Source organism: Streptomyces sp. NPDC111802, from assembly GCF_055634335.1.
The window spans coordinates 283,938-364,735 of record NZ_JBVKCZ010000002.1 but is presented as its reverse complement, the minus strand read 5'-3'; the positions used below and the strand labels follow the sequence as shown (position 1 = coordinate 364,735).

Annotated in this window: 78 protein-coding genes and 2 pseudogenes (1 of these 80 only partly in view); 51 read left to right on the top strand and 29 right to left on the bottom strand. The window is 72.0% G+C overall.

Annotated elements, in window-relative coordinates:
- Together ACZ7NC_RS03360 and ACZ7NC_RS03355 are read right to left on the bottom strand one after the other, a co-directional pair.
- Positions 1 to 230: hypothetical protein (locus ACZ7NC_RS03360; protein WP_471484475.1), on the bottom strand; the 230-nt coding region annotated here is incomplete at its 3' end.
- 103 nt (positions 231 to 333) lie between these two features.
- Positions 334 to 834, bottom strand: a complete 501-nt coding sequence (locus tag ACZ7NC_RS03355) for an Lrp/AsnC family transcriptional regulator (RefSeq protein ID WP_471484474.1) — start codon at positions 832 to 834, stop codon at positions 334 to 336.
- Positions 835 to 954: 120 nt separating this feature from the next.
- On the opposite strand from ACZ7NC_RS03355, the gene pdhA reads away from it, so the two are divergent.
- From pdhA to ACZ7NC_RS03330, 5 genes are all read left to right on the top strand, one after another.
- Positions 955 to 2,076 (top strand): pyruvate dehydrogenase (acetyl-transferring) E1 component subunit alpha, encoded by a 1,122-nt coding sequence (pdhA, locus tag ACZ7NC_RS03350; protein ID WP_471484472.1) that lies wholly within the window; start codon positions 955 to 957, stop codon positions 2,074 to 2,076.
- Positions 2,077 to 2,081: 5 nt separating this feature from the next.
- Complete coding sequence (locus ACZ7NC_RS03345; protein WP_471484470.1) at positions 2,082 to 3,101, top strand: alpha-ketoacid dehydrogenase subunit beta; 1,020 nt, start codon at positions 2,082 to 2,084, stop codon at positions 3,099 to 3,101.
- The gene (locus ACZ7NC_RS03340) at positions 3,098 to 4,444 is read left to right on the top strand and encodes a dihydrolipoamide acetyltransferase family protein (protein ID WP_471484469.1); all 1,347 of its coding nucleotides are present in this window, start codon (positions 3,098 to 3,100) and stop codon (positions 4,442 to 4,444) included. The genes ACZ7NC_RS03345 and ACZ7NC_RS03340 overlap by 4 nt, the downstream gene beginning before the upstream one ends.
- Before the next feature lie 78 nt (positions 4,445 to 4,522).
- The gene (gene paaN / locus ACZ7NC_RS03335; RefSeq protein ID WP_471484468.1) at positions 4,523 to 6,229 is read left to right on the top strand and encodes a phenylacetic acid degradation protein PaaN; all 1,707 of its coding nucleotides are present in this window, start codon (positions 4,523 to 4,525) and stop codon (positions 6,227 to 6,229) included.
- Positions 6,222 to 7,403 (top strand): thiolase family protein, encoded by a 1,182-nt coding sequence (locus ACZ7NC_RS03330; protein ID WP_471484467.1) that lies wholly within the window; start codon positions 6,222 to 6,224, stop codon positions 7,401 to 7,403. Before paaN ends, ACZ7NC_RS03330 begins: the two co-directional genes overlap by 8 nt.
- Before the next feature lie 59 nt (positions 7,404 to 7,462).
- On the opposite strand, the gene ACZ7NC_RS03325 is transcribed toward ACZ7NC_RS03330, so the two are convergent.
- Positions 7,463 to 8,920: an ABC transporter substrate-binding protein gene (locus tag ACZ7NC_RS03325; RefSeq protein WP_471484465.1), complete on the bottom strand. Its 1,458-nt coding sequence runs from the start codon at positions 8,918 to 8,920 to the stop codon at positions 7,463 to 7,465.
- Positions 8,921 to 8,996: 76 nt separating this feature from the next.
- Entirely contained in the window at positions 8,997 to 9,347 is a 351-nt protein-coding gene (locus ACZ7NC_RS03320) for an ArsR/SmtB family transcription factor (RefSeq protein ID WP_471484464.1), read from the bottom strand.
- A 212-nt stretch (positions 9,348 to 9,559) separates the two neighbouring features.
- Between ACZ7NC_RS03320 and ACZ7NC_RS03315 the strand changes: the two genes are divergently transcribed.
- The 8 genes from ACZ7NC_RS03315 (at position 9,560) to ACZ7NC_RS03280 (ending at position 17,464) form a co-directional block, all read left to right on the top strand.
- Positions 9,560 to 10,933 carry an amidase family protein gene (locus ACZ7NC_RS03315; RefSeq protein WP_471484463.1) on the top strand — a complete coding sequence of 458 codons (1,374 nt, stop codon included), beginning with the start codon at positions 9,560 to 9,562 and terminating at the stop codon, positions 10,931 to 10,933.
- 387 nt (positions 10,934 to 11,320) lie between these two features.
- A complete protein-coding gene (locus ACZ7NC_RS03310; protein WP_471484461.1) occupies positions 11,321 to 12,085 on the top strand; it encodes a HipA family kinase in 765 nt (254 codons plus the stop codon).
- A complete protein-coding gene (locus ACZ7NC_RS03305) occupies positions 12,082 to 12,531 on the top strand; it encodes a DUF3037 domain-containing protein (protein ID WP_471484460.1) in 450 nt (149 codons plus the stop codon). The genes ACZ7NC_RS03310 and ACZ7NC_RS03305 overlap by 4 nt, the downstream gene beginning before the upstream one ends.
- 113 nt (positions 12,532 to 12,644) lie before the next feature.
- Entirely contained in the window at positions 12,645 to 13,406 is a 762-nt protein-coding gene (gene fabG, locus ACZ7NC_RS03300; RefSeq protein ID WP_471484459.1) for a 3-oxoacyl-ACP reductase FabG, read from the top strand.
- A gap of 19 nt (positions 13,407 to 13,425) precedes the next feature.
- Positions 13,426 to 14,187, top strand: coding sequence for an SDR family oxidoreductase (locus tag ACZ7NC_RS03295; protein ID WP_471484458.1), 762 nt, complete (start codon positions 13,426 to 13,428; stop codon positions 14,185 to 14,187).
- Positions 14,188 to 14,395: 208 nt separating this feature from the next.
- Entirely contained in the window at positions 14,396 to 15,976 is a 1,581-nt protein-coding gene (locus tag ACZ7NC_RS03290; RefSeq protein ID WP_471484456.1) for an ABC transporter substrate-binding protein, read from the top strand.
- A 153-nt stretch (positions 15,977 to 16,129) separates the two neighbouring features.
- Positions 16,130 to 16,813, top strand: coding sequence for a uracil-DNA glycosylase (locus ACZ7NC_RS03285; RefSeq protein WP_471484454.1), 684 nt, complete (start codon positions 16,130 to 16,132; stop codon positions 16,811 to 16,813).
- Positions 16,814 to 17,008: 195 nt separating this feature from the next.
- Positions 17,009 to 17,464: a hypothetical protein gene (locus ACZ7NC_RS03280; protein ID WP_471484452.1), complete on the top strand. Its 456-nt coding sequence runs from the start codon at positions 17,009 to 17,011 to the stop codon at positions 17,462 to 17,464.
- A 37-nt stretch (positions 17,465 to 17,501) separates the two neighbouring features.
- On the opposite strand, the gene ACZ7NC_RS03275 is transcribed toward ACZ7NC_RS03280, so the two are convergent.
- The 3 genes from ACZ7NC_RS03275 to ACZ7NC_RS03265 form a co-directional block, all read right to left on the bottom strand.
- A complete protein-coding gene (locus ACZ7NC_RS03275) occupies positions 17,502 to 18,011 on the bottom strand; it encodes a hypothetical protein (RefSeq protein WP_471484451.1) in 510 nt (169 codons plus the stop codon).
- Positions 18,012 to 18,123: 112 nt separating this feature from the next.
- Positions 18,124 to 18,636, bottom strand: a complete 513-nt coding sequence (locus ACZ7NC_RS03270) for a DinB family protein (RefSeq protein ID WP_471484449.1) — start codon at positions 18,634 to 18,636, stop codon at positions 18,124 to 18,126.
- A 19-nt stretch (positions 18,637 to 18,655) separates the two neighbouring features.
- Positions 18,656 to 19,282: a TetR/AcrR family transcriptional regulator gene (locus ACZ7NC_RS03265; protein ID WP_471484447.1), complete on the bottom strand. Its 627-nt coding sequence runs from the start codon at positions 19,280 to 19,282 to the stop codon at positions 18,656 to 18,658.
- Positions 19,283 to 19,367: 85 nt separating this feature from the next.
- On the opposite strand from ACZ7NC_RS03265, the gene ACZ7NC_RS03260 reads away from it, so the two are divergent.
- Both ACZ7NC_RS03260 and ACZ7NC_RS03255 read left to right on the top strand, forming a co-directional pair.
- Positions 19,368 to 20,594, top strand: coding sequence for an FAD-dependent monooxygenase (locus ACZ7NC_RS03260; RefSeq protein WP_471484445.1), 1,227 nt, complete (start codon positions 19,368 to 19,370; stop codon positions 20,592 to 20,594).
- A complete protein-coding gene (locus ACZ7NC_RS03255) occupies positions 20,566 to 21,471 on the top strand; it encodes a Gfo/Idh/MocA family protein (RefSeq protein ID WP_471484443.1) in 906 nt (301 codons plus the stop codon). Before ACZ7NC_RS03260 ends, ACZ7NC_RS03255 begins: the two co-directional genes overlap by 29 nt.
- Here ACZ7NC_RS03255 and lnt read toward each other — a convergent pair.
- From lnt to ACZ7NC_RS03230, 5 genes are all read right to left on the bottom strand, one after another.
- Entirely contained in the window at positions 21,395 to 22,978 is a 1,584-nt protein-coding gene (lnt, locus tag ACZ7NC_RS03250) for an apolipoprotein N-acyltransferase (RefSeq protein WP_471484442.1), read from the bottom strand. The genes ACZ7NC_RS03255 and lnt overlap by 77 nt on opposite strands.
- 70 nt (positions 22,979 to 23,048) lie before the next feature.
- Positions 23,049 to 23,534, bottom strand: coding sequence for a nuclear transport factor 2 family protein (locus ACZ7NC_RS03245; protein ID WP_471484440.1), 486 nt, complete (start codon positions 23,532 to 23,534; stop codon positions 23,049 to 23,051).
- A 448-nt stretch (positions 23,535 to 23,982) separates the two neighbouring features.
- Positions 23,983 to 24,552 (bottom strand): chloramphenicol phosphotransferase CPT family protein, encoded by a 570-nt coding sequence (locus ACZ7NC_RS03240; RefSeq protein ID WP_471484438.1) that lies wholly within the window; start codon positions 24,550 to 24,552, stop codon positions 23,983 to 23,985.
- Positions 24,553 to 24,583: 31 nt separating this feature from the next.
- Entirely contained in the window at positions 24,584 to 24,763 is a 180-nt protein-coding gene (locus tag ACZ7NC_RS03235) for a hypothetical protein (protein ID WP_078504336.1), read from the bottom strand.
- 181 nt (positions 24,764 to 24,944) lie between these two features.
- Positions 24,945 to 25,820, bottom strand: coding sequence for an undecaprenyl-diphosphate phosphatase (locus ACZ7NC_RS03230; RefSeq protein ID WP_471484436.1), 876 nt, complete (start codon positions 25,818 to 25,820; stop codon positions 24,945 to 24,947).
- A gap of 256 nt (positions 25,821 to 26,076) precedes the next feature.
- On the opposite strand from ACZ7NC_RS03230, the gene ACZ7NC_RS03225 reads away from it, so the two are divergent.
- Together ACZ7NC_RS03225 and ACZ7NC_RS03220 are read left to right on the top strand one after the other, a co-directional pair.
- Complete coding sequence (locus ACZ7NC_RS03225; protein WP_471484435.1) at positions 26,077 to 26,580, top strand: DUF6807 family protein; 504 nt, start codon at positions 26,077 to 26,079, stop codon at positions 26,578 to 26,580.
- Between the two features lie 9 nt (positions 26,581 to 26,589).
- Positions 26,590 to 27,216: a nucleotidyltransferase family protein gene (locus tag ACZ7NC_RS03220; RefSeq protein ID WP_471484434.1), complete on the top strand. Its 627-nt coding sequence runs from the start codon at positions 26,590 to 26,592 to the stop codon at positions 27,214 to 27,216.
- A gap of 68 nt (positions 27,217 to 27,284) precedes the next feature.
- On the opposite strand, the gene ACZ7NC_RS03215 is transcribed toward ACZ7NC_RS03220, so the two are convergent.
- Positions 27,285 to 27,755: a winged helix-turn-helix transcriptional regulator gene (locus tag ACZ7NC_RS03215; RefSeq protein WP_471484432.1), complete on the bottom strand. Its 471-nt coding sequence runs from the start codon at positions 27,753 to 27,755 to the stop codon at positions 27,285 to 27,287.
- Positions 27,756 to 27,918: 163 nt separating this feature from the next.
- On the opposite strand from ACZ7NC_RS03215, the gene ACZ7NC_RS03210 reads away from it, so the two are divergent.
- Positions 27,919 to 29,088, top strand: a complete 1,170-nt coding sequence (locus ACZ7NC_RS03210) for a thiolase family protein (protein ID WP_471484430.1) — start codon at positions 27,919 to 27,921, stop codon at positions 29,086 to 29,088.
- A 22-nt stretch (positions 29,089 to 29,110) separates the two neighbouring features.
- Here the strand turns inward: ACZ7NC_RS03210 and ACZ7NC_RS03205 are convergent, their stop codons facing one another.
- Positions 29,111 to 29,896: a TVP38/TMEM64 family protein gene (locus ACZ7NC_RS03205; RefSeq protein WP_471484429.1), complete on the bottom strand. Its 786-nt coding sequence runs from the start codon at positions 29,894 to 29,896 to the stop codon at positions 29,111 to 29,113.
- Between the two features lie 49 nt (positions 29,897 to 29,945).
- Here ACZ7NC_RS03205 and ACZ7NC_RS03200 point away from each other — a divergent pair, with 49 nt between their 5' ends.
- The 4 genes from ACZ7NC_RS03200 (at position 29,946) to ACZ7NC_RS03185 (ending at position 33,301) form a co-directional block, all read left to right on the top strand.
- On the top strand, positions 29,946 to 30,668 hold the full coding sequence (locus ACZ7NC_RS03200) for a DNA alkylation repair protein (RefSeq protein ID WP_471484427.1): 723 nt from the start codon (positions 29,946 to 29,948) through the stop codon (positions 30,666 to 30,668).
- 295 nt (positions 30,669 to 30,963) lie between these two features.
- Positions 30,964 to 32,133: an elongation factor Tu gene (gene tuf, locus ACZ7NC_RS03195; RefSeq protein ID WP_471484426.1), complete on the top strand. Its 1,170-nt coding sequence runs from the start codon at positions 30,964 to 30,966 to the stop codon at positions 32,131 to 32,133.
- 112 nt (positions 32,134 to 32,245) lie between these two features.
- The gene (locus ACZ7NC_RS03190; RefSeq protein WP_471484424.1) at positions 32,246 to 33,091 is read left to right on the top strand and encodes a spermidine synthase; all 846 of its coding nucleotides are present in this window, start codon (positions 32,246 to 32,248) and stop codon (positions 33,089 to 33,091) included.
- A 6-nt stretch (positions 33,092 to 33,097) separates the two neighbouring features.
- Positions 33,098 to 33,301 carry a hypothetical protein gene (locus ACZ7NC_RS03185; RefSeq protein ID WP_471484422.1) on the top strand — a complete coding sequence of 68 codons (204 nt, stop codon included), beginning with the start codon at positions 33,098 to 33,100 and terminating at the stop codon, positions 33,299 to 33,301.
- On the opposite strand, the gene ACZ7NC_RS03180 is transcribed toward ACZ7NC_RS03185, so the two are convergent.
- Positions 33,285 to 34,586: an MFS transporter gene (locus tag ACZ7NC_RS03180; protein ID WP_471484421.1), complete on the bottom strand. Its 1,302-nt coding sequence runs from the start codon at positions 34,584 to 34,586 to the stop codon at positions 33,285 to 33,287. The genes ACZ7NC_RS03185 and ACZ7NC_RS03180 overlap by 17 nt on opposite strands.
- A 197-nt stretch (positions 34,587 to 34,783) precedes the next feature.
- Here ACZ7NC_RS03180 and ACZ7NC_RS03175 point away from each other — a divergent pair, with 197 nt between their 5' ends.
- The gene (locus ACZ7NC_RS03175) at positions 34,784 to 35,236 is read left to right on the top strand and encodes a DUF4442 domain-containing protein (RefSeq protein WP_471484419.1); all 453 of its coding nucleotides are present in this window, start codon (positions 34,784 to 34,786) and stop codon (positions 35,234 to 35,236) included.
- 65 nt (positions 35,237 to 35,301) lie between these two features.
- Here ACZ7NC_RS03175 and ACZ7NC_RS03170 read toward each other — a convergent pair.
- Positions 35,302 to 35,617, bottom strand: a pseudogene (locus tag ACZ7NC_RS03170) (UTP--glucose-1-phosphate uridylyltransferase); the annotation flags it as partial.
- A gap of 352 nt (positions 35,618 to 35,969) precedes the next feature.
- Between ACZ7NC_RS03170 and ACZ7NC_RS03165 the strand changes: the two are divergent.
- From ACZ7NC_RS03165 to ACZ7NC_RS03155, 3 genes are all read left to right on the top strand, one after another.
- On the top strand, positions 35,970 to 37,811 hold the full coding sequence (locus tag ACZ7NC_RS03165; protein WP_471484418.1) for an RICIN domain-containing protein: 1,842 nt from the start codon (positions 35,970 to 35,972) through the stop codon (positions 37,809 to 37,811).
- Between the two features lie 188 nt (positions 37,812 to 37,999).
- Positions 38,000 to 39,544, top strand: coding sequence for a carboxylesterase/lipase family protein (locus ACZ7NC_RS03160; RefSeq protein ID WP_471484417.1), 1,545 nt, complete (start codon positions 38,000 to 38,002; stop codon positions 39,542 to 39,544).
- Between the two features lie 73 nt (positions 39,545 to 39,617).
- The gene (locus tag ACZ7NC_RS03155; protein WP_471484415.1) at positions 39,618 to 40,262 is read left to right on the top strand and encodes a DedA family protein; all 645 of its coding nucleotides are present in this window, start codon (positions 39,618 to 39,620) and stop codon (positions 40,260 to 40,262) included.
- A 66-nt stretch (positions 40,263 to 40,328) separates the two neighbouring features.
- On the opposite strand, the gene ACZ7NC_RS03150 is transcribed toward ACZ7NC_RS03155, so the two are convergent.
- A complete protein-coding gene (locus tag ACZ7NC_RS03150) occupies positions 40,329 to 40,859 on the bottom strand; it encodes a gamma carbonic anhydrase family protein (RefSeq protein ID WP_471484413.1) in 531 nt (176 codons plus the stop codon).
- A gap of 110 nt (positions 40,860 to 40,969) precedes the next feature.
- Between ACZ7NC_RS03150 and ACZ7NC_RS03145 the strand changes: the two genes are divergently transcribed.
- Positions 40,970 to 41,800: an acyltransferase gene (locus ACZ7NC_RS03145; RefSeq protein WP_471484411.1), complete on the top strand. Its 831-nt coding sequence runs from the start codon at positions 40,970 to 40,972 to the stop codon at positions 41,798 to 41,800.
- A gap of 1 nt (position 41,801) precedes the next feature.
- Here ACZ7NC_RS03145 and ACZ7NC_RS03140 read toward each other — a convergent pair whose 3' ends face one another.
- Positions 41,802 to 42,659: a DMT family transporter gene (locus ACZ7NC_RS03140; RefSeq protein ID WP_471484410.1), complete on the bottom strand. Its 858-nt coding sequence runs from the start codon at positions 42,657 to 42,659 to the stop codon at positions 41,802 to 41,804.
- Between the two features lie 107 nt (positions 42,660 to 42,766).
- On the opposite strand from ACZ7NC_RS03140, the gene ACZ7NC_RS03135 reads away from it, so the two are divergent.
- Together ACZ7NC_RS03135 and ACZ7NC_RS03130 are read left to right on the top strand one after the other, a co-directional pair.
- Positions 42,767 to 43,339: a helix-turn-helix domain-containing protein gene (locus ACZ7NC_RS03135; protein WP_471484409.1), complete on the top strand. Its 573-nt coding sequence runs from the start codon at positions 42,767 to 42,769 to the stop codon at positions 43,337 to 43,339.
- 44 nt (positions 43,340 to 43,383) lie between these two features.
- Positions 43,384 to 43,944, top strand: a complete 561-nt coding sequence (locus ACZ7NC_RS03130) for a YbaK/EbsC family protein (protein WP_471484407.1) — start codon at positions 43,384 to 43,386, stop codon at positions 43,942 to 43,944.
- A gap of 4 nt (positions 43,945 to 43,948) precedes the next feature.
- Here the strand turns inward: ACZ7NC_RS03130 and ACZ7NC_RS03125 are convergent, their stop codons facing one another.
- On the bottom strand, positions 43,949 to 45,064 hold the full coding sequence (locus ACZ7NC_RS03125; RefSeq protein ID WP_471484405.1) for a cation diffusion facilitator family transporter: 1,116 nt from the start codon (positions 45,062 to 45,064) through the stop codon (positions 43,949 to 43,951).
- A 61-nt stretch (positions 45,065 to 45,125) separates the two neighbouring features.
- On the opposite strand from ACZ7NC_RS03125, the gene ACZ7NC_RS03120 reads away from it, so the two are divergent.
- Positions 45,126 to 45,485, top strand: a complete 360-nt coding sequence (locus ACZ7NC_RS03120; RefSeq protein WP_471484404.1) for an ArsR/SmtB family transcription factor — start codon at positions 45,126 to 45,128, stop codon at positions 45,483 to 45,485.
- Between the two features lie 39 nt (positions 45,486 to 45,524).
- On the opposite strand, the gene ACZ7NC_RS03115 is transcribed toward ACZ7NC_RS03120, so the two are convergent.
- Together ACZ7NC_RS03115 and ACZ7NC_RS03110 are read right to left on the bottom strand one after the other, a co-directional pair.
- Positions 45,525 to 46,748, bottom strand: a complete 1,224-nt coding sequence (locus ACZ7NC_RS03115; protein WP_471484403.1) for a 4-hydroxybenzoate 3-monooxygenase — start codon at positions 46,746 to 46,748, stop codon at positions 45,525 to 45,527.
- A 193-nt stretch (positions 46,749 to 46,941) separates the two neighbouring features.
- Positions 46,942 to 47,349, bottom strand: a complete 408-nt coding sequence (locus ACZ7NC_RS03110) for a CoA-binding protein (RefSeq protein WP_471484401.1) — start codon at positions 47,347 to 47,349, stop codon at positions 46,942 to 46,944.
- Between the two features lie 266 nt (positions 47,350 to 47,615).
- Here ACZ7NC_RS03110 and ACZ7NC_RS03105 point away from each other — a divergent pair, with 266 nt between their 5' ends.
- From ACZ7NC_RS03105 to ACZ7NC_RS03075, 7 genes are all read left to right on the top strand, one after another.
- Positions 47,616 to 48,377, top strand: coding sequence for a hypothetical protein (locus tag ACZ7NC_RS03105; protein ID WP_471484487.1), 762 nt, complete (start codon positions 47,616 to 47,618; stop codon positions 48,375 to 48,377).
- The gene (locus ACZ7NC_RS03100; RefSeq protein ID WP_471484400.1) at positions 48,374 to 48,916 is read left to right on the top strand and encodes a SixA phosphatase family protein; all 543 of its coding nucleotides are present in this window, start codon (positions 48,374 to 48,376) and stop codon (positions 48,914 to 48,916) included. The genes ACZ7NC_RS03105 and ACZ7NC_RS03100 overlap by 4 nt, the downstream gene beginning before the upstream one ends.
- 74 nt (positions 48,917 to 48,990) lie before the next feature.
- The gene (locus ACZ7NC_RS03095; RefSeq protein WP_471484398.1) at positions 48,991 to 49,617 is read left to right on the top strand and encodes a YigZ family protein; all 627 of its coding nucleotides are present in this window, start codon (positions 48,991 to 48,993) and stop codon (positions 49,615 to 49,617) included.
- 107 nt (positions 49,618 to 49,724) lie between these two features.
- On the top strand, positions 49,725 to 50,267 hold the full coding sequence (locus ACZ7NC_RS03090; protein WP_471484396.1) for a hypothetical protein: 543 nt from the start codon (positions 49,725 to 49,727) through the stop codon (positions 50,265 to 50,267).
- A gap of 108 nt (positions 50,268 to 50,375) precedes the next feature.
- Entirely contained in the window at positions 50,376 to 51,530 is a 1,155-nt protein-coding gene (locus ACZ7NC_RS03085; protein ID WP_471484394.1) for an FUSC family protein, read from the top strand.
- A gap of 235 nt (positions 51,531 to 51,765) precedes the next feature.
- A complete protein-coding gene (locus ACZ7NC_RS03080) occupies positions 51,766 to 52,929 on the top strand; it encodes an exonuclease SbcCD subunit D (protein WP_471484393.1) in 1,164 nt (387 codons plus the stop codon).
- Complete coding sequence (locus ACZ7NC_RS03075; RefSeq protein ID WP_471484391.1) at positions 52,926 to 55,994, top strand: AAA family ATPase; 3,069 nt, start codon at positions 52,926 to 52,928, stop codon at positions 55,992 to 55,994. The genes ACZ7NC_RS03080 and ACZ7NC_RS03075 overlap by 4 nt, the downstream gene beginning before the upstream one ends.
- On the opposite strand, the gene ACZ7NC_RS03070 is transcribed toward ACZ7NC_RS03075, so the two are convergent.
- Complete coding sequence (locus ACZ7NC_RS03070; RefSeq protein ID WP_471484390.1) at positions 55,988 to 56,434, bottom strand: Lrp/AsnC family transcriptional regulator; 447 nt, start codon at positions 56,432 to 56,434, stop codon at positions 55,988 to 55,990. The genes ACZ7NC_RS03075 and ACZ7NC_RS03070 overlap by 7 nt on opposite strands.
- Before the next feature lie 94 nt (positions 56,435 to 56,528).
- Here ACZ7NC_RS03070 and ACZ7NC_RS03065 point away from each other — a divergent pair, with 94 nt between their 5' ends.
- The 3 genes and pseudogenes from ACZ7NC_RS03065 (at position 56,529) to ACZ7NC_RS03055 (ending at position 58,688) form a co-directional block, all read left to right on the top strand.
- A complete protein-coding gene (locus ACZ7NC_RS03065; protein WP_471484388.1) occupies positions 56,529 to 57,011 on the top strand; it encodes a rhodanese-like domain-containing protein in 483 nt (160 codons plus the stop codon).
- Between the two features lie 57 nt (positions 57,012 to 57,068).
- On the top strand, positions 57,069 to 57,584 hold the full coding sequence (locus tag ACZ7NC_RS03060) for an immunity 21 family protein (RefSeq protein WP_471484387.1): 516 nt from the start codon (positions 57,069 to 57,071) through the stop codon (positions 57,582 to 57,584).
- A 271-nt stretch (positions 57,585 to 57,855) separates the two neighbouring features.
- A pseudogene (locus tag ACZ7NC_RS03055) lies at positions 57,856 to 58,688 on the top strand (SDR family oxidoreductase).
- Between the two features lie 13 nt (positions 58,689 to 58,701).
- On the opposite strand, the gene ACZ7NC_RS03050 reads toward ACZ7NC_RS03055, so the two are convergent.
- On the bottom strand, positions 58,702 to 60,390 hold the full coding sequence (locus tag ACZ7NC_RS03050; protein WP_471484386.1) for a DUF885 domain-containing protein: 1,689 nt from the start codon (positions 60,388 to 60,390) through the stop codon (positions 58,702 to 58,704).
- Positions 60,391 to 60,454: 64 nt separating this feature from the next.
- Positions 60,455 to 60,961 carry an Lrp/AsnC family transcriptional regulator gene (locus tag ACZ7NC_RS03045; protein WP_471484385.1) on the bottom strand — a complete coding sequence of 169 codons (507 nt, stop codon included), beginning with the start codon at positions 60,959 to 60,961 and terminating at the stop codon, positions 60,455 to 60,457.
- Positions 60,962 to 61,053: 92 nt separating this feature from the next.
- Here ACZ7NC_RS03045 and ACZ7NC_RS03040 point away from each other — a divergent pair, with 92 nt between their 5' ends.
- The gene (locus ACZ7NC_RS03040; protein WP_471484486.1) at positions 61,054 to 62,271 is read left to right on the top strand and encodes a trans-sulfuration enzyme family protein; all 1,218 of its coding nucleotides are present in this window, start codon (positions 61,054 to 61,056) and stop codon (positions 62,269 to 62,271) included.
- 12 nt (positions 62,272 to 62,283) lie between these two features.
- Here the strand turns inward: ACZ7NC_RS03040 and ACZ7NC_RS03035 are convergent, their stop codons facing one another.
- From ACZ7NC_RS03035 to pdxR, 5 genes are all read right to left on the bottom strand, one after another.
- Positions 62,284 to 63,711, bottom strand: coding sequence for a GNAT family N-acetyltransferase (locus tag ACZ7NC_RS03035; protein WP_471484384.1), 1,428 nt, complete (start codon positions 63,709 to 63,711; stop codon positions 62,284 to 62,286).
- Positions 63,712 to 63,829: 118 nt separating this feature from the next.
- Positions 63,830 to 66,493, bottom strand: coding sequence for a DUF7824 domain-containing protein (locus tag ACZ7NC_RS03030; protein WP_471484382.1), 2,664 nt, complete (start codon positions 66,491 to 66,493; stop codon positions 63,830 to 63,832).
- Positions 66,490 to 67,899: an SWIM zinc finger family protein gene (locus ACZ7NC_RS03025; protein WP_471484381.1), complete on the bottom strand. Its 1,410-nt coding sequence runs from the start codon at positions 67,897 to 67,899 to the stop codon at positions 66,490 to 66,492. The genes ACZ7NC_RS03030 and ACZ7NC_RS03025 overlap by 4 nt, the downstream gene beginning before the upstream one ends.
- 153 nt (positions 67,900 to 68,052) lie before the next feature.
- On the bottom strand, positions 68,053 to 69,627 hold the full coding sequence (locus ACZ7NC_RS03020) for an alkaline phosphatase D family protein (protein WP_471484379.1): 1,575 nt from the start codon (positions 69,625 to 69,627) through the stop codon (positions 68,053 to 68,055).
- 190 nt (positions 69,628 to 69,817) lie between these two features.
- Complete coding sequence (gene pdxR / locus ACZ7NC_RS03015; RefSeq protein WP_471484378.1) at positions 69,818 to 71,266, bottom strand: MocR-like pyridoxine biosynthesis transcription factor PdxR; 1,449 nt, start codon at positions 71,264 to 71,266, stop codon at positions 69,818 to 69,820.
- 46 nt (positions 71,267 to 71,312) lie between these two features.
- Between pdxR and ACZ7NC_RS03010 the strand changes: the two genes are divergently transcribed.
- The 10 genes from ACZ7NC_RS03010 to ACZ7NC_RS02965 form a co-directional block, all read left to right on the top strand.
- Positions 71,313 to 72,230, top strand: coding sequence for a DMT family transporter (locus ACZ7NC_RS03010; RefSeq protein WP_471484376.1), 918 nt, complete (start codon positions 71,313 to 71,315; stop codon positions 72,228 to 72,230).
- 66 nt (positions 72,231 to 72,296) lie between these two features.
- Positions 72,297 to 72,788 (top strand): hypothetical protein, encoded by a 492-nt coding sequence (locus ACZ7NC_RS03005; protein ID WP_471484374.1) that lies wholly within the window; start codon positions 72,297 to 72,299, stop codon positions 72,786 to 72,788.
- Positions 72,772 to 73,734 (top strand): bifunctional lysylphosphatidylglycerol flippase/synthetase MprF, encoded by a 963-nt coding sequence (locus ACZ7NC_RS03000; protein ID WP_471484372.1) that lies wholly within the window; start codon positions 72,772 to 72,774, stop codon positions 73,732 to 73,734. Before ACZ7NC_RS03005 ends, ACZ7NC_RS03000 begins: the two co-directional genes overlap by 17 nt.
- Before the next feature lie 151 nt (positions 73,735 to 73,885).
- On the top strand, positions 73,886 to 75,019 hold the full coding sequence (locus tag ACZ7NC_RS02995) for an acyl-CoA dehydrogenase (protein ID WP_471484371.1): 1,134 nt from the start codon (positions 73,886 to 73,888) through the stop codon (positions 75,017 to 75,019).
- Positions 75,020 to 75,075: 56 nt separating this feature from the next.
- Positions 75,076 to 76,209, top strand: coding sequence for an SDR family oxidoreductase (locus tag ACZ7NC_RS02990; protein WP_471484370.1), 1,134 nt, complete (start codon positions 75,076 to 75,078; stop codon positions 76,207 to 76,209).
- Positions 76,206 to 77,831: an aspartate aminotransferase family protein gene (locus tag ACZ7NC_RS02985; protein ID WP_471484368.1), complete on the top strand. Its 1,626-nt coding sequence runs from the start codon at positions 76,206 to 76,208 to the stop codon at positions 77,829 to 77,831. Before ACZ7NC_RS02990 ends, ACZ7NC_RS02985 begins: the two co-directional genes overlap by 4 nt.
- Before the next feature lie 48 nt (positions 77,832 to 77,879).
- Positions 77,880 to 78,344 (top strand): type II toxin-antitoxin system RatA family toxin, encoded by a 465-nt coding sequence (locus ACZ7NC_RS02980; RefSeq protein WP_471484367.1) that lies wholly within the window; start codon positions 77,880 to 77,882, stop codon positions 78,342 to 78,344.
- Complete coding sequence (locus ACZ7NC_RS02975) at positions 78,316 to 78,939, top strand: flavin reductase family protein (RefSeq protein WP_471484366.1); 624 nt, start codon at positions 78,316 to 78,318, stop codon at positions 78,937 to 78,939. Before ACZ7NC_RS02980 ends, ACZ7NC_RS02975 begins: the two co-directional genes overlap by 29 nt.
- Positions 78,936 to 80,258, top strand: a complete 1,323-nt coding sequence (locus tag ACZ7NC_RS02970) for an NAD(P)/FAD-dependent oxidoreductase (RefSeq protein WP_471484364.1) — start codon at positions 78,936 to 78,938, stop codon at positions 80,256 to 80,258. Before ACZ7NC_RS02975 ends, ACZ7NC_RS02970 begins: the two co-directional genes overlap by 4 nt.
- A 31-nt stretch (positions 80,259 to 80,289) precedes the next feature.
- On the top strand, positions 80,290 to 80,798 hold the beginning of the coding sequence (locus ACZ7NC_RS02965; protein ID WP_471484363.1) for a wax ester/triacylglycerol synthase domain-containing protein. It continues 736 nt past the right edge of the window; 509 of the gene's 1,245 nt are visible here — the first part of the coding sequence; it begins with the start codon at positions 80,290 to 80,292; its stop codon lies off the right edge, out of view.

Here is an 80,798-nt window from a genome sequence, read left to right as displayed (position 1 = left end):
TGCGGCCTCGCCACGAGTACGCCGTAGTCCTTCCTCGTGGCCTCCCGGACGGCTTCGAAATACCGGCCAAGGAGTTCCCCACCACCAACGGCGGCAGGTGCGCACCGCTTCCGGCCCAGATCCACCAGGTTCGAGCCGGTGTCGTCGTTAAGAGACGTAAAGACGCCGGTTCCTCGCGTACTCCTCTCCGTCCCGCTCGCCGAACCCGCACCATCTGGCAGTACTGGCACGTCCCGGCTTTGTCAGGGCCGCTCCCGCCCTCCCCGGCATCACCCGGATCAGGCTGCCCCCAGCTCCACCTCCCTGCTACGACAGGTCAGCGGCGAAGGTCTCTCACCTCCACACGAAACACAGCGCCTCACGGCGCAAGTCGAAGACGAGCCAGGTGCGGGTGGAGCGCACGCCCGGCACCGCCTGGATGCTCTCCAGCACCACCTTGCGCAGCGCCAGGTTGTCCGGCGCCCGCACCAGCACCAGCACGTCGAAGTCGCCCGTGACCAGGGAGACGTGTTCCACGTAGGGGATCTCACGCAGTTCGCGCGAGATGTCGCGCCAGGCGTTCTGGTCGGTGCCCAGCGTCACATAGGCGCTCGTGCCCAGGCCGGCCCGCTGGGCATTGAGCTGCGCGGTGAAGCCGGTGATGACGTCCTCGGCCACCAGCCGGCCGATGCGCGTGTACGCGTTGGCCCGGGAGATGTGCACCTGCTCGGCGAGTGCCCGGACCGAGATCCGGCCGTCCTCGAGGAGCCGGCTCAGGATCTGCCTGTCGATGTCGTCGAGCGGGACGGCAGTTCGTCCGGCCGCCGCCACCGGCAGCGAGTTTTCCTCGGACACTTTGTCCTCCCAGACCCTCATGTCCGGCAGTTCGTCGCCGGTTCCGCCGAGCTATTGAACACATATTCCGCGATGGTCACCATTCTCCTGTCAAGTGTCCAGAGAAAGCGAGTGCCCTCCATGTCTGTGAAGAGCCTCCGCCAGACGGTCCAGGGCCTCCTGCCATCCCTGACGCCGGTGCGGTTCGTGGCCGAGGACGGCACACCGGTCGCCAAGCCGTCGGCCGACTACACCGAGCCTCCCGTCGAGGCCCTGCTCGAAGCCTGGCGGCGGATGGTCCTGGGCCGCCGGTTCGACACCCAGGCGACCGCCCTCACCAAGCAGGGCCGCCTCGCGGTCTACCCCTCCAGCCGCGGCCAGGAGGCCTGCCAGATCGGCGCCGTGCTCGCGCTGCGCCCCGACGACTGGCTGTTCCCGACCTACCGCGACTCCGTCGCCCTGGTGACCCGCGGCATCGACCCCGTCGAGGTGCTCACGCTGCTGCGCGGCGACTGGCACTGCGGCTACGACCCCGCCGCCACCCGTACCGCCCCCCAGTGCACCCCGCTGGCCACCCAGGTGCTGCACGCGACCGGCATGGCCGAGTCCCTGCGCCGCAAGGGCGAGGACGGCGTGGCGATGGCGCTCGTCGGGGACGGGGCGACCAGTGAGGGGGACTTCCACGAGGCGCTGAACTTCGCCGCCGTCTTCCGCGCCCCGGTCGTCTTCTTCGTGCAGAACAACAAGTACGCGATCTCCGTGCCGCTGGCCCGGCAGACCGCGGCGCCCGCCCTCGCGTACAAGGGCATCGGCTACGGGGTGCGCTCCGCGCAGGTCGACGGAAACGACCTGGTCGCGGTGCTGGCGGTGCTGACCGCGGCCGTCGAGCACTGCCGGGCCGGACGTGGTCCCGTCCTGGTCGAGGCGCACACCTACCGCATGGACGCGCACACCAACGCCGACGACGCCACCCGCTACCGGGAGGACGACGAGGTGGACCAGTGGCGGTCCGCCGACCCGGTCGACCGCCTGGAGACATACCTGCGCTCGCGCGGCGCGCTCACCGAGGAGGACGTGGCGGCTTTGCGGGAGGAGGCCGAGGAGCTGGCGGCGCGGGTGCGCGCGGGCATGAACGCGGACTCGGTGCTCGACCCGCTGGAGCTGTTCGACCACGTCTACGCCGAGCCGACCCCGCAACTGCGTGAGCAGCGAGCCCAGTTGGCGGCCGAACTCGCCGACACCACCCAGGCACAGGAGGACTGACGACCATGGCCAAGGTCACGATGGCGCAGGCGCTCAACACCGCCCTGCGCGACGCGCTGCGCGAGGACGAACGGGTCCTCGTCTTCGGCGAGGACGTCGGCCCGCTCGGCGGGGTGTTCCGCATCACCGACGGGCTGACCCGCGACTTCGGCGAACAGCGCTGCTTCGACACCCCGCTGGCCGAGGCCGGCATCGTCGGGCTGGCGGTCGGCATGGCGATGGGCGGATTCCGGCCCGTTGTGGAGATGCAGTTCGACGCCTTCGCGTACCCGGCGTTCGAGCAGATCGCCTCGCACGTCGCCAAGCTGCGCAACCGCACCCGCGGACGGATCGGCCTGCCGATGGTGATCCGCATCCCCTACGCCGGCGGCATCGGCGGAGTCGAGCACCACTGCGACTCCAGCGAGGCCTACTACGCGCACACGCCCGGCCTGAAGGTCGTCACCCCGGCCACGGCCGAGGACGCGTACTGGCTGCTGCGGGACTCCATGGCCGACCCCGACCCGGTGGTGTTCCTGGAGCCGAAGAAGCTGTACTGGTCGCGCGAGGACACCGACCTGCGGACGCGTGGCGCGCTGCCCTTCGGGCGGGCGGCGATCCGGCGGGCGGGGCGCGACGCCACCGTCGTCGCCTACGGTCCCTCGGTCCCGGTGGCCCTGGCCGCGGCCGAGACCGCCGCCGAGGACGGGATCGAGCTGGAGGTCGTGGACCTGCGGACCTTGGTGCCCTTCGACGACGAGACCGTCACCGAGTCGGTCCGCAGGACCGGGCGCTGCCTGGTCGTCCAGGAGGCCCAGGGCTTCGCCGGAGTCGGCGCGGAGATCGCCGCCCGGGTGCAGGAGCGCTGCTTCCACTCGCTGGCCGCGCCCGTCCTGCGGGTGGCCGGCTTCGACATCCCCTATCCGCCGCCGAAGCTGGAGCACGCGCATCTGCCCGGCGTCGACCGGATCCTCGACGCCGTCGACCGTCTGCAGTTCGCCGACGAGCCCGACACCCGGCACCTGCTGAAGGGAGCGGTCGCGTGACCAGCGCAACGCAGCAGGAGCAGCTGTTCCGGCTCCCGGACCTCGGCGAGGGCCTGACCGACGCGGAGATCGTCGAGTGGAAGGTCGCCGTCGGCGACACGGTGACGATCGACCAGATCGTGGTCGAGGTGGAGACCGCCAAGGCCGCGGTCGAGGTACCGGTGCCGTACGGGGGCACGGTGCTGCGCCTGCACGCGGAGGCGGGCACGGCGCTGGGCGTGGGGGAGCCGCTGATCACGGTGGGCGCGGGCGTGCCCGCACCCGAACCCGAACCCGCACCCGAACCCGCACCCGCACCCGCCCCGGCCTCCTCCGCCGCCGAGCGTTACCGCGAGGAGGAGCAGGCCGGGTCGGGCAATGTGCTGATCGGTTACGGCACCGGGCGCGAACCGGCACCGCGCCGTCGCCGGCGACGCGCCGGATCCACGGCGGCCGGGGCGCCGGTGGCGGACACGGCGCCGGTGATCGAGCCGCACGCTCCCCGGGTCATCTCACCCCTCGTGCGGAGGATGGCCCGGGACCACGGGATCGACCTCAACGCGGTGGCACCGTCCGGTCCCGCCGGGGTCGTCCTGCGACGGGATGTGGAGCGAGCCGTGGCCGAGAGAGTGCCGACGCATACCGAACCCACGGCGGCGGCAGCCTCCGACGGTCCCGTCCGCATCCCGCTCCGAGGCGTCCGCAAGGCCGTCGCGGACAAGCTCTCCCGCAGCCGGAGCGAGATCCCCGACGCCACGACCTGGGTCGACGTGGACGCGACCGGACTGCTCCAGGCCAAGAAGGCGCTGGAGGCCGCCGAACCGGGCCGCCGCGTCGGCCTGCTGGCCCTGCTCGCCCGGATCTGCGTCGCCGGTCTGCACCGCTACCCCGAGCTCAACTCGACCGTCGACACCGAACGCCGGGAGATCCTGCGCTTCGACGAGGTACACCTGGGCTTCGCGGCCCAGACCGAACGCGGCCTTGTCGTCCCCGTCGTCCGCGACGCCCACCGGCTGACGACGGTCCAACTCGCCGCGGAACTGGCCCGGTTGACCGAACTGGCCCGAACCGGAAGCCTGCCGCCCGACCGGCTGACCGGAGGCACCTTCACCCTCAACAACTACGGCGTCTTCGGCGTCGACGGCTCCACGCCCATCATCAACCACCCGGAGGCGGCGCTCCTCGGCGTCGGTCGCATCGTCGACAAGCCCTGGGTGGTGGACGGCGCGCTCGCCGTCCGCAAGGTCACGCAGCTCTCACTCAGCTTCGACCACCGGGTCTGCGACGGCGGTGTCGCCGGCGGCTTCCTTCGCTTCGTGGCCGACTGCGTGGAGCGCCCGGCGATCCTGCTCGCCGACGTCTGATCCGACCGCCCTCTCCTGTCCTCCGTACCTGGGCACGCCGCAACCATCCACCTACCGACCGTTCGGCCTGGAGACCTCATGCCCGCCGACCAGCACCCCGACTTCTTCGCCCGCCACGCGGACCTGCTCCGCCAGGCCGCGGAACGAACCGCCGACCGCGGCTACTGGACCCCCTACCCGGAGACCCCCAGCGCCTCCGCATACGGAGCCGGGGCACCCGAGCTCGGCGAGGCCGCCTTCCGCGACCTCCTCGACCGGCGCTTCGTGCTCGACGGGCACCCCACCACCGGCACCGTCCCCGCCACCGAGGTGTCGCCCTACGGATTTCCCCTAGGCGTCAGCTACCCGCATCTGGTGCCCGACGTGGCCGTGGACACCGCCAGGTCGGCGGCCACGGCCTGGCGTGCCGCGACCCCCGACGTCCGGGCCGGTGTGGCCGCCGAGATCCTGGCCCGGCTGAACGCGGCGAGCTTCGAGATCGCGCACGCCGTCCAGCACACCACCGGCCAGCCCTTCGTCATGGCCTTCCAGGCGGGTGGCCCGCACGCCCAGGACCGCGGGTTGGAGGCGGTGGCGTATGCCTGGGAGGCGCAGCGGCGCCATCCGGCCACCGCTCGCTGGAGCAAGCCCCGGCGGCGCGGCGGACCGCTCGTCATGGACAAGACCTACACCCCGGTCGGCCGCGGTGTGTCCGTGCTCATCGCCTGCAACACCTTCCCCACCTGGAACAGCTACCCGGGCCTCTTCGCAAGCCTGGTCACCGGCAACCCTGTCATCGTCAAGCCGCACCGACGGGCCGTGCTGCCGCTGGCGATCACCGTGCGGATCGCCCGCGAGGTGCTGGCCGAGGCCGGCTTCGACCCGGACGTGGTGCTGCTGGCCGCCTCGGGGCCCGAGGAGCGCACCGCCCCCGCCCTGGCCACCCACCCCGACGTGCGGATCGTGGACTTCACCGGCTCCAGCGAGTTCGGCGACTGGCTGGAGGCCAACGCCCGCCAGGCCGTCGTACACACGGAGAAGGCGGGACTCAACACCGTCGTCGTGGACTCGACGGACGACTACGACGGGCTGCTGCGCAACCTCGCGTTCTCGCTGTCGCTCTACAGCGGGCAGATGTGCACCACTCCGCAGAACATCCTGGTGCCCCGCGAAGGGTTCTCCACCGACCAGGGGCCGCGTACGGCCGACGAGTTCGCCGCCGATCTGGGCTCCGCGCTGGACGGCCTGCTCGGCGACCCGGACCGCGCCACCGCCACCCTCGGCGCGATCGTGAACGGCGGAGTACTCGTGCGTCTGGAGGAGGCGGCGGCCCTGGGCCGTACCGCCCATCCCTCGCGGGTCGTGGCGCACCCCGAACACCCGAACGCCGTCGTCCGCACCCCGCTGGTGGCCCGGCTCGACGCCGAGGCCGACGAGAAGACCTACACCAGTGAGTGGTTCGGGCCGGTCTCCTTCGTCATCGGCACCGACTCCACCGCGCACAGCCTGCGGCTCCTGCTGGAGACCGTACGACGGCACGGCGCGCTTACCGTCTGCGTGCACGCGACCGGCGAGGACGTCCTGGCGGCGGCCCGGGCCACAGCTCTGGACGCGGGCGTCCACCTGTCGGAGAACCTGACCGGCGACGTGTTCCCCAACCAGTCCGCCGCCTTCAGCGACTTCCACGGCACGGCGGCCAATCCCGCCGCCAACGCCGCCCTGACGGACCCGGCGTTCGTCACCGGCCGCTTCTCGGTCCTCCAGTCCCGCCGCCACGCTCCCGCAGAGGAGAACGTCCATGCCTGACGAGGTCTATCTGATCGACGGAGCCCGCACCCCGCTGGGCCGCCACCGCGGTGCCCTGGCCTCCGTACGCCCCGACGACCTGGCCGCTCTCGTCGTCGGCGAGGCGGTACGGCGCTCCGGGATCGCGGCCGACGCCGTGGACGAGGTGATCCTCGGCGCCGCCAACCAGGCCGGCGAGGACAACCGCAACGTGGCCCGGATGGCGGCGCTGCTGGCCGGTCTGCCGCACACCGTGCCCGGATACACCGTCAACCGGCTGTGCGCGTCCGGGCTTACGGCCGTCGCGTCCGCCGCCCAGACGATACGGGCGGGCGAGGCCGACCTGGTCGTGGCCGGCGGAGTGGAGTCGATGACCCGCGCCCCCTGGGTGATGGCCAAGCCCGGCACGCCCTGGGCCCGGCCCGGCGAGGTGCACGACACCCCTCTCGGCTGGCGGTTCACCAACCCGCGCTTCTCCGCCGAGACCACGCTGTCGATGGGCGAGACGGCCGAGGAACTCGCCGCGCTGGACGGCATCACGCGCCTGGAGGCGGACGCCTACGCACTGCGCAGCCACCGCCGCGCGCTGGCCGCCCAGGAGGCGGGCCGGTTCGACCGGGAGATCGTCCCGGTGCCGGTGAAGGACGGCGAGGTGACCCGGGACGAGGGGCCCCGGCCGTCCACCTCGTTGGAGAAGCTGAGCGCCCTGCGCACCTCCTTCCGCCGGCACGGCATCGTCACCGCGGGCAACTCGTCGCCGTTGTCCGACGGGGCGGCGGCCCTGGTGGTGGCGAGCGGGGCGGCGGTCGAACGGTACGGGCTGACTCCCCGCGCCCGTGTCGTCACCGCCGCCTCGGCCGGGGTCGAGCCCCGCCTCATGGGGCTCGGCCCCGTACCGGCCACCGCGAAGGCGCTGGACCGGGCCGGCTGGAGCGTCGAGGACCTGGACACGGTCGAGCTGAACGAGGCGTTCGCCTCCCAGGTGCTGGCGGTGGTCCGCAGGCTGAAGCTCGACGAGGACCGCGTCAACGCCGACGGCGGCGCCATCGCCCTCGGCCACCCGCTCGGCTGCTCCGGCGCCCGCATCGTGCTCACCCTGCTCAGCCGGATGGAACGCGAGGACGGCCGCCGGGGCCTGGCGACCATGTGCGTCGGAGTCGGGCTGGGCGTTTCGATGCTGGTGGAGCGCGTCTGAGTCGAGCTGGAGGACGGCGTCGTCGGGGTGGTGGCCTGGAAGGCGCGACGGTTGAGGGGTCAGACTGCGCCGGACGGTAGCTGCGCGCGGACCGCGAACCCGGTGGCGGTGGCCTCGGCGAGGTACATGTGCTGCCGCAGCCGTCCGTCGGCTCCCACCGCGACCCTGCCTCGCGGCCCGGCCAGTGTGAGACCTCGTAGGGCGTGGGAGACCTCGGTCCCGCGCGACGACCCTGCTTTCCGGGCGGCCCGGGCGAACAGGTTCAGGCCCTCGTACGCCGACTCCGTCAGCGCCGACGGCGACGGCGCCCACACCCCGAACGCGGCCCGGTACCGCCGTAGGAAGTCGGTGTTCTCCGCCGTGTCCAGGGCGGAGAAGTACGGCAGGCAGGACCACACCCCGCTCGCCGCCGTGCCCAGGTGCTCGCGGGTGTTCTCCTCCAGCAGGGGCGCGAGCGTACGGATACGGCGGCGCAGCCCCGCGGCGTGGAACCGCCGCTCGAAGTCGACGGAACTCCACCCCACCAGGCCGGAGAGCACCAGGTCGGCGCCGGACGCCTCGATGTCCTCCAGCACGTCGTCGAAGACCGACTCGCCGAGCGGGACGAGGCGCCGGCCGACGATGCGTCCGCCGTGCCGTTCGGCGATGCGGCTGCCCTGCGTGCACACGGCCCGCGGCCAGGAGTAGTCGTTCCCGATGAGGTACCAGGCGCGGCCGCCGCTCTCGCGCATCAGCGCCGGGACGGCCTGCGCCAGTTGGTCCGTCACCGACTGGCCGAGCCGGAACAGCGTTCCGTCCTGCACCAGGCTGCCCTCGTTCGCGGCGGTGTACAGATACGGCAGGCCCGATGCCTGCGCGTACCGGCTCACCGCGTCAAAGGTCGCCGAGCTGTGAACGCCCACCACCGCCGCCAGCCCGCGCCGCCGGTCGAGGTCTCGCAGCCGGGCGAGTGCGGTGGCGGCGTCGGTGCGGTCGTCCACCACCTCGATACGTACCGGCCGGCCGCAGATGCCGCCTTCGGCGTTGATCTCCTCGGCCGCCAGCGCCGTGCAGTTGGCGGCGGCCCGGCCGAAGAGCCCGGCGCTCCCGGAGAGGCTGGTCAGCAGGGCGATGCGGATCTCGTCGGCTGCGTTGTCGCCCTCCGGCATCGCGCAGCCCAGACTCGCGGTCATCCAGCGGAGGGCGTCCTCGTCCAGTTCGGTGACGGCCCGCACCCGGGTGCCTCCGGGCGCGCGGGTGAAGGTCAGGGTGATCCGCCCGGTCCAGGGGGTCTCGTGCTGGAGCACGATCCGCCGGTAGGGCCGTACCTCCACGATGCGTGCCGTGCCGCGCACGGACGCCTCGCCGACTGCGGCGGCCGGGAGAGGGATGTCGATGCAGGCCGCCGCCCCGGGCACCGCGTTCTCGAAGCGTGCGGAGAACATCCAGCCGGTGCCGCCGGTCCGCCCGAACATGCCGAACGCCTCGTGCGGCGGCAGACCAAGGTGCGTCTCGTTGACCAGGACGATCTCGCGCATGGGTGCTCTCCCTCAGCCGGCGGCCGTGGCGCGAAGGACTGACCGGGGGTCACGCCGGGGGGTGTGACCGCGACCGTCATCCGCTCTTCGCATCACGCAGCCCGTCCGAGCGCTCCGATGCCGCCCCCTGGTCGTTGGGCAGCGACTGCTCGTAGATCTGGCGCAGGAACGCGATCGCCGCGTCGGCCCGATTGGGGCCCAGACGGTAACGCCGGTGCTTGCCGTCGCGCACCTCGGAGACCAGCTGTGCGTCCCGCAGGACCCGCAGGTGGGCCGAGACGGCAGTACGTCCGAGCGCGGGGAACGCGGCCGCGATGTCTCCGGCCGTGGGCTCGTTCTCCGCCGCCAGCAGGGCCAGGATGGCCCTGCGCGTCGCGTCGTTGAGGGCACGGAAGACCAGGTCGCTCTCGTGGCTCTGATCGAACACTGCCTGGACCTCTCGTCCTTCCGAAGCTCGGAGACAACACGCCAACACATGACTACGTGTTGACCCTACCGCTGCCGTGCCCCTCGGTGGGCTTGATAGGGGGCATGATTTCCTCCAACATGTCATCGCGTGAGCGAACGATGACATGTGCTGCCGGTGCTGCAGTGATCGTCCGCGAGCTCTCCCAGTGGATCCGCACGAAGGAGCAGGCCATGAGCGAACCGATCACGAGACAACCCATCACCGAAGCAGCCGGCCCGACGGCAGGTGCGGACGCGCGAAGCGAACGTGAGGTCACAACCGCTCTGGAACGGGCCGAGGAGGTGGCGCACCTGGGCGGCTTCATCACCCTCGACCGCGAAGCAGGCGCGAGGCCCCCGGCCGGTCCGGGCCCGCTGTCCGGGATGACGGTCGCCGTCAAGGACAACATCCACGTCGCCGGACTGCCCAACACCGCCGGCACCCCCGCCCTGCGGGACTTCGTCCCCGCGAGCGACGCACCCGCCGTGCGGCGGCTGCGCGACGCCGGTGCCGTCATCCTGGGCAAGGCCAACATGCACGAGCTGGCCTTCGGCATCACCAGCAACAACCAGGCCTTCGGCCCGGTCCGCAACCCGTACGACCCCAGCCGCTCCGCCGGCGGCAGCAGCGGCGGGGTCGCCGCACTCGTCGCGGCCGGAGTCGTGCGGGCAGGGCTCGGCACCGACACCGGCGGCTCGGTGCGCATCCCCGCGGCCGTCACCGGCACCTGCGCACTGCGCCCGACCGTCGGGCGCTACCCCGGCGAGGGAGTGACGCCCCTGTCGAGCACCCGGGACACCATCGGCCCGATGGCGCGCCGGGTCGCCGACCTGGCCCTGCTGGATGGTGTCCTCAGCGGCGACGACACTCCGGTCGCCGTACGCCCGCCGCGGTCCATCAGGCTGGGGGTGCCGACCGGTCACTTCACCGAGCCGTTGCAGGACGAGGTCGCCGCACTGTGGGAGGCGGCGCTGCACTCCCTCTCCGCGGCCGGAGTGACCCTGGTCCCGATCGACGTCACCCCGTTCGTCCAGGGCGAGTACGAGGCCGGTATGGCCATCGTGCTGTACGAGGCCCGCGTCGAGCTGTCCGCCTACCTGGCGCGGTACCGGCCGCAGACGGACCTGGCCGAACTCGCCGCCGGCATCGCGGGCCCCGACGTACGAGGCATCTTCGAGAACTGCCTTCTCGAAGGTGCCCCGGGGCTGGTAGCCAAGGAGGTCTACCTCGACTGCCTGGCCCACCGGCGACGGCTGCGTGCCGCCTACGCCGAGACCTTCACCGCGCACAGCCTGGACGGGCTGGCCTTCCCGACCACCCCGGCCACCGCCCTGGACCTCGCCACCTGCGACCAGGGCATGGTCCTGTGCGGGGAATCCGCCGACACCTTCCCCACCTTCATCCGCAACACCGGCCCCGCCAGTGTCATCGGCGCCCCCGGCCTGAGCATCCCGATGGGCGTGGCAGCGAACGGCCTGCCGGCCGGGCTGGAGATCGACGGACCTGCCGGAGGCGACCGCGAACTGCTCGCCCTCGGCCTGATACTGGAGACGATCTGCGGCTGAGGCTGCCCGAGCCCGCCGGGCGTGTGCCCACCTGCGGCACACCCACCGGTGAGCGCGCGGGCGCGGTGCTGGCGGGCCGGGCCCAGGGGCAGGACGGCCAACAGCCGACGACCGGTGGCGTCTTCGCGAGGATCGCCGGGTTCCACACGCCGTAGCACCGTCAGGCGGAAGCACTTTCACCCTGCCCAAGGGGAAGAAGACCCGTGTCGTCGACGTGTCCTCCTCGGTCGCCGAGGCAGGGGCGGAAGTTCTCGTGGCTCGGGCGCTCCTCCCTCGCGATCACCCTCGGTTACTATGCTCATTTCATGCCGGAGGCGGGACGCAAGGGCTGCACCCCTTCGAAGTGGTCGTGGATTTCAAGGCTAGAGAGACGGATGGCCTGGGAGAATGTTGAAAGAGGTCATCGCGACCCGCTACATCACGCCCCTGCGTGAGGGTGGCTCGCTGCCGGGGCTCGTCGAGGCCGACGACTTCGGGACGTACGTCATGAAGTTCACCGGCGCCGGACAGGGCCGCAAGACGCTGGTCGCCGAGGTCGTCTGCGGTGAACTCGCCCGCAGGCTGGGATTCCGGGTGCCCCGGCTGGTCACGGTGCAGCTCGACCCGGTGCTGGGGCTCGGCGAACCCGACCAGCAGGTGCAGGAGTTGCTCAGGTCCAGTGGTGGCACCAACCTGGGCATGGACTTCCTGTCCGGGGCGCTCGGCTTCGACCCCCTCGCCTTCGAGGTGAGCCCCGAGGAAGCCGGACGGGTCCTCTGGTTCGACGCCCTGGTCAACAACGTCGACCGGTCCTGGCGCAACCCCAACCTGCTGAGGTGGCGCGGCGAGCTGTGGCTCATCGACCACGGCGCGACCATGATCTGGCACCACAACTGGCCCGGTGCCGAGGCCTCCGCCGCCCGCCCCTACGACGCCTCGGACCACGCCCTGTCCGGCTTCGCCCCCGACCTCGCGGGCGCCGCCGCCGCTCTCGCGCCGCGCGTCACCGAGGACCTGCTGGCCGAGGTCACCGCCGAGATCCCGGACGCCTGGCTGGTCGGCGAACCCGGCTTCGACACACCCGACGATCTCCGGCGGGCCTATGCGCGGACCCTGCTCGCCCGCGCCGCCGTCGTCCACGAGCGCGTCACCGGAATCGAGGAGAGCAAGTGAGCGAGCGCCACATTCACATGGCCGGACATGTAGTGGAGCGCCACATCATCCGGGGCAGCGAGGCGAACGACCGGGACGTCTTCGAGTACGCCCTCCTGCGCGTCGTACCGCGCGTCGAGCGCGGCGAGTGCATCAACGCGGGCGTGCTGGTGTACTGCCGGGCGAAGGGCTACGTCGGCGCCCGCACCCACCTCGACGAGGCGCGGCTGCTCGCCCTCGACCCGGACGCGGATGTGGCCGGCGTCCGGGCCGCCCTCGGGGCCGTCGAGAGCGTCTGCGGCGGCAGCGAGGCGGAGGGTCAGGCCGCGGGCGACGACGCGGGGCGGCGTTTTCGCTGGCTGATCGCGCCCCGCTCGACCGTCGTCCAGCCAGGACCGGTGCACACCGGGCTCACCTCCGATCCGGCGGCCGAGACGGACCGGCTGCTCGACGTGTTGGTGAAGTAGCGGATCAGGTAATGGATCACATGCACGTGGCGACCGTTGACACCGCGTGCCAGGACTTCTAGCGTCACGTCCATCGAAGGTACTAAGCGGTCGCTCACCGAGGAGAGTCACTGATGTCCACCACTGATCAGCGGGTCGCCGTAGTCACCGGCGGAGCGCGCGGGATCGGCGCCGCCACCGCCGTACGACTGGCCGCCGAGGGCCGCGCGGTCGCCGTGATCGACCTCGACGAGGCTGCCTGCAAGGACACCGTGGAGAAGATCACCGCGGCCGGCGGCAAGGCCCTCGCGGTCGGGTGCGACGTCTCCGACGAGGCACAGGTCGAGGCGGCCATCGCGCGGATCGCCGAGGAGCTCGGCGCCCCGACGATCCTGGTCAACAACGCGGGTGTGCTGCGGGACAACCTGCTGTTCAAGATGAGCGTCGCCGACTGGGACACCGTCATGAACGTCCACCTGCGCGGCGCCTTCCTGATGTCCAAGGCCTGCCAGAAGCACATGGTGGACGCGGGCTTCGGCCGCATCGTCAACCTCTCCTCGTCCTCCGCGCTGGGCAACCGCGGCCAGGTCAACTACTCCGCCGCCAAGGCCGGCCTGCAGGGCTTCACCAAGACCCTCGCCAAGGAGCTCGGCAAGTTCGGCGTCACCGCCAACGCCGTCGCCCCCGGTTTCATCGCCACCGAGATGACCAAGGCCACCGCCGACCGCGTCGGCATGGGCTTCGAGGACTTCAAGGCCGCGGCCGCCACCCAGATCCCGGTGGCCCGGGTCGGTGAGCCGGAGGACATCGCCAACGCCATCGCCTTCTTCACGGGCGAAGCGGCCGGCTTCGTCTCCGGCCAGGTGCTGTACGTCGCCGGCGGACCGCTCGACTAGGGAACTGGGACACACGGACATGACTGAACTGCCTGAACTCTCCGGCAAGGTCGCCCTCGTCACGGGCGCCAGCCGCGGCATCGGCTACGGCGTCGCCGAGGCGCTGGTCGCGCGCGGCGACCGGGTGTGCATCACCGGCCGCAACGAGGACGCACTCAAGGAGGCCGTCGAGCAGCTGGGCGCCGAGCGCGCCATCTACGTCGCCGGCAAGGCGCACGACGAGGCCCACCAGGCCGTCGCCGTCGAGCGCACCATGGAGGCCTTCGGCCGCGTCGACCACCTGGTCAACAACGCCGGTACGAACCCGGTGTTCGGGCCCATCGCCGATCTCGACCTGGGTGTCGCGCGCAAGGTCTTCGAGACCAACGTGATCTCGGCGCTGGGCTTCGCGCAGAAGACCTGGCATGCCTGGCAGAAGGACAACGGCGGCGCGATCGTCAACATCGCCTCCGTCGCGGGCATCGCGCCCTCGCCCTTCATCGCCGCCTACGGCGTCAGCAAGGCCGCGCTGATCAACCTCACCCAGCAGCTGGCGCACGAGTTCGCGCCCAAGGTGCGGGTCAACGCGATCGCCCCGGCTGTGGTGAAGACCAAGTTCGCGCAGGCCCTGTACGAGGGCCGGGAGGAGGAGGCCGCCGCGGCCTACCCGCTGGCCCGGCTCGGCGTGCCCTCCGACATCGGTGGCGCCGCCGCGTTCCTCACCTCGGAGCAGTCGGACTGGATCACCGGCCAGACCCTCGTCGTCGACGGCGGCATCTTCCTCAACGCCGGTGTCGGCTGACACACGGGACACCACTTCCGCACCCACATCGACACGGGCGCCGCTGGACATCAGCGGCGCCCGTGTCGACGTATCGGAAGATCACTGAACGCTGACAACGTAGTCACCCGAAGAACGAACAAGTGCTCTATGAGACAGGAGGTCCAACGGCCGGAACACTGCGGTATCGTCTGCCGACCCTTGGTATGGCAGATCGAGGAGCGTGCGCGTGTTCAACCGGATCCGACGCCTGCGGCAGGTGGCGGCCATCGCGTCCATATCGTCCCTGGTGGCAGGGTGCGGTGTCCTCTCTTCCGATTCGACGGAGGAGGAAAGCCCGATCGTCGTGGGGACGACCGCGGCCCCCAGCACCCTTGATCCCGCCGCGAGCTGGGACAGCTCCTGGGAACTGTTCCGCAACATTTATCAGACACTCCTCAGCTACCCCTCGGGCTCGACCGTCCCTGAGCCCGACGCCGCCGAGAGCTGCCGGTTCAGCGACACCTCGAACATGAAGTACGAGTGCGAGCTGCGCGAGGGCCTCACCTTCTCCGACGGGCACGCCCTCGACGCGAAGGCGGTCAAGTACTCGATCGACCGGATCCGGAAGATCAACGTCAACGGCGGCCCCGCCGGACTGCTGGGCAGCCTCGAACGGGTCCAGGTGCTGGGCGACCGCCAGGTCGTCTTCCATCTCAACAAGGCCGACGCGACCTTCCCCTTCGTGCTCGCCACCCCAGCGATGTCGATCGTCGACCCCGAGGACTACCCGGCGGACAAGCTCCGCGAGGAGGGCACGATCGTCGGGTCCGGGCCCTACACCCTGTCGTCGTACGACGAGGGCAGCAAGGCCGAGCTCGTCAAGAACGACAGCTACAAGGGCGTCGCGGAGCGCAAGAACAGCGCGGTGACCATCCGCTACTACCAGGACTCACCTACCATGGTCTCCGCGCTGCGCGACAAGAGGCTCGACGTCGCCTTCCGAGGCCTCGCCGCTGACGACATCGTCGACATCCAGGCCGATGACGACGACGAACTCCAGGTGATCGAGGGCTCCGGCACCGAGATCAACTACCTGGTCTTCAACCCCAAGGACCCCATGGCGGGCAAGACCGCCGTCCGCAAGGCCATCGCCCAGGTCGTCGACCGTCCGGCCATCGCGCACAAGGTCTACAAGGACACCGTCGAGCCGCTGTACTCCATGGTCCCCAAGGGCCTGACCGGACACACCACGGGCTTCTTCGACGACTACGGCGACCCCAGCACCGGCAAGGCCCGCGAGATCCTGACCGACGCGGGCATCTCCACCCCCGTACCGCTCACCCTGTGGTACACCAGCGACCGCTACGGCTCCGCCACCAAGGCCGAGTTCGATGAGCTGAAGAGCCAGCTCGAAGGGTCCGGTCTCTTCAAGGTCACCCTCAAGAGCCGCCCCTGGAAGACGTACGTCGCCGGCTACCAGAAGGGCGAGTACCCGGTGTTCGGGCGTGGCTGGTTCCCCGACTTCCCGGACGCGGACAACTTCATCGCGCCGTTCGTCGGCGAGCAGAACGCGCTCGGTACGCCGTACCTGGTGCCGAAGATCACCGAGACCCTGCTGCCCAACTCCCGCGCCCAGAGCGACCGGGCCAACGTGGTCAAGGACTTCGAGGACGCCCAGCGCATCCTCGTGGACGACGTACGGCTGCTGCCGCTGTGGCAGGGCCGGCAGTACGTGGCCGCGAGCGCGGAGATCTCGGGAGCGGAGCGGGCGCTGGACCCGTCGACGATCATGTTGGTGGGCGAGTTGTCCCGCAAGACCAGCTGGTAGGGAGACCCACCGGCGGGGGCGGCTGTCGGGAGGATGTGCGGTCCGCGGGGCGATTGTCAGTGGTCGCCTGTAGGTTCTGAGACCTGGAAGCGACCGCTGGTCGTGGCCGTAGTGGACCGCACATCGTCTGCCGTACAGCGTAAGGAAGTTGACGTGACCGACATCGCCATGCTGCCCGAGTCCTGGCGCGGGGTTCTGGGCGACGAGCTGCAGCAGCTCTATTTCAAGGAGCTGACGGAGTTCGTCGAGGAGGAGCGGGCGAAGGGTCCCGTCTATCCGCCGCGCGAGGAGGTCTTCGCCGCGCTGGACGCCACGCCGTACGAGAAGGTGAAGGTCCTGGTCCTCGGCCAGGACCCGTATCACGGCGAGGGACAGGGGCACGGGCTGTGCTTCTCCGTCCGTCCCGGAGTGAAGACGCCGCCCTCGCTGCGCAACATCTACAAGGAGATGAAGGAGGAGCTCGGCCACCCCGTCCCGGACAACGGCTATCTGATGCCGTGGGCCGAGCAAGGCGTCCTGCTGCTCAACGCGGTGCTGACGGTGCGCGCCGGCGAGGCGAACTCGCACAAGGGCAAGGGCTGGGAGAAGTTCACCGACGCCGTGATCCGGGCGGTGGCCGACCGGCCCGACCCCGCGGTGTTCGTGCTGTGGGGCAACTACGCGCAGAAGAAGCTCCCGCTCATCGACGAGACACGGCATGTGGTCGTCAAGGGCGCGCATCCCTCGCCGCTGTCGGCGAAGAAGTTCTTCGGCTCGCGTCCGTTCACGCAGATCAACGAGGCGGTGGCCCAGCAGGGACATGAGCCGATCGACTGGCGGATTCCGGATCTGGGCTGAGTTGTCGTCGAGCCGGCCGTCGGGCCGGCCGCTTCCGCCCTCCCCTGACGGCCTGCCCTCGGCCCGGACGGTCCTCCGCCCGGGCCGGTTCTTCGCCGGAGCGGGACGGTGATCGTACGGAGCTGCCTGACCGGGAATGCCGATGGGGGCGGTTAGCGTCGGGAAGTACCAGCCGACGAGGGCCCGGAGGACGTGGTGGCGGAGCGACAGGAGCAGACGGCGCCGGACGCCGTGCTGACGCGGATCGGGCAGGTCGTGATGCTTCATCACGCCGGGGATCGCGAGGAGGCCCGGCGCCGGCTGCTGGACCTGTGGACGGAGCTGGGCGAGGACGGCGACCCCCTGCACCGATGCACGCTGGCCCACTACCTGGCCGACACCCAGGACGACCCCTCGGACGAACTGGCGTGGGATCTGCGGGCGTTGACCGAGGCGCAGGGGGCGGTCGGCGCGGTCGGCGTGCTCGCTCTGTTTCCCTCGCTGCATCTGAACCTGGCCGCCGACTACGTCAAGCTCGACCGCACGGAGGCCGCCCGCGTGCATCTTCAGCGGGCGCGCGGAGCGGCGGGCGTGTTGCGGGACGACAGCTACGGGGACGGGGTGCGGGCCGAGATCCGGCGGCTGGAGGGGTGGCTGGGGGAGGAGGTGTAGGGCACATCTCCTCAGCGCCGGCGCCCTGCCTGCCCCCTCACCGCCCGTACGTCTGGTCGCAGATCCTCGACTCCGGGCTGTCCGCTCGCCAGCCGCCGTACTTCCTGCCCAGTGCGCAGACGTCCGGGTTCTCCTGGACCTCTTTGTGGAGCGACTTCGACATGTCGGGGACGGGGACGCTCGGCCTTTCCGGGGCATCGGGAGCGGGGTCGGAGTGCGGGCGGCGGGGTTCGTGGTGCTCGGGGTGGCCGTGGGAGCGAGAGTCCCGGGGCGGCGTGCGCTGCGCCTGTGGGGTGGTCGGCGACGCGGAGTGTGCGGCGGACGGCGTGGGGTCCGGGCTGGGGGACGGGCCGATGAGGGCCAGGGCCTCGCGGGCCGGCGCCTGCACTGCTTCGGGGGCCGTATGACCGCTGGGCCGGGGAACCGACGGCTGCGAGGGCACCGTCGGGGCGCCGGAGGACGGCGGGCGCTGGACCGTCGTACAGCCGGACAGGGCCGAGACGGCCACGGTGACCAGGAGCGTTGCGGTGGTCGTCGTTCGATGCACCCGCGCAACTCTGCTGGGTCGGGCGGCCGTTGGGACAGTGGACGAGCAGAGGTTGATCCACACGGGTGATCTCCGTCCCCGTATGGGCGGCGTCGGCCTGCCCCGGCTGACGTCAGTCGCCCGTGGCGCCGTCGATGCGCTCGCGGATCAGGTCTGCGTGACCGTTGTGACGGGCGTACTCCTCGATCATGTGCGTGTAGATCCAGCGCAGGTTGAACTCCGAGCCGGTGCGCCGGCTTCTGCCCTTGGAGCGGTCGGACAGGCCGAATCCGGCCGCGTTGCGCCGGGCGATGTCGATCTCGGCCTGCCAGGTGGCGTACGCGTCCTCCCAGGTGTCCGCCTCGGTGAGATGGAACTCGCCGTCCGGATCCTCCTCGGAGCAGTAGATCGGCCCCGCGTCGTCGCCCATGAGCACCTGACGGAACCAGCCCCGCTCCACCTCCGCCATGTGCCGCACCAGGCCCATCAGGGACAGCTCGGACGGCTCCACGGACGCGGTCCTGAGCTGGGAGTCGGTCAGGCCCTCGCACTTCCACGCGAGGGTCCGGCGGTGGTAGTCCAGCCAGCCCTCCAGCATCGTGCGCTCGTCGGCGGTGGTGGCGGGCTCGTCGCGTTCGGTCGTCATGCCTGTATCGTCGCTGAACTCACCCCGGTTCACCAGGAGTTTTCACTGGCGCCGACGCGTCGCCGAACATCCCGCCGAGCAGTTCGCGCAGCCCCGCCCGTACCTCGTCCAGGCTCGGCACCTCCGCCCCGAAGGATCCGGCCACGCAGCTGAACATCAGCCCGTCCGCCCATGCCACCAGCGACAGCGCGTGCCGGGCCGGGGCCGTCGAACCCATCGCGGTCACCAGGGCGGTCAGCTGGTCGCGGAAGCGGGCGCCCGTCGCGTCGAAGTAGGCGCGCAGCTCGGGGCGGCGCGTGGCCTCCAGGGCCAGTTCATAGCGGGCGAGCGTGAGGTCGCGGTGGCGGGTCAGGGCGCGGTGCGTCGCCAGCGCCAGACCGTCGACCAGTGAGTCGAGGCCGCTCCGCGGGTCCGGCATCTCCTCCAACGCCAGGACCCGCGCTTCACGTTCGGCGAGCCGGCGCACCGCCAGCTCCAGCAGTGCCTGCCGGGTGCGTGCCAGGTTGGACGTGGAGCCCTGCGGCAGCCCGGCCGCCTCGTCGACCGCCCGGTGCGTGAGTCCCCGCATCCCGCGCTCCGCGAGCAGCGCGAGGGCGGTGTCGGCGACGAGATCGGCGCGCGAGGCGCCCGCGGAGCGTACGGACATGGAGATCAACCTACCTCCCACACTACGCCTGTAGTACAGTCGACGCATGGCGGTACTACACCTGTAGTCACACCGGGAGGAAGCCATGGGACAGTCGAGGCGGGCCGTCGTCATCGGCGGTGGTATCGGAGGCCTGACCGCGGCGGTCGCACTGCGCCAGGGCGACTGGGACGTCACGGTGCTGGAGCGCGCCCCGGCCCTGGAGCCGGTCGGCGCGGGCATCTCCTTCGCGCCCAACTCCCTGCGCGCGCTGGACGTCATCGGGCTCGGCGACGAGATCCGCGACCTCGCCGCGTGGCAGGGCGACGGGGGACTGCGCACCCCGTCCGGTCGCTGGCTCTCGCGCACGGACGCCGCCGCCGTGGCCGAACGTTTCGGCGGCCCCCTCGTCCTGCTGCACCGGGCCACTCTGGTCAACAGCCTCGCCGCCCGGCTCCCGGCCGACACCGTCCGCACCGCGGTCGCCGCGTCCGTCGCCGATCCGGGGGACACCGGCCGGCCCGCGCGCGTGAACACCCCGGACAGCGATCTGGAGGCCGACCTCGTGGTGGCCGCCGACGGCATCCACTCCGCCGTACGCCGGGCGCTGTTCCCGCGTCATCCCGGGACCGCGTACTCCGGGTTCACCACCTGGCGGGTCGTCATCCCGGTGCCCGGCGTGGAGTTCGCCTCGCACGAGACCTGGGGCCGGGGCCGCATCTGGGGCTCGCACCCGCTCAAGGACGGCCGCGTCTACGCGTACGCCGCGGCGATCACGCCCGCCGGGGAGCGCGCCCCCGACGACGAGAAGGCCGAACTCCTGCGCCGCTACGGCGACTGGCACGACCCGATCCCGGCGATCCTCGCCGCCGCACGCCCCGAGGACGTCCTGCGCCACGACGTCCACCACATCGCCGAGCCGTTGCCCGCCTACCATCGCGGCCGGGTGGCCCTGGTCGGCGACGCCGCGCACGCCATGCAGCCGATGCTGGGGCAGGGCGGCAACCAGGCCATCGAGGACGCGATCGTCCTCGCCGCCCACTGTCACGACCTGGCCGCGTACACCGCGGCACGCCTCCCGCGTACGACGGCCATCGCCCGCCAGGCCGCTCGGGTCGGCCGCCTCAACCTGATGACCGGCCGCGCCGGGATCGCCGTACGGAACACGGCGCTGGCCGCGCTGTCCAAGGCGGCCCCGCTGCTGTTCCTGCGGGGCTTCGAGGGCATCGCCGACTGGCGGCCGCCGCAGGCGCCGTATGCTGCCGGGAAAACCACGGCAGGCAACCGCCAGAGGAGATCACCCCGTGAAGGTCGGCTGTATCGGACTCGGTGACATCGCGCAGAAGGCATACCTGCCGGTGCTCGGCGTACAGCCCGGGGTCGAACTGCATCTCCAGACGCGTACGCCCGCGACGCTCGACCGGGTCGCCGACGGCCTCCACCTCCCGGCCGGGCAGCGGCACGCGGACCTCGACTCGCTCCTCGCCCAGGATCTCGACGCCGCCTTCGTGCACGCGCCCACGGTCGCGCACCCGGAGATCGTGACCCAGCTGCTGGAGGCGGGCGTGCCGACGTATGTCGACAAGCCGCTCGCCTACCGACTCGCCGACTCCGAGCGGCTCGTGGCCCTCGCCGAGCGGCGCGACGTGAGCCTCGCCGTCGGCTTCAACCGGCGCTACGCCCCCGGTTACGCGCAGTGCGCCGACCATCCGCGCGAGCTGATCCTGATGCAGAAGAACCGGATCGGGCTCCCGGAGGAGCCGCGCTCGATGATCCTCGACGACTTCATCCACGTCGTGGACACGCTGCGCTTCCTTGTGCCCGGCCCGATCGACGACGTGACCGTGCGTGCCCGGGTCGAGGGCGGGCTGCTGCACCATGTCGTGCTCCAGCTCGCCGGGGACGGCTTCACCGCGCTCGGTGTGATGAACCGGCTCAGCGGCTCGGCCGAGGAGATCCTGGAGGTGTCCGGGCAGGACACCAAGCGTCAGGTCGTCAACCTCGCCGAGGTCGTCGACCACAAGGGCCAGCCGACCGTGCGCCGGCGCGGGGACTGGGTGCCGGTGGCCCGGCAGCGCGGCATCGAGCAGGCGGTGCTCGCCTTCCTCGACGCGGTGCGCGCGGGCAAGGTGCTCAGCGCCCGGGACGCGCTGGCGACTCATGAGTTGTGCGAGCGGGTGGTACGCGCGGTTCAGGAGCGGGCCGCCTGAGCCGGGGCCGCAGGGTCCGGATGCCCTCGCCCGCGCACCAGGCGGCGACGATCAGCAGCGCCGCCTGCGCCACCCAGTCGCCGAAGCGGACGTACGGCGTGACGCCGCCGGCCCGCGGAACCTCGTAGACCGCGCTCGTGCTCTCGCTGGTGCCCAGCCAGGAACTCACGCGCTGCCCGCTCGGCCCGTACACGGCGGAGGCACCGGTCAGCGTCGCGTGCACCATCGGGCGGCCGGTCTCGGCGGCGCGCAGCGCGGCGAGCGAGGCGTGCTGCTCCGGGGCCCAGCTCTGCTGGAACGTCGACGTCGCCGACTGGGCGATCAGCACCTCGGCGCCATGGTCGGCGAGGCTGCGGCTCATGTCGGAGAACGCGGACTCGAAGCAGACCATCGGGCCGATGCGCAGCCCGTGCCCAGCATCCATCACGACCTGCTCGGTGCCGCGTCTGCGGTCCTCGGCGGCCGCCTTGCCCACGGAGGTCGCCCAGCCCAGCATCGAGCGCAGCGGTATGTACTCCCCGAAGGGGACCAGCCGCATCTTGTCGTAGCGGGCGCCGGTCGGGCCGTCCGGGCCGACCATGATCGAGCTCTTGTAGATGCCGGGCTTGTCGGAGCGCCGCGCATCCACGTTCACCACGATGTTCGCGCCCGTCTCGCGCGAGAGGGCCGCGAGTCTGCGGGCGTAGTCGGGCCGGTCGCCGAGGTCGAAGCCGACGCTGCTCTCGCCCCAGACGATCAGGTCGACATGCTGACCGGCCAGCTCCCGGGTGAGCTGCACCTCCCGGTCGAAACGCCGGTCGGCGGCGGCCCCGCCCTCGATGACCCCGGGCTGTACGACGGCGATCCGGACCCGGTCCTGTACGTCCGGGCGCGGGGACCACACCCAGGCGGCCGAGGTGGCGACAGCCGTCGCGGCGATACCGGCCACGGCGGGGACCCGGGATGCGCGCACCGTCATCAGCACGGCGACGGCGACATTGACGGTCACCACCAGGAAGCTGATCAGCCACACCCCGCCGACCGAGGCCAGCCGCAGCGCGGGCTCCACCTGCCACTGACTGGCTCCCAGCACGCCCCACGGGCCGCCCAGCTCCTGCCATGAGCGCACGAGCTCGACCATCAGCCAGCCGGACGGCACCACGGCGAGCGCAGCCGCGACCCGGCCCGGGGACGGGCTCGACGAGGCCATGAACCGCCGCACCAGCCAGCCCCACGGGGCCCAGAGCGCGCCGAGCAGGGCGGCGATGACGAACGTAAAGACATGCAGGTTCGGCAGCAGCCAGTGGTGCATCGCCAGCATGAAGCCGAAACCGCCCCACCAGCCCTCGCGCGATGCCCGCCGCCCCGTCGGCGCGGTGCGCAGCAGCGCGATCCACGGGACCAGGGCGACGTACGCGAACCACCACAGCGCCGGCTCGGGAAAGGCGAGCACCGGCAGCGCACCGGCCAGAGTGGCGGCGATCGAGCGCCGCCACGGCGAGATGAGCCAGCGGCTGATCGTCTTCATGCGGTGCCTCCTACCCCGTGGTCCTTCCAGTGTGCTCACAGGCACTGACAGTGGGACAGTGGGCGTCCGCTCAGTCGAGCACCGCCGGCGCGGTCCGCTCGGGCAGGCGGCGCCATTTCTCCTGTACGACCACCTCGCGCAGCCGCCAGCCGTCGTCGGTGCGCAGCAGCCCGAACGCGTAACGTCCACCGCACACGAAATCCGGCGCCGCAGCGCCCTCGCCGTCCCCGGCGAACCGCATCGGATTGACGTAGTCCGCCTGCACCCTCGCCGTATCCCCGGTGTCCTGCTCCAGGACCCCGAAACGTACCCGCCGGTTGACGATGAGATGCTGGCGCATCGAAAACACCCGCAAGCTCTCCGCAAGCCACGCGGCGATGCTGTCGGCGTCCCCCTCGATACCGCCGGCCGACCGGTAGTCCGCGCGTCCGTCGGACGTGAACAGGCTTCGGTACGCCGCCCAGTCGCCGTCGTCCACGGCGACCGCATAGTCGGTGATCACTCCATCGACCGCCAACCGATCCCTCAGGGTGGCGAGTTCCGCACGCTGCGTCATCGGCTCAGTGTTGGGCATGTGGTGGGCGGAGCCAAGGGGGCGTACGGCGGTATTCGGGGGATGCGGGTGGGGTTTCAGAGGCGGTTCGCGCCGGACGTGGTGCCGTTCGCCCACTGCGCGTGGTCCGGACAAGGATTCAACCCGTGTACCAACAGCGTTGACCAAGCTCGCGAAGGGTCCTGGTCGTGGCACTAGCGGCCGACGGTACTCCAGTTGGCGGTTGCAGGCGCCCCCGAGCGCCCCGCCACATGCTCTTGGAGACGCCGGTGACGTCCAGAGCTGCCCATGAGTCATACGGAGGCCCTGGAACGGGACCCGAGCCGTGCCCGGCAACAACTCCCTTGGGCGGGCACGCCGGGGCGTGCATCAAGGACCGGTGAGGAAGCGGACGGAGGGGGAGTGGACGGAGGGGAGTGGGATGGTGCGGCGAAGCCCCCGGTGTTGAGTCCTACGCAGCGGCCTGCAGCCGTTCGAAGGCGGTAGGGCTCGTTCTGCGAGTCAGGAACTGCTTGATGCGGTGGGCGCACTCCAGCGGTGTGCTGTAGCTGGTGTCGCACTCCAGGTCGTAGGCGCCATGAGCGTGTACCCGCTCCAGCTGGCCGGCGGCGAGGCCGGGCGGGCGGTCGCCGCGTTCGCGTTCCCGGCGGTCCAACTCCTCCGGAGAGCAGTGCACTTTGACGAGGACGACATCCTGTGGCACGAGGAGTAACAGGCAGTCCTTCAGGCGCCAGTCGGCGCTCAGCACATGGTCGACGATGACGTTGTTGCCACCGGCGGCCATGCCCGCGACCGCGCGGTGGAAGCCCTGCCAGGTGCGATGGAGGACGGTGGCGAGCTGGTCCGATGGGACGGGGTTCCGGGAGCGCATGGCGTGGAATGCGTCGACGGGCATGTGGAAGTACGGCTCGTCGAGAATCCGCAGGAGTTCGGCCGCGATGCTCGACTTGCCCGAACTGGACGTGCCGTTGAGGAAGATGACCAGGCCGCGACGCGGCGGCACGTGTTCCAGATGCTCCATGGAGTGGATCTTAGGCACGCGAGCCCGAACCTCAGGCCGCCTCGATGACCTCACCGCGGATGGCAGCTGCCCACTCGACCACCAACAGCTCGTACTCCGCGCGCTCCTGAGCCGACAAGGAGCCGCCCGCGCGCAGCCACAGGGCGCGAATCTCCTCGTTCACCTCGGCAGCAGACCGCACGGAACCAGGGCCTAAGGAATGGGGGGACATGCGGACAAGCCTAGGGGCAAGGGCTGACAGCGCGCTACCGGACGGCTACGCACACGTATGTGATTGGTCACGGATTTTCGGGGGGGCCGCCGTAGAACTCCCGCATCGCCTCCCCGCACGCGGCTGTACTCCGGGTTGACGCGGGCGAACTGCTGGGTGAGGGCCATGCGGGGCTTGGCTGTCAGCCCGCCGACTCCGCCGCGTGCGGGCTCAGGACACCCGCTGCCACCAGGGCGAGGATGACGATGCCGAGTGCGATGCGGTACCAGACGAACGGCATGAAGCTCTTGGTGGAGATGAACTTCATGAACCATGCGATGACCGCGTAACCGGACGCGAAGGCGATCACCGTCGCGAAGATCGTCGGGCCCCAGGAGACATGGTCGCTCTCCATCGCGTCCTTGAGCTCGAAGAGACCCGAGGCGAGGACGGCCGGGATCGCCAGGAGGAAGGAGTAGCGGGCCGCGGCCTCGCGGTTGTAGCCCATGAAGAGGCCGCCGCTGATGGTCGCGCCGGAGCGGGAGACGCCGGGGACGAGCGCCGCGGACTGGCACAGGCCGAAGATCAGGCCGTCCTTCACGTTCAGGTCCTCGAGCGACTTGCGCTGCTTGGGCGCGCGGTGCCGGCCGCCCGACTCGTCGCGGGCCGCCATCCGGTCGGCGATGCCGATGATGATGCCGACGACGATCAGCATCGTCGCCGTGATGCGCAGATCGCGGAAGGGCCCCTCGATCTGGTCCTTGAGTGTCAGGCCGAGCACACCGATCGGGATCGAGCCGACGATCACCAGCCAGCCCATCTGGGCGTCGTGGTCGCGCCGCATCTCCTTGTTCGTCAGCGACTTCAGCCACGCGGCGATGATCCGCCCGATGTCCTTGCGGAAGTAGATCAGTACGGCGGTCTCGGTGCCGATCTGCGTGATCGCCGTGAAGGCCGCACCCGGGTCCTCCCAGCCCGAGAACGCCGCGGTCAGCCGCAGATGCGCGCTGGAGGACACGGGGAGGAACTCGGTCAGCCCCTGGACGAGTCCGAGGATGAGGGATTCAAACCAAGACATGAAGTTACGGAGTCCAAGTGCTGATCGTGGCAAGGAGTAACGGGGGACACAGCGTCGGCGGCGCAGTGATCGCGAGTGTCGAGGGGCAGCGTAGCGTCCCTCGATGACAGGCCCGGCACGGGGGCTCGGCGGACGCTCGCCGACCCCGGCCATAGCGGTCCTGACCTGCGGCAGGGCCGCCGCTTACGTTGCTGCGAACTGAAAGCGCCTGCTGTCCGGCGTCTGGCTGCCTCTGTCCGTCCGGGGAGGCCGCCGGGTGACCGGTCTGCGTATCGTCCACTCCTACCGCGACCGCATCACCGTGACCGACGAGGTCACCGGCGTCGAACTGCTCGCCAACATCTACCGGCCCGAGGGCGTCTGGGAGGCCCCGAAGCCGTACGTCCACCCGCTCCGGACCCTCGCCGGCGACGTCCCGAGCGGGTCGGGCCGATGGCGCACGCCGGCTTCGGCGAGGTCTCCGCGGACGGTGACCGCGTCGTCATCGCCGAGCGCTCGGGCCTCTTCTCGCGCGGTCCACGCGCCCTCCAGGGCGACCTTCGCACACGCCCCCGAGAACGCACACCCCAGCGACCGGGCACCCTGCCCACAATGGTTCGTACGCGACGAGCCTTTCGCGGGCGTCACTCCCGACTTGGCCCTCCACGCCGAACTGGAACTCCCGCCCGGCGACCCCCTCACCCGCCGCTACCGGGGCGTGGGAGTGGGAGGCGATCGTGAAGCACCTGGAGAGGCATCCCTGGTATGCGCCGGGTGGTAGGCATGTGGGGTGATCGGTCGCCTCCCGCTCGACGAGCAGCTTGCCCGCCTCAAGTCCGTACTCTCCCGCAACGAGGTGCTGTTGGAGGTGTTGAACCGCACGGCGGCACTGGAGTTGCCCGGCTGGTACGTGACGGCCGGGTGTGTCTTTCAGACCGTGTGGAACGTGGTCACGGACCGGCCGCCCACCAGTGGGATCAAGGACTACGACGTCTTCTACTTCGACGAGAGGGACCTGTCCTGGGAGGCTGAGGACGCGGTCATCAGGGCCGCCGACGAGCTCTTCGCCGGGCTGCCGGCTGAGGTCGAGGTCCGCAACGAGGCCCGCGTCCACCTTTGGTACGAGCAGAAATTCGGCGTCACATGCGCTCCGTACTCCTCCACCGAGGCGGCCATCGACAGCTTCGCGGCGACGACCTGCTGTCTGGGGGTCCGGCTGGAGGCGGGCGCGCGTTGGCGCGTTTACGCGCCGCATGGGTTGTCCGACGTGTTCAATCTGGTCGTTCGTCCCAATCCGGTGCTCGCCCCGCGCGAGGTGTACGAAGCCAAGACGGCGCGCTGGCGTCGGCAGTGGCCCGAGCTGACCGTACTGGACTGGCCTTCGGCGTCTGGTCCTCGGACGCGGTTCTTATCCTGATGTGAGGGCGCGCGTGAGTCGCCGTGGGCCGGGAGTGGGATGTCTGCCCTTGGGGCCGGAGCCTCGGATCACGCCGCCGTCGGTCCCGAGACCGACCATCCGGGGGTCTGAGGATGCGCCCTGAGGTCCTCGTGGCGTACTGGGTCGCCGCAGGCCTGGCAGGTCACGATCGCGAGGAGTTCGTTGCCGCAGGTGTGCTCGATGACCATGGGGCGGTCGTCGTTCTGGCGCAGGTGGCGGTCGCCCCAGGCCATGAGGGTCATCAGGACCGGCTCCAGCTCCAGCCCGGCCTGCGTGGGCCGGTACTCGAAGCGCTGGGGGCGCTCGCTGTAGGCGCGCTTGGTGAGGATGCCGGCGTCGACGAGGCGGCGCAGCCGGGTGGCGAGGATGTCGCGGGGGGCGCCGATGTTGCGTACGAGCTGGTCGAAGCGGCTGTTGCCGAGGCACACCTCGCGCAGGACGAGCAGGGAGTACTTCTCGCCCACGAGCGCCAGGGCGTCGGCGATGGAGCAGGGGCGCGGGTCTTTGGGGGCGGCCATGGCGCTCAGTCTAAGGGGCGGGTTCGGCTTTCCAACCTTGTGGGTTTGTTTTTCCAACCTGTCGGGCTACAGTGAGTTCGGATTTCCTACTCACCGGTAATCGAGCCGGTCCCGGCACCGTTCCGCGTGCCGGTCGTCGCCGGCGGCCAAGGAGGCCCGCACCATGCGTGACGCAGTGATCGTCGAAGCCGTACGCACCCCGATCGGCAAGGGCAAGCCGAACGGCTCCCTGGCGCACGTCCACCCCGTCCAACTCCTCGCCCACACCCTGCGCACCCTCGTCGAGCGCTCCGGTGTCGACCCGGCGCTGATCGACGACGTCATCGGCGGCACCGTCGACCAGGTCGGCGAGCAGGCCATGAACACCACCCGCTACGCCGCCCTGTCGGCGGGCTTCCCGGAGACCGTCCCGGCGACCACCGTGGACCGTCAGTGCGGCTCGTCCCAGCAGGCCGTGCACTTCGCGGCCCAGGGTGTGATCTCGGGCGCGTACGACCTGGTCGTAGCCTGTGGCGTCGAGTCGATGAGCCGCGTGCCGATGTGGTCGAACGTGCCGCCCGGCAAGGACCCCTTCGGCCCCGGCATCGCCGAGCGCTACCCCGAGGGCCTGATCCCGCAGGGCGTCAGCGCCGAGCTGATCGCCGCCAAGTGGTCGATCACGCGCGAGCAGATGGACGCGTTCGCCGTCTCCTCGCACCGCAAGGCGTCCGCCGCCTGGGACCAGGGCCTGTTCGACGCCGAGGTCGCGCCTCTGGAGGGCGTCTCGCGCGACGAGTGCGTACGACCGGGCAGCACCCCCGAGATCCTCGCCGGCCTCAAGCCCGCGTACTACGACCCGGCCTTCGCCGAGCGCTTCCCGCAGATCGAGTGGAACGTCACCGCGGGCAACGCCAGCCCCATCAACGACGGCGCCTCCGCCGTCCTCATCACCTCCAGCGAGACGGCGGCCCGCCTGGGCCTGCACCCCCTGGCCCGGCTGCACAGCTTCGCCGTCACCGGCTCCGACCCGGTCCTCATGCTCACGGGAGTCATCCCGGCGACCGAGAAGGTGTTGCGCCGGGCCGGGCTGGCCCTGGACGACATCGACCTGTTCGAGGTCAACGAGGCCTTCTCCAGCGTCGTACTGGCCTGGCGGCAGGAGACCGGCGCCGACCTCGACAAGGTCAACGTGCACGGCGGCGCGATAGCGATCGGGCATCCGCTGGGCGCGAGCGGCACCCGGCTGACGACGACGCTGGTGCACGCCATGCGCGAGCGCGGCGCCCGTTACGCCCTGCAGACGATGTGCGAGGCCGGCGGACTCGCCAACGCGATGATCATCGAGTCGGTCTGAAAGCCCGCCCGACCCGGCCGGATCAGCGGCGGCGCAGGTGGTGGCGCTTGCGCCAGGCCACCACCGCGCCCGCGACCGCCGGCAGCGCGATGGCGGCCACCGCGATCAGGAACACCGGGGACGTCGGCTGCGAGGCCCGGGCACCGGCGACGACGTACGCGCCGATGTTCGGGATCGACCCGAGGGCCGTCGCGAGCAGGAAGGGGAAGTAGCCCATGCGGGAGACCGCGGCGGCGTAGTTCGCGGCCCAGAACGGCACGCCGGGGAACAGCCGCACCGCCAGCATCGACCGGAAGCCGTGCTTGCTGAACTGACGGTCCGCCGCCTTGAGCAGCCGGCCGCGCAGCAGCGGACGCAGGGCCTCCTGGCCGAGCATCCGGCCGAGCGCGAAGGAGATCCAGGCTCCGAGCACGGTGCCGGCCATCGCGGCGCCCATCCCCAGGGCCGAGCCGAAGAGCGCCCCGGCGGCGAGGTTCAGGATCGGTCGCGGCACGAAGGCCACGGTGACCAGTCCGTACGCCACGGCGAACAGCACCACCGCGACGGGACCCCCGACCTGGGGCGGCCAGCCGTTCGCCAGGAGCTTGTGCGGCTCGAAGAGCAGCACGGACGTCGCGGCCGCCGCGAGCAGGACCAGGAGCAGGGACAGCCGCGTCCACGGCGAGAGCAGCGCTCTCGTGCAGCGCGTGGCGAAGCCTGCGGGGGCGGGCGCCGGTACGCGCGTGGAAACGGCGAGTTCCTTGGCGGCGGCCTGCGCTGAGGCCGCCGTGGCGGTGCCCCCAGAGCGGGTGGTGGCATCGTCGAGCATTCGGCGACAGTAACCGACGAAGATGTGTGATCGCCGTATGGTTCACCTCATGGGCGTCACAGGTACGGGAACACTGGAAGTACCGCGCAGTGTCCTGGCCGACACGGTGCTGGAGCGTCTCGTCACCACATACGGCGCTGCGGCCGACCCCGAACGCGCCCTGTCCATGCGGGCGTACATGAAGGACGTGGCCCCCTTCCTCGGCCTCACCACCCCCGCGCGCCGCGCCCTGTCCCGCACCGTCCTCCAGGGCACACCGCGCCCCGACGAAGCCGACTGCACGGCCATCGCGCTGCGCTGCTGGCAGCTCCCGGAGCGCGAGTACCACTACTTCGCCGTGGACTATCTCCGTCGCCACGTGGCGCGCTGCTCCTCCGGCTTCCTGCCGGTGGCCCGCCATCTGATCACGACCGTCTCCTGGTGGGACACCGTCGACCTGCTCGCCTCGCATGTCGTGGGCGGGCTCGTCCTCGCCGACCCGAAGCTCACGGCGGAGATGGACGCCTGGATCGCGGACGACGACCTGTGGGTGGCCCGTACGGCCCTGCTCCACCAGCTGCGCTACAAGGAACGCACCGACACCGAGCGCCTCTTCGCCTACTGCCTGCGCCAGTCCGGCCACCCCGACTTCTTCATCCGCAAGGCCATCGGCTGGTGCCTGCGCGAGTACGCCAAGACCGACCCGGACGCCGTACGGGACTTCCTGGCGCGCGAGCGGGGGCGGTTCGCACCGCTGTCGGTGCGGGAGGCGCTGAAGAACATCGGCGCCTGAAGTCCCGTACCGCGGAAAACCATTCGCCTGAAAGCCATTCGCCTGAAAACCATTCGACGTCGGGCAAAGCGTCGGCAATGATCGACGTCATGTTCCGGCACGCCTTCGTCCTCGCAGCATCCGCGGTCGCGGATGCTCCGAAGGCTGCCGTTCCGGTCCTCCTGGCCGCAGCCGACGGCGCCCGAAGCTGACCCTCTCCGGACAGTCCGGCGGACCCCGCAGGGGGAGGGTCGGCAAGTCCTTGGGGTCCCCATCTCCTTCGCAGAGACTTCTGCAGAGACTTCGAGGTACAGCCATGTCCAAGACGGCATACGTGCGCACCAAACCGCATCTGAACATCGGCACGATGGGCCATGTCGACCACGGCAAGACCACGTTGACGGCCGCCATCACCAAGGTCCTCGCCGAGCGAGGCTCCGGCACCTTCGTCCCCTTCGACCGCATCGACCGCGCGCCGGAGGAGGCCGCGCGCGGCATCACCATCAACATCGCGCACGTCGAGTACGAGACCGACACCCGCCACTACGCGCACGTCGACATGCCGGGTCACGCCGACTACGTCAAGAACATGGTCACCGGCGCCGCGCAGCTGGACGGGGCGATCCTCGTCGTCTCCGCGCTCGACGGGATCATGCCGCAGACCGCCGAGCATGTACTGCTCGCCCGGCAGGTGGGCGTCGACCACATCGTCGTCGCCCTCAACAAGGCCGACGCGGGCGACGAGGAGCTCATCGACCTCGTCGAGCTGGAGGTCCGCGACCTGCTCACCGAGCACGGCTACGGCGGCGACGCCGCGCCCGTCGTACGGGTGTCGGGGCTGAAGGCGCTGGAGGGCGACCCGAAGTGGACGGCGTCCGTCGAGGCGTTGCTCGACGCGGTGGACACATACGTTCCGATGCCGGAGCGGTATGTGGACGCGCCGTTCCTGCTGTCCGTGGAGAACGTGCTCACCATCTCCGGTCGGGGGACCGTGGTGACCGGGGCCGTGGAGCGGGGGACGGTGCATGTCGGAGACCGGGTCGAAGTGCTCGGTGCCGGGCTGGAGACCGTCGTCACCGGCCTGGAGACCTTCGGCAAGCCGATGGACGAGGCGCAGGCCGGGGACAATGTGGCGCTGTTGCTGCGCGGGGTTCCGCGGGACGCCGTCCGGCGGGGGCATGTGGTCGCGGCGCCGGGGAGCGTGACGCCTCGAAGTCGGTTCTCCGCGCAGGTGTATGTGCTCTCGACCCGTGAGGGCGGGCGCACGACTCCGGTCACCACCGGGTACCGGCCGCAGTTCTACATCCGTACGGCGGATGTGGTCGGGGACATCGACCTCGGTGAGGCGGGTGTCGCACGGCCCGGGGAGACGGTCGCGATGACCGTCGAGCTGGGGCGTGAGGTGCCGCTGGAGCCGGGGCTCGGATTCGCCATCCGTGAGGGTGGCAGGACGGTGGGGGCGGGGACCGTGACCGCCGTCGTGTGAGGGGGCGCGGTGTGGGGGACTGCGGGATCGTCGTGGCTGGTCGCGCAGTTCCCCGCGCCTCTGAAGGGGCGCTCCCGTGTCCGGCGGCAAGAGGCCCCGGCACAATGAGAAGGTGAATGAGCCCATACCCGTCACCCGGTCCGTCGACCATGGCATCGCCAAGCTGATGCCCGATGTCGATCGCAAGAGGGCGTGGTTGCTCACCGTCGACGGGGCGCCTCAGTCGTACGTCGATCTCGACGAGCCGACCCATCTGGAGTTCGAGTACGCGCGCCGCCTCGGACATGTGCTGGACACCGTCGCCGAGGCGGGGCGCGCTCTGGACGTGCTGCATCTCGGGGGCGGCGCGCTCACGCTGCCCCGGTATCTGGCGGCGACCCGGCCGGGCTCGCGGCAGGACGTCGTCGAGGCCGACCGTGGGCTGATGGACCTGGTCGCCGAGCATCTGCCGGTGCCGGACGGGAGCGGCATCCGGCTGCACGCCGGGGACGCGCGTGCCTGGCTGGAGACGGCCCCGGACGACTCGGCCGACGTGCTCGTCGCCGATGTCTTCGGCGGCTCACGGGTGCCGGCGCATCTGACGTCGGTCGCGTACGTCCGTCAGGCCGAGCGGGTGCTGCGGGGTAGCGGCGTCTATCTCGCCAACCTCGCCGATTCCGCGCCCTTCGCCTTCCTGCGCTCCCAACTCGCCACGTACGCCACGCGGTTCGAGGAGCTCGCGCTGATCGCCGAGCCGGGTGTGCTGCGTGGGCGGCGGTTCGGGAACGCGGTGTTGGTCGCGGCGCACCGGCCCGTCGACACGGTCGCCTTGGCTCGGCTCGCTGCTTCCGACGCTTTTCCGGCTCGGGTGGAACACGGTTCCGGCTTGCGGGAGTTCATTGGTGGGGCGCGGCCGGTGCGGGATGAGGAGGCCGTGCCGTCACCGGAGCCTCCTGAGGGGGCTTTCGGTATCGGCTGAGGGGTCGTGGTGATCGCTGAGCCTGGTGTGCTGCGCGGGCGGCGGTTCGGGAATGCGGTGTTGGTGGCGGCGCACCGGCTCGTCGACGCGGTCGCCTTGGCTCGGCTTGCCGCTTGCGACGCCTTTCTGGCTCTGGTCGAACACGGTTCCGGCTTGCGGGAGTTCATCGGCGGGACGAGCACACGCCGTGCCGTCACCCGGGCCCTCTGACGGGGCTCTCGGTATCGGCTGAGGCGGGTTTGCCGGCCGCCGTCACCTGCTTCGTACGACGCCTCAGGTTCCGTACGTCCGCCACGCACAGGACCGCCGCCGTGACGACCACGACCAGCGCGGCGCAGCCCCACAGGGCCGACGTGCGTCCGAACGTCGCCTCCGCCGGACCGGCGAGGGCCGTCGCCAGCGGGACCAGGGCGACCGAGCCGAACCAGTCGTACGCGGCGACCCGGGACAGCTTCTCCTCGGGTATCTCCTGATGGAGTGCCGTCATCCAGGAGACGCCGAACACCTCCAGCGTCACGCCGGTCAGGAACATCACCGCGCACAGGACGGCGATCGGCACCGGCACGGCGAGCGCGGCCGAGGGGAGGGCGAGCGGGAAGACGCACAGGGTGCCGGCGCGCAGGAGTCGGCGTGGCTTCCAGCGGGTCATGAGGAGGGCGCCGGCGACCGTGCCCGCCCCGAAGAAGCCCAGGGCCAGGCCCCAGGGACCGGCCCCGCCCAGATGGTCCCGGGCGACCAGGGGACCGTAGACCGCGTCCGCCGCGCCGACGACCGCGTTGGCGATGGAGAACTGGACGACGATGCCCCACAGCCACGGCCGCCCGGCGAACTCCCGCCAGCCCTCCCGCAGATCGGCGAGCATGCCGCCGCCCGGCGTGCGCCGCGGGATGTGACTCACATCGAGGAACGCCCGCATGGAACCGGCGACCGCGAAGGCCGCCGCGTCCGCCGCCAGCACCCAGCCGGGCCCGATCACGGCCACCATGGCACCGCCGAGCGCCGCACCGCCGACCGCCGCACCCTGCATCGCCATCCGGAACACGGCGAACGCGCGGCTCGCCTGCTCCCCCTGCACCGAGGACAGCAGCATGCCCTCGGCCGCCGGGCTGAAGAACGCCTGGCCGGTGCCGCCGAGCGCGGTGAGCAGCATCATCTGCCACAGCCGTGCCTCCCCGGAGAGGACCAGTACGGCGAAGGCGGCCTGTGAGACGCAGTTGAGGGCGTTGGCCGCGACCATCACCCGGTGCCGGGGAAGACGGTCCGCGACGGCGCCGCCGATCAGCAGGAAGAGCACCAGGGGCAGGGTGCGGGACGCGGCCACCAGGCCCACGTCCCCACCGTCGCCGCCCGCCTCCAGCACCGCGAACGCCGCGGCGATCAGCGCGCCGTGACTGCCGAGGTTCGTGACGAACGCGGCGGCGGTCAGGAGGCTGTAATTGCGGCCCGCCCACGAGGGACGGCGGGGACGGGGGCGGGGATCGGCGGCGGAGGTCACCGGCCGACTATCGCCGCCCGGGCCTCGATTTGCCAAGCGGATTGCAGGTCACGGGCCGTATGAGCCCGTCTGACAGGGCAGGGGCGGGCCGCGGTGGGGCGGCTGTGCGGAGACGACGCTCGGCGCGGCGCATACGACGCTCGTCACATCGAGTTCAACCTGTTCCCAAAATCCTACTCATGGGTAACATGACTGTCATGAGCGCAGACCAGATGTCCATCGGCGAGATGCTCGCCGCCACCGTGCCCATGGCCCGGACCCTGAACCTCGAGTTCCTTGAGACCACGCCGGACAAGGCCGTGGTGTCTCTGCCGGACCAGAGCGAGTACCACAACCACGTGGGCGGGCCGCACGCCGGCGCGATGTTCACGCTCGGCGAGTCCGCCAGCGGCGCGATCGTGCTGGCCGCGTTCGGCGACCAGCTCTCGCGTGCCGTGCCGCTCGCCGTCGGCGCCGAGATCGCCTACAAGAAGCTCGCCATGGGCGCCGTCACCGCCACCGCGACGCTGGGCCGCCCGGCCGCCGAGGTCGTCGCGGAGCTGGACGCGGGGCAGCGCCCCGAGTTCCCGGTGACGATCGCGATCCAGCGCGCGGACGGAGCCGTCACCGGTGAGATGACCGTTGTGTGGACCCTGCGGCCGAACAGCTGAGCCCGGCCTCCTGGGACAAGCAGGGGCCCCACCGGGCCCCTGTTTTCTGATCGGCTCGTGACCCCTCAGGCCGCGAGCCGTCTCCGCTGCACCGCGCCGCCCTCCAGTCCGGCCACGAACTCCTTCAGCCAGGACACGAACTCCGGCCCCAGATCCGGCCGGTCGCATGCCAGGCGGACCACCGTGCGCAGGTAGTCCGGCCTTGTCGCCGGTGTCGTACCGCAGGCCGTCGAAGACGACTCCGTGGGCTGTGCCGCCCGTCGCCGACTCCTGGAGCGCGTCGGTGAGCTGGATCTCGCCGCCGCGGCCGGGCGCGGTGTGCTCCAGGACGCCGAAGACCGCCGGGTCGAGGACATAGCGGCCGATGACCGCGTAGCGGCTCGCGTCGATGGTGGGTCTCGTGTGGGGGACGATCACGCAGCCCATGCATGCGGCATGCGGAATTGAAGATTCCGTGGACTGATGTCCTTTGTTCGCGCACAAGTTGGCGTCCGGCGCGATGGCGATTTCGAATACGGGTGCGGATACCGCCGGTAACTTCTTTTGAATTTCTCGCTTTTTGAACGTCGGTCACTCGAACTTCTTGTTTCCTGTGCGTCGCTTGTGCGAAAGTGAGCGACCCCGATAGCCGGGTCCAGGTGAACCCGGTCCAGGTATGCACCAATCAGGCACCTGCTTTTCCGACGGACGCGCATTCTCCTTGCCGTCCTGAGGCTGGGAAGGAAATGGTTCAGTGCAATCCCCCAACCCCCCACGACCGCCGTACCCGCCCCGTCCCGGAGTGAGCTCCGGAGAGTCCGACCGCCATCTCGTGGCGAAACTGGGCGAGGACGCTGCGGCCTCCCGTGCCGTCGCCCTGTTGATGGCGCGGCACTGGCGAGCCACCCACGACTACGCGGCCATCTGCCTGGTGTCCACGGAGAGTTCGGCCGCCATCGTGGCCGCCGCGGCGTTCCATCGAGTGCTCCGCCGACCGGCCGCCGGCGCGCTGCGCCCCCAACTCCTCGTCGCCGTAAGGGACATGGTGAAGGAGTGGGCGGCAGACGACGGTATTTCCGCATTACTGCCGGAACTCGGCAAACCGACCGGTGGGCGTGGGCTGCGTGCCGCGCGGTCCGTGACGCCCGAAAGGCGGCAAATCGCCGAGCGTGCATTCCAGGCCCTGCCGGGAGCCTCGCAATGCCTCCTCTGGCACATCGAGGTCGAGGCGGAACCGATAACCATACCCGCTGGTCTGCTGGGGGTGGACGCAGCCACGGCGTCGGCCGCGCTGGAGGGAGTGCGCGAGCAATTCCGCCGGGGTTGTGTCCGCGCCCACGGCGAACTCGCGCCCACCCGGGAATGCCGCTTCTACAACCGCCTCCTCGACGTCCCCATTCGCCGCGGCGGAGCTCTGCTGCCCGATGTCCAGCAGCATCTGATGGAGTGCCGCTACTGCCGGCACGCCGCCGAGCAGCTCAGCCATTTCGAGGGCGGTCTTGAGGTGCTGCTCGCCGAGACCGTGCTCGGCTGGGGTGCCCGCCGCTACCTCGACTCCCGGCCCGGACGAGGCGGCTCGGGACCGACGTCGTGCGACCGCCCCCGACGCGGCGGCCGCCACCGCCCGGAGCGGATCGCCCCGCCGCGCGGACGCGGCAAGGCCGTCGCCGTGGGGGTCGGGCTGACCGCCCTCGCCCTGCTCGTGACCGTGCTCACCGCGAAGGGCTGGTCCGACGAGAACGGCGTCCCGGGCGCCCACGCCACCTGGGGCGTGCCCAGCTCCAGGTCCGTCCACCCGAGCGCCGTCGTCGAGCCCTCGTCCGAAGGTTCGCCGTCGGCCGCCTCGGCCGAGAGCCCCGTCGAGATCGCCCAGGGCAGGCTCCGCAACCTCGACGGCGGCCTGTGCCTGGACCTGCACGACGGTGTGGTCCGTACCGGAGTCCGGGCCGAGCTGGCGCAGTGCTCGCCCGCCGCGTCCCAGCAGTGGTCGTACCGGGACAACGGCGTGCTGCGCAGCGCCGCCGACCCCGCCCTCTGTCTCGACTCCGACCCCGACGAGGGCACGGTCGTGCTGGCGAACTGCCTCGCCCACGCCGGCGAGGTGCGCTACGACCTCACCGTCCACGGCGAGCTGCTGCTGCGCCGGGCCGCTCGGGTGGCGGTCGGGCGCGGCGAGCGCGGGAGCGTCGTCGTCGCCGAACGCGACGGCTCGCGGGCGCAGCGCTGGATGCTCGACGGGGGACTGGCCGACGTAGGCGGGCAGAAGGAGGAGGAAAGGCCGCGGAACGGCCACGATGCCGGGCGTCAGGGGAAGAGGGAGCAGGACGCCGCGCCCCTGGAGCCCGATCGCGGCTCCCCGCACGACGGCGTCCCCGAGCCCCCCGGTGCCGAGCCTTCCGAGGACGGGCCGGATCAGCCTGCGGAGACCCCGCAGTCGCAGTACGAGACGCGGTACGTCCAGGCCGAATCCGGCGACGAACCCGCACCCGACACCCCTGTCGAGTCCGTCGCGGCCCTGCCGGCCGAGGCAGCTGCCACGGTGTCCGCGGTCGTCGGCACCGCCACGACCACGCTCGACTCCGCCCTCCGCCAGTAAGGGGTCACCCGGCCGGGGTGACCTCGCCGGGGTGACCTCGCCCGGCCGGGCGCCCACCTTCAGTCCTTGATGTCATTCGGCCGTTTCTCGTTCGCGTCATTGACACGAGTCACCGGGGTTCATAGTTTTCCCGCCGCACGCGTGCTGTCCCATGTTCATCAAGCGGAGGTGGACCGGTGATACGTCGTATGTCCGTCGCACTCATGGCTCTCGCGGCAGCCCTCGTCACTCCCGTGCCGGCGCAGGCGGCCGACCCACCCGTCGTCCGCACCGACGCCGGCTGGGTACGGGGCGAAACCACCGCCGAGGGACGGCAGTTCCTCGGCATCCCCTACGCGCAGCCACCGGTCGGAGGGCTCCGCTGGCGCGAGCCACGCCCGGTGCGGCCCTGGCAAGGCGTGCGTACGGCAGGGGACTTCGGCAACAAGTGCGTGCAGGGCGCGGGTTGGGACCCCGGCTACGAGCAGCCGAGCCACACCGAGAACTGTCTCGACCTCAATGTGTACGTCCCCGAAGGCGCCGCCCGCCGCGCGGTCCTCGTCTGGTTCCACGGCGGTGGACTCACCGCCGGGGCCGGTCAGGACGTCGTCCCCGACACCTTCGCCCGGCAGACCGGCACGGTCGTAGTGACCGTCAACTACCGCCTCGGGGCCATGGGCTTCCTCGCCACCGACGGACTCGACGGCGAGGCCGGCGACGGGGTGTCCGGCAACTTCGGCATGCTCGACCAGCAGGCGGCGCTGCGCTGGGTGCGGGCCAACGTCGGCCGCTTCGGCGGCGACCCGGGCCGCGTAACCATCGCGGGCGAGTCGGCGGGCGGCCGCTCGGTCTGCACCCAGCTGGCCTCACCGACGGCGAAGGGCCTGTTCCGCGCCGGGATCATCCAGAGCGGGGCGTACGACGACTGCGCCGCGCGCACCCATGAGACGGCCGTGGCCCAGGGTGCCGCCTTCGCGCGGAAGCTCGGCTGCGCGGACCTGGCCTGTCTGCGGGCCAAGCCGGCCGCCGAGATCCTGGCCGCGCAGGGCGGGTTCGACTGGGGGCCCGTGACCGGCGGCGCCTTCCTGCCGAGGCAGCCGAAAGAGGCGTTCGCGCGGGGAGCCGCGGCCGACGTACCGGTCATGAACGGAGCCAACCAGGACGAGGGCCGCCTCTTCGCCTTCGGCCGCTTCGACCTGAACGGAACCCCGCTCACCGCCGACCAGTACCCCACGGTGATGCGGGCGGACTACGGCGAAGCGGCGCTCATGCGCTATCCCGTGTCGTCGTACCCCTCACCGACCATCGCCTACGCCACGGCCCAGGGCGACCAGCTCTTCGCCTGCCCGGCGCTCCGCCTCGACGGCACGCTCGCCGGACGCGGCAAGGTCTACGCCTACGAGTTCGCCGACCGCACCTCCCCGCCCTTCGCCTCCCTGCGGAACCTCGGCACCGACTTCGACTTCGGCGCGACCCATGTCAACGAGGTGCAGTACCTCTTCAAGCACTTCGGTCTGCAAACCCCGCTGAACGCCGAGCAGCGGAGCCTGGCGCGGCAGATGGTCCAGTACTGGGGCTCCTTCGTCCGGGACGGGGTGCCGCGGGCGACCGGACAGCCCGCGATGCCCGCCGGGACCGGCACCGTCCTGGCCCTGCGCACCACATCCGCCGGGGGGAACGTGCTGAGCGCCACCACGCATCGTGAGCACCAGTGCAACCTCTGGGACGCCGAGACCGTCACACAGAACGGGTAGGCTGCCCCGGCGCACGCTCACAGCTGAGCGTGCGCCGGGAAACACAGGGTCCAGGACTTGAGAGGAAGCGGCGTTGCACGTCCAGGAATGGCTCGAAACGGTGCCCCCGCTCGCCATCTATCTGCTGGTCGGCGTGGTCATCGGCCTGGAGAGCCTGGGCATCCCGCTGCCCGGCGAGATCATCCTGGTCTCCTCGGCGCTGCTCGCCTCTCAGCACGGTGAGATCAACCCCTTCGTGCTCGGCGCGTGCGCCAGCGCGGGCGCGATCATCGGCGACTCCATCGGCTACGCCATCGGTCGCAAGGGGGGCCGCCCACTGCTGGCCTGGCTGGGCGGAAAGTTCCCCAGGCACTTCAGCGAGGCCCATATCGCGACCGCCGAGCGCTCCTTCCAGAAGTGGGGCATGTGGGCCGTCTTCTTCGGCCGCTTCGTCGCCCTCCTGCGCATCTTCGCCGGCCCGCTCGCGGGCGTACTGCGGATGCCGTACTGGAAGTTCCTGACGGCCAACGTCCTCGGCGGCATCGTCTGGGCGGGCGGCACCACGGCGGTCATCTACTACGTCGGAGTGGTCGCCGAGTCCTGGCTGAAGCGCTTCTCGTGGCTGGGCCTGGTGGCGGCGGTCCTGGTCGGCCTGACGTCGATGCTGATCATCAAGCGCAAGGCGAAGAAGGCCCAGACGGCCCACCAGAAACCGGAGCCGGTGGCCGCCGGGGACTGAAAGGCCGCGCGGGGGCGCGGGGAACCGCGCGATCAGCCCCCGCGGACCGGAACACCGTGTACGACCCTAGGCCCCGTGCTCTTCCCGGTGCGCCTTCGCCAGCTCCGCGTACATCGTGCCGTTCAGCGTGACTCCCTGCCGCTCCTCCTCCGTCAGTTCCCGCTTCACCTTCGCGGGGACCCCGGCGACCAGGGATCCGGGCGGCACCACCATCCCCTGCGGCACCAACGCCTGCGCGGCCACAAGAGACCCGGCACCGATCACCGCGCCGTTCAGCACGGTCGCCCCCATCCCGACCAGACAGTCGTCCTCGACGGTCGCCCCGTGCACCACCGCGTTGTGCCCCACCGACACCCGCTCCCCGATGCTCACGGGAAACCCGGGGTCGGCATGCAGCGTGCAGTTGTCCTGGATGTTGGACCGAGCCCCGACGAAGATCCGCTCCACGTCACCCCGCACCACCGCGCCGTACCAGACGCTCGCGCCCGCCTCGAGCGTCACGTCCCCGATCACAGTGGAGGTGGGCGCGACGAACGCCTCCCCGTCGATCTTCGGCTCCTTGCCGCCGATGCCCATGATCAGCGCCTTGTGCGTCATCACCGTTCTCCTGTCGTCCGCGGTACAGCGGAACGCTACGCCACCCGGTAGGGCGAAGATCACAGGCCCTGCACCTCATAAGGGCGCCCTGCGGTAAGTACGGTGAGCGCGTGCCGAAGCGCAAGAACACGTTCTCATCCTGGCCCCGCCGACTGGCGCAGCGCGCCGTCCACGCCGGCTGGGCCTGGGTGCAGCGCACGGGTTCGGTGACGGCGGACCACCCCGGCCGCTTCCGCTTCGGCTCGATCGGCGAAGCCACCCGCCTGGCCTTCCCGCTCGGCACCGTCTTCGGCGAACCCTGGATCCACCTCGGCTCCCACTGCATCGTCGGCGAGCAGGTCACGCTGACCGCAGGCCTGATGCCCGACCTCGACCTCGGCCCGGAGCCGATCCTGCGCGTCGGCGACGGGGTCGTCCTGGGCCGCGGCAGCCATGTCATCGCGGACACGACGGTCACCATCGGCAGCGACTGCTACTTCGGGCCGTATGTCTACGTCACCTCCACCAACCACTCCTACGACGATCCCCACGAGCCCATCGGCAAGCAGTGGCCGCGCATGGAGCCGGTCGAGATCGGCCCGGGGTGCTGGATCGGCACCGGGGCCGTGATCCTGCCCGGCGCGCGCATCGGGCGGAACGTCGTGGTGGCGGCCGGCGCGGTGGTCCGGGGCACGGTGCCCGACCATGCCGTCGTGGCGGGGGCGCCCGCCCGTGTCGTACGGCGCTGGACTCCCGACGACGGCTGGCAGCCGCCGCTTCGGACGCCGGCGCCCGTGCCGATACCCGACGGGGTCACTCCCGAGCAGCTCCAGGCGCTGGCCGAGCTGGACGAGGAGACGGTGGCGAAGCTGACGGAGCTGGACGAGAAGGCGGCGGCGAAGCTGGCCGAGCTGGACCAGGAGGAGGCCGCCCGACTCGCCGAAGTGGATGCGGAGTCCTGAGTCAGCCGGCCGCCAGCAGCACTGTGCCGACCAGCGCGAGCCCCGCACCCGCCGCCTGAACCGCCCGCAGCCGCTCGCTGAGGAAGCCGCGCGCGGCCAGGGCGGTCACCACCGGGTAGAGCGAGGCGAGCACGGCGGCCACGGTGACCGGGCCGTGATGTGCGGCGACCACATAGGTGCCGTTCGCCGCGACATCGGCGAGGCCGACGAAGGCGAGCGCCGGCAGCGAACGCCAGGGGAGACCACCGTCCGGGAGGGCCGCGGCGCCCCGCCGCACGGAGGCGTACAGCGCGAGGCCGCCCGCCGCCACATTGACCAGGCGCTGGACGAAGAGCGCGAGGAACAGACCGGTGACAGTGGTCGACGCCTCCGCGATCAGCACGAACACCGTGCCGAAGCCGAAGGCCGCGACCAGCGTGAGCAGGATGGCCTGCCGCTGCACCGGGGCGCCGCGCAGCTGTGGTCCGCCCGCGAGCGCGACCCCGAGGACGGCGACCGCGATCCCCGCGACCTGCACCAGGCCCGGCCGCTCACCGAGGAAGAGGCCCACCCCGACCGGGACGGCCACGCCCACGGTGCCGAGCGGGGAGACCACGCCCATCGGGCCGAGCGCGAGCGCCTTGTAGAAGCAGAGCAGCGCGACCGGGCCCACCACGCCGGCCGCGACCGCGAACCACAGCTGTGAACCGGCCTCGCTCCAGGCGCCGGTGGCCACCACGATCGCTCCGAGCGCGGTCGCGGCCATCGTCTGGGAGAGGACGACCACCGTCAGTGCCGGGGTGCGCCGGGTCAGCAGACCGCCGCCGAAGTCGGCCAGCCCCCACAGCAGGCTTGTGGCCAGGGCGAAGAGCGCTGTCACGGGTGCCTCGCAGTACAGTTCGGTGCACGATCGGGTGCACCCCACCGTAGTGCAGTCGGGTGAACCCTGTCATCCAGAATATTGGACTCCGCAACGTTGGACGGAATGTGTCGGACCTCGATCTGCTCACCCAGTCCCTGGCGCGCAACGTCAAACACTGGCGCGCGGTGCGCGGCTTCACGCTGGACGTGCTCGCCGCCCGGGCGGGCGTCAGCCGCGGCATGCTCATCCAGATCGAGCAGGCGCGCACCAACCCCAGCCTCGGCACCGTGATCAAGATCGGTGACGCGCTCGGCATCAGCATCACCACCCTGCTCGACTACGAGCAGGGGCCGAAGGTGCGGATCGTCCCGGACGACCAGGTGGTGCGGCTGTGGCACACCGACGCGGGCAGCCACAGCCGGCTCCTCGCCGGGACCGAGGCGCCCGGCCCGCTGGAGATGTGGCAGTGGCGGGTGATGCCGGGCGAGAGCAGCGCCTCGGACCCGCACCCCGTCGGCACCGTCGAGATCGTCCATGTCACGGCGGGTGAACTCACCCTCACCGTCGACGGCACGGAGTACCTCGTCCCGGCCGGCTCGAGCGCCACCTTCGAGGCCGACGCCCCGCACACCTACGGCAATCAGGGCGACGTCCCGACGGAGTGGATGCTGGCGGTCTCGGTCCCGCCCGCCCGCTGAGACATCGCTCAGACGGCGTCGGCGGGCCTGTTAGCGTGCGCTTCATGGACGCACCCATCGGACACTTCGACAGTGCCACCCCCGCCCCGGACTGCCTCGACGACCTCACCCGTCCGGTCGCCGACGCCGTACGCCAGTGGCACGGCAGCGTCCCCGCCGACCAGATCATCTACGTCGAGACCGACCCGCAGTGGGCCGACACCGCCGTCTTCGTCGAGCACTACGGACAGGAACTGCTGGAGCGGTCCGCGAACTGCGTGGTCGTCGCAGGCAAGCGCGGCGGCGAGACCACACTCGCCGCGTGCGTCGTGCTCTCCACCACGCGGGTCGACGTCAACGGCGTCGTGCGTCGCCAACTCGGCGCCCGCAAGGCGTCGTTCGCCTCCATGGACACGGCGACCGGCGAGACCGGCATGGAGTACGGCGGCATCACCCCGCTCGGACTGCCCGACGGCTGGCCGGTGCTGGTGGACTCGGCCGTCGTCGACCTGCCGTACGTCCTGGTCGGCAGCGGGCGCCGGCGCGGCAAACTGCTGGTGCCGGGGAAGGCGTTCGCCGAGCTGCCCGGGGCGGTCGTACTGGAGGGACTGGGCGTCGCGATCTGACCCCTCAGGCCGCCGTGTGGTGGGCGAGGGCCAGATGCGGATCCGCTTCGCCCGGCACCGGTGCCGGATCCGCGTGGACCAGGGCCGCGGTGAGCCGGGGCACGGCGTGCAGCAGGGCGTGTTCGGCGTCCACGGCGATGGCGTGCGCCTGCCGTACGGTGGCCTCGCCGTCCACGACGACCGCCACCTCGGCGCGCAGCCGGTGCCCGATCCAGCGCAGTCGCAGCTCACCCACCTCGCGCACGCCCGCGACCTCCCGCAGCGCCTGCTCGGCCCGGTCCACCAGGGCCGGGTCCACGGCGTCCATCACCCGCCGGAACACCTCGCGCGCGGCGTCCCGCAGTACCAGCGTGATGGCGGCCGTGATCGCCAACCCCACGATCGGGTCCGCGAGTTGCCACCCCAGCGCCGCACCTGAGGCGCTCAACAGGACGGCCAGTGAGGTGAATGCGTCGGTGCGGGCGTGCAGTCCGTCCGCGACCAGCGCGGCCGAACCGATCTCCCGCCCGACCCGGATCCGATAGCGGGCCACCCACTCGTTCCCCGCGAACCCGACGAGTGCCGCCACGGCCACGGCCGGGATCTGCGTCACGGGCCGCGGGTCGAGGAGGCGGTCGACGGCCGTCCACGCCGCGAAGGCCGCGGACGCGGCGATCGTCAGCACGATGGCGATGCCGGCGAGGTCCTCGGCCCGCCCGTAGCCATAGGTGAAGCGGCGCGTCGCCGCTCGCCGGCCCAGGACGAAGGCGATCCCGAGCGGTACGGCGGTCAGCGCGTCGGCGGTGTTGTGCACCGTGTCGCCGAGCAGCGCCACCGACCCGGAGGCGACCACGACGACCGCCTGGGCGAGCGCCGTCGCGCCGAGCACCGCCAGTGAGACCCAGAGTGCGCGCATGCCGCGGGCCGAGGACTCCAGAGCGGAGTCCAGTTTGTCGGCCGTCTCGTGGGAGTGGGGTTTGAGGAGGTGGGTGAGGCGGTGGCGTACTCCGGCTCCGGTCCGGGAGTGCGGATGGGGGTGAGGGTGGGCATGGGCATGGGGGTGGGGATGGCCGTGACGGTGATCATGTCCGTGGTCATGGTGGTGATCGTGACCATGGCCTTGCTCGTGCCTGTCGCTCACGGCGGTCCCCTTCCGGTGCGCGGGAGTGGACGCGGGTCGCCCACGACGCCATTATGTGCGTATGAGCGCACGCATGCACCTGTCATCTGCACACGATGCGCATCCGCGCACCCCGGGCGAGGAACAGTTCGCGCTCGCCGCCGAGTTGCTCGCCCTGCTCGGCGACCGCACCCGCCTCACCCTGCTGCACGCCCTGACGACGGGAGAGGCCGACGTCACGACGCTCACGGAGGCTTGCGGCGCGGCCCGCCCCGCCGTCAGTCAGCACCTCGCCCGGCTACGTCTCGCGGGCCTGGTGAACACGCGCAAGGAGGGCCGCCGGGTGATCTACTCCCTGCGCGACGGCCATCTGCGCCGCCTCGTCGACGAGGCGCTGAACGTGGCGGACCACCGGCTCAGCGACCGGCCGCTGCACGACTGAGCGGCGGAGCCCAGCACTTCCCGGTCGGCGCCGGGCCCCTCAGCCTGCGGTCCGCCTGCCCAGGTACTGCTCGGCGAACGCCCTGGCCGCCGTCTCGGAGTCGAAGATGCGGCGGAGGCGGGCGAGGGTGGTGCCCGCGCGGTACGGGTCGCCCGACGAGGTGCCGTGGTAGACCTCGGACAGCCAGTGGGAGAACTCCTGGCAGTCCCACACCCGGTTCAGACAGGCCGCCGAGTAGCCGTCCAGACCGGTGCCGTCACCCTTCGTGAGGTGGGCCACCAGACCGTCGCCGAGGAGGAAGGCGTCGTGCAGGGCGAGGTTCATGCCCTTGGCGGCGATGGGGGCGGTCAGATGGGCGGCGTCCCCGGCGAGGAAGAGGCGGCCGAACACCATCGGTTCGACAACGTAGTTGTGCATGTCGAGGACGCGCTTCTCGATCAGCCGCCCCTCCGTCAGCGGCGGCACGCCGTTCGCCCCGAGCCGCTGCTGGAGTTCCGCCCAGACCCTGTCGTGCGACCAGTTCTCCGGGTCGTCGCCGGGCGGGCATTCCAGGTAGTAGCGGGTCACCTCGGCGCTGCGCGGCATGTGCCCGGCGAATCCGCGCGGGTGCATGCCGAACAGGACGCAGTCGGAGGACGGCGGCGCCTCGGCGAGCAGCGCCAGCCAGCCGATGCCGTAGTCGCTGCGGGAGATGCGAGCCTGGTCGGCGGCCGGCGCGGCGCGCGTGACTCCGCGCGCCCCGTCGCAACCCGCGACGAATTCGCAGTGCACGACCTGCCGTTGCCCCGTCTCCGGGCAGGTGTACGACACCGAGGGGTGGTCGGTGTCGAGGTCGTGCAGTTCCACGTCCCGCACGCCGAAGCGGATGGCCCCGCCGCGCACGTCCGCGTATTCGCGCACCAGGTCCGTCACCAGAAACTGCTGCGGGTAGACCCAGTGGTGAGTGCCCGTCAGCTCGGCGTACTCGAACCGGTAGCGCTCCCCGGCGAACCGGAACTCGCACTCGGTGTGCCGCTGGGCCCGTGCCAGCAGGTTGTCCGCCAGGCCCCGCCGCTGGAGTCCGCGTACCGCCCCCTCCTCCAGCACCCCGGCCCGCGGCCGCTGCTCGATGAACTCGCGCGTCTCGATCTCCAGGACCAGACAGTCGACGGATGCCGCCCGCAGGATGTTGCCGATGGTGAGCCCGGCCGGTCCGGCGCCCACGATGACGACCGGAAAGCGCTGTGTGGGGCTGGAGTTGGGGTGGGGGGAGGTGGAGGTCACCCGAGCATTATGCGGGCGGCCGACGCGGGGAGGGGAGGGTTCCGGGGGCGGTGGGCCGGGCCGCTGTCGTCCGGCCGCCGGTGCCTCCTGTGCGTTGTCGGGCGGCGGCCTTGAGGGGCGACGAACGGTTCCACGGAGGGCTCGGCTGCCGCCGACCTCGTTCCGTTGCGCCCGGGTGAGCGACCAGGGCCGCCTAGCCCAGGCGGGGTATTTCGATCGCCGGGCAGCGGTCCATGACCATCTCCAGGCCCGCCGCGCGCGTGCGCTCGTACGCCGCCTCGTCGATGACGCCCAACTGGAACCAGACCGCCTTGGCGCCCTTGGTGACCGCCTCGTCGGCGACCGGACCCGCGAGGTCGCTGTTCACGAAGACGTCGACCACGTCCACGTCGAAGGGGACGTCGGCCAGGGAGGCGTACCCCGGCTCACCGTGGACCGTCTCCGCCTTCGGATGGACCGGCACGATGCGCTTGCCGTAGCGCTGCAGCACATCGGCCACCCCGTACGCCGCCCGCCGCTGGTTCGACGACAGGCCCACGATCGCCCAGGTGTCGCCCAGTTCGGTGAGGATCTTGCGAACCACCGCGTCGTCGCCGTACACCACTGGCCTCCTTGTGCTGCGCGGAACAGCCGTCCAACTGTCGTCACCAGCCACAACGGACGACGGATCCCCAGGATTCCCCGCGACACGCCCAACCTCCGACTTTCCGCGCCACCCCGCACCGCACTCCTGTCCGGGCGGGCCGGTGCGCAGTACCGTTCGGGCAGTCCGCACGGCAGGGGGTGGAGATGCCCGGTTACGACACCGATGACCAGCGCACTCCGGACGGGACCGACTCCCGCCACGCCGCGGGCGAAGCCGACCGGATGGCTGCGGACGACCGCGCCTGCGCCTACGCTCGCTCCGTGCTGCGCATCATCGACGACCGAACGGGCCAGCCCGTCGACGCCGCGCCCGCCCGCCGGGGCCTGACCCGCGTCGAGGCGCATACGGAGGGCTTCGACGTCACCGCCCTGCGCGTGCTGCTGGCCGCCGACCTCCTCGTCCGTGCCCTGGAACTCGGCGGTACGCCGGTCTGGGCACTGCTCGACGAGGAACGGCAGCAGGCGGAGCTCCGGGCCGGCGCCGCGGCGCTGGGCATCCGGCCCTTCGAGGACGGCCGGGACGCCACCGCGGGCCTGGGCGAGGCACAGGTCATCCACGTCGTGCGCGAGGGCGGCGGCGCGGAACCCGACGGCGTACGGCTCGCCGTCGCGCCGGTCCACTCGGAGGCGCCCCCAGAAGAAGCCGATCCGGTTGCGCTGCGCCTCGGCCTGCTCTCCCGGCGCAGAAGCGTGCCCGTAGAGCTCGACGCTGCTGCTCTCGCCGACGCCCACGACACGCTCCTACGCTGGCGCCGTGCCGTCGCCGCATGGGCGCGGCAGCCCTCGCGGCCCATCCCCGACGAGGTCCGGGCGGAGCTGCGCACCGCCTGGGAGGCCGACCTCGACGTGCCCGGGGTGCTCGGAGTGCTGCGCTGGGTGGAGACCGCGCCCGACATGCCGGACGGAGCCCGCTTCGAGACGTACGCCTACGCCGACCGCCTCCTCGGCCTCGACCTCACCCGCGACCTGGGAGGCCTGGAGTGACCGCACGTTTCGGAGCGGGCCCGCTGCGCCGGCTCATCGTCCTGCGGCACGCCAAATCCGCCTGGCCGGACGGCGTCGCCGACCACGAACGCCCGCTCGCCCCGCGCGGCCGTAGGGACGCCCCCGTCGCGGGCCGGATGATCGCCGACGCCGACTGTCTGCCGGACCTCGCGGTGTGCTCCACCGCCGTACGCACCCGCGAGACCTGGCAACTGGCCTCCGCCCAGTGGGGCACCCCGCCCCCGGTGCGCCATGACCCGCGGCTGTACGCGGCGGACGTGCCCGACCTGCTGGAGGTCGTCCACGAGACCTCCCCCGAGGTCGGGTCGCTGCTCCTGGTCGGGCACAACCCCGGCCTGGAGGAACTCGTCCTCGAACTCGCCGGGGACGGTCTCGACGACACCCTGGACGAGGTCCGCACGAAGTTCCCCACGTCGGCCATCGCCGTACTGGCCTGGCACGGCACCACCTGGCGGGACCTCGCGCCCGGGACGGCGTTGCTGACGGGCGTGATGGTGGCCCGGGGCAAGAAGAAGTGAGGCGGCGGCGGGCACGCGCGCGTGCCCGTACCTCCCGCGCGGGCCGACGTGGACGCTCCGCATAGGCTGGCCGGATGCCGGACGAGTACCGCACAGTCGCCCACGCGGGCGTGCACGAGACCGAGGTCAACCGCTCACGCTTCATCTGTGCGCTCGCCCCGGCGGCCACCGAGCGGGAGGCCCAGGACTTCCTCGCCGCCGTCCGCAAGGAGCACGCGGACGCCACCCACAACTGCTGGGCCTACGTGATCGGCGCCGACGCCTCGATCCAGAAGGCCGGCGACGACGGGGAACCGGGCGGCACGGCCGGGGTGCCCATGCTGCAGATGCTGCTGCGCCGCGACATGCGCTACGTCGTCGCCGTCGTCACCCGCTACTACGGCGGCGTCAAGCTCGGCGCAGGCGGCCTCATCCGGGCGTACGGCGGGGCCGTCGGCGAGGCGCTGGACGCGCTCGGCACACTCACCCGGCGCCGCTTCCGGCTGGCCACCGTGACGGTCGACCACCAGCGCGCGGGCAAGGTGCAGAACGACCTGCGGTCGACCGGGCGCCAGGTGCGGGACGTGCGGTACGGGGAGGCGGTCACGATCGAGATCGGTCTGCCGGACGCCGATGTGGAGGCCTTCCGGGCGTGGCTCGCCGACGCGACGGCGGGGACGGCCGGGTTCGAGCTCGGGGGAGAGGCGTACGGGGACGCGTGAATCTGTCCCTTCCCGTCCCGGATCAGGTGTGACTCCGGTTCGTGCGTGCTGGCCCGCCCGGGAACGGGTACTCGCCGAGTCGGCCCGCGATCGCGAAGGGACACGTCATGAGCAACCGAACGGGCTCCGACACCCGGCACGTCGTCTCCGCCCAGGGCGGCGGTACGTCCTACCTGGGCATCTACCTCAACGACCATCTCGCCGGTGCCACCGCCGGAACCGACCGGGCTCGCCACCTCGCGCGCTCGGACGGCGGTTCCCCCCTCGTCGAGGTGCTGGCGCCCATCGTCGACGAGATCGCCGAGGACCGGGCCAGCCTGATCCGCATCATGCGGCTGCTCGGTGTCCCGGTGCGGCACTACAAGGTCTACGCGGGCCGGGCGGCCGAGCGGGTGGGGCGGCTCAAGAGCAACGGTCACCTCGTACGCCGTTCCCCGCTCAGCACGCTGTGGGAGCTGGAGGCGCTGCGGCTGGGCGTCGAGGGCAAGGCCGCCGGGTGGGAGACGCTCCGCATGCTCGCCGACACCGACGAGCGCCTCGACCCGCGGCTGCTCGACGACCTCCTTGCCCGGGCCCGGCGACAGCAGAGCACGCTGGAGGAACTGCGCCGAAAGCAGGCCGAGACGGCGTTCCAGGACGCCGGTTCGTGACTGGCCGCAATCCGGCCATCGGCCAAGGCGAAAGGCCCTGATTGTCGGGAAGGTTGGAAGGTTCCGAAGGGTCGGAATTCATCCTCGCAGGTGTGGCACCCGGCCGGTATGCAGGCGATGCGTGGAGCGGTGCCGGCCGTCCGGCAGCTCATCAGGACGGCGGGAGAGACCGCCCGGCTGGCGTGGGAGCGGCCGGGTCGTGAGCGGGATCTGGCGGTTCAGGCCCTCAAGGCGGCGCTGGCCGCGTGCGTGGCCTGGGCCGTGGCGGGCTGGTGGCTGAAGGCGCCGATGGCGTTCGTCGCGCCGTGGGTGGCGGTCGTGCTGGTGGAGTCGACGGTCTACCGGTCGATCGCGCATGGGCTGCAGCAGTTGGCGGCCATCGCCACCGGGACGGTGGTGGCCACGGGCGTCGCCCTCATGCTGGATTCCCCGATGGCGGCGATGGGGCTGGTACTGCCGGCGGTGGTGCTGATGGGTAGCTGGCGACGCCTGGGCAGCCAAGGCATCTACGCGGCAACGGGAGCCCTGTTCGTTCTGACCGGGGGCCCGGTCACCCTCGCCGGGTCGGCGGCCCGGATCGCGGAGGCGGTCTTCGGTGCCCTGGTGGGCATCGCGGTCAACGCCCTGATCCGGCCTCCGGTCTATCTGCGCAGCACCCACGTCGCGCTCCAGGACGCGGCCCGCGAGGCGCAGGAGATCCTGGACGCGGTGGCGGACCGGCTGACCGCCGACGAATGGGACGCCCGGGCGGCAGCGGCCCTGCACGAGCGGGCGCTGCGGCTGTTCCGTCTCGTGGAGCAGGCCCGCTCCGCGGTCGGCTGGAGCCGGGAGAGCCTGCGCGCCAATCCCCTGCCCCCGGGCCGTGCCCTGGCTCCTCCCGGTCAGGACTACGACGACGCGGTCACCGTCCTCGACTATGTGGCCGTCCACACCACAGGCGTCACCCGCGCGGTACTGGAGGCCAGTGACGTCGATCGGCCGGAACCGCGACCGGGCCCGGCGGTCGCCGAGTCCTACGCGGAGTTCCTGCGCAACAGCGCCCGCGCGATCCGGCTCTACCCCCAGAGCCGGTTCTCCCCGGGCGATCACGACCGGCACGCGGAGCACGAGCTGCGCGAGGTCGTCGACGACATGGTCGACGCGCTGGACGCACTGCGGGCGAGACTGCGCGGCGGGGTGCTCGAAGACCCCGAGGCGCTGGCCACCCACGGCACACTGCTCGCGCAGGCGCACCGCCTGGCCGACCAACTGGTCACGCGCTGAGCGCGCACCGCGCGAGTAATGCCACGGGGCTCATGACTTAGCAGGCGTGACTCATCAGGCGTGACTCATCAGGCGTGACTCATCAGGCATGACTTATCGGGCATGACTTATCGGGCATGCAGCCCATAACCTGTCAAGTCCGCGCCGTGAACAGGTGGGTGCAGGAACGTTCATGACGGGGCGATACGGGAGTAACCGCCCGTGCTGTCAGACCCGGCCGTTAGTCTCGGGGATCATGAGACTGCTGCACACTTCCGACTGGCATCTCGGCCGGGCGTTCCACCGGGTCAACATGCTCGGTGCCCAGGCCGAGTTCATCGGCCACCTCGTCACGACCGTGCTTGAGCGCGGCGTGGACGCGGTGGTCGTGTCGGGAGACGTGTACGACCGGGCGGTGCCGCCGCTCGCCGCGGTCGAGCTGTTCGACGATGCCCTGCACCGGCTCGCCGACCTCGGTGTGCCGACGGTGATGATCTCCGGCAACCACGACTCGGCGCGCCGGCTCGGCGTGGGCGCGGGCCTGATCGGCCGCGCGGGCGTCCATCTGCGGACCGAGCCGTCGGCGTCCGGCACGCCGGTCGTGCTCCAGGACGACTTCGGCGACGTGGCGTTCTACGGCCTGCCCTATCTCGAACCGGCCCTGGTGAAGGACGAGTTCGGCGTGGAGAAGGCCGGGCACGAGGCCGTGCTCGCCGCCGCCATGGACCGGGTGCGCGCCGACCTCGCCACACGCGCGCGTGGCACACGGTCGGTGGTCCTCGCGCACGCCTTCGTCACCGGGGGCGAGGCCAGCGACAGCGAGCGGGACATCACCGTGGGCGGAGTGGCCGCGGTGCCGGCCGGAGTCTTCGAGGGCGTCGACTACGCGGCGCTGGGGCATCTGCACGGCTGCCAGACGATCACCGAGCGCGTCCGCTACTCGGGCTCGCCGCTGCCGTACTCCTTCTCCGAGGCCGACCACCGCAAGAGCATGTGGCTCGTCGACCTGGACGCCGACGGAGCGGTCACGGCCGAGCGGGTCGACTGCCCGGCGCCGCGTGCGCTGGCCCGGATCCGGGGGACGCTGGAGGACCTGCTCGCCGATCCGGGGCTCGACCGGCACGCGGAGGCGTGGGTCGAGGCGACCCTCACGGACACGGTGCGACCGGCGGACCCCATGGTCCGCCTCACCGAGCGCTTCCCGCACACGCTCAGCCTCGTCTTCGATCCCGAGCGGGCGCCGGACGATCCCGACGTGTCCTATGCGCGGCGGCTGGCGGGCCGCAGCGATCAGGAGATCGCGGAGGACTTCGTGGCGCATGTGCGCGGAGCAGGGCCCGACGCGCACGAACAGGGCGTGCTGCGGGACGCGTTCGACGCGGTGCGGGCCGACGACGTCGTACGGGAGGTGGCGCGATGAGGCTGCATCGCCTCGACGTGACGGCGTTCGGGCCGTTCGGCGGCTCACAGAGCGTCGACTTCGACGCGCTGTCGTCGGCCGGCCTGTTCCTGCTGCACGGACCCACCGGCGCCGGCAAGACCTCCGTCCTGGACGCCGTCTGCTACGCGCTCTACGGTTCCGTGCCGGGCGCCCGGCAGAGCGGCCAGGGCATGACCCTGCGCAGCGACCACGCCGCGGCCGGCACCCGCACCGAGGTCCGCCTCGAACTGACCGTGGCCGGACGCCGGTTGGAGATCACCCGGCAGCCGCCCTGGGAGCGGCCGAAGAAGCGCGGCTCGGGCACGACGCTCGACAAGGCACAGACCTGGCTGCGCGAGTACGACACGCAGGCCGGGAGCTGGAAGGACCTCAGCCGCTCGCACCAGGAGATCGGCGAGGAGGTCACCCAGCTGCTCGGCATGAGCCGCGAGCAGTTCTGCCAGGTCGTGCTGCTGCCCCAGGGCGACTTCGCCCGCTTCCTGCGCGCCGACGCGGAGGCCCGCGGCAAGCTGCTGGGCCGCCTCTTCGACACGCACCGGTTCGCCGAGGTCGAGAAGCGCCTCGCCGAGCGCCGACGGGCCGCCGAGGCCCAGGTGCGCGAGGGCGACGCGGCACTGCTGGCCGACGCGCACCGCATGCAGCAGGCGGCGGGCGACGCCATGCCCCTGCCCGACCTCGCACCGGGCGAGCCCGGCCTGGCCGACGCCATCCTCGGTGCCGCCGCCGTCGCCCGCAGCACCGCCCGCGAGCAGCTGACCGTCGCCCACTGCCGCCTCCTGGCCGCCGAGTCCGCCCAGGCCGCCGCCGACCGCACCCTGGGTGACGTACGCGAAGTGGCCCGGCTTCAGCGGCGGTTCGCCGAGGCGCAGGGGCGGGCCCGGCTGCTGGAGGAGCGGGCCGACGCCCATCGCGAGGCGCAGGCGCGCATGGAGCGGTCCCGCAAGGCCGAGGCGGTGGCCCCCGCACTGGAGCTACGGGAGGCCGCCGACGCGGAGCACCGGCAGGCGGCCGCCGCACAGGCACGCGCGCGCGGGCTGATGCTGGGCGTGTTCGGCGGGGGAGGGGCGGGGCTCCGGCCCGGCGGCGATCTCGGCATCGACCAAGCCGCCTTCCAGCCTCAGGGTGCTCTCGCCGAAGCCGGTGCCGCCGGGCTCGCCGCCGCCGCGCGGCGGCTCGCCGAGGAGCTGGGCGGGCTGGAGTCCGCTCGTCGCGGCGAGCGGCGGCTGGCCGAACTCGTCGCGGAGCGCGCGGACCTGGACCGCCAAGAGCGGGCGGACGACGACGTCCGGCTGGATGCGGAGGCCTGGCTCGCCGGGTGGGAGGAGACCCGGGCCGGACTCCAGGCGCGTATCGAGTCCGCGCAGGACGCCGCCAACCGCGCCGACCAGCTGGCCGTGCAGCGCGAGCCCGCGCGGCAGCGGCTCGCCGCCGCGCGGCTGCGCGACCAGCTGGCCGGTGACACGGACACGGCCGCGCGACAGGCGACCGAAGCCCAGGAGCAGGCGCTCAAGGCCAAGGAGCACTGGCTGGACGTCAAGGAACAGCGGCTGAACGGCATCGCCGCCGAACTCGCCGCACAGCTCGAGGACGGCGAACCCTGTGCCGTCTGCGGCGCCGTCGACCACCCCGCACCCGCCCGCAAGGACGTCGGACACGTCGACCGGGAAGCCGAGGAGCGGGCCCTGGCCGCCTACCAGCGCGCGGAGGAAGGGCACGCCGAGGCAGAACGGCGCCTGGGCGTCGTGCGCGAAGCCCTGGCCGCGGCCACAGCCGAGGCCGGCGACATGCCGACAAGTCGACTCGCCCAGGCGGCCGACGAGTTGGAGCAGCAGTACACAAAGGCCCGAAGGGACGCCTCCGCGCTGCACTCCGCCCACGAGGAGCTGCGGCGGGCCGAGTCGGAACACGAGCAGCGCACCTCCGCCCACCAGCAGGCGGAGGTCCGGGCCGCCGCCCGGGTCGGCCACCGCGAGCGACTGGACCGTGAGAAGGCCGCCCTGGAAACGGAGTTGGCGCAGGCCCGCGGCACCGCCGACAGCGTCGCCGCGCGGGCCACGCAACTGGAGCGTCAGGTCGCACTGCTCACCGACGCCGCCGACACCGCGCGCGTCGCCGAGGACACCGCCCAGCGGCTCAAGGACGCCGACGCCCGCCTCGCCGACGCCGCCTTCCGCGCCGGCTTCGACACCCCGCAGGCCGCGGCCGCCGCCCTCCTCGACGACGCCGCGCACCGCGATCTGCAACGACGGCTGGACGCCTGGCAGTCCGAGGAGGCCGCCGTCCGCGCCGTCCTCGCCGAAGCCGACACGGCGGCCGCCGCCCAGCAGCCGCCCGCCGACCTCGTGACAGCGGAGCGCACCGCTTCCGACGCCGCCCAGCGGGCCCGCGACGCCGCCTCCGCGCGCGACGCCGCCGCCCGCCGCTGCACCGAACTCGACCGGCTGTCCGCCCGCGCGAGTGCCGCCGTACGCCAACTCGCCCCGCTGCGCACCGAGTACGACCGCGTGGCCCGCCTCGCCGCACTCGCCGCGGGCACCTCCGCGGACAACGAACGCAAAATGCGTCTGGAGTCGTACGTGCTGGCGGCCCGCCTGGAACAGGTCGCCGCCGCCGCGACCGTACGGCTGCGGCGCATGTCGTCCGGCCGCTACACCCTCGTCCACTCCGACGGCCGCACCGGCCGCGGCCGCAGCGGTCTCGGACTGCATGTCGTCGACGCCTGGACCGGCCGCGAGCGGGACACCGCGACCCTCTCGGGCGGCGAGACCTTCTTCGCCTCCCTCGCCCTCGCCCTCGGCCTCGCGGACGTCGTCACCGACGAGGCGGGCGGTGTCCGCCTCGACACCCTCTTCATCGACGAGGGTTTCGGCAGCCTCGACGAACAGACCCTCGACGAGGTCCTCGACGTCCTCGACTCACTGCGCGAGCGTGACCGCAGCGTCGGGATCGTCAGCCATGTCGCCGATCTGCGCAGACGCATCCACGCGCAGCTGGAGGTCGTGAAGGGGAGGTCGGGGTCGGTGCTGCGGCAGCGGGGTCACTGACCGAGAGGGCGTCGCGGCAGCGGCGACGAATAGACCACGTTCGTCGTCACCGAGCCCAGGGTGCCGATCTTGCCGGAGATCTCCTCCAGGTGCCGCATCGAGCGGGCCGCGACCTTGATCACGAAGCAGTCGTCGCCCGTGACGTGGTGGGCCTCCAGGATCTCGGGCGTGGTGGCGACCAGGTCATGGAAGGGCTTGTAGTTGGCGTTGGGGTAGCGCAGGCGCACGAAGGCCAGGATCGGCAGGCCGAGCCGGTCCGGGTCCACCACCGCGGCGTAGCCCTGGATGACGCCCGCCTCCTCCAGCCGCCGCACCCGCTCCGTCACCGCGCTCGGGGACATGGACACGGCACGGGCCAGCTCGGCGAAGCTGGCGCGTCCCTCGCGCTGGAGGACGTCGAGGATGCGCCAGTCGGTGGCGTCCGGGGAAAACGTGGTCATGGGCGAGAGATAGCAGGGGAATCACCGGTGACTCAAGGGGAGCGCCGGGGGTTCCTTGTTCAAGGAGTGGATCATCGGCCATAGGTTGGTGGGCATGACGACCGCTGCCACCACCGCCAACCCCGTCCTGCGCATCGCGCCCGCCGCGCCCGCCGAGGCCGCCGCCCACTTCCGTGCGAGCCTCGCCTTCCACGCCGACGTGTCCGACGTCGCCGCCGCGCTCGCCGCAGGCGGCGACCCCGGATTCGTCGTCGTGGACTCCCGGTCCGCCGAGTCCTGGGACCAGGGCCACATCCCGGGCGCGATCCACCTGCCCACCGCCCTCATCCCCGAACAGGCCGAGCAACTCCTCGACAAGTCCGTGCCCGTGGTGACGTACTGCTGGGGCCCCGGCTGCAACGGCGCGACCCGCGCCGCCCTCGCCCTCGCCGAACTCGGCTACCGGGTCAAGGAGATGCTCGGCGGCTTCGAGTACTGGGCGCGGGAAGGCTTCGAGTTCGAGACCTGGCAGGGACGTGAGCGCCGTGCGATCGATGCGCTGACGGCACCGGTTGACTCGGGCAACTGCGGCTGCTGAGGCGCCCGTCGGACACGGTGGACTGGTCAGTCCGCTGGGCGTGTAGGTTCTGCTGCCATGGTGAGATACGCGGATCCGGGCGCCGTGGAGTGGATCGAGTCGGGCGGCGGCCCCCTGATAGCCGTACCGGAGACGGTGCTGCCGTTCTGGGCGGGCGCCGACGGCGACGAGACGGCCTCGGACTACGACCGGGCCTGCGAGGTCGACGGATCCGTCGGCCTGCTGCCCGTGGGAGACAGCGCGGCGCTGGTGTTCGGTGACGAGCCCGCCTCGACCTCCTATCTGCCCGACCACGGCATCTTCGTACGGTGGTGCGCGGCCGACTCCGAGGAGGAGCTGCTGGCCACGGTCCCGGGCGCGCTCACCTCGGCGGACTGGGGACACGAGGTGCGCTGGAAGGTGCCGGGGACGGTGGTGCTGTTCGACTCGGCCTGGCCCGGACCGGAGACGGAGCGGACCGAACATCTGCGGGTGGCCCTCGAGCCGGGCGCGTACGCCGTGCGCGCCGCCCAGGTGCAGCCCGGCCCGGAGACCTGGCTCGGGCTCGTCCAGCTTCGTCGGCTGCGGGACTGACACGCCCCGGCGTCTGACGCATTGGCAGGCCCGGCGTCTGCCGCACTGACAGCTCCGCCGGCCGCAGCATTGATCCGAAGGGCTCAGCGCGAGAAGCCCAACGGGCCTGGCGCGAGAAGTCCGACCGGCCCGGCGTGAGCAGTCCGTCGGGCCTGGCGTGAGAAGTCCGACCGGCCTTGCATGAGAAGTCCGACGAGCCTGGCCTGGGTCCGACCGGCCTAGTGCGAAAAGGACGTGCGTCGGACCCGCCCGTTCCCCATCATGATCTGCCATGCCCCGACCCCCGCACCCCGCCCCCGAAGACCTCCGCCGCGACCCGCTGCCCCTGCGGGGACGTACCGCGCTGGTGACTGGCCAGCAGACGCGCGGGCATCGGTCATGCCGTGGCCCGGCGGCTCGCCGCCTACGGAGCGAGCGTCTATCTGCACCACCATGTGCCGCACGACGCCGCCATGCCCTGGGGCGCCGACCGGCCCGAGGCGGTCCTCGCCTCCGTGCGGGAGGCGCTCGGCGATCCCGATGCCCAGGTCCTCGCGGGTCCCGGCGACCTCTCCGACCCGGCCGCCCCCCGCCGAACTGATCGCCACGGCCGCCGCGGCGCTCGGCGGACGGCTCGACATCCTGGTCGCCAACCACGCGGTCAGCGGCTCCGACGGCACGCTCGACGACATCGATGCCGCCATGCTCGACACGCACTGGGCGGTCGACACACGTTCGGTGCTGCTGCTGGTGCAGGCCCATGCCCGGCTGCGGCCGGCCGGTCCCGGTGGCCGGGTGGTGATGATGACCTCCGGCCAGGACATCGCCGGCGGTATGCCCGGCGAGATCGCCTACGCGCTGCAGAAGGGTGCCCTCGCCTCCATCACCCGCTCCCTGTCGACCACGCTCGCGGAGCAGGGGATCACGGTGAACACCGTCAACCCGGGCCCCGTCGACACGGACTACCTGACCGGCGAGGCGTACGACGCCGTCGCGGCATGCTTCCCCGCGGGCCGCTGGGGCATGCCGGACGACCCGGCCCGCCTCGTCGCCTGGCTGGCGACGGACGAGGCGGGCTGGATCACCGGTCAGGTCATCGACTCGGAGGGCGGATTCAGACGCTGATCACACGGCGGACTCAGAGCACGGACAGCTCGTCCACCAGATCGTCCAGGCCCAGGGAGCCCTGGGACAGGGCTGCCATGTGCCACGCCTTGAGGTCGAAGGCGTCGCCGTGCCGCTCGCGCGCCTTCTCGCGGCCGAGCAGCCAGGCCCGCTCGCCCAGCTTGTAGCCGATCGCCTGGCCCGGAATCGTCAGATACCGGGTCAGCTCGCTCTCCACGAAGTCCGCCGGACGGCTGCTGTGCGCGCCGAAGAACTCCTGCGCCAGCACGGGAGTCCAGCGCTCGCCCGGGTGGAAGGGGGAGTCGGCCGGGATCTCCAGTTCCAGGTGCATGCCGATGTCGACGATGACCCGGGCCGCCCGCATCATCTGCGCGTCGAGGTAGCCGAGCCGGTGCTCCGGGTCGGTGAGGAAGCCGAGCTCGTCCATGAGCCGCTCCGCGTACAGCGCCCAGCCCTCGGCGTTGGCGCTGACCCCGCCGATGGTGGCCTGGTAGCGGGAGAGGTTACCGGCGACGTACGTCCACTGCGCGAGCTGGAGGTGATGGCCGGGCACGCCCTCGTGGTACCAGGTCGAGACGAGGTCGTAGACGGGGAATCGGGTCTGTCCCATCGTCGGCAGCCAGGTGCGGCCCGGACGTGAGAAGTCCTCCGACGGGGAGGTGTAATACGGCGCCGCCGCACCGCCGGGCGGGGCGATGCACGACTCCACCTTCCGCACCGGCTCGGCGAGTTCGAAGTGCGTGCCGTCCAGCTTCTCGATCGCCTCGTCCATCAGGCCCTGGAGCCACTCGCGGACCTCGTCGACGCCCTCGATGTGATGGCCGTGCTCGTCGAGGTGCGCCAGCGCCACCCACGGCGTCGCGGCGCCCGGCAGGATCTTCTCGGCCTCCTTCTTCATCTCGCCGAGGAGACGGTGGTACTCGGCCCAGCCGTATGCGTACGCCTCGTCGAGGTCGAGGTCGATGCCGTTGAAGTAGCGGGCCCAGCGGGCGTAGCGCTCGCGGCCCACCGTGTTCGGCGCGCCCTCGACCGCCGGCGCGTACACGTCGCGCATCCAGTCGCGCAGCTCCACCACGGCGGCCGTCGCTCCGCGCGCGGCCTCGTCCAGCTCCGTGCGCAGCGAGTCCGGTCCGGCCGAGGCGAAGTCCTCGAACCAGCCCCGTCCCTCACCGGTGTCCGCCCACTCGGTGAGCTGCTCGACGAAGGTGGCGGTCGGGCGCGGCGCCGCGTACAGCTTGCGCTCCAGGCCGAGCGCGAGGGCCTCGCGGTAGCCCGCGTACGCGGTCGGTACCGCGCGCAGCCGCTCGGCGATCGCGGCCCAGTCCTCGTCGGTCTGGTTCGGAGTGACCGTGAAGATCTCGCGCACCGAGTGCGCGGGCGTGGCCATGTTGCCGACCGCGCGCAGACCCTCGTCGGCCTCGTGCACGGCGAGTTCCGCGGTCAGCCGCTCGCGCAGCAGGCGCGCGCACCGGCGCTCGATGTCACTGTCCGCGCCGGGTCGGCGTTCGGCCTCGTCGAGCCGGGCGAGCGTGGCCCGCTGGAGCTGTGCGAGCGCCTCCTGGCCCGCGGGGGAGAGGTCGGGGAGCTTGCCCGAACTCTCCTTCACGCCGAGATACGTACCGGTGACCGGGTCGAGGGCGATGAGCTCGTCGACATACGCGTCGGCGACCTCACGGGGAAGCGGGCTGTTGGTCTCAGACATGCGGTCCATCCTCATACGGCGACCACTGCCGCGTCAGCCCGGTTTCACCGGGCGTTGTCCCAAGTCAGGCCGATTTCGCTGAGGGCGTGCTTCCCGGCGCGTCGGGTGGCAGCAGCGGACCGCAGTCCCACTGCTGGAAGATCAACCGTGTCTCCACCCGCGCCACTTCACGCTGCGACGTGAACTCGTCGAGCACCAGCCGCTGCAGATCCGCCATGTCCGCGACGGCGACATGGACGAGGTAGTCGTCCGGCCCGGTGAGATGGAAGACGGTCCGCGACTCCGGCAGCGCCCGGATCCGGTCCACGAACGGCCCCACCAACTCCCGCCGATGCGGCCTGACCTGCACGGACAACAGCGCCTCAAGCCCTCGCCCGAGTTTGGCCGGATCCAGCCTGAGCTGATGTCCGAGGATCACGCCCGAACGCCGCATCCGCGTCACCCGGTCCAGACACGTCGACGGCGCGACCCCGACCTGCGCGGCGAGGTCGCGATAGGTGGTCCGGGCGTCGTTCTGCAGGAGCCTCAGCAGATGCAGATCGACCGGATCCAGTACGACAGATTCGGCCATTGGTCGAACGTAACACGGGATTCGCACACCTGATCCCGGCCGCTGTTCACTCTTCCGCCATGGACCCAGCGATCAGGGAGGCGTACGACCGCATGCACGGGTACGACGACGCACGCACCGCACCGAGAGCACTCGCCACCGAGGCCGTGCACGCCGGCCGTGACGACCTCGCCCGGCAGGGCCTGCACGCCCCGCCGATCGACCTGTCGACCACCTACCCCTCCTACGACAGCCGCGGCGAGGCCGCCCGTATCGACGCGTTCGCCACGACCGGCGCCGAGCCGGACGGCCCGCCCGTCTACGGCCGCCTGGGCAACCCGACCGTCGCCCGCTTCGAGACGGCCCTGGCCCGCCTGGAGGGCTCCGAGGCCGCGGTCGCCTTCGCCAGCGGGATGGCGGCGCTGAGCGCGGTTCTACTCGTACGGGCCTCGATGGGCCTGCGCCATGTCGTCGCCGTACGTCCGCTGTACGGATGCAGCGACCATCTGCTCACCGCCGGACTGCTGGGCTCGGAGGTGACCTGGACCGACCCCGCCGGGATCGCGGAGGCGCTACGCCCGGACACCGGCCTGGTGATGGTGGAGTCCCCGGCGAACCCGACCCTCGCCGAAGTCGACCTGCGGGCCGTGGCCCACGCCTGTGGCTCCGTCCCCCTGCTCGCGGACAACACCTTCGCCACGCCCGTGCTCCAGCGCCCCGCCGAGCAGGGCGCCCGGCTGGTGCTGCACAGCGCCACCAAGTACCTCGGCGGGCACGGGGACGTGATGGCGGGCGTGGTGGCCTGCGACGAGGAGCTCGCGGGGCGGCTGCGGCAGGTGCGGTTCGCCACGGGCGGCGTGCTGCATCCGCTGGCCGGCTATCTGCTGCTGCGAGGCCTTTCGACCCTCCCGGTCCGGGTGCGGGCGGCGTCGGCGACCGCCGCCGAACTCGTCGGCCGCCTCGCCGCCGACCCGCGTGTCGCCCGCGTCCACTATCCGCGCATCGGCGGCGCCATGATCGCCTTCGAGGTGCACGGCGACCCGCACGAGGTGATCGCCGGCGTCCGGCTGATCACCCCCGCCGTCAGCCTCGGCAGCGTCGACACCCTCATCCAGCACCCGGCGTCCATCAGCCACCGCATCGTGGACGCGGACGACCGCCGGGGCGCCGGGGTCAGCGACCGGCTGCTGCGGATGTCGGTGGGCCTGGAGGACGTGGAGGATCTGTGGACCGACCTGGATCAGGCATTGGGGACGCGGCAGCGCTCCTCCAGGGGCGCGGCGAACCGCGCGGCCGGCCACAACGAGCCTGCAGTGGCCGGCCGACCATGACTTCTGCGGCGCTCAGGTCATCCCCAACTCACCCGCACTCGACAGCCGTTCCGAGACTGGCTCCTCCCGCGGCGCATCCAGCCGCGCGGTGATGACCAGGGTCCCCTCCTCGATCTGATAGTCGAGGGGGAGGCCCAGCCCACGCATCGCGGCCACCATCCCGGTGTTGGACGCCTGCGTCACGGCGTACACACTCGCGCAGCCCGCCTCGACCGCCATCGCCACCAGCCGGCGCAGCAACTCCGCGCCGATGCCGCACCGCTGCCACGCGTCCTCGACCAGCAGCGCGACCTCCGTCTCGTCGCCGTCCCACAGCAGATGGCCGAGGCCGACGACGCGCCCCGACGCGGTCCGCACGGCGAGCGTGCGGCCGAAGCGCGGGCTGAGGAGGTGGTTCAGATAGCGGTCCGCGTCACCGATCGGGCCGTGGTAGCGCATCCCGAGCGTCCGTGTCGAGCAGCGCTCGTGCATCTCCTTCGCGGCCTGGAGATCACCGACGTCCGCGCGGTGCACGGTGATGTCGTTGCCCTTGGGCAGCGTCAGCACGTCCTGGCTGCGCGGCACGCGCGGGCCGAGCCGGGCGTCCAGCTCCACCAGCGCCCGCGCCCGCGCGAACTCGGTCGGCGTGAACGGCAGATACGGCCGCTCCACAGTGATCACTCCGCCTTCGGGTGCCCGCAGCCGCATCACGGTGTCCTCCAGTGCTCCTTCCACCGGCACCGCCTGGGGTGCCCGGCCGCCCACGGCAGGCACCGCGGGCAGCGACCGGATGGTGCACCTGCCCAGCAACTGCCGTAGTGCCAGCGGCAGTTCCGCCGCGTCCAGGGCGGTGCGGGTGGCGAGGCCCAGCACCCGGGTCGGCGCGTCCACCAGGTCATGGGCGTCGGCCCGCTCGAGCCAGGTGCCGTCACCGCCGGCCGCCGAGACCGCCCGCATGAGATCGGCGGCCGTGAGCCCGCCGGGCGCGCGCAGCAGGAACTCGTCCACCGTGCCCTCCGCCAGCGGATGCGTCTGAAGGCTGAGGATGTCGACCCGCAGCTCGGCGAGCGCCACGCACAGCGCGGCCAGCGATCCCGGTTCGTCCCTCACCGTCGTCCGCATCCGCCACAGCGCACCCTCCTCGGAGACCGGGGCGCTCGTCTCCCGCGGCTGGCTCGACGGCCCGGTCGGCTCCTCGGAGCGCGGCCGGGCACCGGTATCGCTCGTCGGGGGTGCGTGACCGTGGCGACGTGTCCGCCATGCGTGGAACCCCGCCGTGGCGACCAGCAGCGCCGCCGAGGTGAGCAGCAGGGCCGGTGTGCCGGGCCCGTGCCCATTCAGGATCGCCTCGGCCACCGCCACCGCCGACAGGACCGCGGCGAGTTCAACGGCATTGCGCCGCCAGTGGTGGACCGGACGTCCGTGCCTCGCGCGCGTCACATCAGATATGTCTCGACTCATGCACCCACTGTGAAGGAACGGTGTTGCGTGATCACGAACGCTTTGTGACCGGGCGGTAAAGAGCGCCTATGTCGTTTTTGTGACTTTTTCAACTGTGTGAGATGGAACCACCGCCTCGTCACGCGGCCACGTCCTCCACCAGCGCGCTGTGCAGTCGCCGGGCCTGCGCCACGATCCGGGACGTGCCCCGGCGCTCCGCCGTGCCCGCCAGGTGCGGCAACTCCTCGCGTGCCCCCGTTCGTTCGGCGCATTCCGCCGCGACGGCCAGGAGGTCGGCGAGTCCCCGTGCCGGAGCGGTCGCCGCACCGGTCGCGAGGTCCGCGAGCAGAACGGGCAGGGTGTGTCGCAGTACTCCCCAGACGGTGGTGTGCGCCCCCGTCGCCACCGCCGTCCGCGCCGAGTCCACGAGCCGCGACGGCTTCACCGCACCGCGTCGCACCAACTGCCCCAGATCCGCGCCCAGTCGGTCCCCGTCGAGCTGCCCGCGCGCCGCGAGCACCAGCAAGGCGTCCACGGCGGCGAGCCGGTCCTCCGGATGCCGTGCGCCCAGCCCGTACGCCAGGCACAGGTGCACCGCCTCACCGGCCTCGCCGCCCGACTCGGCCAGCTGCGGCAGGATCGCCGCCTCGCCGCGGGTGTCGTCCACGGCGACCGCCGAGAGCTCGACCAGCATCCTCACGGCCACGAGCTCGCGCTGCTCGGGCAGCAGGGCGAGCCAGTGCGGCCGCATGGTGTCGTTCCAGTGGTAGCAGTGCCAGCGGTCCCGGAAGACGCTCACGGGCCGTCCCAACGAGTCGAACTCGGGCGGGAAGTCACCTCGCAGCTCGGCGATCTCCCCGGACTCGACGAGTATGCGGTCTTTCGCGGTCTGCCGCCGGTATGTCGGTGCGGCGGGACCGCCGGCGGTCAGCCACCGGGCGAGGCGCGTCCCCTCCGCGGTGCCCAGCGCTGCCGCCCGCTCCGCAGCTGCCTCGGCCGCCGCGCGGTCGCCGCGTCGGACCCGCAGCAGCGCCTGCGCGAAGTCCGTCGCCGACACCCGTGCCCCCAGGCGCCTGTACTCGTCGAGACGTGCCACCAGCTCGTCCGGCTCCAGCAGTCCGGTGCCCCAAGTGGGTGTGGACAGCAGAAGCGGCAGCGGCTCGGTGCGGATCCGATACGCCAGCTCCCAGATGCGGGCCTCGAAGGCGCGGACGAGCGGGCCGTGGCCACAGCCGCCGGTGACGGTCGTGCCGCGCCGGAGCGTGTTGTGGAGCGTCGAGGTGGGCACCTGCCTGCGCAGCGTCGCCAGGAGGAGTTCGAGACCGTGCGCCGCGTTGAACAGGCCGTGGCGTCCGATGAAGTAGTCGTCCACGCTGAACGCGAACCGCGGATTCTGCTCGTCCCGCCAGCGCTGGGCGACGACGGGTTCCAGCGCCTCCAGCAGCGCGTCCCGGTCGCGGTAGGTGTGCCGCACGAGCCCGTCCAGGGTCCGCTCGAACACCGCCACGTCACCGCCGGAGGCGAGCAACGCCCCGACCTCTTCGGCGAGTTCCGCCGCCGACTCGGGCGCGGGCGCCAGCCGCGCCGGCGCCGGCGCGGGAGGCAGGACCTCCTCGTACGTGACCGGCTCCGACGCCACGGGGGACGCCCCCAGGCTCTGTGCCGCACGCTTGCGCAGGGTCGGGATCAACTGGTCGGCGGCCGAGGCGAGTTCCTCCCGTACCTCGGCGGTGCGGATCTTGCGGACATGCCGCTCCACCAGCTTGAGCGCCCGCTCCTGCACGTCCGAGTCCTCGTGCCCGAACGCCTGGGCGGCGGCGGGCAGCAGCTCATCGGTGGTGGACGCGTCCCGGGCGATCACCTTGCCCAGCAGGACCAGCTGGGCGCGTACGAGCTTCTTCTCGGTGCGGAACAGGACCGCGCCCGACATCTCGACCAGCTGATGCGCGGTCAGTTCACCGTCCAGGGCCAGCGACGCGAGCACCGACTGCGCATGCGCCGCCACGACGGACGCGGCGTCGGCGGCCAGGGCCAGCCAGTCGGCCGTGTGCTCCCGCTCCTCGTCCCGGGTGAGGGCGAGCGCCTGGAGCATGCGCAGGAACACCCGGTGGTCGGCGACCGGACCGCCCCGCAACAACCGGGCCAGGCACGCGTCCACCGTCGCCCTGCGGTCCAGCACCCCTTCGACGGTGAGTCCCGCGAGCGACTCGGTCCAGCTGTTCGGACCCTCGACGGCGGTCCATGCCAGTCGGCTGCCGATGTCGTCCGTCTCGAAGAGCGCGGCCGTGAGCTGCGCGAGGTGCGGGTCCTTGCGCAGCCGGGCCAGGACCGTGTCGCCGCGCTGCCAGACGTGCCCGATGTGCTCCACCCAGCCGTGGACGTAGGCCTCCGTCGTGGGCACCTCGCAGCCGGAGAGCCGGACCAGACCCGCCATCAGTTCGTACGGCACGCTCGCCGTCAGCGGTCGCTCGGCGATCCGGTGCGCCACATCGCCGAGCCAGGCCGGGGCCCGGTCGCCAAGGACATCGATCAGCACACCGGGCGACGCCGGCCACCAGCGCATATCGGCGGCGGCCAGCCAACCCGCCACACCGGCCGCGCCGGTCTGGCACGCGACCCCAGCCGCATGCAGGGCGGGATAGGCGAGACGAGCCTGCGGGGTCCACTGGTCCGCCCTCAGTTCCTTGCGCAGGGCCTTCAACTTCGGGAAGCACGCTCGCCGTTCGGCGTCGGACATCCCGTCCAGGAGGCTCACCACCTCGGCCGTCCGTCCCGCCCGTACCGCGTCCATCAGTGAAGTCATCGTGCGTCCCCCTCGACTCGTGCCATGTCCCGCTCCGTCGCGGCGACACCGCGCCGCGCCATCCGCACCGCGAGCGCGTGCTTGCACGGCCCGCGCCCGCCCCGGTACTTCGCCCACCACAGACAGCTGCAGCTGAGCACACCCGCCTCGTCCCGCACGCGGTGCACATGTCCGTCCTCGGCCGTCACCGTCCCCATGGCGCCGTCCAGGGCCACCGCGCCCGCCGCCACCAGCGCCCGCGCCGAGCGCAGCCGAGGGTTGTGGCGCTCCACGCGCTCGGCGTCGTACGGCAGTTCGCGGTGGAAGTAGGCCGCCTCCGCAGTGTCGTAGCCGACCCGCCCCGATGTGCCGAGGCGGATCAGGGCCGCGCGGACCCGCTCCGGTGTGAGCCCAGACGCCGCGGCCAGGTCGGCGACATCGACGCGGGGGTCCCACGCGAGGAGCACCGCGATCAGCTCCGCGTCCTCGGCGGCCTCGTCCGTCGCGAGCGCGTCCAGGACGCCGCCCTCGCCGGAGAAGCCGCGTGAGGCGTCGGGGGAGAGCGTCAGCGTCAGCCGCATGCCCGGCAGGACCACCTCCCAGGCGCTGGCCATGGCGGCTGCACCGCCGGTGACAGAGGGTCCGTACACCCGCAGAGCGGTGGCATGGCGCAGCACCCGCTGGAGCGCGACCAGCCGCTCGGGGCCCGGCAGGCACACCGCGCCGGGCACCGCGCGGGTGGTCGGCCGCAGTCCGCCGGCCGAGGGCACCACCCACCGCGGGCCGACCGAGGCGCCGCGTGCCCCACCGCGCGGCAGCGCCCGCAGGAACCGCACCGCCTCTGCGGCCGGCAGCTCCGCCCGCAGATCGAAGCCGGCCGCTGTCACCTGTGCCTCGGCGAAGCCGCGCAGCCAGCGGTCCGGGAGCGGCACCTTCTTTTCCACGACCGGACCGTCCAGCGTGGTCACCGCCAGTTCCTCGGGGCCCACCCGCAGATGGAGCGGATCGTCCGAGCCGATCCTGGACAGGGCCTCGCGCAGCGGGTTGTTGACGTCCACGTTCGTCGTTCCGTGTCCCACCTCGCCGCCGTCCAGGCCGGGCTCCAGCACGTCCAGGCGGGCGTACACCCCGCAGCAGCCGGAGAAGGACTCGAAGCGCAGCCGGTCGCCGTTGCCGGTCACCACCGGGTCCAGCGAGGCCCGCAGCTGGCGCTGGTAGTACCGCGCCGCCGCCACGTCGGCCACCGCGAGCAGCGCGGCCGACGCCACCTGAGGGGACGTCAGGAAGCCCGCGAAGAACTGCGGGTGGTCACGCACTCCCGAGGGCGTCGCACCCCGCGAGGTCTCAAGTCCCAGCCGCTGTCCACTCACTGCGGACTCCAGCACGGAGGGTTGCCGATAGGCCACGGCCTGCAAAGATCGCGTCATGGAAAAACCGTAGAGGCGACCACTGACAATCGGCGCTGACCTGCGAAAACCCCCTGACGGCGGGCGAGTTCGCGAGCGTCGGCGCCCCACCATGCGACTGCCGCGCACCAGGGGATGACTCAGGTGCGCGGCACTGTCACGAGCGTACGGGACCTACTGGCCGACGCGTCCCGGCTGAAGCACCTTGGTGAACAGCACCGTGCCGTCTTGCTCCCGCAGCCGCACCGTCAGCTCACCGCTGTGGCCGTCGATGTCGACCTCGCCGAAGAACTGGTAGCCGCCCGCGGGGGAGACGTTCGCGGTGGTCGGCGCCTTCACGAACACCCGCTCCGGACCGAACGTGTCGTCGAGCGCGTTGGCCGGGAAGGCACCGGCGTTGAGCGGACCCGAGACGAACTCCCAGAACGGCTCGAAGTCGGTGAAGGCCGCCCGCGACGGCTGGTAGTGCTGGGCCGAGGTGTGGTGGACGTCGGCGGTCAGCCACACCGTGCCGGTGATCCGCCGGTGCTTGATGAACCGCAGCAGCTCGGCGATCTGCAGCTCACGGCCGAGCGGGGCGCCCGGGTCGCCCTGGGCGACGGCCTCGATGTTCGGCTTGCCGTCGCCGGTGTCCGGCACGACCAGGCCCAGCGGCATGTCCGAGGCGATCACCTTCCACACCGCCCGGGAACGGGCCAGTTCGCCCTTGAGCCACTTCAGCTGTTCGGCGCCCAGGATGCCCTGCGCGTCGGTGGTCTGGTCGTCCGTCGAGTTGGCGTTGCGGTAGGTGCGCATGTCCAGCACGAACACGTCGAGCAGCGGCCCGTGGTGCACCGTGCGGTACACCCGGCCGTCGGGGCGGCGCAGCGTCGAGATGGGGAAGTACTCCGAGAACGCCTGCCGGGCGCGTGCGGCCAGGACGTCGACGCTCTTCTCCGTGTAGCGGGAGTCGCCGAGGATCTCGCCGGGGTACCAGTTGTTGGTCACCTCGTGGTCGTCCCACTGGATGATCGACGGGACCTGGGCGTTGAACCGCTTGAGGTTGTCGTCGAGCAGGTTGTACCGGAAGTTGCCGCGGAACTCGGCGAGGGTCTCGGCGACCTTGGACTTCTCCGCGGTGGTGATGTTCCGCCAGGTGCTGCCGTCGGGCAGGGTCACGGACGACGTGATCGCTCCGTCGGCGTAGATGTTGTCGCCGCTGCACAGGAAGAAGTCCGGGTCCAGCCTGCCCATCGCGTTGTAGATGGTGTAGCCGCCGAAGTCGGGGTTGATGCCCCAGCCCTGCCCGGCGAGGTCGCCGGACCAGACGAACCGGACACCGTCGCGCCGCCGCGCGGAGGCGGTGCGGAAGGTGCCGGTGACCGGCTCGCCGGTGCGGCGCGGGTCGTCCGGGTCGGCGAGCAGCACGCGGTAGTGGATCTGCTCGCCGGACGGCAGGCCGCGCAGCGGGGTCGTGCCGGTGAAGTCCGTGTCGGCGCCGAGCAGCGGGCCGTGCCATCTGCGCGCGTTGCGGAACGACTCGGTCGCGGACGTCTCGACGATCATCCGGGCCGGACGGTCCGAACGCACCCACACCAGCCCCGAGTCGCAGGTCACGTCGCCGGTCTGCACGCCCCAGCCCGCCTTGGGGCGCCCCGAGAGGGCGAACGCCGGTGCCGAGCCGAGGGCCGTGGGCAGGGTGAGGGCCGCCGACGCGGCGAGCGAGCCGCGCAGGACGCTGCGGCGGGCCGGGAACGGACGGTGTGACATGGGAGGCCTCCAGAGGCGGGATCCGGCCAATGAGCAGTGCCACAACTACTGGTGCGCCGCAGCGCACACGCAAACCACAAGTGAACAACTGACCGCATCCGCAAGGGAACCGACACGTCACACGGGCGACACCGCGACGTACGGCGCCGATCACCTGCCCGTGGCCGAGCGGGCGCCGGGGCGGTCCCGGTCAGCGCCGCCCCGCCGCCACCGCACCGGCCATCAGCCGTACGCCGTCCCGGATCCGTGCGGGCGACAGATGGGCGTACCCCAGCACCAGCCGTACGCCCGGCTGTTCGTCGTCCCCGGCACGCGCGTGCGCGTAGTCCGTCAGCGGGCGTACCGCCACACCGGCCGCGCCCACGCGCGCGAGGAACCGCTCCTGAGGGCCGTACCGCTCCGGCAGCGCGGCGATGACGTGCAGCCCCGCCGCGATCCCGGTCACCGCCGCGCCCGGAAAGTGCTCCTTCAGCGCGGCGACGAGGGCGTCGCGGCGTTCCCGGTACGCGCGCTGGCAGCGGCGCAGCTGGCGGTCGTAGTCGCCGCGCTCCACGAACCGGGCGAACAGCGCCTGGTCGAGGGTGGGATGGCCGAGGTCCATGGTCCGCTTGCGCTCGACGACGTCCTCGGCCAGCGCCTCCGGTACGAGCAGCCAGCCGAGTCGCAGCCCGGGTGCGAGGGACTTGCTGACGGACCCCGCGTAGGCGACACGTTCGGGATCGAGCCCCTGGAGCGCGCCCACGGGAGCGCGGTCGTACCGGAAGTCGCCGTCGTAGTCGTCCTCAAGGACGTACCCGTCGACGGACCGTGCCCAGTCGAGCAGTTCGGCACGGCGAGGGGCGGAATAGGCGATGCCGGTGGGGAACTGGTGGGCCGGCGTCGTGACGACGGACCGTATGCCCGACTCCCGCAGCGGGCCGACGGCGAGCCCCTCGTCGTCCATGGGCAGTGGCACGGTGGTCACGCCCGCGGCCGCGTACAGGGCGTCGTGCTGCGGGCTTCCGGGGTTCTCGACACCGACTTCGCGCATCCCGCGCGCGTGCAGTACGAAGCCCAGCACCGTCGTCGCCTGCGACACCCCGGAGACGACCAGGAGGCGCTCGGGGTCCGCGACCACGCCCCGGCGGCGCGCCAGCAGTTCCGCGAGCGCCGTACGCAGCCGGGGCAGCCCGCGCGGATCGGGATAGCCGAGCTCCTGGTGCGGCAGCTCGGCCAGCACCCCGCGCTGCGCGGCCGCCCACGCGGCACGCGGGAACAGCGACACGTCCGGCGTCCCGGGCACGAAGTCGGCCCGCGCGCCGGTGGAGCGCGGGGCGAGGTCACGCGCGCGTGACCGGGCGGCCCGTACCGCATCGCCCACCCAGGTCCCGGCGCCCCGGCCGCTGCGCAGATACCCCTCGGCCGTCAACTGCTCGTACGCCTCGGTGATCAGCCCGCGCGACACCCCGAGGTCGGCGGCCAGATCCCGGCTCGACGGCAGCCGCGTCCCCGGCAGCAGCCGACCCGAGCGCACCGCCTCCCGCAGCGCCGCCTGGAGCGAACGCCCACGCGCGCGTGCGGGCGCCGACGCGGCGGGAAGCAGCAGCTCCCAGGCCGGGGAGCCGGCCCGCGGGTCCGGATTGGTCTGCGATGACGTCATGGAAATGGACCTTAATGCGGGCCGTCGCGCTCCCTAGCGTCGTCCTATGAACGCCACCACCACGCGCGGCGCCCTGCTCGCCGCGCTCGCCTGCGTCCTCGTCGGAGGTTCCTTCACCGCCAACAGCCTGCTCGGTGACTACCCGTACGCGGGCGGCCAGTTCCTCCGCTACGGGCTGGCGTGCCTGCTGCTCCTGCCGACCCTCGGGCCGGATGCCGGGGCGAGGATCCGGGCGCTCACGCCCCGCCAGTGGGCCCGTCTCACGCTGCTCGCCGCGATCGGCATGGTCGGATTCAACCTCGCCGTGATCGCCGCCGAACGCACCGCGGAACCGGCCGTCCCCGGAGTCTTCGTCGGCTGCGCGCCCGTGATCGTGGCCGTCCTCGTCCCGCTCCTGGAGCGGCGCCGGCCCCGCCGCGCGGTCCTGTGCGGCGCGTCGCTCGTCGTCGCCGGTGCCTTCGCGGTCCAGGGCTGGGGGCGTACGGACGGCGCCGGCATCGCCTTCTCGGTGTGCGCGCTGGTCGGCGAGGTGGGGTTCGCGGTGCTCGCCGTGCCCGTGCTGCGGCCGCTCGGCCCGCGTCTGCTGTCCGCCACGGTGTGCGGCGTCGCGGCCGTCGAGTCCGCGGCGACCGGTGCGGTGCTCGACGGGGGCGACTGGCTGCGCCGGCCGGATGCCACCGAGGCCGCGGCCCTGCTGTGGCAGGCGGTGGTCGTGACCGTCGTCGGGTTCGTGTGCTGGTACATGGGCATGCAGCGGCTCGGCGCCGAGCGCGCCACGCTGTTCTCCGGACTCATCCCCGTCGCCGCCGCCTGCACCGCACCGCTCGTCGGAACCGGCTCCTACGGGATCCCCCAGGCCGTCGGCAGCGCCCTGGTCGGCGCGGGCGTGGTCCTCGGCTGCCGTGCACGCCCATCACCCCCGCATTACGAGGGGTTGCGGCCGCTCGCCCGTAAACAGGTATGAAAGCCCGCAGGGAAGGAGCCGGCCGAAGTCCGCCTCCCGCATCGTACGCGCATTTCCTGGAGCCCCGTGGACGCCAAGAACCTATTCGAGACGAAGACCACCTTCGCATTCACCCGCATGGAATGGCTGGCCCTGCTGGTCGTTTCACTCGTGCTCGCCTTTCAGCACCTTTCGCAGATCCGCTGGGGCGTCTTCGTCTCGCTCTTCGCGGTGATCGACGTCATCGGCTACATTCCCGGCGCCATCGCCCACCGACGGACCCCCGGCAAGCGCATTTCGCGCGGCTACTACGTGGCCTACAACGTGATGCACAGCCTGGTCACGGCCGGTGCCCTGGCCGGGGCGTGGGCCCTGATCGCCGGGCCGGAATGGGCCCTGCTCGCACTGCCCATCCACCTCCTGGGAGACCGGGCCCTGTTCGGGAACTCCTTCAAACCCTTCGGTGTCGCATTCGAACCGGAAACCCATCCCGCCTATGGCGCGTTCGAGCGGCAGTACCGTGCCGCCGCCGATGTGTCGCGAAATCGGAAGGAGGGTGCGCATGCCGTCCGTGCTTGACACCCTCACCGAACACAGCGACAACCCCAGTTCCTTTCTCGCCCTGAACAGCGGAAACGAGTACTTCCGGGACGAGCGGTTCAACGGTGTGTGCGCCTATCGCAGATCCGGACGCCATGTCCTGCAATTCGGCGGCCCGTTCACCGCTTCGGAACACCGCGCGGGGCTGCTGGACTCCTTCGTGGCACACGCCGGACGGCGCCTGGTCGCCGTGCAGCTCCAGCGCGAGGACGCCGAGCTGTACGCACGGCACGGATTCACGGTCAACCAGATCGGGGCGTCGTACGCGGTCGATCTGGCCCGTTTCACGCTGCGCGGCTCACGGTTCGTACGGCTGCGGAACAAGATCTCGCGGGCCCGGCGGGCCGGTCTGGAAGTGGCCGAGGTCCTGCCCGGCGACGACTGCGCCGAACTGGACCGGGTGGACGAGCCATGGCTGCGCGACAAGGGCCGGCACGTCAAGGAGCTGCAATTCCTCGTCGGCCAGCGGACCGGGCCGCTGCAACGTCACCGCAGGCTCTTCGTCGGCCGCGTCGACGGCGAAGCGGTCGGCTACATCAACTACTCACCCGTCTACGGCAGCCGCCCCGGCTGGCTGCACGATCTCAGCCGGCGCAGGCCAGACGCGCCGCCCGGCGTGATGGAGGCGCTCAACGCCACCGTCATGGAGCACCTCCTCGCCGACGGCGCCGGCTGGCTGCACTTCGGCTTCACCCCGTTCACCGGACTCGACGAGGAACACGAAGTGCCCGGCCACAGCCGGATGTTCGCCCGGTTCGCCCGACTGCTCGCCGAGCGCGGCAAGGCGATCTACCCCGCGGTCTCCCAGCTCGAGTACAAGGAGAAGTGGGCCCCGCACGCGGTCCTTCCGGAGTACATCGCCTTCCTGGGCAAGCCGCGCATCCCCGCCGTATGGCAGCTCCTGCGCGCCACCAACGCCGTCTGACGCCGTCCGGCCCGCCGGGCGCGCGGTCGCAGTACCGCCCCACGAGCCGGAGCCGGCCCCGCAGTTCCGCGTCCGCACACGCGAGGTCTCCTCGTGGTGCCGCGACGCCGTAGTCCGCACACCACCCCCCACCCCGGAGGATCGCACCGGCATGAGATTCCTCGAGCGTGAACGCACCACCCTCGCCAAGCTGCTGCCGGACCTGGACCCGGCCCTGCGCGAGACGCCGCTGATGGAGCTGGAGCGGCCGGGTAGCCCCGGCATCGGGCTCTTCCGGGACAGCGGCGGGCCGGGACTGCTGGTCCCGGAGGCCCATCAGGGCCGGGGAGCCACGGCGTTGGACGCGCTGCGTGTGCAACGGGCCATCGGCAGCCGTTCGCCGTCGCTGGCCGTGGCGACCACGATGCACCACTTCTCCATGGCCACGCTCGTCGGTCTCGGCGACCGGGGCGACGGACTGGAGTGGCTGCTCATCGAGGGCGTGGCGTCGACCAACCGCCTCATCGCCTCCGGCTTCGCCGAGGGACGCCGTGGCGCCGGGATCCTGGAACCGACGATGACCGCCACGGTCACCGAGGACGGCGTGCGCATCAGCGGCGTCAAGCGCCCGTGCAGCCTGGCCCGCTCCATGGACGTGCTGACCGCCAGCGTCCTGGTGCCCCGCGAGGACGGGCAGGGGGACGAACTCGCGGTCGCGCTGGTGCCCGCCGAGAGCGACGGCGTCAGCGTCAGCGGTTTCTGGTCCAGCGCCTTCCTGGCCGGGGCGGAGAGCGACCAGGTCACGCTCACCGACGTCGTCGTACCGCCGGAACTGCTGCTGCGCACCGCGGCCGTCGCCGGAGGGGGCGTCGACGAGCTCCAGACGGCCGGGCTGATCTGGTTCCAGCTGCTGATGACGGGCAGCTACCTCGGTGCCGTGTCCGCCCTGGTCGAACGGGTGCTGCACAACGACCGGATCCCCGAGCACGAGCGGGTGCGGCTCTTCGTCGAGACCGAGGCCGCCGCGGCCACCGCCGAGGGCCTCGCCCGCCGCGTCGACGACGGCGACCTCGGCGAGTCCGCGCTCGCCCAGGCGCTGTACGTCCGCTACGGCGTCCAGGACGTCATCGCCCGGGTCGTGCCGCGCGCGGTCGAACTGCTCGGCGGGCTCAGCTTCATGACGTCCGACGAGGTCGGCCACCTCGCCGCCTGCGCCAACGGACTGTCCCTCCACCCGCCGTCCCGGGCCAGGATGACCGGCCCCTTCGCCGACTACCTGGCCGACCGGCCGCTCGCCATCGCGTGACCGGCGCCCGCACCCACCGCCCTGCGCCGGCCGAGACCAGTTGGGGGAGTTCACCCATGCCGCCACACCTCCCGCGTCCCACCGCCCTGCCCGCACCGAGGAGCACCGCGCGCGACCGCCCGACCCTGCTGCTCACCGGCGGAACCGGCGTCCTAGGAAGGGCCCTGATCGACGAACTCTGCGCCGACTTCGACCTGCTCTGCCTGCGCCGCAACCGCCCCCTGAACGACCCAAGGGTGCGCGAGCTTCAGGGCGATCTCCTCGCCCCACGCCTCGGCCTGACCCCGCTCGCCTGGCACGAACTCGCCCTCGACGTGGACGTCGTCCTGCACTCCGCCGCGGAGACCAACTGGCGGATGCCGCCCGCCGACATCGTGCGCACCAACACCCTCGGCACGGAGGTGATGCTCGACCTGGCCGCCCGCGCTGACGCGCCCCTGTACCTGGTGAGCACCGCGTTCGTGGCGAGCACCCCGAGCGAGGAGGACGCACGGCGCTTCCCGGGGGCCGCCGCCTATCTCACCTCCAAGACCAGCGCCGAACAACAGGTCCGCGAGGCCGACCTGCCCGGCGCCATCGTGCGCCCGTCCGTCGTGATGGGCGACTCCGCGACCGGCCGGATCGCCGGACAGCAGGGCCTGACCAAGACGCTGGGCTCGATGGTCCTGGGTCAGGTGCCGGTGCTGCCCGGCGCCCCCGACGCCCGCGTCGACATGGTCCCGCAGGACTACGTCACCCGAGCCATCGGCGACCTCGTCCGCGGCGGGGTGAGCAGCGGGGAGTTCTGGCTCACCGCCGGCCACGAGGCGCCCCGGCTGCGGGAGATCGCCGACACCTGCGCGGAGTTCGCCGTCCGCCACGGCCTCCCCGCACCGCACCGGCCCCGGCTCATCCCCGTCGAGGCGGTGCACCGGCTGCTGCTGCCCATGCTGGAGGGCACCGCACTGCCCGAGTCCACGCGCCGCAGGTTCCAGCACTACGCCGAGCTCCTGCTGGTCTTCCAACGCGAGCTCCCCTTCGACACCTCGCTCGGCCGGCCCCACTGCGGCACCCGCCTCAACCACGCCGACATCCGCGCCGCGCTCGTCCGCAACCTGGAGAGCTGGGCCGACGCCCGCCCCACCCTCCTCACCCGACACCGCACCACCCGAACAGCCCCGACCCCGACCCCGACCGAGGTGGCCTCATGACGATCTCCCCGGACTCGACGACGGCGCCCGCGCAGAGGCCTTCGGCGGTGACGGGGGCGGTGCCTGGGCGGGAGGATTCGGCGGTGACCGGGGCCGTGCCTGGGCCGGAGGATTCGGTGGCGACGGGGGCGGTGCCGGGGCAGGAACCTTCGGCGGTGACGGAGGCCGTGCCCGGGCAGGAGCTTTCGGCGGTGACGGAGGCCGTGCCGCTCCCCACACGCCGCGCACCTTGCACGGCTGGGCCGGTTCCGGACGTGGCGGCGGTGTCCGCGCGGGGCACGGCTGGGCCGGTTCCGGAGGCGGCGGCGGTGTCGGCGCGGGGCCCGGTCGGGTCGGCCTCAGACGCGACTGCCGCCTCCGCACAAGCCACCGACACCCCGCCCACCACCCCCGATGACATCCTCGACCTCTACCTGCGCCACATCGGCTCCGGCCGAGCCGTCATGGGACGGGTGCTCGGCGGGATGGCCGAGGTGCGTTCCGAAGGCTGCTGGATCCATACCGACGACGGGCGCAGGCTCCTCGACTTCGGTGGGTACGGCGTCTTCATCCTCGGCCACCGGCACCCGGCCGTCGTCGAGGCGGTACACCGGCAGATCGACGCCCACCCGCTGGCGAGCCGGGTCTTCCTGGAACCGGTCGCCGCACGCGCCGCGCAGGCGCTGGCCGCCCACACCCCGCCGGGACTGGACTACGTCCACTTCGTCAACTCCGGCGCCGAGGCCACGGAAGCCGCCCTCAAGCTGGCCCGAGCGCACGGCCGCAACGCGATCGTGACCACCCGCAAGGGCTTCCACGGCAAGACGCTCGGCGCCCTCAGCGTCACCGCCAACCCCACCTACCAGGCGCCCTTCCAGCCCCTGCTGCCCGACACCACCCAGGTCGTCTTCGATGACGCCGCCGACCTCAAGCAGGCGCTGGCCGCCCGCCGCGACCGGGCCTGCGTCATCGTCGAACCGGTGCAGGGCGAGGGCGGCGTGCACATCCCGGAACCCGGCTACCTCACCGAAGTCGCCGCGCTGTGCCGGGAGTTCGGCGCGCTGCTCGTCGTCGACGAGATCCAGACCGGGATGGGCCGGCTGGGCACCTGGTGGGGTGTCGACGCGGAGGGGGTCCGCCCGGACATGCTGCTGGTCGGCAAGGGGCTCAGCGGCGGCGTCGTACCGGTCGCCGCGATGGTCGCCACGGCCGAGGCGTACGCCCCTTTCAGCCGGGACCCCTATCTGCACACCTCCACCTTCGGCGCCTCCCCGATCGCCTGCGCCGCCGCCCTCGCCACCGTCGAGACCATGGAGCGCGAGGACACCGTGGCCCGCGCGGCCGGCCTAGGCGCACGCATCCTCGCCGGGGTGCGGGCCACCTGTGCGCCGTACCGGGAAATCCTGGTCCAGGACGTGCGCGGGCGCGGACTGCTGATCGGGATCGAGTTCACCGAGGAGCAGGCGGTCGGCGAACTCCTGCTGGAACTCATCGCACGCGGCGTCCTCGTCAACCACTCCCTCAACTCGACCCGAGTGCTGCGCCTGACCCCGCCCGCCGTGGTCGAGGACGCCGCGCTCGACCTGTTCTTCACCACCCTCGCCGAGGCCCTGCGCAGCACGGCCGCGCGGATGGCCGGCTGACCCCCCCACAGGCACCGCACGAAATCCCGGAAAGGAACCGAACGACCCATGCGTCATGTGGTCCTGCACGCGATCGCCGACGGCTCGGCACCCGCCGCCGTCTATCACCGCATCACCGACTTCCGCCGCTACCCCGAACTCACCGACACCGTGCGCGAGGTCCGCGTGGACACACTGCCGGACGGTTCGGTGGTGTCGGACTGGACCGTGTCGTTCCGGGGCGGGCTGATGCGATGGCGGGAACGCGACAGGTTCGCGCCGGACACGCTCTCCCTCACCTTCGAGCAGCTCAGCGGCGACTTCCAGACCTTCGAGGGGAGTTGGCGCTGCGAGCCGTGCGACGGCGGCACACTCGTCGTGTTCACCGCGTCCTTCGACCTCGGCATCCCGACCCTCGCGGAGATCCTCGACCCCGTCGCCGAGTCCACGCTGCGGACCAACATCGCCCGCATCCTGGTGGGTCTGGTCGGCGCGGAGGTGATCGATGAGTGCGCCGCCCCCGCTCGCGGCTGACCCCGAGTCCGCGCCGTACCACGCCGTGCGCCACGCCTCCGGTACGACCACCCGGCCGCAGCCCTCCCCGTACGACGACCCGCTCCACGACGAGCCCGGCCCCGGCGCCGCCCGCTGCCTCGGCCTCTACGCCAAACTGGCCGCCGGGGTGAGCGTCGTGACGGCTCGGGGCGAGGACGGGCCGATCGGGATGACGGTCTCCGCCGTGACCTCGCTGTCGGCCCGGCCACCGCTGCTCCTGGCCTGTCTGCGCGACGGCTCCCGCACCCTCACCGCCGTCCGCGCCCAGGGCGCCTTCGCGGTGCATCTGCTGCGCGAGGAACAGCACGACCTGGCCGGCCGGTTCGCGAGCCCGACGGCACCCGCCGCGGTGCGGTTCGAGGGCACGGACACCCGGCAGGTCCTCGGCGTTCCGGTGATCGCGGGGGCACTGGCCTGGTCGGTGTGCCTGGTCGTGGACGTACGCCGCTACGGCGACCATCATCTGGTCGTCGGGCAGGTCGCCGCCGTGCACGTGGGAGGCGGGCGCCCGCTGTTGTGGCACGACCGGCGGTTCGGCTCGCTCCGTGACCTCGCGCCGGAGGGCACCGGATGACGCCGTCGGCGTACGGAACCCCGGCCTGGGACCTGCCCGAGCTGCCCGCACAGCCCCCGCTGCACGGCACGGTCACGGCGGACACGGTCGTGGTCGGGGCCGGTCTGGCCGGCCTCGCCTGCGCCTACCACCTGGCCGAACGCGCCCCCGGCCGCGACATCGTGGTGATCGACGCCGAGGGTCCCGCCGCCGGGGCCAGCGGCCGGGGCACCGGTCTGCTGGGTCCGCGGGCCGGGCCCGCGATCGACGGCGCCGTACGCCGCCACGGCCCCTGGGCCGCACGCCGGATGCATCTGGCGAGCGTACGGGCGGTGGAGGCGGTCCTCGATCTGTGCGGGCGGCTCGACCTGCCGTGCGGGCTGCGGCCCGGCGCGCAGATCATGGCGACGCGCGCACCGGCCGGCTTGGCGGCCCTCGACCGGCGGTCCCGGGCCTACCGCGCGCTGGGCCTGGACGTGCCGGAGCTGTCCGGCGCCCAGGTACGCGCGCGCGTGGGCGTGCCGTACACCGCCGGTCTGCTGCACCGCACCGCCGCGACGCTCGACCCGGCCGCCCTGACCTGCGCCCTCGCCCGCGCCTGCGCTGCCAGGGGTGTGCGGTTCTTCGGGAACAGCCCGCTGGTGGCCGTCCGCGCGGGGCACCCGGTCGGCTCCGAACTGGACTTCCCGCACGGCTGGCTCCGGGCCGGCCATGCGGTGCTGGCCGTCAACTCCGCCGCGCTCTCTCTCGGGCTGCCGGTCGGCACGGTCGTGCCGCTGGAGGTGTACGCCGTCGCCACCGCGCCCGTGAGCGACCCGGCGTACGAGGCGCTCGGCGGTCGCGAGGGGTATGCCGTCGTCGACGCCCTGCCGATGGCCCCGTACTTCCGGCCGCTCCCCGACGGAGGGCTGGTGGCGGGCGGCGGCACGGTCACCCTCCCCGCCGGGCTCGCCGCACCACGGCTGCGCGCCGCGCGGGAGCGGGCCTGGGCGTGGCTGGCCCACTGGGTGCGGTCCCTGCACCCCGAGCTGGCCCACGTGCCGGTCACCCACCGCTGGCTGGGCCGCATCGGTATGACCGGCGACGGGCTGCCGGTGGTCGGCCCCGTCCGCGGCCTGCCCGGCGTCTGGTACATCGGCGGCTGCGGCGGACACGGCCTGGCGATGTCCGTGGCCCACGGCGCCCACGTCGCCGCGGCCCTGCTGGGCGAGCCGGAACCCGGGGGGCCACTGCCCTGGCACCGCTCGGCCGCCCCGCGCATGCCCGTGCGCGGACCCGCCCGCCCCCTGCTGCGGACCTATCTGGACGCGCTCGGCCGGGCCACGCGGCGCACCTGCTGACATCCGCCCCACCCGACCCGGAGGTTGTTCCATGACCCGACGCCCCCTCGGCACCGACGGCTTCCTGCCGCCGACGCTCCGCATGGGGACCGCGGACGTCGCCTACCACCTGGCCACGCACGGCAGACCGCTGCCGGTCGCCTTCGTGTTCGCCTACGGCGGCCGGGCGCCGACCCTGGACGCCGTACGCGCGCGCGTGGCCGAACGCGCCCACCGCATCCCGGCGTTGCGCTACCGCATCGCGCGGGACCGCCCGGTGCTCCGGCGCGTCGACCGGATCGCCGTGGAGCAGCATGTGCACGAGGTGTGGCTGCCCGAGACCGCCGACGCCGCGGAGGCCGGGCGGCTGATGCTGGCCCGGCCCATGAACGCGGACGAGCGGCCGTCGTGGGACGTGTGGCTGGTCCATGGGCCGACGGGCGGCTACAGCCTCTGCTACCGCTCCGAGCACGCCCTCCAGGACGGAGTCGGTGCCGCGCACACCGCCCGGGCCCTCCTCGCCGACCACGCCGGGGGCGGGCCCGCCGCCAACCGCCCCTC

Coding starts and splice junctions, on each gene's coding strand:
- pdhA (WP_471484472.1), top strand. CDS start 955: ATGTCTGTGAAGAGCCTCCGCCAGACGGTCCAGGGCCTCCTGCCATCC.
- ACZ7NC_RS03345 (WP_471484470.1), top strand. CDS start 2,082: ATGGCCAAGGTCACGATGGCGCAGGCGCTCAACACCGCCCTGCGCGAC.
- paaN (WP_471484468.1), top strand. CDS start 4,523: ATGCCCGCCGACCAGCACCCCGACTTCTTCGCCCGCCACGCGGACCTG.
- ACZ7NC_RS03330 (WP_471484467.1), top strand. CDS start 6,222: ATGCCTGACGAGGTCTATCTGATCGACGGAGCCCGCACCCCGCTGGGC.
- ACZ7NC_RS03325 (WP_471484465.1), bottom strand. CDS start 8,920: ATGCGCGAGATCGTCCTGGTCAACGAGACGCACCTTGGTCTGCCGCCG.
- ACZ7NC_RS03315 (WP_471484463.1), top strand. CDS start 9,560: ATGAGCGAACCGATCACGAGACAACCCATCACCGAAGCAGCCGGCCCG.
- ACZ7NC_RS03310 (WP_471484461.1), top strand. CDS start 11,321: ATGTTGAAAGAGGTCATCGCGACCCGCTACATCACGCCCCTGCGTGAG.
- fabG (WP_471484459.1), top strand. CDS start 12,645: ATGTCCACCACTGATCAGCGGGTCGCCGTAGTCACCGGCGGAGCGCGC.
- ACZ7NC_RS03295 (WP_471484458.1), top strand. CDS start 13,426: ATGACTGAACTGCCTGAACTCTCCGGCAAGGTCGCCCTCGTCACGGGC.
- ACZ7NC_RS03270 (WP_471484449.1), bottom strand. CDS start 18,636: ATGACGACCGAACGCGACGAGCCCGCCACCACCGCCGACGAGCGCACG.
- ACZ7NC_RS03265 (WP_471484447.1), bottom strand. CDS start 19,282: ATGTCCGTACGCTCCGCGGGCGCCTCGCGCGCCGATCTCGTCGCCGAC.
- ACZ7NC_RS03260 (WP_471484445.1), top strand. CDS start 19,368: ATGGGACAGTCGAGGCGGGCCGTCGTCATCGGCGGTGGTATCGGAGGC.
- lnt (WP_471484442.1), bottom strand. CDS start 22,978: ATGAAGACGATCAGCCGCTGGCTCATCTCGCCGTGGCGGCGCTCGATC.
- ACZ7NC_RS03245 (WP_471484440.1), bottom strand. CDS start 23,534: ATGACGCAGCGTGCGGAACTCGCCACCCTGAGGGATCGGTTGGCGGTC.
- ACZ7NC_RS03240 (WP_471484438.1), bottom strand. CDS start 24,552: ATGGAGCATCTGGAACACGTGCCGCCGCGTCGCGGCCTGGTCATCTTC.
- ACZ7NC_RS03235 (WP_078504336.1), bottom strand. CDS start 24,763: ATGTCCCCCCATTCCTTAGGCCCTGGTTCCGTGCGGTCTGCTGCCGAG.
- ACZ7NC_RS03230 (WP_471484436.1), bottom strand. CDS start 25,820: ATGTCTTGGTTTGAATCCCTCATCCTCGGACTCGTCCAGGGGCTGACC.
- ACZ7NC_RS03215 (WP_471484432.1), bottom strand. CDS start 27,755: ATGGCCGCCCCCAAAGACCCGCGCCCCTGCTCCATCGCCGACGCCCTG.
- ACZ7NC_RS03210 (WP_471484430.1), top strand. CDS start 27,919: ATGCGTGACGCAGTGATCGTCGAAGCCGTACGCACCCCGATCGGCAAG.
- ACZ7NC_RS03205 (WP_471484429.1), bottom strand. CDS start 29,896: ATGCTCGACGATGCCACCACCCGCTCTGGGGGCACCGCCACGGCGGCC.
- ACZ7NC_RS03200 (WP_471484427.1), top strand. CDS start 29,946: ATGGGCGTCACAGGTACGGGAACACTGGAAGTACCGCGCAGTGTCCTG.
- tuf (WP_471484426.1), top strand. CDS start 30,964: ATGTCCAAGACGGCATACGTGCGCACCAAACCGCATCTGAACATCGGC.
- ACZ7NC_RS03175 (WP_471484419.1), top strand. CDS start 34,784: ATGAGCGCAGACCAGATGTCCATCGGCGAGATGCTCGCCGCCACCGTG.
- ACZ7NC_RS03160 (WP_471484417.1), top strand. CDS start 38,000: ATGTCCGTCGCACTCATGGCTCTCGCGGCAGCCCTCGTCACTCCCGTG.
- ACZ7NC_RS03150 (WP_471484413.1), bottom strand. CDS start 40,859: ATGACGCACAAGGCGCTGATCATGGGCATCGGCGGCAAGGAGCCGAAG.
- ACZ7NC_RS03130 (WP_471484407.1), top strand. CDS start 43,384: ATGGACGCACCCATCGGACACTTCGACAGTGCCACCCCCGCCCCGGAC.
- ACZ7NC_RS03120 (WP_471484404.1), top strand. CDS start 45,126: ATGAGCGCACGCATGCACCTGTCATCTGCACACGATGCGCATCCGCGC.
- ACZ7NC_RS03105 (WP_471484487.1), top strand. CDS start 47,616: ATGGCTGCGGACGACCGCGCCTGCGCCTACGCTCGCTCCGTGCTGCGC.
- ACZ7NC_RS03095 (WP_471484398.1), top strand. CDS start 48,991: ATGCCGGACGAGTACCGCACAGTCGCCCACGCGGGCGTGCACGAGACC.
- ACZ7NC_RS03090 (WP_471484396.1), top strand. CDS start 49,725: ATGAGCAACCGAACGGGCTCCGACACCCGGCACGTCGTCTCCGCCCAG.
- ACZ7NC_RS03085 (WP_471484394.1), top strand. CDS start 50,376: ATGCAGGCGATGCGTGGAGCGGTGCCGGCCGTCCGGCAGCTCATCAGG.
- ACZ7NC_RS03080 (WP_471484393.1), top strand. CDS start 51,766: ATGAGACTGCTGCACACTTCCGACTGGCATCTCGGCCGGGCGTTCCAC.
- ACZ7NC_RS03075 (WP_471484391.1), top strand. CDS start 52,926: ATGAGGCTGCATCGCCTCGACGTGACGGCGTTCGGGCCGTTCGGCGGC.
- ACZ7NC_RS03070 (WP_471484390.1), bottom strand. CDS start 56,434: ATGACCACGTTTTCCCCGGACGCCACCGACTGGCGCATCCTCGACGTC.
- ACZ7NC_RS03065 (WP_471484388.1), top strand. CDS start 56,529: ATGACGACCGCTGCCACCACCGCCAACCCCGTCCTGCGCATCGCGCCC.
- ACZ7NC_RS03060 (WP_471484387.1), top strand. CDS start 57,069: ATGGTGAGATACGCGGATCCGGGCGCCGTGGAGTGGATCGAGTCGGGC.
- ACZ7NC_RS03050 (WP_471484386.1), bottom strand. CDS start 60,390: ATGTCTGAGACCAACAGCCCGCTTCCCCGTGAGGTCGCCGACGCGTAT.
- ACZ7NC_RS03045 (WP_471484385.1), bottom strand. CDS start 60,961: ATGGCCGAATCTGTCGTACTGGATCCGGTCGATCTGCATCTGCTGAGG.
- ACZ7NC_RS03040 (WP_471484486.1), top strand. CDS start 61,054: ATGCACGGGTACGACGACGCACGCACCGCACCGAGAGCACTCGCCACC.
- ACZ7NC_RS03035 (WP_471484384.1), bottom strand. CDS start 63,711: ATGAGTCGAGACATATCTGATGTGACGCGCGCGAGGCACGGACGTCCG.
- ACZ7NC_RS03030 (WP_471484382.1), bottom strand. CDS start 66,493: ATGACTTCACTGATGGACGCGGTACGGGCGGGACGGACGGCCGAGGTG.
- ACZ7NC_RS03025 (WP_471484381.1), bottom strand. CDS start 67,899: ATGACGCGATCTTTGCAGGCCGTGGCCTATCGGCAACCCTCCGTGCTG.
- ACZ7NC_RS03020 (WP_471484379.1), bottom strand. CDS start 69,627: ATGTCACACCGTCCGTTCCCGGCCCGCCGCAGCGTCCTGCGCGGCTCG.
- pdxR (WP_471484378.1), bottom strand. CDS start 71,266: ATGACGTCATCGCAGACCAATCCGGACCCGCGGGCCGGCTCCCCGGCC.
- ACZ7NC_RS03010 (WP_471484376.1), top strand. CDS start 71,313: ATGAACGCCACCACCACGCGCGGCGCCCTGCTCGCCGCGCTCGCCTGC.
- ACZ7NC_RS03000 (WP_471484372.1), top strand. CDS start 72,772: ATGCCGTCCGTGCTTGACACCCTCACCGAACACAGCGACAACCCCAGT.
- ACZ7NC_RS02995 (WP_471484371.1), top strand. CDS start 73,886: ATGAGATTCCTCGAGCGTGAACGCACCACCCTCGCCAAGCTGCTGCCG.
- ACZ7NC_RS02990 (WP_471484370.1), top strand. CDS start 75,076: ATGCCGCCACACCTCCCGCGTCCCACCGCCCTGCCCGCACCGAGGAGC.
- ACZ7NC_RS02985 (WP_471484368.1), top strand. CDS start 76,206: ATGACGATCTCCCCGGACTCGACGACGGCGCCCGCGCAGAGGCCTTCG.
- ACZ7NC_RS02980 (WP_471484367.1), top strand. CDS start 77,880: ATGCGTCATGTGGTCCTGCACGCGATCGCCGACGGCTCGGCACCCGCC.
- ACZ7NC_RS02975 (WP_471484366.1), top strand. CDS start 78,316: ATGAGTGCGCCGCCCCCGCTCGCGGCTGACCCCGAGTCCGCGCCGTAC.
- ACZ7NC_RS02970 (WP_471484364.1), top strand. CDS start 78,936: ATGACGCCGTCGGCGTACGGAACCCCGGCCTGGGACCTGCCCGAGCTG.